This window comes from Erwinia magellanica (assembly GCF_039023495.1).
Lineage (GTDB): Bacteria > Pseudomonadota > Gammaproteobacteria > Enterobacterales > Enterobacteriaceae > Erwinia.
This window is the reverse complement of record NZ_JBCHVC010000004.1, coordinates 283,222-398,564: the sequence shown is the minus strand read 5'-3', so window position 1 is coordinate 398,564 and position 115,343 is coordinate 283,222. Positions and strand designations below refer to the sequence as shown.

Genomic DNA, 115,343 nt, shown 5'->3' with positions numbered 1-115,343 from the left:
AGCGGCTCTTATACTGCACAGTTAAACAAGCATTAACCCGCTCAATACTCAGCTGCATTCCCGCTTAACATCTCCTGCATATCAAGCACTGCCTTATTTTTCTCATTTTTTCGAATGGCGGCGTAGATATCGATATTTAACCGCTGCGAGGCATCATCAGTCAGCGCGCGGTAGCTTAATCCCTCCTGATTAAAGGTGCATTTTGACTGCGGCATCAGGGCAAAGCCCTTGCCCCTGGCTATATGAGTCAGCATAACGAGAGAATCATCAGGCTCTTTAACTTTTTTAAGCGTGACGGCAAGCCTGCTGAAATAGCCTTCGCACTTATCATAAAACGAAGGATTGGCGCTTCTGGCAAACCAGAAAAGCGGTAAATCACTCACCTCTTCCAGTGAGACCTTCTCTTTCAGGCTGGCAGGATGCATGGCGGGCAGAGCCATAAACAGGGGTTCGCGGCAGACCCAGCGGTACTGCACGGCATCTTCATGGCCTGCACCTTTTTCCCCCGTGAGCACGAGGTCAAGGGTGTTTTTAGCCAGGCACTGCAACAGTTGGGCAGAGGTGAGATTGGGTGTTTCAACATCATCTTCCGCATTGAGTCTGGCCAGCTGTTGGTTTAATGGCTCTACAAACTCAAAATTCAACGTCCGGGTAAGGCCGATGCGCAGACGCGCTACTGTTGCCAGCGAGTCCGATTTTAACCCATAAAGTTCCGCCAGAATGCTCTCTGCCCTGGCCACAAGGGCACGTCCTGCTTCCGTTAAACTCACCTCGTGCGTACTCCGGCTGAACAATTGTTCCCCCAGCACCCTTTCCAGGCATTTAATCTGTCGGGTTAACGGCGGCTGAGTCATACAGAGCCGTTCAGCCGCGCGGCGAAAGTTAAGTTCATGGGCCACCGCAAGAAAGCACTGGAGTTGCTTTACGCTGGGAAGATTGCTGCTGATAAGGTGCGCTGCTGTCGCCATAGAATCCATCCTGCCATTTAACGCCATCAGTAAAGCAGTTGCCGTGCTGATAATGAAGAGAATATACCGGGATCACCCGGTATATTTATGATGAACGCTGTTATCAGGCGTTAACGCCTTTCATCCCCTCTTCAGAGTACCGTCCGCCTTTAATCTCAACACGCTGATGAATGCCATTAAGTAATGCAACATCCTTTTTATCCAACACAATATCAGCGGCACCGGCATTTTCAGCCAGATAATGGCTCTGCTTAGTGCCGGGAATGGGAACCAGTTTGTCATACTGAGCCAGAAGCCAGGCCAGTGCGATCTGTCCGGCTGTAGCGCTGTATTTCTCTGCCAGAGGCCGGATAACCTCAAGCAGTTGAGCGTTATGATCGAGGCTGGACTGCGCAAAGCGCTCATTGTTTTTGCGGAAATCACCCTCTGCAAAATCGCTGTTCTTAAGGTATTTACCGGTCAGGAAGCCTCTGCCGAGCGGCGAGTAAGGAACCAGTCCGATATCCAGCTCTTTCACTGCTGGCAGGATTTCATCTTCAATATCGCGGGTCCATAACGAATATTCCGTTTGCAGCGCACTCAGCGGGTGTACGGCATGCGCCCGATGTAGAGTGGATGCGGAGACCTCGCAAAGACCGATATGATTTATTTTGCCCTCTTTCACGAGCTGGCTCAGGCAGGCCATGCTTTCTTCGATGGGAATCGCCTGGTTCACCCGGTGAAGGTAAAACAGGTCGATTCGCTCCACGCCAAGCCGTTTAAGAGAGGCGTTACAGCAGCGGGTAATGTAGTCGGGTTGATTATTGATGGTGCGGGCATAGGCTTCGTCAGGCGAGCGGTCGATGCCGCACTTGGTGGCAATGTTGAACCTTTCCCGTGTCGCCTTATCCAGACCGGCAAGAAAGTGGCCAATCAGCCGCTCGTTATGACCCCGGCCATAGAGGTCCGCCGTATCGATAAAGGTAATATCCAGGTCGATAAGTTTGTGCAGGAGTTGCAGGGAGTTGTGGTCATCTGTTTCGCCATAAAATTCGCTTAACCCCATGGCGCCATAGCCAACAGAACTCACGGTCAGATCCTGAGAGAGATTGCGGGTTTTCATCGTGTCTCCTTTTGTTGAGTTTCCCGATTGTTTCACCCCGCTGACCCTGACTGAATTCCCATTTTCGTGATGCCAAAAAGGTATCACCTTGCTGAAGGTTACGGCTGCCAGCGCTGCAAGGCGCGGCGAAGCTGGCGTGAAGAGGAGAAGCCGGCAGATAAAGCAGCTTTTTCTGCCCCTTCACCCTGCTGTAAGCGCTGTTGTGCAATCGCTATCCGCAGCTGCTCGTGATAATCCCGCACGCTGATCCCCAGATGCTGCCTGAACAGACGCGTCAGATGGCGCGGGCTGACATGGACCCGCCCGGCAATCTCCTCCAGCTGCCACTCCTGCTCCGGATGCACCACCAGTAAATCCTGCGTGCGATGGATAGCGGGATGCATATGGTTGCGGTAGCGCAGCCACGGCGAAAGCTGCGGATCGTCGCCCGAACGCCGGAAATAGATCACCATTTCCCGCGCCACGTTCAGCGCCGTCTGCGAGCCGCAGAGCTGATGAATAAGGTGTAAGGAGAGGTCGATGCCTGCGGTGATCCCTGCGCTGGTCCAGATGCCACGATCTTCCACAAAGATGCGGTTTTCCTTAACGATAGCCGCAGGATCGCACTTTTTCAGCCGATCTATCACTTCATGGTGGCTGGTACAGTGCACGCCGCTCAGCAGGCCCGCTTTAGCCGCAAGAATGGCCCCCGAACAGATGCAGATCAGCGTGATGCGCTGCGCATGGATATCCGGCTGCTGCCGCATCAGCCAGTGACGCGCCGCGATGCCTTGCGGCGTATCAAAGCAGGTGGCAGAGTCATGCACGCCAGGCACCACCAGCAGGCTGCCAGCGGGAAGCCTGTCGGGCAGCGGCTCGATGCGGCTGATGCTCATATCGGTAGAGGTCATCACGCTCTCCTCCGGGCCGAAATAACGCAGCGCAAAGGCACCGCCTGCCAGCTTCAGCGTCTCTGCCGGGCCGGTCACATCCAGCGAGACGACGCCGGGCACCATTAAAAACCACACCGGGACAGTCATGTTATGGCAGCTCCTGTAGGCACTCCTCCACGCTCTGGACGGAGGCGAAACGGTTGATCAGCACGGCTTCAGTACGGTGACGGAGGTCAGCGATACTCAGCGTGATGCGGTTATGGCAAACAGGGAAGGTCAGCGTTGCTTCGGTCACAAACGTCACCTTATAGCCGAGATCTGACGCGACGCGGGCGGTGGTTTCACAGCACTGTTCGGTGCGCAGACCGCTGATAATCAGATGATCCACCTTCTGCTCCTGTAACCACTCCTGCAACCCCGATTTGGTCAGGGCATTGTGGACGCGCTTGTACACCGTTTTCACCGCTTTGTGGTTCAGAAAGGGCAGGCGTACCAGCAGACCCGAGTCCCGCGAGAACGCGCCATCTTCTTCCTCATGGAACACATCCACAATCGGGATACCACGAACGTGGCAGCCGCCGATCAGCGCGGAGAGGCTGCGTTCAAAGGCGGGCATCTCGACAGTATCCTGATAGCCACGATGATAGAAGGACTGCTGCGCGTCAATCACTAAAAGCACGGTATTGGACATTTCTGGACTCCTGACTGAATGGGTGTGACCCAATGATGGCGGGAAACCATAGCAGACAGAAGGCCAAAAACGGACATGATGCTGTCGGGGCGAGACGAGTCAATTTGATGAGGTGAAAAAGGAAGGACATAAAGGGTAACAGGGATGAAAATCAGCGGCGATGCACGCCGGTTAAAGCCGGGGGCTGATGCACCAGGCTTGCCGCCTTGCCTGCGCTGCGCTCTTTGAGGCTAAAGCCTGCGCAAATGCCAGCGTGGTGCCTGTAATTCGTTTATGTGCGTAAGCCCCACCGTTGAAAGCAGGCCTCAACGTCGCGAGGAGATTTCAGCAGCAGCTTTGGAAGTCTGACATGTTCGTACACTCTCTTATGATGCAGGCGGTTTTTAGGGGCAATTAAGGTGATGTATTTTATCATCTCCCAGCTGACATTTTCTCTGCCTGTTCTGAGACCACCGATCCTCGGAGTGGAGGAGTAACATCTGCGAATGTATCGCAGCAGACCTACTGTTACCGGTACATCAAGGAGAATCAAACCTGTGGCGCGGGCAAGCCGCTCTGCTGCGCATTTCGTATAGTTACCCTCTATGACCCATCTTTCCTGACTAACTGCATCTGCATGTAAGCGAAGAAACTCTGCATGATCACGGGGAACCCAGTTTGTGTCCGGAAGATGATGAAGTTGATCAAGATGAACGACAGGAAGGGCCGTCTTGCGGGAAATAGCGTCAGCGAGCGTTGATTTTCCACTGTTTGAAGGACCCATAATGCATATGCGCGGGCCAAGCTCTTCTAATGAATCGGGTGTGTTCACAAAATTTCCTCGGGCGAATCCCTGTTAAGTCTTTAACCACCACGGCGTACTCCCCTGATATTCTCTGCGGCTCCCGACAAAGAGCGATCGCCAACCTGCTGCGCTAACCAGCAAGCCGCCGAACTTCTGCGGTTGGCTCTGTTTCTGCACGGCAAGCGCCCTCTCTGGAGAAGGGTGTAGTCTATTCTTTTCACTGGAAAAAAATCCACCGAAGCCAAATTGCATGACTTCAGTGAGCACCCGGTTCGCCGCCTCCCGGAAGAAGTTGATTTCTTTACGGCGCTGTAATGTACAGGTATTCCGCCAGCAGCTTACTGTTAATGGTTTGCCTGATGAGGCTGATATGGACAATGTCATCCAGGGCACTGTAAAAATCAATACAGAAAGAGGCCCCTTATGGCAGGGATTTTCTGTTTTTTTCCGCTATCCCAACTTTCTGACTGAGTCTGCACTCATTTACCTTCAAAAAAGTTTTCCGGTAGCTGCCCCGGAGCCATGTTTATCACCTCATTATTATCCGGGCCTTCATTTTTCATATAAGTTACTTCGGCAAACTCCGGGATGATCACATAGGGATAGGCAGGGCCTTCATCGCGGAAGCGATGCATATCATCAATAAACTCATTCTGGTAACAGATAGTTTTTTCAGGATGCTGACCTTCTCCGGCAATCCACTGAGGAAAAAATATCGTGCCATGCACCAGCTTACGGTTGATATCAAATAACAGACTTACACAAGTGCCAGTGGGTTCATGCCAGTCAACTTTATAAATACCTGGTGCGAACTGAATGGCATGCATTTTCTGATCAGTAACCCAGCGTCCCCCTACCAGCCCCTGATGAATACGGTAATCGCACGTCTGATCGTTGCGGGCATACCATTCATATTTCCATCCATTATCGTAGGTATAAACAAAATGCGTACCAGTGAATAGTGAGAGATCATTTGAAAAATTTTTCAGCGAGTCGGCAGACATAATTATCCTCACTCATAGTGTGGGTAACGGGGGTTTTACATAATCATTGTGTTAACACCGTTTTTATCAATTGCACCCTCAGTGCAATATCCAGTATGGCCTCAATTTCTGCGGGAGCCATTTTTAGCAACAGTAAAAATAAAAAATCACATTCGCCAATAATGATAAAAATATCCGCCAGTAAATCAGGAGGTTAATGAGCTTCCGACAGGATTCATTTACAGGGAATAGCGTGTTTAGAGAAGCAGAGATACCTCCAGATCGGGATCTTAATCCAACTTTATTGCTATTGGCAGCATTAAGTTTCTGTAAATTGCCTTTAATAGGGTTTAATGTTTTTTGAAGAGACAGTGATGTTTTTTATGGTCACTAAAAAAATTTATAGCTACCTTTTATCAGGTACGAATAAATAGAGGTGTTCACTATAATTTTATTCCGCGACCATAAACGGTGCGGCTCGATCCTTTTAAACCGAATAGCAGGATACTCTTCTATGAACTTGCTTCATGAAGTTTTTCGTCTGTCTCCGGAACTTGCCTTATTTCTGTCACTTGCCATTGGTACATGGATTGGAAAGCTGAAACTGGGTGCATTTCAGCTGGGCGGTGTTGCAGGTGCTTTGCTGATTGCCGTATTAATTAGCCAGGTTGGGATCACTATTGACAGCGGAATAAAGAACGTTTTGTTTGCCGTCTTTATTTATGCTGTGGGCTTTGAAAGCGGCCCTAAATTTTTCTCATCACTGGGGCGACGAACGCTCCGTGAAATCGCGCTGGCATTAATTCTGGTGATAACCTCGCTGGGTACTGTGGTCGCTATGGCTAAATTTTTTGCGCTTGATAAAGGCATTGCGGCTGGCATTGCGGCCGGAGCGCTTACCCAGTCAGCAATTATTGGCACCGCCAGTGCAGCGATAGCCAAACTCGGCCTGGATCCCGCTCAGCTGCAACAAATGCAGGGAAACGTGGCGGTAGGTTATGCCGTAACCTATATCTTTGGCTCTCTTGGCGCCATTATCATTTGCGTTAATATTCTGCCCAAAATAATGGGGCGATCTATTCGTGAAGATGCCATAAAAGCTGAACGGGAGATGATGCAGGGCGCTCCTTTGCTGGCTCCAGGCCAGCAGCCTGCGCTGCCGGAGCTGGTGGGACGAGTCTTTCTTGCCGGGCCAGCCGGCGGAAAAACGGTGGCACAAATTGAAGCCACAGCGGCCCCGCTTTTTCCTGTCACGCTGGAGCGCCTCAAACGCAAAGATAAAGTCATTTCAGTCGTACCGGATATGCAGCTTAACGAGAGTGATGTGTTGCTGTTAGTCGGACGCCGGAAAGGCATTATTTCACTGGTGCCTTTTCTCGGCAGAGAGCTGGATGCCGACGAAGGACCAGAGATGATCATGCAATCTGCTGAGGTCCTTCTGACCAATACGGCTCTGACTGGAAAATCGATTGGCCAGTTGCGCACTCAAATTTCAGGAGATGTGCGACACGGTATCTTTGTCACCGCGCTTCGACGTGGTGACACTCTGCTCCCGTTTAAAGACGATACGGTCATTCAGCATAACGATGTGGTCACCCTGTATGGCAGTGAACAGGATATCCAACGGGCTGTAGCATTAGCCGGGCCTTCCCTGATCAAAAGCGCCAAAACAGATCTGATGTTTCATGGCTTCGGCCTTTCTGTAGGGCTGCTGCTGGGTCTGTTGGTGCTGCGTATCGGCTCTGTCCCGCTTACGCTTGGTAGCGGCGGTGGTGCGCTTTTATCCGGACTCCTGTTTGGGTGGTACCAGGCGCGAAAGCCTTTGACCGGCAATATGCCCATTCCTGCTTCAGGATTGCTGCGTGATTTAGGCCTTGCCGGTTTCGTGGCGGTGGTGGGTTTGCAGTCTGGTTTACAGGCCGTACACACCGTCCGCGATAACGGCCTTTCAATATTTCTGATAGGCATCGTCGTGACGGTGGTGCCGCTGATGATCACCCTGTTTATTGGCCGCTATCTCCTGCGCTACGACAACACCGCGGTTTTTGCCGGGGCGCTGGCCGGAACACGCAGCGCGAACCCCGCCTTTGGTGAAATTCTTGATAAGGCAGGTAACGCCATTCCTACCGCACCCTTTGCCGTGACCTACGGATTGGCAAATGTCTTCCTGACCCTGTTGGGTCCACTCATTATTGCCCTGGTCTGAACCACTCGTTAAACAACCCCGTTGTTATCAGGAGAGTTTTACCATGTCTAATCCTTACGAGAAATATGCTGCGCTCAGCCCGTTTGAACTGAAAGATGCGCTGATTGATCTGGCTTCCAGTAAAACCGATCGAATAATGCTCAACGCAGGCCGGGGAAATCCAAACTTTCTCGCCACGCTTCCCCGCCGTGCTTTTTGGCGACTTGGCTTATTTGCCACTGAAGAAGCTGAGCTTTCCTACTCCTATTTGCCGCACGGAATTGGCGGATTGCCTCGACTGGATGGCATTGAAGCACGCTTTGATGCCTTTCTCTCACGAGAGCATCATCAGCCAGGGGTGGCTTTTCTTTCCAGGGCGGTGAGCTATGTACGTGATCAGCTGGGCCTTTCCGCCCCGGCATTTTTGCATGAAATGGTGGAGGGTATTTTAGGCGCAAATTATCCTGTCCCACCCCGCATGCTCAGAGTCAGCGAAAAGATTACCCGCGAATATATTGTCAAAGAGATGATAGGGGGTTTGATTTCAGCAGAGGATGTCAATTTGTTCGCGGTAGAGGGCGGAACCGCAGCAATGACTTATCTTTTCAATACTTTGCGCACCAACGGGCTGATAAAAGCTGGAGATAAGGTGGCGATGGGTGCTCCAATCTTTACCCCTTATATTGAAATTCCCCGGCTGGAAGATTATCGGCTTGAGAGCGTGATGATTAACGCTTCTCCTGAGCAAAACTGGCAATATCCAGATGAGGAACTCGACAAGCTACTTGATCCCGATATTAAAATATTCTTCTGCGTTAATCCGAGTAATCCGGCCTCGGTTAAGATGGATCAGCGCAGCCTGGAAAAAATGGTGAGGATAACAGAACAGCGACCGGACCTGATTATTCTTACCGACGATGTTTATGGCACCTTTGCCCAGGACTTTAAGTCACTTTTTGCAACGTGCCCGAAAAATACCATTCTGGTTTACTCTTTCTCGAAATATTTTGGTGCAACCGGATGGCGTCTTGGCGTTATTGCCACTCATCAGCAGAATATTATTGACGAAAAAATAGGTGAACTCGGCGCGGACGAAAAAAACCGCCTGGCAGAAAGATATGGCTCGCTTACGCCTGACGTAGCGTCAATGAGTTTTCTTGATCGCGTCGTCGCCGACAGCCGTAGCGTAGCGCTCAATCATACAGCCGGGTTATCCACGCCTCAGCAGGTACAAATGGTGTTGTTCAGTCTGTTTGCCCTGATGGATGGTGAGAACGGCTATAAAATGGCGGTATCAGAAATTATCCGTCGCCGTCAGGCCGTGCTGTACCGTGAGTTGGGCATTTCCCATACCGAGGATAGTGACGCAGTAGATTATTATACTCTGCTTGATCTTGAAGCTATCTCGCGCCAGGTATATGGCGACGATTTTGCCCTCTGGGTCCGGAAAACGCTTAATCCAACCGACTTACTGTTTCGAATCGCTGAAGAGACCGGCATTGTTATGTTGCCTGGTTCTGGCTTTGGCACCCAGCAACCCGCCGGTCGTATTTCTCTGGCTAATCTTAACGAATATGAATATGCCGCTATAGGTAAAGCGCTGCGAAATATGATGGAACATTACTACAGGGAATATAGCCTTGAAGCAGACAACCCCTCAGCTAACCCCTAAAGCGAGCCGTGCTTTAAAGCAGTACATAAGGTGAATTTACCTTCAGGCCAGGTATGGGTCTGAAGGTGGAATAATCACCTGCATCAGGGTTCACCTTTTGTACCTGAGTGAAAAAGGGAGCATTCACTTATTACCAGATACTTCCCTTGCAGAGCAGCCAGGAGCGAAAAGCGGGCGTTATGTACGAATTGGAAAGGGCAATAAAGCTTCTACTCATCTCTGCAATTCAGTTTGCGTATTGGCCAAAAAATAGCTCCAGAGCACGGGCAACGGCTTCGGGTTGTTCTTCTGGCTGGAAATGGCCGCAATCAGTAATTTGCTGACTGTAGATCTCATCGCCAAATGCTCTCAGGGTAGCGGCCATATCAGGAACAGACCCCTGGTCAGCGGAGAGACCCAGAACCGGCATAGTCAGGCGCCGCTGTCTGGCGAATTCAGCATTTTGCGCAGCTGAGCGTGACAGCGCCCGGTAAAACGCCAGCCCAGCCCGCAAGCCACCCGGTGCTTTAAGTAAACGCTCATATTCCGCAATTTCAGCCTCGCCATAACAACGGTAATTAACCGTTTTTTCGCGGAAAAACCATTCCAGATAAATGCGTTCACGTCCTGCCAGCAAAGCTTCTGGCAGGTCAGCTACGGCATGGAAGGAAAAATGCCAGGTTTTCCATGACTTGTCAGAATCCGACGGCAATTTATCCGGCAGCGATACGCCTGGAATGCCAGCGTCCATCAAAGTCATAGCCCGTATTTCATCGCCGTACATCATGGCATAGGGAAAGGCGACCCAGGCACCTACATCGTGGGCTGCAAGAAAGTAGGATCCTAATTCTAAAGAGGCGACAAAAGCATGGAGCCGCGTGGCAACGGTTTTTGTGTCGTAACCGGAAAGGGGCTTGTCTGTGTCACCTTGCCCTGGCAAATCGATAGCTATAATGTGGTATTTGTCTGCCAGATGGGACATCACATGACGCCAGGCAAACCAGCTTTCAGGGAAGCCAGCCAGGAGTACTAACGGAATTCCATCCTGGCGGCCGCCGGTCACATAGTGAAAGCGCAGGCCAGCTGCACGGGTAAAATGATGGCTGAACCCTTCGGGCGCATCAGGAAGCATGAAAGCAGACATAATGAATTCCTAAAGTAGGAGCACACTGCCAGCCAGCAGCAGAGCCGCAGCGATGGCGCGTTGCAATGTAATGGGATGAGGTGTAAGACCAAACAGGCCAAAACGGTCCAGCACCATAGAAAAGAGTACCTGTCCGGCGATCGCTAAAGCGACCATAGCCGCTGCGCCCAGACGCGGAGTACAAGCGGTTACGCCGGCCAGCGTCACCACGCCGCAAAGCCCGCCAATCCAGGCCCATAAGGGGAGCGCCTGCAAATTTGCACCGCGTGGTAAGGCCCCGGTTATCACCATACCGGCAATGAAAAGCACCACTGCTGAAATCAGCGCCGATGTAGTGGCTGCCCACACCGGTGAACCGAGAGCATGGCCCAGACGGGTATTGCAGACCGCCTGCAACGGCAACATAGCCCCGGCGAGAATGGCAACAATGACGAACGCAAACATGACTTACTCCAGTAGCTTCAGCGCCTGCATCACAAAGTCTTCGCCATCGCCGGTCAGGGTTGAAACCTTGCCAATTACACGCATCCCTTGCAGCAACGCCAGTATCACTGCGGCGGCGGCGGTTACGTTAGTTGTCATGGCAATGGACCCGTCTTGTTTCCCCAGTTTAATCAAGTCTTCAAGAGCAGCCCGACGCTTCGATAATTGCTTGCCTAAGTCCCCGGCAACAGCGCCAAGCTGGTCGATCTGGGTGAGACCGGTAACCACCATACAGCCGAGCTTGCCGTCTCTTCCCTGGCTGAGTTCAACATAATCCCGCAACAGTTCAGCGATTTTGTCTTTGCCGTTAGCCACCTGTTCCAGTCGTGTTTTCAGACGTTCTTCCCGAAGCGACACATAACGGTCCAGAGCCATGGCAAAGACCCCTTCTTTGTCTTTATAGGCTTTGTAAATGCTGCCAGTGGTGAGGCCAGTGGCTGCGGTGATGTCACTGATACTGACGCCGCTAAAACCCCGGCTGCGAAAAAGCGTAATAGCCCCGTCAAGGAAGGCCTCTTCGTCAAAAACCCGTGGGCGCCCCCTGGAGGGTTGCGCAGTAGCGCTGAGGGAAGGTGATTTCATAACTAACCTTTATTTAGGTAACGATCATTTCCTTTTTAAGCCAAAGGGGGCTTACTGTCAAGAAAAGGTGAATCAACAATGCCTTGAACTGCTCTTAACGAATTAACGCAGGGATTGGGATGACGGCTTCTGGTACAGAGCAGCCAGCATACAGAGAGGCGGCTATCAACAGGAGGCGGACGTTGAGAATATCGTTTTTTAGCAGGATAAACTGATCAGGCCTTGCGACACTTCGCGAGGCCTTTTGCGGTTTTAAAGCGATGGATGTAGCCCTTTTACCGGGCTGACAGCTTCAAGCAGTGAAGCGATATGCAGAATAGTTCTCTCTGCATGCCATTTGCCAACAATCTGAATGTTAACAGGCATGCCCTCATGACTTCTGCCAAACGGAAGCGCTATGCCGGGTAAGCCCGTCACGTTCAGAGGGACTGTCGCGCCCTGGAGATAAGTAGCATCAACTTCCTGTCCGTCAATGACAAACCGATCTACGCCGTGCTTGTGGGCAGGAATGGGCAGTACATGCGTGATAAGCGCATCATACTGTGAGAAGTATTCTGCAAAGCCATCCCGTAACCTTTCCGCCGCCTGTTCAGCATCAATAAAATCAGCCACAGAAGTATCCGGCAGAGACAGCATCGTCTTCGCCATTTTATAAAGTTCGTCCGGCCTGCGGCCTGCGGTAGCTGCCGCAAATGCGGGCTTCATCTCCATAACGTGGATTCGGTTAAAAACATCCAGCGCAAAATCCCGCTCCAGCGCCGGTATACCTACATGCTCCACCACTACGCCGGGTCCCTGTAGCGCTTCTGCCGCTGACTTCACTACCGCAGCGACCTGCGGATCAACCGGACCAAAGCCCGGTCCGGTCATCCAGCCAATGCGAAGCGGTCGCGATGAACTAAACGGCAGGCCGTCCTGATAAACCGGCGCGCTGCTGGAAAAGGCATCGTGCCCGTCCGGTCCCGCCAGCTGTGAGAAGGCCAGAGCGAGATCGCGTACAGAACGGGCCATAGGCCCCACATGCCAGAAGCGGCGAGGTGCGCGCGGCCAGATACCCGTCATAGGCACGCTGCCGTGCGTTGCTTTCATGGAGGTGATCCCCGTCTGCGCAGCGGGGCCACGCACTGAAATGGCCAGGTCGGTTCCCAGCCCCAGCGGAGACATTCCCGCAGCAATAGCTGCTGATTCGCCTCCGCTGGAGCCGCCAGGCGTGCGGGTCAGATCCCAGGGATTGTTGGAACGCCCGGAAAGCAGGTTATCGCTCTCAATCCAGTATGAAAATTCCGGCAGGTTAGTTTTTGCCAGCAGGATGCCGCCTGCATTTTTGAGACGCGCCACGCTGGTGGCGTCCTCAGCGGGAAGACGATTTTTAAAAATGGGTGAACCGCGCTGTGTCAGTACACCGGCGGTATCTATCGAATCTTTCGCCGTAAAGGGCACGCCATGCAGGGGAGGGAGATTGTCTCCTCTCATCACGGCGGCTTCCGCCGCAACGGCATGTTTCATGGCATCCTCTGCCAGCGTCACAATGGCATTAACATCCGGATTGGTTGCTTCAATCCGGTCAATATGCGCCTGCATAACTTCCACCGGTGAGATTTCGCGGCTGCGGATCAGGCTGGCTAATTGGGTTGCGTCTGAATAAAAGATCTCTTTGCTCATGATTGGCTCTCTTAATGAATTATCTAACTAACGTTTGGTAGGTAAACAGTAGGCGCCGGAAATCGCCTTGTCAATACCTACCTAACGTATGTTAGAATAAACCGCTATTCCTCAGGAGAAAGATGATGAGCAAGACATCCAGAGATGAAATCTTAAATGCGGCCCGCCTGACGGCGCAGGCTCATGGTTATACCGGTCTGAATATTCGCGGTCTGGCTGATGAAGTCGGGATAAAAGCAGCCAGCATTTATCACCACTTCGCCAGTAAAGCAGAGTTAGGTGCGGCGGTAGCGCAACGATACTGGGAAGATACAGCGCGTGACCTGGCAGTATTGCGGGAAACAGAGGGCGATGCGCTGAAAAGCCTGAGCCGTTACCCGCATATTTTTCGCCGTTCGCTGGAAAGTGATAACCGGCTCTGTATGGGCAGCTTTATGTCCGCCGAGTATGACGACCTGCCGGAACCGGTGAAAAAAGAGGTACAGAAATTCGCAGACGTAAACGTTGCCTGGCTGGAAACGCAGCTTCAGGAAGCAGGTTTCATCACTCCTGAAGAGAGTGAAAAACGGGCGCGTGCTATTTTTTCCGCCATTGCTGGCGCTCAACTGATGGCCAGAAGCCGGAACGATATCACTCTTTTTGACGAGCTTATTGAGGCCTATTCACAGGCAGGCTTGCTGCCTTCCGCGCGCAGGTAAATATGATGAAATCTGGAGCGGGCGTTTACAGCAGAAGCTATACGTAACGGTATAACCTGAACCAATATTTCCGTGGGATGATTGCCAAAAAAAACAGGACTCTAAAGAGTCCTGTTGTGCGTTTTTTATCGCGCAATTCGTGAGGCGCTGGCAGCGTTAGCAGCAGCCAACTTACAGTCGGTTACTGGCCTTAACCAGTTCGTTATATGATCTTAAGACTCGCATCGGCGAACCGCCCACCATCCAGCCAGTGTTGCCGGGACTCTCTATCAGTGACTGCTCGCCATGGCTGTAAGGCGTTTTGTCACGCAACCGGCGCATGAGATCTTTACTGTCTTTCAGAAAACTTTCGGCATTGTCCATAACGATCGACCAGCCGATCGGCTTACCAGGCTCGCTGGCCGTAGCCTTATCTGCCTCAGCCAGCAGCGCGCCATAGGCGTTGATCGCTTTGGTGACTTCGGCAATATCAGGCGCCTGAGCGTCAAGCTGCGTTGCCAGCAGTTTCCCCTGAGTGATTAACGCCAGACGGTAGTAGCTGATATGGCGTCCCTCAGATTTTTCAATCTCAACGAGTTGCGCGGCGGACAGGGCATTGGTCTCCTTCTCCACTTCAGCACCGTAGACGTCGCTGGAGTGGATAAAGTTTTTGAAAGCCATTATCAGCGGTTGGTGCATTTTCTTACCCTGCGCGAAACCATCATCCTTGTAATCTTCCTGGCTGTAATAGAGATGGGCTTGCGACACTAACGGAGCCAGCGTGGTCAAATCAGCCAGATACTGTGTGGCCGCCGCGTCCAGCGCTGGCATGGCGGGCTTTGCCTTTGATGCCTGCGGAATAGCCTGGGTACAGCTCTCCAACTCATAGGGGGCGAGACTACCCAACACGTTGACATTGCGCTCCCTGCCCGTTGGCCCCTTTTCCACATCAGCAATCCAGCTGACATAACGCTGCGCACTGCTGCGTGCCGCTCCATCGGCGGTGTTGTAGCATTTCACATAGAAATTCAATTTGGTGCCAGTCTGTGCGGTGACATCCTCTGCAACCGGGTTGGAAGCAGCCTGTGGTACTGGCTTTCCATCCGTTGTGTCATTGTTGTCGCATGCTGCCAGCGGCAAAAAAAGTGCGCTCGCCAATATTGCTGGTATGACAGTCCTGATCGCTTTATGAAACACAATAGTTCCTTTATGGGTAAGTTATAAAAACGGTTGCAGCCTTAAGTTATGGCCCCTGAATCAATCGCCCACGAATAATGGCGAGAGTAGGGGCATTGATTACGAATCTTGTGCTGTAACCGTCGCTTGTTGTGTCAGCAGCGCCCGTACCGTCTGATGTCGGTGCCAGTAATAGCCCAGCGTATTCTTGAAATTATCAATCTCCTTTTTCAGTCCCGGCAGGCGGATTTCACTGCGTTTTTTGCCGAGCGTATTCGTTTGCATATGTCGTACATACAAAGTATCTCTGCCGAAGCTGCGGATAACATTGAGGTCTTTAACATTATCCCATTCCAGTAGCTCAGTCGTTTGCGGCTTCACAATACCCTGCCAGGTAATTTCTATCTGCGAGCCATCTTTTAGCGTAAAGGGAACATTCGGGAAATGTTTAAGCACCAGCGCGGTCTCAGTTTCTCCCGTGGGCTGATAGCGCCAGGCCAGGCTCTCTTCATGCGCAGAAGAGAAATCGCGTTCATATTTCTGCCACAGTTGTTGTTCAATAAGATCGGCAACAGGCATTAAATCGACCCAACTCTCTGTGGGGAGTTCGGCTGCTACAGCGGCATACCCGATCTCTTCCACGGAATAGCCCACATTACGCATCCTTTCCGTCAGCGGCGGGTGTGAATCAAACGGATGCGGCACATTCTGTTCCCGCATCATGCTGATAAATTCTGAGGAGGTCACATGTTGCGACAGACCAACAGCGATCGCTTTACTGATCCCCAGTTCATTCTCATGCAGTAAGTTATTTTCAAAGAGGTTTCGTTCTACTTCGTTACGGTAACTCGCATATGCTGAGACTTTGATTAAGGATTCAATTATCGCGGCGGGTGAGGTAAGCGTGGAGGCATTGCGATCGGCCACGAATTCACGCTCACGGCTGTTACGCTGCCATGCCAGTTCAAAGAGTATGCGATACAGATAGAGCGGATAGAACACGATAAGCGTGGCCACATTCTGGCCCATCAGCTGCATATAGAGATCGAAATGGTGTAGCTTCGGCCCCAGTAACGCGCTCGAAGCGGTGTCCCCTTCATGCAGGTGAGTCAGCTCATGCACCATGACACCATCAGCCTGCACGGTGGTGAGCTGGCGCAAGAGAGGAATACTGACGTAGAGTTTACGGCCCGTTAACGGGTGCTGATTAATGCTCAGCGGCGCTTCTGTCACGTAAAAATTCGTGTCAATACCGGCAATAATATGGTCCGGCGGAGAGGTGCCCACCCTGGCGGCCAGCGCATCAATGCGTGACCAGAGAGCAGGAGCTGCTTCGCGGAGCACTACTTCGCCTTCGACACTCTCTTCAGGCGGAAGCTTTTTAAAGATGCCCTTGATCATGTAGTACATACCGGCCAGCACCAGCAGGCCCACTGCCATCACCAGCTTTGGATAGTAAGTTTGCGTGAAGAAGGCTGTCCCCCAGAAAGAGATCCATACCAGCATAGCTCCCTGCACTATTACCTCCAGTGAACACACCAGCATCAGGAACCGACGCGCCAGCGTCAGACTCAATAGCTGGCTCCGGCGGTTTCTGAAGGCCAGTGCGCTGAGCAACAGTACCATCAGCAGCACTATGCCGCTGGCGATCAGGGTCCAGAAGGCCACTTTATCCATCATAGAGAACTGCCACAGTTCCGATTTTGGCGCGCAGACTGCGTTTTTATAATCGAGCAGATCGTCAGTGACCGGCCCGCAGACGCTGGAAGGGGGATTCTGTTGCAGAAAATCTGTGAGTTTACCTACATCCTGATTTTGTCCCCGCGCATCCTCAATAAAAATCTGCGTATATTGCTGATTAAGCGAATTGTTACCGTATTCAGCAAAAACTAACGTGATGGCTGGGATAAGAAACAGCGTGAACAAAAGCCAGAAAAACACCTTTGCATAACCCTTTTTCAATTCCGTTATTTTTTTCAAAATAATAAACTCATTCAATGTTGGTGGAAGGGATAAGCTGCTTTTATCAGAATGTTCCGGAAAATACCCCTGGGCAAAGGAAATACTTGAAATCCGTCTCAGCATGCTTTGCATGTATTATGAATATGTTTTCTCAGAAAGGATCATATTAAGATATTAATGGCTGAGTTAAACGCTATGCAGGTAAGAAATTTCTATTATGGTGTTTTTCTCTCTCTAAAGACGGTTTTTTGAAACAATCGTATGGGGGGCGGGATCGGCAAAGCGAATGCGAAAAAGTAATAATAACAGTATTAAATCCGTGACCTGAATCCCCTCGCTATAATGAAAGGAATATGTTAATTTTTACGCGAAGCTTACCTCTCCCTACAAAAAACAAGGATAAATAAGATGATAGTCTGGAGCGGCGTTGGTTTTTTTATTGCCCTGCTTATTTCCGTTTCTTATGTATTATGCAAATGGCTGGTTGATATTTTTTATTATGATGGCTATTTTTTAACCCACCTGTGGGCAACAGGTGTTACCTTGATTCTTTCAGCCATACTTTGTGCGGCTTTGGTCTGGGTACTCCGGCAGGAGAAATGGCTGGATGCGCTGGCAAAAAAAACGCAAAGCCGGCCAATGATAGCGCCGGAAAAAACACATAATTTCTTTTTTATTCCTGTTCTGTACTGGCCAGTCATTCTTCTTTTATTGGGTTCAGGAATACTTATCTGGGACTTGATGAACTAGCCTTACTGTATTCCTTACACCAAACCTGCTCTCGCTGCATCAGCGAAAAGTAAAAGCAATAATATAAGGCGTTCACGATGAAATTAAGTAAGTTTTTAAATATAACCGGCGCAATGTGTCTGGCAGCTGCGGTTGGCTGCACGGTTAATGTGGCATCTGCGGCTGAAGTTAAAACGGCGGAAAAAACAGCCACCAATACTGATACACTCTCTTTACTGGATGGAGAGCAGGTTTTCACATTGCAGGGCTATGTAGCTCAGCCTGTTCCGGGCGGCGCACCGGGGAAAATGTATGTTAACAAACAGGCCAAACGTGTGTTGCTGATTGGCGAAGAAGAAATACCGCTGATTGCCCGCGCCGCCAGTGATAGTGATTTTCTTGATGGTATGAAATCTATCAAGGATCAGCAGAAAGCAAGCTCGCCAGCTTACACTGTCGTCAGTGAAAAAACTGAGAACGCGGAGGGGTTGGAGGTATATCACCTTGAAGCCACTAACAATATGGGCGGTAATGATGTGTTGCAGGCAACCTTACTTGCTGTAGCCCATAATAAATTTACCGTTATCCAGGTCATTTCCAATCACAAAGATAAGTCGGGGCACCTCGCCGCCGTAAACAACATTCTCGGAAAATAAAATTATAAACATTGCCTGTTGATCTGCTCTGGTTCGATCAATATGGCAATGTTAGCTATCTGCGCCTCTGGCACAGAGCATACGTCCAGCCTGGTTATCTGATTATAATGTGCTCAGCAAAATGGGCTGGTATGTGAGCTGATGGGCAACGGGCGTATTAGCAGGCGTACCTGCCTGCCGCGATAGTGAACATAGTTCTGGAACTGAAAACCAAAACGCTCCGCCAGATAATTCGAACGCTGATTTGCCTGGTCAATAATACAGCAAACCTGAGAAGCTAAGGTCTTATCGGCCCATTGCAAAATAGCGGCCAGCGCTTCAGAGGCATACCCTTTGCCACGCCCTTCAGCAATCAGCGTCCATCCAGCCTCAGGGCAGGTTAACGCCGGTGTAATATCGCGATGTGCATCCTGAAAACCAAACGAACCCACATACAGATTCGTTGCTTTTTCAAATACAGCCCAGTAACCATACCCCAAAGCCTGCCAGTGTCCGATATAAAGTAGTAAACGGGTCCAGACCATTTCTGCCGTCGGATTTTCCCCGCCATTAATCTTAGCCATTTCAGGCGTAGCCCAGCTTGCCTTAAGGGCGGAAAAATCATCAAGCGTGAACTGCTTTAAAACCAGGCGTTCTGTCTCTAACTGAGGTGCTTGCTGTATAACCATTTATTCTCCTGAAAAAATAAGCTCAGCCGTGCTGACTGATTTATCCTTATACCGTTGGCGTACAACTGAATGCGCTGAGGGCGGTTATATGGACATTATTTTACTTCCGAAAAAGCTTTGGATAACGTGCTTAATACTTCATTCATTCCCCTGCTGATGATCCGATCCTCCCGCATTACCGTCCCGAGAGTCCGGCAAAGAGAAGGCGTCATGGAACTGAGGCTCAGCCCCTCTCTTTCTTCCAGGTCTGCAACAGACATTCGGGGGACGATGCTGTAACCCAGCCCGGCACGAACCATCCTTTTAATAGCTTCAATACTGCCAAGCTCCATCACGGGGCTGGCAACGTGCCCGGCCTGCTGGAACCATTCGTCAATCAGGGCACGTGTCCCGCTTCCGGGTTCAAAGATAATCAGTGGCAGTGACAAGAGGGCGTCCGGAGAGAGCGGTTTCGCGCTCTGCTCTGAGACATCCTTTTCCATGATGATAATAAACTCATCTGTACCCAGTGGGCTGACGCTCAGGCATTTGCCTGCTGCTGGCAGTGTTACCAGGCCGATATCGATACGATTCTCCTCCACGGCCCGGACAATATCTGAAGTATTGCCAGTGCGTACGTCCACTTTTAACAGAGGATGCGCCTGTCGCAGCTGCTGCAATATCGGGGGCAGAAGATGAATACAGGCCGTTGCGCCTGTGCCTACAGTAACGGTGCCGGTTATCTCATCTGAATGCAGGGACACCGATTCAACTGCTGTACTTACCACCGCCGCAATTTTCATGCAGTGCTCTGAGAGCGTCAGCCCGGCAGGCGTTGGCCTTATCCCCCGGCTGGTTCGTTCAATAAGCCGGACCTGAAGCGTCTGCTCCAGTTGTCTTATCTGTAGGCTTACTGCTGGCTGCGACAGGCCGAGAGCTTCTGCCGCCCCTGAGAAACTGCCCCGGCTGATGACCAACCTGAAGGTTGTCAGGTGATCGAGGTTCAGGTTTGCCATGCCAAAGTTTTCCTTATACCGCTGATAAGTCCAGCTGCCTGACTGAAATTCTTCATCCGGGTTAGTCTCTGTTTATGAGAGAAAAAGGAGCCGTACCGATGGAAGTAACCGAAGCAGATGAACGACATATTCCCGCCCTGCAACAGATTTATGCTTATCACGTATTGCATGGCACCGCCACTTTTGAAACCGTGCCGCCGGATGAAACTGAAATGGCGATCCGCCTGAAAAAGGTGCTTGCAGCCGGGTTACCCTGGTTTGTGGCGATTGATAAAGGAAACGTGCTGGGATACTGCTACCTCTCTTATTACCGTGAACGATATGCCTACCGCTTTACCCTGGAAGACTCTGTATATATTGACCCCACTTATCAGGGGCGGGGTATCGGCAAACTGCTGTTGTCCCGTGCGGTAACGTGGGCAGAAGCCCAGGGTTTTCGTCAGCTTGTAGCGGTGGTGGGTAACAGCGAAAATAGCGCCTCTCTTGCTCTGCATCATGCTACGGGCTTCAGCATCACAGGCACGCTCAGGTCTGTAGGATTCAAGCACGGACGCTGGCTTGATACGGTCATCCTGCAACGCAGGCTGGGGACAGGGGATGCCACGTTTCCGGAGGGTGCAGATTGACCGACGGACATCTGACAGGCCGTACCATTTTTTGCATCGGCATGACGCAGCTTATCAACTGGGGGATTACGTTTTACATGCCGGGAGCATTCGGGGCTGCTGTCATGGCCGAAACAGGATGGTCTCAGGTTGCCACTTTCTCCGGCATGACTGTTGCCCTGCTTGTCATGGGAGTGGTTTCGCCGCTGACCGGGCGCGTTATGCTCTGTGCCGGTGGACGCACGATGATGATGGCAGGCACGCTGGCTGTTGCGGTTGGCTGTTTTCTGATGGCGTTTACCCATACTCTGCCCGGCTGGATTGCCGTATGGGCTTTGACCGGGGTCGGAATGCGGTTTGCTCTGTATGACGCCGCGTTTGCTCTGCTTGTCGACATTGCTGGCGCACAAGCCCGCAGGGCGATCTCTCTGGTCACCCTGCTGGGCGGCCTCGCTTCTGCCGCGTTCTGGCCGGCAGGCGCCGCATTGCTGCACATCACCGACTGGCGGCATGCCGTCATCGTTTACGGCTGTGCGGGACTGGTAAGCCTGTTTTTTTTGTCCGCCGTTCCCGCAGGCCGTCGGGTATCCCTCCCCGTTTCCAGCCAGGCCAGCCCGGCGATCGGGACCTCAGAAGAGCGCAGAGTATTAATCAGCGGTCTGTGGTATGCCACCCTGATTGCGCTGATGAGCTTTGTCTCAACCGGCGTCTCCACACATTTCCCCCAGATACTGGCCGCTTATGGCATGCCGGCCCTGACTGGCATGCTGTGGGGAGTGGGGCAGGTGGGCGCCCGTCTGCTGGACGTGGCTTCCGGCGCACGTATTTCTGCGCTACGCCTGAATCTTATTACCGGCATCCTGCTGCCTCTCTGCTTTCTGGTCGGCCTTGCGGGAAAGGTTTCTCCTGCGGCCACAGCCTTTTTCGTGCTGGGTTACGGGGCCGTGAACGGACTGAGCACGGTAGTGAAGGCCATACTTCCTTTGGTGTTGTTTGATCCGCTGCGCTATGCCCGCAAAACAGGCGTACTGCTGTCACCGGGATTTTTCTTTGCGGCGCTGGCCCCCTCTGCTTATGCCCTGTTGCTGGAGCATTACGGTATATCCGGCACGCTGCTTATTTCCCTCACCCTTACCCTGTTTATTACGGCGATATCCGTGGTGCTCTGGTATCGCCATTGCGGTTGCATGAAATAACGCCCTTTTTTACCGGAAAGAGGCAATATTTTCCTGAAGCCAGTCAGAAAGTTCACGCGGAGGTGAGCCGGTGAGTTCTTCCACCGTCAGGGTTCGCTCCGTCAGCACGGAATGGTTGAAAACCCGATCCAGTCCAGTCAACAGTTCAGCAACGAATGAAGAGAGGCCTTCAGCCAGTAACGCAGTGCGCTGTTCCTCTGGAGAGCGGTCAGAATAGCTGACCGTATAATCTAAAAGAGGGGATAACGCCTCTGCCACTTGATGCATTGTCCAGCTACGTGGACCGGTAAGGTGATAAGCACGTTGAGAGTTTTCAGCGACTTTTTCAAGCAGCGCGACCCGTGCCACATCGGCTACATCCCGAATATCAATCAGGTTCACACGCCCGTGACCTGCCGCACCTGCCCAGGTTCCGGCAGCAACCTGGCTTCCGGCACGCTTGAGTACATCCATGAAAGTCGTGGGTCTTAATACTGTGGAGGCCACAGGTTGTTGGGCCAGATGAGCTTCTATTACGGTATGCCATGCAAAAGGGTTGATGGGCGTTGCTGGCCCCATTACCGAAAGTTTAACAATATGGCGTACGCCTGTTTTTACCGCCGCGTCAATGAGGGCTATCTCATTAGCCACCTGTTGAGGAGATGTACCATGGGCAATAAAAAGCTTGTCGACACCTGCAAGCCCCATCTCTAATGTTGAGGGCTTAGCAAAATCCACAACAACAGATGATACCCCGGCGGAAATATTTTCCGGTGCCTTCTGACGCGTAAGTGAAATAACCTCCACCGGGTCTGATCCAAGCTTGTTGATTAAGTGTGAGCCGACCCGCCCTGTCGCACCCGCAACAGCGATGCGAAGTTCAGGTGTTGGAGTATTTGTTTGATTAAGCATGGTGAACCCTTATTATATGATGGAACGATCGGTCCAGACATCCTGGTACGATCATTCCAACTTGTCAACGGGGGATTTATGAGCGGTAAACCGCAATATGATGAAAGCGCCGTGCTGAATGCAGCGATAGGCGTTTTCTGGGGGCATGGTTATGCAAACGCCTCCATCAGCGACCTTACTGAAGCAACCGGTCTCTCCCGGTCGAGTCTTTATCAGCGTTTTCGGGATAAGGATGGACTATTCAATGAGTGCCTGAGGCTCTATACGGACCGTGTCCTGAAGCGTATGAATTCGATTCAGTCTGCGTCTTCCGGCGCAAGGATTGAAGCCCTGCTGCGTGAATTCCTTCCGGGCAGCGCCGGAACAGATCACCGCAAAGGTTGCCTGCTGTCTCGCAGCCTCACTGAGCAGGCAGATCTTACCGCCGCCGGAAAAATGACGATGAACGAGGGCATCCGCCAGCAGCGACAGGTAATATTAAATATTCTGGTACAGGGGCAACAGACGGGTGAAATCGCGCAGGATGTCGATTTGGAACTGCTGGCCTGGTATTACTTCGGCATTCTGCAATCGGTTGTAAATCTGCCTTCAGCCGGAGCAAGCCGACAGACGCTTTCACAGCTCATTGATATTGCGATGTCGGCCTGGCCAAAAAGCGGGCTTACCCAGCCAGATTCTGGTGAAATTAACTGAATCGGGTTCAGCAAAAATAGCAGGCCCCCTTACCGAAGTTTACTGCCAGGAATTACTGGCGTGTTTGCAGCAGAATTTTGCTTAAACAACAAATCTGATTGCCCACCTTGCTTTATTTCACCTCAGCAGCCTGATCAAACTGCCGCCTGGCAGCTTCGACTTCAGGCAATTTATTAAGTGTCCATTGATGTAGTTCACGAAAGGGCTGCTGTAAGGTCCGGCCCAGCGGCGTGATTTCATATTGTACTGCCACAGGTGAGAACGAAAGGATCTGTCGCGAGACCAGACCATTGCGTTCGAGCCTGCGCAGGCATTGTGTCAGCGCCTTCTGAGTCACTCCCTCCAGCCGCCGTTTAATGGCATTGAATCGTTGTGGTTCTTCATCCAGTACAGCCAGAACCATCATCGACCATTTATCTGCAATCTGATCGAACAGCGCCCGACTCGGGCAATCCGATGAGAAGCATTGCGGGTGTAAAGTCAGCATAAGAGGTTTCCTTCGGTATACCTGGGCTACTCAAGGTGCCTGATTGACATCAGGTCTATAAAGTATACCTAATAGCACTCTCAACACAATGGAGTCGACGAGTATGTCTCAAAACAGATCCCCTATTCTCTTTAGCCCTTTTTCCGTCCGTTCTCTTCAGCTTAAAAACCGGATCGTCATGGCCCCTATGACGCGGCTTTTTGCACCGGATGGTATACCGGGAGAAGCAAATGCGGCCTACTACCGGCGTCGTGCAGAGGGCGGCGTGGGCCTGATCCTTTCAGAAGGCACCGTTGTTGATCGCCCTGCGTCCCGCAACGATTCCGGTATCCCTTTTTTTCACGGGGAAGCGGCACTCGCTGGCTGGAAAAGCGTGATTGATTCTGTACACGATGCGGGCGGCCGCATGGCACCGCAGTTGTGGCATACAGGTGCAGCGCGTTACATCAATGGTTGGGAGCCGGATGCCCCGGTTGAAAGCCCGTCAGGTCTTGATGCGCCCGGAGATCCGCGCGGCGTTGCCATGAGTGAAGAAGATATTGCGGATACCGTTTCAGCGTTCGTAAAGGCAGCAGCAGATGCCAAACATCTGGGCTTCGACACCATCGAAATCCACGGCGCGCATGGATATCTGATCGACCAGTTCTTCTGGGCAGGGACAAATCTGCGTACCGATCGCTACGGTGGTCCCACAATCAAAGAGCGTGCGCGCTTTGCCAGTGAGATTGTCTCAGCTGTTCGTCATGAAGTCGGCCCTGATTTTCCGATTATCATGCGTGTCAGCCAGTGGAAGCAGCAGGACTACGGGGTACGCATTGCCGAAACCCCGACGGAGATGGAAGAATGGTTATTGCCGCTGGTTGAAGCTGGCGTCGATATCCTGCACTGTTCGCAGCGTCGGTTCTGGGAGGCGGAATTCCCTGAGATTGACGGTGAAAACGGCCTGAATTGTGCGGGTTGGGCGAAAAAAGTGACCGGAGCCGCGACGATTAGCGTGGGGTCGGTTGGTCTGGATAACGATGTTACTCATGCTTTCGCTGGCAAGGGATCGGCGCCTGCGAGCCTGGAGCGATTGATTGAACGCATGGAGCGTGAAGAGTTTGATCTCATCGCGGTGGGGCGTGCCCTGATCAGCGATCCGGATTGGGTAATGAAAGTGCAAGAGAACAATTACACCGCGTTGAACGGATTTGATCCGGCATCCCTTGCCGCGCTGGTTTAAGGCTGTGATTTGAGCAGTATTCACCCGCTCCCCTTTTTCTAACCAGCCCTGTTCGTAATGCCCCATCTGGCATAAAGCAGCCAGATGGGGCATACGGTTCGCTATAGCGAAAGTGGACGTTTAGCTGTGGGTGTTTGCAAGGGAATGTGCCGGAGTGATTGCGCTGCTGGCTTCCCCTAAAAAAGCTTCCAGAGGAGAAATCCCGGCCTGAGAATAACTTTTGGGCTGTAAACTGGGCCAATCTTATTTACGGCTCATAAAAACCACAGGATTTATTTAAATAATCAAATATGGCTTAAAAATAAGTTCGCTCATGCCATACGTTTTTGCGTAATTTCCGATTATAACCTGACTCCCTGCCCGAAACCGCGAAAATCCGCCCTGATAAGTTTTGCGCATCTGCATTGACCTCCTCCCCGTGCAATAGCTCATCATTTGCCTTCCTGCATTTGCTTTGTCCTGCATCGTGTTGTTATTGACCACTACATTAAGGTTACATTCCGCGTTGCTTATAGGATGGAACATCAGTTTCATATCCGTCATCTCCCTTATTTATGATGGAAATATTCAACCAGTCCCGATAGTCTGCTGACTCTTTATCAGCATTAATCAATATTTTTACAGGCATGCCTGTGGCTAAAGCAGCCGCAAGCCTGTGATGCCCCTCAACGACAACAAGTGGTCCCTGCTCTGTCGGTGCGGCAATAATGGGATCCTGCCTTTCACTGATACCTCGCCTGAACTCATCCTTGTAAAATTCTAAGTGCTCACCAACAAGATCAGATTGCCCAGGCAGAAAATCTGCATAACCTGAATTTTGAATGTTCATAGGTGAATGAGGTTTATAAGACGCTTTATACATTAAGTTTCCGTAACGCTGGTCAGTTTCGGTACCAAATAAGGACAATGTTCCGTATTGCATCAGACTTTGCGCGGCCTTGATCAGGCGAGAGCCTGCCGCGTTGGTGGCCTCTCGTGGATGATGCTGTTCTATCGACCCCTGCATCAGATCACTGCGTGAATATTGTGCCAGACAGGAGCTGGACACCGGGGGCGTCGGTGCAGGGGTATTGGCAGGTGGAAGTGGTGCAGACAGGAAGATGGACTCGGTTCTACCTGTTGAAGGCACGTGCAGGTCGATCCCGGCAATGTCGTATTGGGCACGCTCGTTTAATTGGGCGCGTACCGTCAGATGGGCAACGTCGTTTTCCGGCAGAATAGTGACCTGTTGCTCATAGTGAGCGTCTGCGCCCTGAGTCGGGCGCAACTGCAAGGCGCCGTCAGTGATGCCATTATGAGCCAGCAATGCCATGAGCTGATGATGACCATTGGGCTGCGCTTCGGTCTGATTTAGTGCGTGATATGCCTGGGTGCTCAGGCTAGCCAGTGAGAGCGTTTGGGGATGTTGTAGCTGGGTCTGCGCGACCGGCGCTTCCAATGATTGGGCGGAATTGACGGAACCGGTGTAGTGAGAAGGGATACCTGACTGGAGGGGATTCATCGTTGCCTGCCTGTTCTGAAAGATTAACCGACTTGAACATAGTAGATGGCCAGAACGACTTAGGGGTTCCGCAGGCTGGTGATGTATACGTGCAAGGCAACACTGATCTGAAGCGGTCACGGACCAATTTGCAGCCGTAGGCTGCCATGTTCCCTCCCCAGCCGTCTCGATCTACGTCATGATTCTTCGCAATCGCCGCTGAGCGGACGCCGCTCGCCACAGCATCTGGCACCGGGAACGAGTCGCCCGAGCATGCTGATATGCTTGTGGCCAAATGGTGACAGCCGTGCCTTGTCTTCGGGCTTCACCTGGTAACCCTTGCTACGCAACTGCGTTAGTACTGCGTCCAAATAGGGGGCAGTTTGGATATCGAAAATTATTGTACGTTAAGGTGATTTTTTGTACCCCCAGGGCTGTGGTAAGGGAGCCTGACCACGTTGACAGGCAGTTTTGAGCGAAAAGCGGTCGTAATGCCTCGTTGATAACAGGATAGAATTTAGCTATCCCCAAACAATTCAGACGGTACAATTTTCTCTCGAATGATAAGGTTAGATTCCGGCCCTTATAAGCAGGAATGAATGTGAGCATTTCAGAGAAACTTGAATGGCGCAGGCATAACTAACTGGTAAGTTCAGACAGAGTAAAACTGGATGTGCAGGCTATCCATCGGTATCTGACGAGGTCCACTTGGGCTAAAGGTATCCCTCTGGACATTGTCTCCGCATCAATAGAAAACAGCCTTAACTTTGGCGTTTATCATAATGAAATCCAGATAGGTTTCGCTCGTCTGATAACCGATTATGCTACATTCGCTTACCTTTGCGACGTTTATGTTCTTGAAGAATATCAGGGTGAGGGGCTTGGAAGATGGGTTATGGAATGCATACATAATCATCCTGTGTTCGAGCAGCTTCGCAGGATCATGTTGTTCACAACAACAGCTCCCTGGCTTTATGAAAAGTTTGGCTACGATCCCGTAAATCGGGAAAACTATGCATGGACCATTACCCGGCCTGATATTTATACCAATGGAAAAAAGCCTGGCTGACCAACACTCATATCCAGCTTCCCGTTGACTTATTTACTTCTGTGTTTGCAACGTCCGCTTCTGGCACGAAGCGGACTGTCGTGTAGGAATGAAGGTCTGCTTTGAGCGAGGAGCGGAGACTCAATTGGTTAACGATGCGTGCTTGCTAAATACCCTGCATTTCTTCGAAAATCATCAGTCATTCAGGAAAATAGCCATAATCATCAAGTACCTGCATCAAAAGAACCCGTGGTGTATCCTTTGTCGAAATTCTGAAGCTGGTGCTCAGCCGTGAAGCAATTAAAGCGGAAGTAAGTTTGTTACCGTTATAGGTGATGGACATTTGTTTGCCAATGTTTTGTCGGGTCATGGTCGACAATTTCTTTCCACATGCATCAGTGAGATTGATGCTTAAATTTTCCGCATCCACCTCATCTTTATCGACGTAGTGAATGGACTCTATACATTCAGAATTGAAAGAAAGCGTTTCCCCGCTGCTCATAAAATCAAAATCGCCTTTTGCTGCACTCGCTGAAAATGGCAAGAGTACTACGAGTAGCAACATCACAGATTTTATAAGCATATTATCTCCTTGTTTTAAAGGTAAATTATAAATTATTTTAACTTCATTTCAACTCAAGCCCTCAGTCGATTTCGCTAACTGGAGTAAAAGTTATGCAGGAAAGCTTTGCTGACTTTAGATTGTGATAAAGGAGTCAGTGACAACTGAAATGAATGAGATATCTGCCATATTGTGACTCAATGACAAACTCTTCGTGCAGGGAGCCATACCACACTGGTGGGCTGGTGATGAGGGTAAAGAAGATTGCATTGCCGATCATTTCATTTAGCTCATCTGTAAAATGGCCAAGGAGGTTCTGCTTGAGTGAGGAAGGTAGAAGCTGCATGTGCTCATGCTCAAAGAACCATGATGCCACTGTTTCCATAAATATTTTTTGAGAACATGCTCTAAGTTGTGGGTGCCAATATGCGGCCGGAAACTTATTTGTGATAGACGAATGATACATCGCCAAAGACGTCAGCATGCTGTCACTTTCCTCAAGTTTAACCACACAATAGTCAGACACGCGGTTTGCCGCATTATTCATGCAGCCTACAGCCCGCATGAATCCTGTAAGTCGTTCCGCATATTTATCCATTGTTCCTCTCTAAGTGGGTTGCCGTATCTGTATTCATGAATAGGGCTTCGTATAGGTAGTGCATTTCAGGACATTACAACATATCTGTAAGTACGCGTGTTTGCGGTGTTAGGGGACATTGAAGTCTTGAACAGCTCCCGACTTAATTAATACAAGCTGCTGACATGTCCGCTTCTGGCATAAAGCGGACATGTCAGCATAGTGAGGTCCGCTATGAGCAAGAAGCGGACATTAATATGAAAATTTATTAGGGGTTGGAGCAGTTTGTAAGTGTTTAGATTGACCATTACGATCTATCCGGATTCGCCAAAACTTCATTGTCCCTCTCGCTTCCACGACTTCAGAAAAATTGCATTTTTTCATAAGGATGCTTCATACAGGCTATGAGGCGGCTATCCAAATTACCATCATGGATTTCCAGCTTGTGTCCATCTGGATCTAAAAAGTAAATTGATTTCCCTTCGCTCTTGTTTATTTTCCACTCTGTAATGCCTGATAATTTCAGGTGATTAGCAAACACATCGAAGTCTTCGCTTCGGATGCTGAATGCGTAATGAGTATAATCCTCTTGAGTAGCAACGGAATCAGCAGAAAGACATAGCCACAGATCACCCAGACAAAGATAAGCCCCACAGGTCCATCTGGCCTTAGGTATAAAACCAAGTTTGTTGACGTAAAAATCAAAGCTTCTTGAAACATCACTTACGGCGATTGTTATATGATTCAGCCCGTTTAGCATTCAGAGTCTCTTCAGCAGGATGTATGAGATTGCAAGTTACCATAAGGTTACTTTAGCTCAGCGCCAGGGTGAGTTGAAAACCTAACTAAACCAGCCTTTCGCGGACGCACTGTCCGCTATGAGCGAATAGCGGGTTTAACTTGATTACCAGCCATGATAAGAAGAATCCGTAGTTAAGATTTATTTTTGCTATCAAACTTTTCAGCGATTTTACCAAAGAGTTCAATAAATCGTGAGTCAATTTTATCTACATCAAGATGCGATAAATCTGACGGCCCTGAAGTATTCCAATGTTGAAATACTTCTTTTAATTCACATTGAGATATTTGCGTAGAGAAAACGACATCTATATTAACTTTCCTATCTCAGAATTGTGGTGGAGATATGAAATAATGAACGCTAAAGAATACACATTACCAAATGTTAACAGGTTTTAAAATGATTATTCCTTAGAGGCCACGCTGATACATAGGTGGTTAAGTTGAACTTAGAAAAGCCAAAGTTGCCAAGCATACGAACGTCCGCTCCTGGCACAAAGCGGACTTCCGCAGTTCTGCCAGAATGTTTGAGGCGCAGCAAAACCTGAGACTGGCCCAGCGGCTGACATAGGGGCAGTAGTTTATTGTGAGTAAAGCGCCACAACGTGAATTCAATACCTGATACGTGCTATGAGATTCGGGGGAGGGTAAGGTAGCGTCGGTTTAAAGCGGACATCGTCCATCATGAGCGGAAAGCGTATTCAACCGCACGAAGCGAAGTCTGTCCTGGCGCGACTGTTTTAAGCACTTTATGTCCCACGTTGGGACTGCTATGCCAGTCCCAACGTGGGACATAAAGGCAAGCCAGTGCGAATTATATCGACCGCATCTCTCAAACGATTATGGGAAACACATAACCAGGCGGAGCAGCCCCTGAGAGCGTGGGTAGATGAAGCCAGTAAGGCAAAATGGAAAACGCCGCAGGACATTAAGGACAAGTACAGGACAGCAGATTTTCTAAGCAATAATCGGGTGATATTTGATATTAAGGGCAACCATTACCGCTGATTGTTGCAGTGGCTTACAGGTTTCAGGCGGTCTACATCAAGTTTGTTGGAACGCATGCTGAATACGACAAGATAGATGCAAACACGGTGGATATGTGATGACTTATAAAATCAAACCGATTCATAACGAAGCAGATTATGAGGCCGCTCTGGCAGCCGTATCCCCGCTGTTCGACAATGAGCCTGCGCCGGGGACTGAAGCCGGGGATTTTCTGGAAGTAATGATCCTGCTTATCGAAAAATACGAGCAGGAACACTACCCGATTGAAGCCCCCGATCCGGTTGAGGCGATTAAATTCCGTATGGAACAGATGGGGCTGACGGCGAAAGACCTGGTGCCAGCGATTGGACGCCCAAACCGCGTCTATGAAGTGCTGAACAATAAGCGGGCGCTGACGCTGCCAATGTCCGTAACCTGCACGCCATGTTCAACATCCCGTTGGCATCGCTGGTAGGCGCAACAGAACCCGAACGAGCGAGAATGCAGTAACCGAAGCCCGCTACGCGCGGGCTTTATTATTTCTGCGACGAGTGGTTGAACCCAAGACTGACCAGATCCGAGACGGCATAAGCCACAACGCCCCAGACCGACACTCACAGCGAAAAGCAGACGTATTGCTATCAGTTATGCACAGGCAGTCAGGCCACAATTAAAGCATGACTAAAATCAGAGTGTGTTGATAACGAGAAGCGCGTTACCTGGCGAAAAAGCGAATCCCGACAAGTGAATCAGTGCACTGCCTGTATAGTTCGCTACAACCAGGCAAACCAGTCTCAGAACCAGAACAGCATATAAAACTTCAGAGATCAGGTAAGATTCAAGCTGAACAGGCGACACATAGTTATTCTGCCGCTGTCGGTCACCTTCACTTCGCGATATCCCTGGGTACGGGTTATCCATTCTTTCTGCAAAAAAAGCGTCATCAGTGCCGAGCCAGCATCTCCCCCCAGATGGAAACGTCTTTCGCTCCAGTCAAGGCAGGGACAGCAAGACTTGCGGCGCGGGCGTGGATTAAGCACTGCCCCAAGGTTCTGAAAATGGGATTTTCCTGCTGGCGTAAGCGCAGTGCCATCAGCCTCAAGCCATTTTTCCTGCCGCATAAAATCGTAAATTTTTACAGCAAGCTCTCCTGCCAGATGATCATAACAGGTACGTGCATATCGCAGACAAGCCGGCGTTCGGGGTGAAGGGGATGTGTGGCTCTGCATGGATACCCCCATCAGGTTTTCCAGCAGTCCCGCGATGTGATGGCCAGCCAGGCTGTAATAGCGGTGACGCCCCTGGTTCAGGCAAATAATCAGCCCGTTGCCGAGAAGCCGGGTAAGATGCCCGCTGGTTGTGGAGGCGGCAATGCCAGCTACCGCGCTGAGTTCGGTCGCTGTCCACGCGCGCCCATCCATCAGGGCGCACAGCATACTGACCCTTGACGGGTCAGATATGGCAGAGGCAACCAGTGACATGGATTTTTCAAGAGAATCATCCGGCTGACTGTCGTATTCAGTTTTCACTAAGTTCATTCAGAGAGTATTGCCCATTTTTGGGTTGCTTCAGCTGCCCTGGTATTATCATCCGTAACAAGAATGAGGCGGTTATGGTGATCGCTGTACTGTAGCAGAATGTTAATACCCTTCCTGGCAATTGTGTCAGCTATTTCCCCAAGCTCCCCAGGACGTTCCTGAGGGAGTTTTCTGATCAAAGGGCGGCACACGTTGCTGACAGTAAACCCAGCCTCAGAGAGAACCTTGCGGGCTTTTTCACCGTCTTCCACAAGGAAATGCGCGTGTCCTGCTTCCGGCGTTGAAAATACTCCTCCGCCTTCAAGACCCACGCCGTTCGTACCCAGTACAGTGGCAAGTGAGGCTAGAGAACCTGAGGTGTTACTCAGGATTACATGAATATCATACATGCTGATGGGCTTCCTTATCCGAAGAGTATTCACGGGACAGAGTGGCCACGCGGATGCTGTAAAATGAAAAAATCGACTGCTTACCTTCTTTCTGAGCGGCCAGATGCATAACATTCTGCTTCCATCCAGCCACAGATTCCTCATCTTTCCACCAGGATAAAGAGAGGATTTTTCCGGGTGTCGTCAGACTCTGGAATCGCTCAATAGAAATAAATCCCGGTGTGTCTGCCAGTAGTGGCTTCAGCTCAGAAGCAAGCTGAAGATACCGTTCCTGTGCTTCCGGTAGGGCGTTTGCCTCAAAAAGTACTGCAATCATCCGTCTGCTCCGTTGTTAATTTTCAGTGAGCTTATTACCGATGAAAGTCTGATGCTTCGGTCAGCACCGAAGTATGGATGTGTAGTGAAAGCAAAAGAGGGTATCAGACGGATATGATCTTATTGAGAGATAGACAGTAAAAGCAGAGCAGGCAGGATTTTGTGACAGCTGTGTGCGAAAAGCGGACATAACATCGTTGTATGTAAATCAACGCGGAGCAGGGCGGTCGGGCTTAAAGAGTGGGGTGTACGCAAATGTTTGTAATTGTAGATTGTTCGATCTACAATTATTTTTCCTTACAGGAGAATCAAATGAAATCAACCGTTGGCAGACCCAGGGCGTTCGATCCAGAGGACTTTCTTAACACGGCACTGGAATGCTTCTGGCAGAAGGGATACAGGGCAACATCTATGGCCGACCTTATGAAAGCATCGGGTCTTGCCAGCGCCAGTATTTATAAGCTTTACCCCGATAAGCGGGCTATCTATCTTGCGGCGTTACAGCAATATATGGATGAAGGCGTTTCCAGAGGCGTAAAACGTGATGAAGAGTTATCACCAGAAGCCGCACTTCGTGAAACTCTCGAATTCGTGGCTTTATTATCATCTGCCCCTGATGGGGTGAGAGGGTGCTTTACCATTGCCGCCGCCTGTGAGCTTTTACCGGGTGATGAAGAGATCAAAGCCAAAGTTGATTACAAATTTAACAGCATCATAAAGCGACTGGAAAACATACTCAGAAAAGGCCAAATACATCAGGTCTTTCGTCAGGATGAAGAGGCGAAAGTCATGGCGCAATCTATTTTTATGATGCTGGAAGGGATGCGGGTATATGGAAAAATTCAGCCAGATATTGAAGATCTCAGAAAAAGTAACGACTTTATTGTCAGGGCAGTGCTTTCAAAAACCGATGCTCATGATGAGCATCATCTGATTAAGGCATCAGAATGACTGAAGCAGGCTCTATTGTCCGGCGGCGCAAAAGAAGAAAAACAATGATTGTGCTTGAATGCGAGGGAGGCATAGCCTTGTGCGGATGGGCCGACAAAGGGCGATATTTCAGAAGACGGTTTCCATTATCTCAGTTAAAGGTATGCGTACCTTATTCAAGTTTTTGGCCCCTTACTTAAAAACGTTAAAGTGCTTTTTTTGGGACCCTGAAGCCTCAATATCCGCCTCTGGCAGAAAGCAGCCTGACGAGATAGCCACTTCCGCTATGATGAAGGTGCAGACATAGCTGTCACCAGAATAAAGTCTGTCTTGCCCTCGCTATCACTCTACAAGCTGAATGGTGTCGATGATAATGGGGAGCGGCTCATCAAGATGACGGCGACTGACCGCACAGTAGGCAATTAATCCCAGCCTTTACCAGCCAGGATTTTTTGCGGGATTTATAAATTGCACAAGCCAGGCTCTACCTGCCGGTATCCCTGTTCTTCTCTTCACTTAATTACTGGTATAACGGATAAAGAGCAACAGGCGGCGGAAGAGCTTAAAAATCGTCGGCGGGAAGCTGGGGAAGCATCATCGTATCTGGCAGAGTATTCAGATTACAGAATGCGCAAAGCGCCATCTGTACGGTGCATTTTCTCGTTTCAGTCGCTATTTAACCCAGTCTTCCAGTGTCAGACCCGGCACCCGCTCAAACTCTCTCACATTATTCGTCACCAGAACGGCGCCAGTCGCAATGGCGTGCCCGGCAATGGCCGTGTCGTTCGGGCCAATCGGCGTCCCAGCCGCAGCTAACGCAGCCTTGATTTCCGTTGTGGCATCTACCGCCACCCGGTCCCAGGACAGAATGGCATCAAGGCGCGCGCAAAAGGCGTCAACCAACTGCACGTGGCGAGGCGAGGCCTTCTTCCCGATCGCTCCGAATCGCATCTCGGCATAGGTGATGACCGAGATCACAATGCGGTGGTTGCGCAGCACAGCCTGCTCCAGGCGCCTGATCACGGCTTCTGGCTGCTCGCGCATAATAAACGAGCAGATATTGGTGTCCAGCATATACATTTTGTTCACAGATCGAATCGCCCTTCGTCACTGACAATGTTCTCGCGCCCTGTCATAAAGTCCGCGTCGGCCTTTTCCAACTGCGCAAACGAACTCCACGTCGGCCGGACGGGGCGAAGAATGATGCTGTCCCCCTCCCGGACGATCTCCAGCTCGTTCACCCCCTCAAAATCCAGATCCCTGGGCAGACGGATGGCGCGGTTATTGCCGTTTTTGAAAATAGAAACTGTTCTCATATATTCCTCATTGCCCGGAAACGCCGGGGCGGATAAGAAGATGTCGATAACGGGTTAAATCTTACTCACCTGTCAAGTATATGCATATGCAGAGCCTATGTATAGGCTCTGCATATGCAAGTTGTCAAAGGCTTAAGGGCAACATTTCCTGCTGACTTTTTTAAGGAAGATCCGGAAAAGGGCAGAAGCGGATATCTCCTACCCAGCGAGATTCTGACGTCATGAATGTGGCTAGCGTTCACTTTTGTCAGGAGCCATAGCAGTAAGAGTATGAAACAGTTGTCGTGTTTGAGGATCTCTATGAAAACCGCTGGGATTTATATCAAAACAACTGATGCTTTAAAGCGCCTGCGGGCGCTTCTCTTAAATCCCCAGTAAATAGGGTGATTTGCCTCAACAGAGAAGCTTGAAAAACAGTCTTCTGGTGTTATCTTCAACACACCATTATTAAATCAGGAAGATAGCGTGATTACTCTCAGGGACATGAACGAAGAAGAATTTGTATGCTATCGATCTCTTTTCATCAATGAATATGCTCAGGACCTGCAAGCAAATCGAGGATACGTCCCTGAAAAAGCGCGAATTAAAGCCACAGAATCTATTGATAGCGTTTTAACTGAAGGAGTAGCAACTCCAGCTAATCAGCTATGGTGCATCCAACAGCTTGATGAAACAGAGGAGGTCATTGGATACTTGTGGTTGTCCATCACCGCTGCATCAGCATGGATAAGTGATTTTTATATTTATTCTGATTGGCGCAGCCGTGGACTTGGCAGCCTGGCCTTAAGTGAAATGAAAAGAGAGTTAACAGAAATGGGCATCCATGAAGTCGGACTCAGGGTGGCACCGGATAATGCCTCAGCCAGGGCACTATACGAAAAGAAAGGCTTTCATATTACCGGAATCAATATGACTCAAAATTTAAACCTGTAGCGGCCTGCTACAATGGTCGCCATATTTAAATTTTACCGGAGCTGTAAAACCACCGCTCCTGGCACAGAGCTGTCCACGCCCCAGGATAAAGACTGTCGTGGAGCAGTAATCACTCTATAAACTGCGTGTTTTCATTAACAATGGGAACAGGCCAATAACGTTATATATCACTGAGGGGAGCGCAGGTACTACGACCAATTTTGTATACCAGTTTTACCTGATCCCATCAGCAATTACCAGACGCGATTTCCTGAAAGGAACGGGTGATAAGTACCAGGCTTTTTTATCAACTTCTGATGCAAACACTAAGGTTGATATAATTGACGGGGCTATCTATCTAAACGTAAAAGGAGCTGTATTCTATTCACTAATGGAGCGAGCTACTCAACTACGATATATCTGCATGCATCACCATTTTAGCTAGCCGGGGTCACGATCCTGCACCAGATTTTGCTGGCGTAGGGGGAAATGGCTCCGGAAATCTATTTATGTCAGCGCGTGACCTTCCTGAACTCAGCATCAGCATGGTTCTCTTGCTGTGCAGGGTACTCAGCGTGCTTCGCTGCCGTGTGATACTCCACAAGCTCCCCATAATCGTCAAGATCTGCTTCATATCGCAATAACTGCCTTAATGTGAAAGGCTGATAAAGATTTGCGGTATCCAGTTCAGTCAGCTCATCACGCACCAACCAGAAAACTGTCGCAGCGAGACTGTTTTGGTAAAACTCCATAAGGGAAGATAAGTTTTCACTGATACGACTCGAGCTTAATGGAGATTTTGGCGGCTCCGACGTAAAACCCAATACATAATAAGAAAAAACAAAAAAGTAATTAAAGAAAATTTGTCATTAGCAATTAATGCGTTTTTCTTGCCTCAATGATAACTTCCGCATTTTTTAATAAAAATAAGACCTGAAACATTTTATTAACATTATGTTTTTTTTGATGATGAATTTCCGGTGACTTCATAAATTAAAATATTGCGTACTTTTAAAGAAACAAACAAAATGCAGCTCGGCTTTTGCGGAGTAAGTAAAAGCCAATTTTTAAAACGTTAACCTTATAAAGCACGGTAATATCCACAATTACAGCGTTAATTGGCGGAATATTACGCAGGAATTAAGAAAAACATTCAGGAATATTATCTATGAAAAAGACACTCATTGCTCTCTCTTTAGTTTTATCACCGGTTATGTTTGCTCAGGCTGCTGACGGCACCATCAATTTCAGCGGTAATATTACCGATGCCGCCTGTACCGTTGATGCGGATTCAGCCTCTCAGACTGTAAACCTGGGTACCGTAAGTGCTAAAGCCTTTTCGGCGGCAGGCTCAACTGCTGCTCCGACCAAATTCAATATTACATTAAGCAGCTGTCCGGCGACGGTGACCAGTGCTTCTGTAAAATTTGATGGACTGGTAAATACCACAAATACAGATTTGCTGGCGCTTAATACCGACAGTACAGCGGCCGGTGTGGGCATCGCTATTTATGAAGCAGACAGTTCAACGCCGGTTCCTTTGCTGACTGCCTCCTCATCACAGGTTATCGACAGCACCGATGGCGCAACGAATACGCTGAGCTTTGTGGCTAAGTATATGGCTACCGCAGCCACAGTAACTGCCGGTACAGCGAACGCCTCAACCGACTTCACCATTGTTTATAATTAATATTCATCCTTAAAACCAGATTACAGGCCTCATCTCTCTCCGGTGAGGCCTGCATCAGGAGTATTTGATGAAAATGCCACGATTAAATATTTTTTTTATTTCCTTTATTATTTTATTCTTTTTTTTCTCTCAGGTGAGTATGGCAGGCGTTATCGTGGGCGGCACGCGCGTTATTTATGATGGTAGCAAGCGGGAAGCCTCATTGTCAGTTAAAAACCCGGAGAAAAAAACGCCGTACCTTATTCAGTCATGGGTAGAAAAAGATAACCCTCAGAGTGGCGGCAAAACACCTTTTGTTATTACGCCGCCTTTGTTCAGGCTGGATGCCGGTCAGGAAAACCTGCTTCGAATTATTCACGCTGGCGGCAATCTGCCAGACGACCGTGAGTCTGTTTTCTGGCTGAATGTTAAGTCAATACCTGCTTCAGAAAAAACCGACGCCAACCAGTTGCAGATTTCCGTCAGAACCAGAATTAAACTTTTTTACAGACCAGCATCGCTTAAAAATAAAACAGCAGCAGAGGCGTACAAGGCGTTAATTTTTACAAAAACCGGAAGCAACCTTCAGGTTCATAATCCAACACCTTACTACATCTCTTTTTATTCGCTGAAAATAAATGGAAAAGAGATTAAAGATGCTCCGATGATTGCGCCAGGAGAAACGCAAAATTATCCGGTCAATGCTAACGGTAATGCTACCTGGCAGGCGATTAATGATTTTGGTGGCATCACCTCTCCGGCTTCAGCAGTTTTTTAAAAATTTTGTAGGGATTTTTTCCAGGGATGGTATATGCAAATGTCTCGCACAAAAGGCAGCCGCAATGTTTTACCGATAGTTCTACAAGTGCGCCCGATAGCCATAATTATCTCGATTATCTGCCTGGCGGGTTCGAAAGCAGCCTGTGCAGAGGAGTGGTTTAACCCTCACTCACTACAGCAAATAGATGGCGTATCCGCCAACATTAATTTGCAGGATTTTGCTCAGGCAGGTGGCCAGGCTCCCGGCGTCTGGCGCGTGGATATCTATTTAAATGATAATTTCGTCGATTCCCGTGATGTCAGTTTCGTTCTGGAAGAAGGCCGTCTCCGCCCTCAGCTTAAGGCGGCAGACTTAAAGGCTATGGGGGTCAAAACAGAGGCGTTTCCGTCGCTTGCGTCACTGCCATCGGATGAAATCATTACCGATCCGGGAGCGTATATTCCGGCTGCGGATGCGGTTTTGCACTTTAACACTCAGCGTCTCGACATCAGTATTCCTCAGGCAGCGCTGACCAGCGAGGCGAGGGGCTTTGTCGCGCCTGAAACGTGGGACCAGGGAATACCGGCCCTGTTTGCTAACTATGGCTTCAGCGGATCGCAGACCCATTATGATGGCAGACCCGGAACCTGGAGCAGCAACTTTCTCAGTCTGCGTAGTGGCGCTAATCTCGGCGCATGGAGACTGCGCAACTACTCAACGTGGAGCGACAGCGTGAGTGGCAAAAGCCGCTGGAACAGCATCAGTACCTATCTGCAACGCGACATTCAGTGGCTTAAGGGACAACTCACCGCCGGTGAAAGCTCCACACCTTCTGAAGTTTTTGACAGCGTTCAGTTTCGTGGTGTTCAGCTGGCTTCTGACGACAACATGTTTCCCGACAGCCAGAAAGGATTTGCTCCTGTTATCCGCGGTATTGCCCAGAGCAATGCTCAGGTCACGGTGCGTCAGAATGGCACGATTATCTACCAGACCTATGTGGCCCCAGGTGCGTTTGCCATCTCTGACCTCTATCCGACCTCTGCCAGTGGCAACCTTGAAGTCACGATCAGGGAAGCCGACGGGCGTGAAAGGCGTTTTACGCAGGCCTTTTCAGCCGCCCCGGTGATGTTGCGGGAAGGTCGCTTCAAATATGCCCTGACGGCGGGCAAATACCGTAGTCAGAACAGTAATGCGACCACCCCGGCTTTTGCCCAGGGAACAGTGATCTATGGCCTGCCGTATAACGCAACGATTTATGGCGGCGTACTCGGTGCAGAAAAGTATAAATCGGGCGTATTAGGGGCCGGTTACAGCTTCGGTCAGCTTGGCTCAGTTTCGGTTGACGTCACCCAGGCACAGACAAAATTTACCGATCGCACAACCCGGCAGGGGCAGTCATACCGCATTCAGTATGCAAAAAATATTAACTCAACAGGAACGTCCGTTACCCTTGCGGGCTACCGTTATTCCACAAACGGTTTCTATGATTTTCAGGAAGCCAACGAGTTATATACAACTTCTCACTCTCTCTGGCGAACCGGCCATAACAAACGCAGTAAAACGCAGCTGAATCTGACGCAGTCGTTGTCTGGCTGGGGCAGTACTTATATTTCCGGATATCAGCAAAATTACTGGGGAATGAGTGGTTACGAGCGCAACCTGAGTCTTGGTTATAACGTCAGCCTTGCAGGTATTACTTACGGGCTAAGTTATACCTACAGCCGCACGCCGGGCAATAATCCAACCGATCAGCAAGTTGCCTTCAGCATGCAGGTCCCGCTAAGCAAATGGCTACCTGACAGCTGGGCCAGCTATAACCTTAATACCAGTAAAAATGGCAACACCACTCACCAGGCTGGCCTCAGCGGCACCGCGCTGCCTGACAACAATCTCAGTTACAGTGTGCAGCAAAGCTGGGGCAATCATGATTCCGGTGGAAGCGGTTCTGCCACTGTGGATTATAAGGGCACCTATGGGGAAACCACCGCTGGCTATAACTACGGTAAAGATTCCAGCCAGTTTAACTACGGGCTACAGGGCGCGATCGTCATTCACCCTTACGGCGTAACGCTGGCGCAGCCGCTGGGTGATACGGTGGCGCTGGTCAGAGCGCCCGGTGCCAGCGGCGTCAAAGTACAGAACAACACAGGCGTCTATACCGACTGGCGCGGCTACGCCGTGGTGCCCTATCTCAGCACTTATCGCAAAAATCGCATCGCCCTGGAGAGCGATACGTTAGGGAATGATGTCGATATCGATACCAAAACGCAGACGGTAACGCCGACTCAGGGTGCGGTAGTACTTGCCAGCTTTAAAACCCGAATTGGTGGCCAGGCGTTAATTTCACTGATGCACCACGGAAAAATCGTGCCTTTCGGGGCTGGCGTCACGCTGGAAAGTCAGGGTGAAACAATCAGCGGCATTGTTGGCAGCGACGGACAAGTTTATATGAGTGGCCTGCCGATAAGCGGAAAACTGCGCGTGCAGTGGGGCAGCGGAAATAATGAAAAATGTATCGCGTCATTCAGGCTGCCTGAGCAAAATCCAGGTACGTTAAAAGAGGTTAATGCGCAATGTCTGTAAACGGAATGAATAAGGAAATGATTAAGAGCCTCAGCAGAATAAAGTGCGCTCTGCTGATCCTGTCGCTGGCTATACCGGGGCTTGCCCTGGCTGCCAGGGACACAAACCCCATCTGTAATGGCAGTAACATTGCGGTAAATATCAGCTTTGGTACTGTCGCCGTGCAGAGAGATGCCGCGGTCGGTGAAGTTCTGGCAACCGCTCAGACGGGCGTACTTAATGGCGGTAGCAGTCTGGGAGGCTGCCAGCGCTCTCCTTATTCAGCGAGTAGTCCACCAAGCTTCTTCAGTGAGGCGTTACTTTTTGCTTTCACCACGCCCAGTGCGCTTGGTGCAAATATCTACGACACCAATATTGCGGGTGTGGGAATAAGGATAACCTTTAACGGCGCAAACAATGAAAACACGCCACTTCCTTTTGATAAAACATACCCAATGTCTGGCAGCGTTCCTGGTAAAAATATTACTATTGAACTGATAAAAACGGCGTCAAATATTGCCACAGGAACATTGCAGACAGGGGAGCTGGCCCAGCAAAACTTTTATTACGACCCATTGAATAAGTTCACCGGCTGGGTATTAAGCCTGACCGGAACAAATAGGGTTCAGCAGGTCGCCTGTTCGGTCAGCAATAAGGTGATTAATGTCCCGATGGGGGATGTAAAAAATATCGATTTCAAAGGCAGTGGCACCACAGCAGGTGAGAAAAGCTTTGCGATCCCGCTGAGTTGCGATGCCGGCACGAAGGTTAATGTCACGCTGGAGGCCGGATCATCAGGCAGTTATGACGCCAGTCTCGGGATCATTAACCTGGACAGCTCTGGCCAGGCAACTGCAACCGGGATCGGCTTGCAGATCCTGAATAACAGTACCCCGGTTACGCTGGGCGAGCTTATAAGCATTGGCAGCACGGCTTCAGAAGGCGGTTTTAACGTGCCGTTGACGGCACGTTATATCCAGACAGGCTCATCGGTAACCCCCGGCACCGCCAATGCGACCGCCACCTTTACAATGACATATAAATAGCTATTTGCTGGACGTCAGTTTACTCAGAACTTACAGGGAGATTTCAGGTGAAAAAGTTAACGCGTGTTTTGCTGCTACTCACGGTCACAGCAGTTGGTACATCAGGGGTAAAAGCGGGGGATGGGACAATTCAATTTAACGGTAAAATTGCCGAGGAGACATGCTCCGTTGATATGAAAAGCGCAGCTCAGTCTGTTGTGATGGGAACAATCAGCACTGACGCCTTTATCAGTGCCGGGGAAGTGGCAGCACCAACCCGTTTTAGCATTCTTCTCAACAACTGCCCTGACTCTGTGAACAGGGTAAATGTTAATTTTACGGGAACAGCGGACACAGCCAATACCAGCCTTATCAGCCTGAGTAGCGACAGCAGTGCGGCAGGAGTGGGCATAGCACTGTATGAATCCGACAGCACAACCCTGATACCGTTGCGTTCTGATTCAGCGGCTGTGGAAATAAACCCCGAAGCTGGCGTGAATTCACTGAATTATGTTGCAAAATATATGGCAACTGCCAGCAGGGTCACCCCAGGCAGTGCCAATGCGGTAGTGGATTTCACACTTGGCTATAAATAAGCATTACACCTGAGAAGCCATCCTGGCGGACAGAGCCTCAATGTTTGCTGATTATGAAGAAGCCGGTGAAATGACTCAGGAAAAATTAACAGAAATGGCCAAAGTAACCATTACTGGGTTGGGGGGATTAATCATAAAAAATGATATCTCCTTGAATATTTCATGAAAAAACCGGAAATGGACGGTAAAACCGATCGGGTAAGCCTGAAATGATGGGTTGAACTGTCCGGCAGCGCTGCAAAAGTCCGCAGTCTCTCTCAGTGATTACGGATTTTTACAGGTTTTGCAGTCAGGCCCTGGGTGCCATTTTTAGTTTTCACTGAAAGTATTTTTCGCTCTTTCTTTTTTCCTTTTTCACTCAGGTTGCTAAAGAACGTGCCTGTTAAATTAATGCCTTCTCACGCAAAAAAGCCTTTAGTCGATGACCATATAAACCTACGCCCAGCCCGGAAATAATCAGCAGCAGGGCGAGGATCTTCACCGGCGAAATATCTTCACCAAATATCACCCAGGATCCCAGAATGCCGAATACAGGCACCAACAGTGACAGGGGCGCTACCGTAGAGAGAGGGTATTGCTTAAGCAGGGAATTCCACACCCAGTAGCCAAACAGCGTATTGGGATAGACCTGGAACAGGATGGACAGCAGAGCGCGAGCGTCAATGTGGTTGACCAGCGCAGTGTATCCGCTGGTACCGTTGACCAGCCAGTCCAGCAGGAAAAGGGGTAACGGAGAAAAGGCGCCCGACCAGACCAGAAAGGCAAATATCTGCTTCGTTCCCGCCTGTTTGTTAATAATATTGGCGATACTCCAGGCTGTTGCGCCTGCCAGTACCAGCAGCGTACCGAAAAGGGTAACAGAGCCATCAGTAATAAAAACAATACTCAGTAATCCCGTGCAAGCGATAATGAAGCCTGCAATTTGATAACGGTTAAGGGTTTCTTTAAATACCAAACTTCCCAGCAGAATGGTAAAGAAGGCGCTGAATTGCAGCAGGAGTGAGGCAATGCCGGCAGAAAGTCCGGTTTTAATTCCCAGGTTGACCAGCCCCCATAAGCCAATGCCAAAAACCAGGCCATAGCTGATGATATACCGCCACTGGACATCAGGTTTTTTTATAAAGAATAACGCGGGAAAGGCGCATAGCGTGAAACGTATGCCTGCCAGAATTAAGGGGTCTACGGAATTCAGCCCCAGTTTGATAACTGAAAAGTTAACGCCCCAGATGGCGGTTATCAGAATCGCGAGCAGCAGATGATGTAATTTCATGATTCAGGTAATCCCGCCCACAAGATAAAAGCACAGGCACTGACGAATGCACCCGCGAAGCAGACTGACTGCCATCCCCAGAGCGCATACAGCTGAGTGGCAACAAGGGCGCCAAGGGCGCTACCGACAGAATAAAAACACATATAAGCTCCGACGAGGCGGCTTGCCTCGAAGGGCCTGGCTGCAACGATCATGCTCTGATTGATCACATGGACCGTCTGCACCGCAAAATCCAGCGCGATAACGCCGACAATCAGCCACAGCAGGGATGTTTCGGCACAGGCGATAGGTAGCCACGAGAATGTCAGCAATGCCAGGGCTAAGCCGGTTGCGCGCTGCCCCTTGCCCCTGTCTGCCCATAATCCCGCTTTTGAGGCCGCCAGCGCACCCGCTATGCCGGCTAAACCAAACATGCCGATCTGAGTATGTGAAAGCGACATGGCACTGAGCGGCAGAACCATCGTGGTCCAGAGCATGCTGAAAGCCGCAAAGATCAGCAGAGCAAAAGCTCCGCGCTTCCTTAGTTGAGGTTCAGTAAGGTACAGGCGGAAAACAGACAGCAGCAGAGAGAGATAGGGTGGTTTTTTCACCTGCGGCGCAGAGGCAGGCATCACTTTCGCAAGTACTATTGCGATCAGCAATATCAGGCAGGCAGCAATCAGATAAACGGCCCGCCAACCGGCAAGATCGGCAATTACTCCTGAGATCAGGCGGGCCAGCAGGATCCCCAGAACAATGCCGCTGGTCACTTTGCCCACAACTTCTCCCCGTCGGTGGGGCGCTGCCAGTATCGCTGCCCATGCAACCATCAGCTGCACCACTACCGCCATCAAGCCGATCAACAGCATAGCGCAAAGCAGGATCGCCAGATTCTGTGATAACCCCGCCATTATCAAGGCCAGTACTGAAAGTAACAGTAGAGTGATAATAAGGGTTTTTCGGTTTACCCGATCGCCGAGTGGAACCAGAAAGAGCAAACCGGCTACATAGCCTGCCTGGGTCAGGGTGATGACGCTGCCAATGATACCGGGCTCTGCATTCAGGCTGGTTGCCATTGATTCAAGTAAAGGCTGAGCAGAATAGACATTTGCCACCGCCAGGGCGCAGGTAAGTGAGAACAAAAATGTTATCCAGGGGGAAAGTACCGGGTCATCTGCTACCGGTGCCTGTATCGCAACGTCAGAATGCTTGTCTGCCTTACAGTGCATATCACCCTCTCTGGTTTCTTTTTAAAACTACATTAGGTGTAGAATCTACCGTGGTGGTTTTTTTTTGCAACCTCTTTTCAGGGGCGTTATGCTGGATCACTAAAAGTAAACGGAGTGAGAAAACGGATGGCAAAACAGGAATCGCTCAGGGCCAGCGAATGTCCCGTTGCCAGGACAGTAGAGTCCATTGGCGAACGTTGGTGTCTGATGATTATCCGTGAGGCATTTGATGATGTCCGCAGATTCAGTGAGTTCCAGAAGAATCTGGGGCTGGCCAGAAATGTCCTCTCTTCCCGACTGAAACTACTGGTCGATATCGGTGTGTTTGAGATCTGTCCGGCTTCCGATGGCAGCGCGTACAGGGAATATGTCCTTACCGATAAAGGGCGCACCATTTTCCCGATCGTTGTGGCGATACGTCAGTGGGGAGAGCGCTATATGTTTGAGAAGGGCGAAACACACTCAGTGCTTGTGGATAATAAGCATGGAGAGCCTCTCCAGCCGCTGGAGGTTCGTTCATGTGACGGAGAAAAACTGGAGCCTGCCGACTGCCATCGTCGGCGTGTGATTGCAGGCGCAAAGGAGGGATAATCCTCTTTGGTTTCAGCCGCCGGTTTGTTAACAACAGTCCTGCTCCTGCCGGTAAGGCGGGCCTTACCGGGGATAACAGCACAGTGAGGTAAACCATGAACACCGATACAAACCCGCAGCCAACAAAAGCCACACTCCATTTATTATGTGGAAAAATCGCCTCAGGTAAATCCACGTTATCAGAAAGATTAAGTGCATCCGCCGGAACAATCATCGTCAGTGAGGATCGGTGGCTTGCTGCTCTCTATGCCAATCAAATGCAATCAGTGTCCGATTACGTGCAGTGCTCCGCAAAGCTCAGGGAGGCCATGAAACCACACCTGGTATCCTTACTTAAGGCAGGCGTGTCAGTAGTGCTGGATTTTCCGGCAAACACGCTGGCGAATCGTGAATGGATGATGGGTATTATTACGGCGTCAGGGGCTGATAACCGTCTGCACTATCTCCGGGTTTCTGATGAGGTATGCAAAGCTCGTTTACGTGCCCGTAACGCTGAAGGCTCACATGATTTTTCAGCTACAGATAAACAGTTCGAACTTATAACAAGTTATTTCCGTGAGCCAGGCGCAGAGGAAGGGTTTCACGTTATTGAATACAGCTAACGCCGGGAAGCCTGGGAATTACGCTGGCGCTGGGGCAGGGGCAGGGTAATGAGGTGGATCAGGGCGCGCGGGCAATGCTGGGACAACTGATGAAACAGGCACTGCTCAGCGTGAAGTAATTTTACCTTTTACCAGCAAGCCTCATTCCGCCTGATTTTTTACTTTTTAGCCATGTAACACAGACTTACAGACCGGCATGGCATAGCTTTACTGCATATTGGTTTCACCCGATGATGACCTGACGAAACAAGGAAGCCGGCACTATGACAGTAAAAAAAGTTCTGCTTACAGGGGCCAGCGGCCGTATCGGACGGACCTTTTTTAAATCGATGCGCGATGCCTATGATTTCATTCTTACTGATCTGAATGTGCCGGATTATGAGGTTGGTTCGCCTCACCAGTTTATTCCAGCCGACCTCTCAAAGCCGGGGGCGGCAGCAGAGTTGCTGGCCACAGAGCAGCCTGACGCGATAGTGCACCTGGCTGGCATTCCAGACGCCGATGCCAAATTCGAACAGCTGTTGCCAGCCAACATACTCTCCACCACCTGGCTGCTTGAAGCCGTTGCCAAAACGTCATGCCGCCGCTTTGTATTTGCCAGCAGTGCCCAGACCATTGAAGGTTATCCGGTGGATGTGCAAATACATCCGGGTATGGCCGTAGCGCCTGCCAATCTCTACGGCGTAACAAAGTGCTATGGCGAGGCGCTGTGTTCCTTTTATGCCACTCACCATGGCCTGTCATGTGTAGCGCTCAGAATCGGCGCCTTTGAAGCCAAAGAGGCAGATGCGCTTAAAAATGCCAGAGATTACAGCGCCTGGCTCAGTCCGGAGGACGCCGTGAGGCTGATAACCTGCGCTATAGAAGCTGAGAATATTACCTTCTTTATCGGTTATGGCATTTCAGATAACCGGTTTAAGCGATTTGATCTGTCTCATACCCGTGAGGTACTGGGTTACCAGCCAGCCGATGATGCCTTCCGGGAATTTGCGCCCGGACCGCTTCTTTTCCGCTGACGGTGGAGTGCTCTGCTGGGGGCAGTTTGCAAGCCGACTTATGAGAAAAACGAGGTTATCGCTACGGGATATTTCTGTCTGGTACAGCAAGGAAGAATATCCTGAATTAACGGATAAGGATGAGATCGATATTACCTGCATCAATGCTCTGAAACGTATTTTTCGGTCAGTTATGATCGAAAAATACGAGAGTTCTGTCTTGAATTTCTGTCATTCAGCGTCGAATTTGAACACCGGTTCGAGCCAGCATGGCGCCTGTATATGGGCTTAACCAGAGAAGGTTTGCAGTTACATTTATCTGAACATCGCAGTGATGCCAGTCCGGGCGCAAAAATATTTATTCCTGTGCAGAACATTGCGTTATGAAGAAATAAATTACACGAGAAACAATACGGGTAGGGTCGCCCGGAAATAGTTACGCAAGGTTGGGAAGATGTTATGGAAGTATATGACCCTTTCGGCAATCGGCTCGCTTCTGTCAATGTTAATCTGTTCCTGAAAACAAGGGGGAGCGCCAGCGGCGGTTTCCCCGTTACAGATATTAATGTGAATTTTGCTACGTTCGTTTCTGGCCCCAAAGGGCCTGACGTGATAGCACCTTGTGCTATGAGCGAGGGGTTGACATTAGACCTGAAAAAAAGATGTCTGGTAAAAGCGGTTAGCATTTGTCTGGATTAACCTCAGCGCTTGATTATTAATTCCTGCCGTTCCTGGTGGACAGGCGGGTTTGCTATGACATCTCAGCCGCGCACCCGACAAAATCGTGCTAAATTCATTCATTAAATTACTGCTATAAAAGGATTTTACGATGGATTTAATTAATAACCTGAAGACGAAATATCCGGGTTCCCTGGCATGGTCAATCGGAGACAGCCCAGAGATGGCGAATGAGCTTGCAGAATTAGTCATTAAAGGGATTAAAACCGCATCATGCGGTTCCCTTGCAGCCCTCCTGGCAGAAGAATCAGCACCCAGAATAGGCAGTCATAATATTATCCTCAATGGGCAAGGTGTTCCGGTATGCGTCATCAGAATGGTTTCGATGCGGCTGGTACGCTTCTGTGACGTGACTGAGGAGTTTGCAAGGAAAGAGGGTGAAGGGGATCTGAGCCTTGAATACTGGAGGAAAGAACATAAAGCCTTTTTCACCAGAGCGGGGTTTTACTCTGAAGAGATGGAGCTTGTTGCAGAAGAATTTGAAGTAGTTGAAGTTCTGTAACACAGGTCGCTATGCGCGGAGAGCAGACATTAGATCTGGAAATTCATTTAAGATTGAAGCAGTTTGTAAGTGTTTAGATTGATCATTGCGACCCATCCGGATTCGCCAAAACTTCATTGTTCATTTCGCTTCGACGACATCAGAAAAATTGCATTTTTTCATAAGGATGCTTCATACAGGCTCTGAGGCGGCTATCCAAATTGCCATCATGGATTTCCAGCTTGTGTCCATCTGGATCTAAAAAGTAAATTGATTTCCCCTCGCTCTTGTTTATTTTCCACTCTGTAATGCCTGATAATTTCAGGTGATTAGCAAACACATCGAAGTCTTCGCTTCGGATGCTGAATGCGTAATGAGTATAATCCTCTTGAGGAGCAACGGAATCAGCAGAAAGACATAGCCACAGATCACCCAGACAAAGATAAGCCCCACAGGTCCATCTGGCCTTAGGTATAAAACCAAGTTTGTTGACGTAAAAATCAAAGCTTCTTGAAACATCACTTACGGCGATTGTTATATGATTTAGCCCGTTTAGCATTCAGAGTCTCTTCAGCAGGATGTAGGAGATTGCAAGTTAACATAAGGTTACTTTAGCTCAGCGCCAGAGTGAGTTGAAAGCTTAACGAAACCAGCCTTTCGCGAACGCACAGTCCGCTATGATCAAAAAGCGGACATTAAAGCTATTGAGTAATGCCGGTCTTGTACTGTCTAATCCAGGTCACTTTCAACAATCATTTTTTTAGTCATCGCCAGCAGGAAAGCGGTAACGGAAGTCGCATCAGAAATTTCTCCATCATGTATCAACCGACAGAATTCACTGATTTTGATTTTTTCCACCGTCAGACCGTATTCTTCTTCGTCCAGTTCCTGTCCGATAAATTCCAGCTGCGTGGCAAGGTATATGTGGTAGCCCTGTGCTGAATAGCCCTGTGCAAGCTTCTGATATCCGACATATTCCATTTTTCCCGCTTTCAGACCCGTTTCTTCTTTCAGTTCACCGGTCGCAACCTCTTCAGGGGTGGCATCTGGGGAACATTCCCAGCTCCCCTGTGGAAGTTCCTTAGTTTTCCTGCCCAGCGGATAACGGTACTGCTCAACCAGATAGATCTCGTTATTTTCAACCGGAATGATCACAACGAAATCACTTTTTTCAATAACTGAATAGATCCCTTCGCTGCCGTCTGCCCTCTGGATCCGATCTTCCTTTAGCGACATCCAGCGGTTACGATAAATTTCTTTCGATGAGAGTGTTTTTATTTCCACGTCCACAAAAATCTCCTTATTTCGTTGTCAGGTGATCTGCCACAATAACGTTGACGCCTTCACCGTTGAATAGCGCAACATAGTCAGCGGGCGCATCGTTATCGGTAATAATGTCATTGATCTCGCCGGGTGCTGCAAAAGAGAAGGGAGAGTGTTTACCCAGCTTTTCTCCTGAAATGACGCAGATGCTGCGTTGTGCAGCCTTAGTCCAGGCCCGTTTAACCTGAATTTCGTCGTAGTTGATACTGCTAAAGCCTGTGGTGATATTTGCCGCTGCCGCACCGATAAAGCAGATATCAAAAGCCATGCTGCTTAGCTCTTCACACACTCTGTGGCCCGTCATATCCATTGCGGGCTTAAATAATTTTCCTCCCAGCACAATGACTTCCACATCCGGGTGATCGGCCAGCGCCATGGCGGCGGGTAGATTGTTTGTGACCACGGTACAACGTAATCCAGGCGGGATAGTCTGTGCAATGGCAAGTGTGGTGGTTCCTCCGTCCAGTCCGACGACGTCATCCTGGCGAATAAGAGAGACGGCGACCGAAGCGATGGCGCTTTTTGACGCGCCGGTTCTGCCCAGCCTTTCCTTGTGATTCAGCGGCACCTGTGAGCGGGGAATAGCGCCGCCATGGACGCGACGCAGCATGCCTGTTGACTCAAGGCGTATCAAATCGCGCCGAACAGTATCCTCTGAGATGCCCAGTTTTTCAGCCAGTGCAGAGGCCTGTAACTCGCCATGATGGTTCAGAAGATCGAGTATTTTCCGCCGTCTTGCATCAGGTAATTTCATTTCAATGCGCCAAATTGCAATATTTATTGCCTTAATATGCGGTTTTTTGCGGGATGATGCAACATTATGCCAGGCAACGAAGTGAGAAATCAGAAAAGCTGAGTTATTCAACCTGAAGAGGAGAGGTTATCCCGCTTTCCTGGCGAATCGGAGTATGGAGTAAACGTATCGCTGATAAAAATGCAGGTAATGTGTTCTCAACGGACAAAAGGCTGGAAGCAATGATTAAGGCATTCTGGCGACAGCCATGGTTTATCTCTTTGCCGTACTGTTTTGTGTATTACAAGTTTATTACTGGCCCGGTGGGGCGCTGTCAGAAAGCAGCAAGATACCAGGAAGTAACAAATTGGGCCGCCTGAGGTTATCGTATTCTGACAGAGTAATTTCCGCTTCTTTACTTCTTTGCTTCCGTCATTTCCTGCCGTCCTCCGTTGAGAACCATAACTCAAACTGATGTCTCAAATCGATGATCCACTATACTGACCATTGCAGTTGTAATTTATATACGAGGCTGCGTACGGTTGATTACCTGACAGCAGCTTTCCCCATGACCTTCGGGAGAACAAAATGCAAAAGAGTAACTCTTTGAAAAATCTGCTGGTTATATCGGCAGTAGCAGCCATGTTCAGCACTGTTAGTGTGCAGGCCCAGACGCCGACGAGCGCCGCGCAGACTGGTGCCGCAGGCCAGACCGATTCGGGCGGCAAGCTCAGCTCTGGCGACGTAAAAGCGTTGAAGGACATGGCGCAGGCCGATATCAATGAAGTCGCCGCTGGCAAACTCGCGCTGAGCAAGGCTAAAAGCAGTGAAGTCAAAGCATACGCTCAGAAGATGGTCGACGACCACGGCGCTGCCTTGACGAAAGTACAAGCAGTTGCCGGGCAAAAGGGCGTGACACTGCCGACGGAGCCGGATGCCACGCACAAGACCATGGCTGCCGGGCTGGAAAAGCAGAGCGGCGAGGCATTTGACAAGATGTATATGGAAAACGCTGGCACCAAAGACCACAAAATGGTGCTGTCGAAACTCCAGAGTGACGCCAAAAAGATCAAGGATCCGGATGTGAAGGCCGTGGCCGATGCGCATACGCCGGTCGTTGAGCAGCACCTGAAGTCTGCTCAGCAGATGTCGATGTAACCAGCATGCCAGCAGGGAAGAAACCAGGTCGTTGGGTGGACGCAGGGTCCAGCGACCTGGATTATTCTTTGTTCAACCGGATATATCAGTATAAATAAGACGGAGTGATAAGAACATGCCTTAAATTCCTTTCTGAAAAAAGCGCCTGATCTTTTCCATCTAAAGAATTTGGTCAGGGTAATATAAATTAAAGCATCAGAATTTTTTACTCAAAATTGGTTCGGATAACAACTTTTCCCGGATAATCTTTTTCGCCTGTTGCCATGGACATGACAAGGTTTGAAAAGTCTTCAAAGTCAATTTCTTCAGAAACAATTTTTTCTAGTGGAAACTGGTCAGGATGTTCAGCATGAAGCCGGAAGCTTTCCTCATAGTCCTGCTTATAACACCCATAAGCACCACAAATCCGTATTTTTTTCCCATCGTACTCCGTTAGCTGAATAAGTTCCTGTCGACGTACGACGTCAATATTCACTGATGTTGTCAGAAATTTATCGCCTTCACGTGTACCACCGTAGATGAGTATTGTTCCTCCATCTGAAACCAGAGTGGCTGCTTTTTTCAGGATTTCGGAACTCACCATTGTTGATACGACCATGACAATATCAAAAGCATTCTGATAAGCATTTGTATCAGCAAGGGAATGTATCTCCTCCGCACTAAAAAGGTGCCTGTCTGAGGCAAATTTACGCCGCATCTCGCCCCGGTTAAATATAGCCACTGCTGCTTCCAGATGCCTGGCATACATAGAAAACATAATGCCCGAACATCCCGCGCCGATAATGCCAACTTTCTTTCCCTTCAAATCCGTCAGATTGTTGAGTTCCAGCATTTTTTGGGTGGCATGGACAATACAGGCCATGGGTTCTGGCATCCAGATATGGTGAATAATGTCATATTCGGGCACGCGGATGACAGTTTGATCCAGCTGTTCTTCCGTACCATGTACGAAGACATACTCTGCAAAGCCGGTAGTACGATCGGGGGTAATATTAGGATTGAATGTCACCAGCTCACCTTCCTGGAAACCTGTTTTTGTACCGGAAAAAATCACTGAACCCACTAATTCGTGACCAAAGAGCGGGCCGCGATCTGTCGGAACATCTCTTGAACCCATAATCTCCTTAATATCAGCACGACAGATGCCCATATAATAGGGTCGAATCACGATTGTATTTTCACTAAGAATATGGCGTGGGAATTTTTTTGTAATGGCATGCACTTTGCCATTTGAAAGCTCAGCCGTTTTATAATTACATGGTAAGTAGGACATGCTCTTTCCTGAATTTATATTTATTGATTTCGTTGGTCTGTATGCCACTTTTGAGTGGCATACGCCTCATTCATTACCGGTGAAAAGATGGATGCGTTTATCTCTTTTATGACTCCAGTGCTTGAGTCATTTTCTGGCGGCTAAAATGCCATGCAAACAGGGTGATAACCAGACTGGTAGCGGCCAACGCGGCGGCGGCCAGCGGCACGGCACGAATGCCAAATCCTAAATCAAGTACAGTGCCTCCCATCCATGCGCCTAAACCGTTCCCCAGATTAAAGGCTGATACGTTTACTGAAAGCGCCAGCGTAGGAGCGGCGACAGCCAGCGACTGAATTCGAGCCTGAAGCGAGGGAATAATAGAGAAACCAATGGCACCAAATAAAAACAGCGTAATGGCAGAAAGGACCGGAACAATGCTGGTCATCCAGAACACCACGAGTACAATGACCAGACTGCCTAATACCGTTGTTACACCACGCATGACATGCTTATCTGCAAGGCGACCACCCGCGAAATTACCCATGATGGCACCGATGCCAAATACCACCAAAAGTGCAGAGACAGCTGAAGGGCCAAAATGGCTGACATCCATTAACAGAGGCACTATGTAGGTAGACGCGGTAAAGACTGCGCCCTGCGCCAGTACGGTAGTAATGATGGCAAATACCAGCGTTGGGTTAGTAAGAGCTTTCACCTCACGGCGCATAGCACCAGGTTTTGATTGTTCAGCCTCAGGTAATTTGGCAGGCATAAATAGGGCGATCAGGGCAACAGATATTACCGCAATAACAACGATTGCAATAAAGGTCGCGCGCCAGCCCAGGTTCTGCCCAATAAATGTTCCAAGCGGCCCGCCTAAGGCGTTTGCCAGGTTAAAACCTAAGGCGATTTTAGCCATTGCGGAGCCTTGCTTGTTGGGGGGAGATAGCGTCACTGCAAGGCTGAAAGCCACGGCAACGAATGTTCCATGACTGATCGACGTTAAAATACGTGCGGCCATAAGCATCTGATAATCTGATGCAAAGACCGCCCAGATATTACCTATAATGAACGGCACCATCAGGCCAAGCACAAGAGTTTTACGGGGCACGCGGGTGGTGAGCAGCGTAACAAACGGACCGATAATTGTTACACCCAGCGCATAGCCTGTGACCAGTAGCCCCGCATCAGGTAACGATACAGAAAGGTCAGAGGCCACGAACGGTAAAAGCCCGGAAATGATAATTTCGGCGGTGCCAAGACAAAAAACACCCAGCATCAGCGCGAACAGCGTGATAGGCATAACTATCTCCTTAATAGAGTAAACGCGCTGTATAACTAACGAAGCCAACGCTGTTTATTTAAAATATTTGTATGACAACAAAATTCATAATGGAATATAAACGCTCCATAGAATTTAAGTTGTCGCTGTCGGCTGAGAGCGACTTCAGCCCTGTGAAAAATACTTCAATCTTGTTTCTTTAATAGCATCATTTAAAATAATTTGACTGGGTTTATTTAAACCAGAAGAGAGATCAAGGTTATTGCTGAAGCGGGTAATATATTTCCTCAACCACAATATATCGGTTTTTAATCGGGCATGTACGCCATCGCGATAGTCATTCTCAAGCACAAACGCCTCAACAGGAATATGCCTGCTCTCCAGTTCCTCGAAAGTCTCCAGCACAGCGGCTTCATCATTACTTAGCTGTTTTTTATCATCAGCGCTTTTAATATGTACTTGCTGCGCTAATACCGGTGCGGCTACTCGTAATACTTCAACGGGTGAAAGTCCTGCGGCCAAAGGATTTCCTGTATCCAGTATTACTCGCAGGTTGGTTGCATCCACCGATGCGATCAGCTGTTGCAATTGTTTTGAATCCAAAACATTTTCTGTCGCCAGGAGCAGCCCTCTCTTACTCGCTTCGGAGCAAGCCCATTGCAGGACCTCGGCCGTTCTGGCTAATACTGATAAACTTTCGATAGCGCTGTTGCGGAAACTGGGTAAGAAGACCAGAGAAGCCCTGAGCGTCACGGCGACGTCTAATGCCCTTCGGATAACATTCCTGACATTTTTAGAGGCCAGCGTGCCTTTTTCTGCCGCCAGACCAATATCATTAAGCAGGTTGGCAGACACGGCTAATGGCTTTACCCCGGTTTCAGCTAATACAGTGGAAAGGGTTTGCAGCCTCCCTGTACTATCGAGCCATGGCGCTTTCCCCGGCCCCCCTAAATCCAGCTGAATACCCTCTGCGCCGGCGCGGGCCGCCAGTCGAACGGCATCCGGGCCGCTGACAGGCAGGCGCCAGTCTGCCAGGCCAATTAATACGGGCTTCACAGCCGGCTCCGATCGCTTTGTGACTCAGGCTGCTTATCCTGTATCGACTGCCAGCTGCCATCAGCGTGCACAATTAAACTCTCCCCGTTGCGTATCCTGTCTCTGCCCGATACCAATTCAACGGCGATGGAAGCAAAGCTTTCTGGCCGCATATAGCTGGAGTAGTCAAAATCAGCGGGGCGACGACGACGAATACCCGCTGAATCCACCATACCGGCAGGAAGAACCGAGACAAACTGCACTTCTTCAGGGTTCTCTTCCTGAGAGACAGAATGAATCAATGAGGCACAAGCCGCCTTGGTGGCAGCATAGCCAGAGCGGCCAGGCCCCCCGTTATAAACCACCTCCGAAGAGACATTGAGGAACATACCCGGTCGGGTTTGACGCAGCGCAGGTAACGTTGCGTTTAACGTCAGCCAAAGCCCATTCAGATTGACCTCAAGTTGTTGACGCCATTCAGAAACAGGCGTTTCGGAAAAAAATGAACGACGATCGCCATAGTGCACGGCCGCAAAACAGACTGCGTGCAAAGGTTCCCTGGAAGCCTCGACCAGTGCAGCATGCGCCAGGGTATCATCGGTCAGGTCCACAGCCATCCAGCGCAGATTACCTTGTTTAGCCGGTTGTGAACGACTCAGAACCGTAACCTCCATACCCGCCTGCGACCAGGCCTCCGCGATTGCCCGACCGATTCCGGTTGAGCCGCCCACCACAAGGGCTTTACGACCAATTAATGACATTCGTTCAACACTCCTTAAACAGGGACATTAGCGGTAATTTTTACGGCGAGTTTAATTAACCGGCGACCATCCACCAGGCGACTACGAGATCCCGCTAACTGCGTCATAACTGGCGCAGCTTCTTGCATGGACATAACGTGAGTAATAAGTTCGCAGTAACGTAGTGGGTGTTTAACCAGCTCAAAAGCAGCGCTTCTCAAATGCCTGTGCGCAACACCGCGGTGGCCAAGTAAACAGACCAATTTGCCGCTGCTGGTGTGCACAGGGAAATTCACGGCGTGCTCAGGAAAACCGCCGCAATTGGCTGCCCGGATAAGGGACAAATCCGTTCCGGGTAACAAGGGGCTTGATGCTTCTTGAGGGATGCCACCTAACAGATCGATAGCAAGTTCTCCGCGCAGGTAGCGAAGTGCTGTCTCCAGACAAAGCAATGTTGCGTCGCGTGGCGTAGCAAGCAATACCGCCACCCGTTCGTCCTCATTAATTGAAGACAGCAGCGCGGCACCTGCCGTGTTGTTCAGAACAGGGACTACTGAGGCTACTTTATGATTTTGGCTCCAGGCCAAACCCTGTGCTGTGTGATGAATATGTACAATATGAATATCTGGCCCCAGAAATTCTCTGGCCGCACGTACGGCTATATGTCCGGTTACGCCATCACCGAACACGACCAGCGTGCTGGGGTGATGCTTTGACAGTAAATCGAGCGCGTACTGAACGGCAGCTAAAGGCTCCAGAAGCGTTGAAAGAGCTGAGTTATGACATTCATCCAGCGGCATCACCAGGCCATCGCGTACGGCTGACTCGGGGATAAGCACCCTTTCCTGAAGTAAGCCCTCCACGTTATGGCCGAGTAAGAACAAAGGATCGTTACGGTGGGTCGGGTTAATGCATACCAGGGTCCCCGTAGCCAGGTTATCAGGTACACATTCTCCTGTAGCAACAACACGCGCGACACCTTCGTGGCCGATGACCGGGCTGGGATCGTCGCGAAGACCGCGCAGCATCTGAATATCGGTACCGCACAACCCTGCATAGATTGGCTCGACTAAAAGCTCATATCCGATCGGGACGGGGGTGGAACGAGTAAGGACAGAAATCGTACCATTCTGTCTTACCATTGCTCTGTGAGTTGCCGTCATGGCCGGATCTCCATCGTGGCCGCGATACCCGCCCCAATAAGACAATCAGCCTCAGATACCACAAGGCGGTCTTCAATCCAGCGGGGATAAAGTTTGCTGGTAAGGTAAATTCCCTCACGGTTAAGATGCGCCATAACAGAAGCTTTATAATGCTCGCCAAGTGAAACTGCGACTCCGCCGGTCAGGATAATTCTGTCCAGATCGGGATTCAGGCAGAGAGCGGTTCGCAAAACATCGGCTACGGGCGCTGTAGCTGCACTGAGTAACGTTATTGCTATGTTGTCATCAGCGCCCACCGTTGCTGTGAATGCCTCCTCAAAAGATTCACCGTCTGCCATTCTCCGACCAAGCTCCGATACGGCCCATTCATCTGGCTGCCGTTGCCGCAGAACCTGAGCCAGGTTTGCAATACCCCGGCCGGAAGCGTAGGCGGACAAATGTCCTGCTTTCCCACAGTCACAATCCAGGACTACTGGCTCTCCAGCTAATTTCGCGACTGCCGGAAGGTGGCCGATTTCTCCTTGCAGCCCACCCGCATCAAAGGGGATATACCGCGTAGTACGATCGATGATGCGTGCAGCGATGCCTGTACTGATCGTGACTAACATCACCTTTCGATCCTGCGCGCATAGCGGTGTAGAGATAATGTGCATCAGGGCGGCAGTCACATCATTCACGACACACCAGTCCACATCAGACCTTCTGCGAGATAACTCATCAAAGAGATTAAAAGGAACATCATGCGCACCCCATAATGGTGCGGAGGCGTAAACCGTGCCATTGCGGTGATCCATCGCGGCACCGAAAGATATTCCCACCAGGGAATGTTTATCCTGAGGTGGGATCTTGCAGATAGCGTTGACCAGCAGCTCCTGTAATTGCGGCACTGGAAGACCGGGATATTGACGAAAGCCGGGAGCAGGCAAGCGCTTTCTGTGACTCAGGCCACCTTCCGGGGACCAGTCTGCCCAGCGCATATGCGTCCCACCGATGTCGATAACAGTGGTCGCGCGTATCATGCAGCGACATCTCCGCCGAGCGCCTTCACACGATCTTCCAGGAAAATAAGGGCTTTTTCGAGTTCATTCAGCGTTAAGTCATTGATGAATATAACGTTCCCTATGCCATCGGAGAGGGGGATACGTTGTAAACCGTCGCGATGCCTGATGGTGTCGAGTAAGGCTTTTTCCAGCAAACTCAGCTTGAAAACGGGATGAGATATTGGCAGACCCGATATTTGAATCAGAGAAAGCGCACGTTCGGTTTCTTCGTTGGTCAGCAAGCCACGACCGCTCGCCAGGGCAATACTCAAAGCCATATCTACCGCTACCGCCTCACCATGGAGTAAAGCAGGATTCGCCAGCAGCTCTAATGATGGACTGAAGGTGTGACCATAATCTACGCAGCGAGAGAGTTCAGCTTCCCAGAGATTGGGTTCCAGTTCAGCCAACATGCTGGCAATTGAACGGGTGACGATCTCTTTCATCACACCATCGTCCGAGGAGAAGGCTTCAGGAGTCAGATGTGATGACATTGCCTCAAGAAGTCCAAACAGGGTCTTATCCTTGATCAGAGCCATTTTAATGATCTCTGCAACACCGTTTGAGATGTGACGCTGGCTGAGGCTTTTTAAAAACAGGGGATCAATAAGGGCTGATGACGGCGCAAAATAGGTTCCAAGGCGGTTTTTATGGGCGCCGTGATTGATGCCGGTCTTTACGCCTATCCCCGCATCAATCTGACCCATCAACGTTGTGGGAATTCTGACATAAGGAATACCACGCCGATACAGGCTGGCGGCAAATCCAACCACATCCAGCAACACCCCACCGCCAATACCAATGACAACTTCCCCACGACGTAATAATCCCGCTTCATCCATGGCTTCAGCAACCTGAATTGTGGACTCAACATTTTTATTAATTTCATCACTGGAAATGACCTTCCAGTGAATATCGAAGTTCCAACTGGAAAAATAGGATCTGAACATCTCGCCGTAAATTTCATCGACTTTACTGTCAATAACGACGAGCCTTTTGACTCTGACTTTGGCATTGCGATCCGCATGCTTTGCACAGGTACGTGCTAAGGTTGGATTGTCAGGATTGAGTATATTCCTGACAACGGATACCTGATAATTAATTTCCTGAGTGGCATGCATATTCCAGATGAGATCCGTATGTTTAGCAAGCGGAGAGCGGTAATAAGGTAAATATGATGATGGATGATCGTTATTCATGATATTCCTTTTGGTTTTTAGAAATTCATTAATTTCATAAGCAGTGAAATTATCACTTCAGATTATTACCTTGCTATTTTTTCTGGCCCGTCAGTTGTGGATATCTAAAATCGAACATTTGTTATCTCATGCCTAAACAGCACAGTTACTTTACATTAACTTACGTTATAGAATAACCTACTCAGAGTTCCGGACTATGCTGCCGGATTTGGCAGTAATCCTTTATTGAGGTGCCAGGAAATGATCGATTCGCTCTCTGCGATTTCTGTGTTTGTTAAGGTGGCGCAGGTAGGAAGTTTTGTCTCTGCGGGACGCGCTTTGGGCTTAAGCGCCTCAGCGGTGGGTAAACGCGTTACCAGCCTGGAGAGCAACGTGGGGGCACAACTCTTACAAAGAAATACACGCAGAATTTCACTGACCTACGAGGGAGAACGCTTCCTTACTCATGCCATGCGTATCCTGGAAGAGGTTGATAACATTCAGAATGCTATGCTGGCGGCTACTGAAAGTGCCATCGGCAGATTAAAAATCAGCATTGCCCCCATTCCCAATCTTTTTAGTGAAAGATTTAATGATTTTTTGCAGCAGCACAGGGAGATTGAAGTTGAATTTGACTTCTCAGACAGGTTTGTCGATTTGGTCGGGGAAAATTATGATGCAGCGTTGAGAGTAGGAAGTGACCCGGATGGCAACTTGCGATCCTATTACATAGGAGACATCCATAGCGTTATTGTAGCCAGCCCAGACTATTTAAAACGCTATGGTCGTCCTGATAAACCAGAAGACCTTCTTACGCATTCACTGATTCATTATCGCTCAAAAAATTCAGGAATAGTTCAGGTCTGGCCTTTATCCAGTGCGAAGTTACTGCATCTTCCGCAAACAATTGTATGTAATGATATTGAGACCCGCATTAAGTTAGCGCTTAATGGCAATGGCATCGCTTATTTGCCCCATGTCTCCATTAGTGAGCATCTTCGCTCAGGGGATTTTTGCACGATCCTCGACGAGCATACCAGTGATACCAGTACGCCAATTTATGTCGTATGGCCTTACGCTCACCGCTACTCTTTACGCCAGCGACTGTTAATCGATTATCTGAAAAATTTAAAAATATGAAATAAGTAAAAAGCATAAGCTTTTACGAATTATTTAAATAACAGTGCGATTTATCTTAAGGTGGGCCAGGCTGGCTTATTTTAAATTTTATTTATTCAGGCGATTTTTTGCACCGTCATCGATGATAAATTTGGCTTCCCGATGCCATCGCTAAAGTTGTAAACCACCCGGAAGTAATAATATTTATTGGGACTAATTATCAGGAAGCGATGACGGGCACTGTTTCTACTATGATGACGGGCAAGCCTTCTCCCCGGTGATACAGCCTTACATTTCACATATCCTGTTCACCAGGCGCATCCCGCCCAATAGATGACCAAAATAAAAAGATTTTGCCTGCCCTGTGCGCAGGCACAGCATCAGCAGCCGCCAGAACAGCAAGAGCAGATCACCGGTTTGCTGTATGAATTGGCCGGTGTGCTGAATGAGGATCTGAAAGCACCGCGATTTGTCCGCACCGCAGACGGAATCACCATGATTAGCAGCGGTATAAAAGCTGAGGTTCATTAACAGAGAGCAGGGCGGGTGAGTTGACTTCATTCGCCTCAGGCAAAGCCATTTTTTACTGATTTTATCCATGCGGCCCTGAGTTTGAGCTTCTGCCAGCGCCTGGCGGCACTCCCCGACCTTTAGTCCTTGTTTACGTATGTCGGATTCGCGTTCAGCATGCAACTCTTCTTCAGTGCAATGAGTATTGCGTTCAGAAAGCGCTTTTGCCAGACCGGCTACACAATGGTTATTGCCGTGTGTGCGAGCGTAATCAATTTGCTGCCCGATCTCCTGACGCCTGGCTTCGCAGCTGGTGCAGAGAAAAATGGAGTATTGCCAACAGACCAGCCAATAGAGTTTTAACCTGGTTGATAATTTTAACGGTGTAAAAGTAATATCTGTTATTTCAGTAAGCTTCTTTCCTGCGAAAAACCCATAACCTTTCGGTTATGGGTATGTTATTATTTTTTATTATGGCGTGCTTTCCCTGATATCGGCGATACAGGAATTTTTTATAGTATTATTGTTCTGATTAACAGGTACATATAAGGTACGGCACATTTTATGTAGGGTAATTTAAATGTAGGGATACGATGATGAAACAAATTACATTACCTTCAAGGTTAATCGCGATGTTTGAAAGCGATCCTGTTGTAGGCTGGGCAGTAAAAGACAATAACTCCCGTTTTATCTACGTCAATAACACGTTTAAAGCCTGGCAAACCCTGTCAACGAGTTATGATTACGAAGGCCGGAACATCAGGGAGATCCCTGTTCCTGTGTCTGAGTTTGCCGATATCTTTAACCAGCAGGAACGGGAGATAGAGCGCACAGGTAAGCCGGTGAAAGCCATCACTACGCACATTCAGGGCACAGAGAAGATAATGCAGCCGGCCTACAATATTCAGGAGCCGCTCTATGATGAACATCACAACTGTGTAGGCACGGTTATCAGCGTCAGACACGTCAGGATCATCACACCAACCTCGTTACTGAATGGCAACATAATACAGCACGCGACATTCCAGTCCCCTTCGGAAGTCTTTACCGAAAAAGAATGGGAGGTTGTTTATCTGCTGGACTGCGGAATGAGGCTCAAAGAGATAAGCAGTATTCTCTCGATTACCGTTGATGCTGTTAACGGCAGACTTCGAAGTTGTTACAGAAAAACAGGTTTAAATTCACAGTCAGATTTAAAGCAATATTGCAGGGATAACAAATTTGATAACTACATCCCGCAGTTCTTTCTCAAAAAAGGACATATCATAATCAGAGGCTAACCTGATGAATACAGACCTGACTCCTGTTAAATATTACTTTAATAACTCTCTCTTTGGATGGGCCATAAAGGACAGCGACTCCCGCTATGTTTATGGCAATAAGATCTTCTGTCACTATTTTGGTGTAACCGAAAAGCAACTTCCGGGCCTTCGCGACACTGAACTTACGCCCGATATCAGCGAGTACTATGACCGTATACTCTCTGACGACCAAAAAATCCTGACCACAAATGAAATGAGCATAGTGCTCAAAACGTTTGATTACGGAAGACGAAACAGGCTCAGATCCTTTCTGGTTGAGAAGCGTCCCTGGCAGCTCGATAATGGCAGCAACGGCATTGTCTGTACTTACACAGAGATCACCAATGTTTACTTTTCCACCTTTCTTATGCCCCGAGAAAGAAAGCCTTTTGTCTTCACCCGACCGGCGAATAGTTTTACGGACAAAGAGTGGGAAGTGATCCTGTTGATGCAGTGCGGGGTAAAGCAGAACTGTATGTCGGGCTTACTCGGTATCAGCTCTTCAGCGCTTCGCAACAGAATAATACGTTGCTGTGATAAAACAGGCGTGACCAGCACCAGCGCCCTGCTCCATCACTGCAATCAGAAAGGATGGGATAACTACATTCCTCCTTTTTTTCTGACAAAAGGCCATGTGGCGATTTCCTGAGGGCTGCGATTCTGATCTCTGAGCAGGGGCCGAAAGAGAGATAAAGTGAGCCGCCTGCGAGGGAAGGACTCTGCGGTTATTACAGCATCGGCCGCCGCCAGAACAGCAAGAGCAGATCACCGGTTCGCTGTATGAGTTGATCGGCGTGCTGAAGAGGATCAGCACCGCGATTTGTCCGCGCCACAAAGGGCATAACCATGATTAACAGCGGCATAAAAGCTGAGGTTTATAAACAAGAGCAGGGCGGATAACTCTGCTTTATCCGCCCAGCCCTCAGCTCAAATCCACATTCTTATAGCCAAAGAACCAGGTGACCACGAAACCGGCGATATAAGAGATCACCACGCCCGCAGCATAGACCGCCATTCCGGCGTAGATCCCCAGTCCCGAGGTCATCAGCGGCAGCGCCACCAGGCCGGAAGGGCCAAACACGGTGTTCAGCCCCACAGGCAATCCCAGCCAGGCAACCAGACCAATAAAGAAGCCGCCGCACGCCCCGCCGATACAGGCCGTAACGAAGGGTTTAACGCGCGGCAACGTCACGGCATAGATCAGCGGTTCACCCACGCCAAGCAGGCCGGGGATAATCGCCCCTTTCACCTGATTACGGATCATGGAATGTCTGGCCGAGCGGTAGTAAAGCGCCAGCGCGGCACCGACCTGGCCGCCGCCAGCCATCGCCAGGATCGGAAAGAGCGAATTAAAGCCCTGCACATCCATCAGCGCAAAATAGACCGGAATAAAGCCCTGATGCACGCCAAAGACCACCGCAATCAGGAATAACCCAGCCAGGATCGCCGTGCCAAATGGGTTGCCGTTCAGGTGCAGGAACAGCCAGGACATCCCCTTAAACAGCTCGCCGCCAAGGGGCATAATCACCGTAAAGGTCAGCGCGCCGGTAATCAGCAGCGTCAGCAGCGAAGTGAGGATCATATCCAGGTTATCGGGGACGATCCTGCGGATCTGCCGCTCAATCCAGGCACCCAGGATCGAAGCCAGCAGCACACCAATGATATTGCCGCGCGGATCGATGCCCATACCAAAGAAGGTTTCAATGCCGGAGAAGTAGCCCGTGGTGGCTGCCGGGTTATAGCCCAGCAAAAACAGCGAGGCGATGATGGCACCGTTGACGCCGGAGCCGCCAAACGCTTTTTGCGCGTTATAGCCAATCAGGATCGGCAGGAAGGTGAAGAGGCCTTTGCCAAAGAGTTTCATATAGCCGACGATATACACCAGCGTGGCGTTCTTCTCCGCCGCGTTAGCAATCAGCGTCTGCTCTGTTAATGTGGCAAAGCCCAGCAGCATCCCGGCGGCGATAAAGCCGGGGATCAGCGGGGTGAAAATGGTGGCAAATCGGGCGAGGAACTGATGAACCGCGCTGGTTTGCCTGGCCTTCATCTTCTGTTTATTGTCGCTTGTCGTTGCCGCCAGCGCGGGTGCGTCAGAAGCCTCCTGTGCCAGCAGCCGGTTCATTATCTCCGCGCCACTCTGCGCTTTGCCGGGGCCGAGGATAATCTGCAACTGATCCTCGCTGTTCACCACGCCCAGCACGCCCGGCAGCGCTTTCAGGCTGGCGCTGTCCGTAAGACTTTCATCCCTCAGCGTCAGACGCAGTCGGGTCATACAGTGCCCGCAGATTGCAATATTGCTGTGACCACCGACCTTTTGCAGAATCGAGGCGATCAGCTGTTCCGTGATTTTCGCCATCGCTAGCTCCCGGCGTTATGTAGCGCCTGACGGATAAATCCGCCGTTAGCCTTTAAAAGCTGCCGCGCCTGCTCAGCTTCAAGGTTTCCCAGCACCATGACGATGGCGGTTTTACAGTGGTTGCCGCAGGCGTTCAGCGCCCGGCTGGCAGTCTGTGCATCGCAATCGGTGGCTTCCTGCACAATATTTATCTGTCGCTGCACCAGCTTCTTGTTCGTCGCTTCCACATCCACCATCAGGTTGCCATAAACCTTGCCGCTGCGGATCATCGCGCCGGTGGTGAGCATATTCAGCACCAGTTTTTGCGCGGTGCCCGCCTTCATGCGTGAAGAGCCAGTCACCACTTCCGGGCCGACAACCGGCACGATAGCGATATCGGCAATCAGCGTCATTTCGCTGCCCGCGTTACAGGTCAGGGCGGCCGTGGTCGCGCCCAGGCTTTTGGCATAGTTCAGCGCCGCAATGACGTAAGGTGTGCGTCCGCTGGCGGCAATACCCACCAGCACATCCTTGTCGTTAAAGCCGAGATTTTTCAGGTCTTCCACGCCCAGTGTCAGGCTGTCTTCCGCATTCTCCACGGCCTGCAAAATGGCCTGGTGCCCACCGGCAATCAGCCCCACAACCTGCCCGCGCGGGGTGCCAAAAGTTGGTGGGCACTCACTTGCGTCAAGGATGCCCAGTCTGCCGGAGGTTCCTGCTCCGCAGTAGATCAGGCGGCCGCCTTTATTGAAGGCTGCCACAATGGCGTCTACGGTTTGCGCAATCGCCGGAATAACCTTCTCTACCGCCAGCGCAACTTTCTGGTCTTCACCGTTGATAACCTGCAACATCTCTTCGGTTGAGAGCATATCGATGTTTTCGCTTACGGCGTTGCGGCCTTCGGTGGTCAGGACGGAGAGATCGATGTTCATAACTTACTCGCTGGTTGGTTTGCTCCGGAAGCGGCGCAAACGCTGAATGGAATATTTAATTGTTCAAAGTTAATTATAAAGGAATAAATTATTCTTTTAGCGCTAACTGTGAGCAGGTTCATAAAGTTTGCCGGAATGCGCCACGTCAGCGGCCCGGTGCAGCAGGATAATTTAGCAGTGCCGCCAGTGAGGTAACAGCAGGGAAGCGGCAATAATAAGGTGGCTTACTGCCCGTTTATCGGGGCGAATAAGCGTAAAGGCGTGTAAACCGGCCCGTTGCGCGTAAAAAAGTCAAAACTGTAGCGATTTATTTTGTAGAATTCGCTCAGTACGCCTCAGGGCTGACGGTGTTCAATCTGGAGAAATTATGAGTAAGTCGAAGATCGTGTTGTTATCAGCAGTATTGTTGAGTGCCCTGCCAGCGATGTCCACCGCTTACGCAGAAGGCGAGCAGGCTCCGCAAGTTCAGACTACCGAAGGGCAGGACCCGGCAGCACAACCGCAGGCCGCGCCAGCACCGGATGCGGATCCAACCGGTGAAGCACCGGACGCCACCACGCAGGGCGTAACCACACCAGGCCAGACGCCGGACGTGCAGTCGCCAGCGGAAAAGAGACTGGATGTGCCTGAGAAGCCCGATCCTGCTCACCCCTACGCGATCAAAACTTTCTTCGCGGATTTCCAGCGCTTCAATATTGGCAGCGTGGTTCCCGACCGCTACCGCACCAAAAAATATGAAATCGTTGACTGGAAAACCCGTAACCTGCCAAAACCAGCTGAAGGCACCAACTGGACCTATATGGGCGGCAACTATGTGCTGATCTCTAAAGCAGACGGCAAAATTTTGCAGGCGGAATCTGGCGACATTTTCTACCACCAGTAAAAAAAAACGGAAACCGCGCTCGCTGGTTTCCGTTTTTTACTTCCCCATCACTCTCCTGTCATACCCGCCTTAAGCGGCCGGAGTCAGTTTACCCGCCCCAAAAAGATAGCGACAGGTGGAGAACAGGCAGAGGCTGTAACCCAGCAGTTCGCAGCCCTCTTCCGCCATGTTTTTTACCGTACGGTTATAGCCATCCAGCATCAGATGCTGCCAAAGCTCGTGCTGCCCAAACAGGCGCGAGAAGATCAGGGTGGTGAGCATACCCGCGCACATCATTCCCCAGCCGGGGTGACGGAGATAAGCTGCAAGGCCAGAAAGTATCCGGCGTGGTTGACGCAAAGCTGTTCCCACGCAGAGCAGCGTTATCGCTAACGCAAACCAGACCCAGCTTCCGTGGACAATCTCATCAAACAGAAAATCCAGCTCACGGATCAGCATGCAGCTGAAGAACCCGCCGACCAGCACATAGAGTGGCCGCAGAGGGGCCTGACGCCAGGCTCTGGCAAAATAGAGCAGGGCGATAAGCAGCAGCATGCCTTCCTGCGCGACTTCTGTGAAAGAGGTTTCATGTACAGCATCGTTCATCCAACGCACATCAATAAATACCAGCCCCATCATGGCGCAGAGATAAGCACCACAGCCCAGAAAAGCTAACGCCCTGTTTCGGATAAAAAGTAAATCAGAATGCACAACAGCCCCCTTATTATGATTAGGGGGGCGATTATAGGAATGAGGGGTGTCAGGTCTTGCCAATTCATGCCAGTAACATGCTGACAGCACAGAGAGATCATTTTGCTGATTTGCGGGCGGACCGGCAGCGGCCCGCCCATTTACTCACAGTGCGACGGGGTATTTTTGCTGTTGCTTTGTGAACCAGACCGCAGGAACCCGATGGGGCGCTTGCGTTAACTGGTCGATGCCGTTTTCAATAATCACCGATGCCTGCTGCCACAGTTCACGGTTGCCTTCGGTGAGCAACGCAATCTGGATGCGCTTCTCTACCAGATAGACGCGGGCAAAATGCGGGTCGAAAGGGATGATAGAGCGCGTGTTATCGATGATATCCGCCAGCTTGATGGTCTGGGCATCCGGCGAGGCCAGCGCAGAGTGCCGGAAATGGGCAACTTTGCGCGCGGCGCGGTTTCTGGCTTCCGCAGGATGGCTGTCGGTCAGCATCTCTACCAGCGCTGCCACCTCCGCGCCAAAATGGCTGGTGATATCATTCAGCGTGCTGGCGGTATCTTCTACCGTGTCGTGCAGCCAGGCGGCGGCTAGCATCACCTCGTTGTCGGTAACGCTGCGGACCAGCTCCACCACCGCCGCCGGATGCACAATATAAGGCTCATCGGTATATTTCCGACGCTGCCCCGCTTCGGCGTGGACTTTAGTGGCATAATGTCGTGCCTGTTCTTCCAGTGTAAGCATTCGCCTTCTCCCGCAGATAAAATTTCGCTTGCAATTGTATCGTGTGCTATTTATATTTTTAGTCATGACTACCGTTAAAGATGACAAAAAAGCCCAGGACGCGCCACTGTTGCTTGATCAACAGCTCTGTTTTGCGCTCTATTCAGCGAACCTGGCACTGCACAAGCTCTATCGCCAGCTGTTAACGCAGCTTGAGATAACCTACCCACAATATCTGGTGATGCTGGTGCTGTGGGAGCGGGATGACGTTACCGTTTCTGATATTGGCGAACGTCTTTTTCTGGACTCCGCCACGCTGACACCGCTGTTAAAAAGGCTGGAATCGGCAGGGCTGCTTCATCGCCAGCGCTCACGCAAAGATGAGCGGCAGGTGATGGTCACCCTGACAGAACAGGGCCGTGAATTACGCAGTAAAGCCGTGAATATCCCCGATACGGTGTTCTGTGCCACAGCCTGCGACAGCGAGACGTTAAGCTCGCTGAAAACGAATCTGGAAAGCCTGCGCGATAACCTGAACGGTTAATCGCAGGCTGCGAAAATGAAAGAGTTCAGTTGATCCGATAAGTAGTGCGCGATTAAATCGCACAATAACCCAATCAGGAGAGTCATTATGTCTTTAGAAAAAGTTGTTTATACCGCAAAAGCCAAAGCCACCGGCGGCCGTGATGGTCGTGCAACCTCTTCCGACAGCGTGCTGGACGTCAAGCTGGGCGTGCCAAAAGAGATGGGCGGCGCCGGCGGCGAAGCCACTAACCCGGAACAGCTGTTTGCCGCTGGTTACTCTGCCTGCTTCCTGGGCGCGATGAAATTTGTGGCGGGCCGCGACAAAATCTCCCTGCCAAAAGAGGCGTTTATTGAAGGCGAAGTGGGTATTGGCCCAATCCCTACCGGTTTTGGTATCGAAGCGAAGCTCAACATCCATCTGGAAGGCATGGATCCGGCAGAAGCGAAAAAACTGGTGGATGCGGCACATATTGTCTGCCCCTATTCCAACGCGACCCGCGGCAACATCGACGTTACGCTGAATATCATCAACTAAGCCCCTCTTTCTCTTCCATAAGAGAAAGGCGCACAAGCACCTTCAGCCACCGTTCAGACTGGCGGCTGGAGGTGGCTGCGCTCACCCACCTGCACAACCTCAGAGCCTGATCCCAACGCCCGCAGATAACCGTTCTGCCATCAAAATGCAGCATCTGCCCGCCGCGCAGCACTTCGTTTCGTCACGGTATGGTTACGTTTGCGAACATAATAAATCCGTGTTTCACCTCGTATATTCACCGCAGACGGTTACGCTTACTTAGCAAACTAACTACCGACTCAGCCCGGAAAACTTTCTCAGGAGAGAAACATGCTCAAATCCCGCATTGCAGCCCTGCTGCTCGGCACGCTGCTGGTCAGTGGCAGCACCTTTGCTACAGATACCACCATCAAACCTACCCGTGGCACCATCGACTCAGTTAGCGACTCTGCCATGCAGATCACCACCCGACAGGGCGACAAGCTGAATGTGAAAATCACCGATCAGACCAAAGTGAACAGCGTCAGTAAAGCCAAAATGAGCGATATCAAGCCAGACAGCTATATCGGTACGGCGGCGGTGCCAATGGCAAACGGCGAGCTGAAAGCGCTGGAAGTGCATGTCTTTGCGCCAGGCCTGCGTGGGAGCGGTGAAGGTTTCAACCCGTTTGAATCCGCCGACGGTAAAGTCAATACCATGACCAACGGCACCGTGGGTAAACTGGTTCACTCCAATGGCCGTACCCTGACCGTGAAAGTGAAGGATATGGAAAAAACCGTGATCGTGCCTGATGATGTTCCGGTGGTGTTGCTGGAGCCGGGCGATCGCAGCCTGCTGAAAGCTGGCACTAAAGTGGTGCTGTTTGGGGAAAAAGATGAGCAGGGTAATCTGACCGCGCGCGGCGTGGCGGTAGGTAAAGATGGCCTGACCCCACCAATGTAAACCGGAGCGCAACCATGTCGGCTTCTGCAAAAAAACGGGTTCATCCCTGGCCCGTCCGGCTCTGTCACTGGCTGAACGTGCTGGTGATGGCCGGCATGGTGATGAGCGGGTGGGGCATCTACAACGCCTCGCCGCTCTTTTCCTTTACCTTTCCCCAATCCGTGACGCTGGGCGGCTGGCTTGGCGGTAATCTCGCCTGGCATCTGGCGGTGATGTGGCTGCTGTTCGTCAACGCGCTGATCTATATCGTGTGGGGCGTGCTCAGCGGCCATTTCCGTCGCCGTTTCTTCCCCTTCAGCGCGGGCACGGTTATCAGAGACACGGCTCTTGCGCTTCGCTTCCGGTTGCCTCATCAGCATAGAGACTATAACGCGGTGCAAAAGCTGCTTTATATAGTGGTGCTGCTGCTGGGGGCGCTGCTGGTTCTCTCCGGGCTGGCCATCTGGAAACCGGTACAGCTGGATGCGCTGGTTGCGCTGTTGGGTGGTTTTGACATCGCCCGCTACGTCCATTTTTTTGCCATGAGCGGCCTGATGCTGTTTGTGGTGCTGCATGTGGCGATGGTGCTGCTGGTGCCGAAAACGCTGCCTGCGATGGTGACGGGTGGAAGGATCAGGGAGTCTGCCGATGAGTAAAAAACCGAAAATCATCCTGGAGCCGGCCCAGCGTAAAAAGCTGGTGAACCTGGAGCGCCGTTTACTGTTGCGCTCCGGACTGACGCTGGGCGCAGTCTCGATGCTGACGGGCTGCAATCTACAGGATGGCGATGAGGTGGATAAAGTGCTGTGGGCAATGTCCCGCTGGAACGATCGGGTACAGGCATGGCTGTTCAGCGGCAGCAAGCTGGCGCAGACCTATAACGAGTCACAAATCACCCGGCCCTTCCGTTTTAACGCCTTTTATCCTGAATATAACGTGCCGGAGATCGACCTGGCTGATTACCGTCTGGAGGTCTCCGGCAGCGTTGAGAAGAAAACGCCGTGGACGCTGGAGCAGCTGCAACGCCTGCCGCAGAGTGAGCAGATCACCCGGCTGATCTGCATTGAGGGCTGGAGCGCCATTGGGCAGTGGAGCGGCGTGCCGTTGAAAACGTTTTTACAACATGTGGGGGCCGATCTCACCGCTAAATATGTCGGCTTTAAGTGTGATGACCGTTATTACAGCAGCCTGGATATGCCTTCTGCGCTGCATCCACAAACTATCCTGGCGCTGGATTTCGACAAAAAACCGCTGCCGCCCGATTTTGGTTATCCGCTGCGCCTGCGCATTCCCACCAAACTGGGCTTCAAGAACGCCAAGCACATCCGTGAAATCTTTGTCACTAATCAGAACCCCGGCGGTTACTGGGAAGATCAAGGCTATAACGGATTCAGCGGCGTCTGATAAAGCTCATTTTTTAACCTTTTTTGCGCTTATTCCGTCGATTGATCTGAAAAATTGCGCGTAATGTGGTTAACTACGCCGCTTGTGTGAGGGCACCCCCTTCGCTCACGCCTTCTTTCACAGCCTTGCTGCTGGAGGATAATCGACCTGCTTTCCGAACTCTGGCGCAACGGTACGGTCTGATTAGCGTTTAAGATCCGTTTAAGTTACGCCGGGAATAAGGTTGCATGAACTACATAAAATCACTGACTCAGCAAAAGCTGTCGCTTATGCTGGCATTTTACATCGGTATCTTCCTGAATATACCGGTTTTTTACCGCCGATTTGACCCCTTTATTAGCCATTTCAAAGCGTTACAGTGGGTTTCCGCTGTGGCTGAAGTGGTGGCCATTGTCCTGCTGACCTTCTTCCTGATGCGTCTGTTGTCGCTGGGTGGCAAAGTGTTCTGGCGTGTCAGCGCCACGGCGCTGGTGCTGATTTCCGTTGCGGCAAGCTACTATATGAGCTTCTTCAACGTGGTGATTGGCTACGGCATCGTCGCGTCGGTGATGACCACCGATACTGACCTGTCGAAAGAGGTCATCGGTTATCACTTCGTTTTATGGATGGTGCTGGTCAGCGCTATCCCGTTACTGCTGATCTGGCGCAACTCGCTGCGCCTGACGCTGATTGAACAGCTGAAAACGCCGGGCCAGCGCATCAAACCTCTGTTGGTGCTGCTGCTGGCGGTAGCGCTGGTCTGGCTGCCGATCCGTTTCTTTGACAAGCAGCAGAATATTAACGAGAAAATCACCAACGTCGATCTGCCAAGCTACGGCGGAGTAGTCGCTCACTCCTATCTGCCGTCAAACTGGCTCTCTGCGCTCGGCCTGTTTGCTTATACCAGCTACGACGAGAAGATGGACAGCAAAGACCTGCTGGATCCGGCAAAGCAGTTCACCTACACGGCGCCTGCTGCCGGGCTGGATGATACCTATGTGGTGTTTGTGATTGGCGAAACCACGCGCTGGGATCATATGGGAATGCTGGGCTATGAACGGGATACCACGCCGAAACTGTCGAAAGAGAAGAACCTGGTCGCCTTCCGCGGGGAATCCTGTGATACCGCCACCAAGCTCTCTTTACGCTGCATGTTTGTGCGTGAAGGAGGAACGGATGAAGGGCCGGGCCGTACGCTGAAAGAGCAGAATATCTTTTCGGTACTGAAAGAGCTGGGCTTCAGTTCTGAACTGTTCGCCATGCAGAGCGAAGTCTGGTTCTACAACAACAGCAACGCTGATAACTTCGCCTTCCGCGAGCAGATCGGCTCTGAAAAAGAGAATCAGGGCAAATCTGTTGACGATATGTTGTTGATTCCGGAACTGAAAAAGTCACTGGATCGTCATCCTCAGGGTAAACACCTGGTGGTGCTGCATACCAAAGGCTCTCATTACCTTTATTCTCAGCGCTATCCACGTGATTTTGCCCGCTATCAGCCAGAGTGCATGGGTGTGGATGACAAGTGCAGCAAAGAGATGTTAATCAACGCGTTTGATAACTCGGTGCTCTATACGGATACGGTGCTGGAGAGCGTGTTTGACCAGCTGCGGGATAAAAAAGCCATTGTGTTCTATGCGGCTGACCACGGCGAATCGATCAGTGACAATATGCATCTCCACGGCACGCCGCGCCATATGGCACCGCCGGAGCAGTTCCGCGTACCGATGATTGTCTGGGCTTCGGATAAGTACCTGGCAGACCCGACGCATCTGGACGCCTTTGACCGGCTGAAGGCCCAGCAGCGCGTGGGCGCAACCCATCGTCATGTTGAGCTGTTCGACACCATTCTGGGCTGCCTGGGGTATACCTCACCCGATGGCGGGATCAAAGAGAGCAACAACTGGTGTGCCGACCCTAAAAAGGGCACAGCGCCTGCGGATAACAAAGCGTGACCGGCTGGTAAAACCGCTTTCGAAGCCCGGATCTTTCCGGGCTTTTTTATGCCTGCTGCTCGCCGGCGATCAGGGGTAGCATAATATTCTGTCGCCTGAAGATGACTCTTCCGCAAAAAAGTCCATTTTCCGGCAGCGATTTTCGCTGCAAACCCTTCTGCTGCCTGGCTTCAGCCGCTTAATTCGCGTCGCGTTACGCTTATGACCGTTATCGGGCTGTTGATGATTTCTTATGCCAGTGTTGCAGCATATTTAGCTGGATAAGCTGACATAAGCAAAGCGTATCGTTCATAAAAAAGGCACCTGGCGGACTAATTTAATCGTTTTTTTTCAGAGCAAATTGCCATGATCGAAGGTAAGGGCATTATGTTTGTCTGGCATTCTGCGCATGAAATAAACGTTTCCTCTGGAATTGTTATGGATTGGTTTTTTTTATGTTTGCTTGCTGTTTCTCACACTCTGTGTAAATACCTCACAGTTGTATTGACGTTGCTTGCAACTGTTGACAAATTGATGCCTCGACGAGAAGTGAAGCGGATTAGTCTGATGGTAACTTTTCAGGCTCGCTCTCTCCTCGACTGCCGAAAGGCAACGCGCAAAGACCGCACTTAAAAAAATACAGGGTCTTGCGGAAGTGCACACAACACCACATCACAATTGGAGCAGAAGCATGCGTATTTCTAAAACAGGGATGCTGAAGGTAGGTCTGAGCCTGATCGCTCTGACCGTTGCCGCTGGCGTCCAGGCTAAGACCCTTGTTTATTGTTCAGAAGGGTCGCCTGAAGGCTTTAACCCACAGCTCTTCACTTCCGGCACCACTTACGATGCCAGCTCTGTACCGATCTATAACCGTCTGGTTGAATTCAAAATCGGCACCACCGAACTGCAACCAGGTCTGGCGGAAAAATGGGACGTGAGCGAAGATGGCAAGACCTACACCTTCCATCTGCGCAAGGGCGTGAAGTGGCAGACCACCAAAGATTTTAAGCCGACGCGTGACTTCAACGCGGATGACGTGGTGTTCTCTTTCGAGCGTCAGCTGGATACCAAAAACAAATATCACGGCGTCTCTGGCGGCAGCTATGAGTACTTCGAAGGCATGGATATGCCGAAGCTTATCAGCAAAATTGAGAAAGTGGACGAGAACACCGTGCGCTTTGTGCTGACGCGTCCGGAGGCTCCTTTCCTGGCTGACCTGGGCATGGACTTCGCTTCAATCCTCTCTGCGGAATATGCGGATAACATGCTGAAAGCGGGTACCCCGGAAAAAATCGACCTGAACCCGGTCGGTACCGGCCCGTTCCAGCTGCTGCAATACCAGAAAGACTCGCGCATTCTCTACAAAGCGTTTGACCAGTTCTGGGGCACCAAGCCAAAAATCGATCGTCTGGTCTTCTCCATCACCCCGGACGCCTCCGTGCGTTACGCCAAGCTGCAAAAAGGCGAATGTCAGGTGATGCCGTACCCGAACCCGGCTGATATCGCCCGCATGAAGGAAGATAAAAATATCAACCTGATGCAGATGCCAGGCCTGAACGTCGGCTATCTCTCCTTCAACACCGAGAAAAAACCGCTGGATAACCTGAAAGTGCGTCAGGCGCTGACCATGGCGGTCAACAAGAAGGCGATTATCGAGGCAGTTTATCAGGGTGCTGGCCAGGCGGCTAAAAACCTGATCCCACCAACCATGTGGGGCTACAACGACTCGGTGCAGGATTACCCTTACGACACGGCGAAAGCGAAAGAGCTGCTGAAAGAAGCGGGCATGCCAGACGGTTTCTCTATCGACCTCTGGGCGATGCCGGTACAGCGTCCTTACAACCCTAACGCGCGTCGTATGGCTGAAATGATCCAGAACGACTGGGCGAAAATTGGCGTGAAGGCCAAAATCGTCACCTACGAGTGGGGCGAATACCTGAAGCGTGCTAAAGCGGGTGAGCACCAGACCGTTATGATGGGCTGGACGGGTGATAATGGGGATCCGGATAACTTCTTCGCCACCCTGTTCAGCTGTGTCGCCGCTAAAGATGGTTCCAACTACTCTCGCTGGTGCTACAAGCCGTTTGAAGATCAGATTCAGCCAGCCCGTGCTGAAGCCGATCACAACAAACGAATTGAATACTACAAACAGGCTCAGGTTGTGATGCATGACCAGGCGCCTGCGCTGATTATCGCGCACTCTACGGTGTACGAGCCAGTCAGCAAAAAAGTGTCCGGCTATGTGGTTGATCCATTAGGTAAACATCACTTCGAGAATGTTGATATTCAGGAATAACAGTCGGGGCCGGTCGGCCCCCTCTCGCCCCCTGTCGGGCCGGTCTTTTCCGGCCCCTCTCTAAGTCGTACCGCTCGGAAGCAAAAGAATTGTCTGTGCGCCCTACGGGGCGTCGCGGGGGAGAATATCCGCCGCAAGATGTGAGCAAATATAATCCTTCAGGCCATGAGTCTGCGGGAACTAAAAGAGAATCCGGAATATGTTGCAGTTCATACTCCGACGTCTGGGACTTGTTATCCCGACGTTTATTGGCATCACCCTGTTAACCTTCGCGTTTGTGCATATGATCCCGGGCGACCCGGTGCTGATTATGGCTGGCGAACGCGGTATCTCTCCAGAACGTCACGCGCAGTTGCTGGCCCAGATGGGTCTGGACAAGCCGCTGTGGCAACAATATGTCTCCTACGTCTATGGCGTGCTCCATGGCGATTTGGGCATCTCACTGAAAAGCCGCATCCCGGTCTGGCAGGAATTCGTTCCCCGCTTTAAAGCGACGCTGGAACTCGGTTTCTGCGCCATGATTTTCGCCGTTGCGGTGGGCATCCCGGTTGGGGTTCTGGCTGCGGTGAAGCGCGGTTCCATTTTTGATCACACCGCCGTTGGCATCTCGCTGACTGGCTATTCCATGCCGATTTTCTGGTGGGGAATGATGCTGATCATGCTGGTTTCCGTGCAGCTGAACCTGACGCCGGTTTCGGGGCGAATAGGCGATACGGTCTTCCTTGATGACACCCAGCCGCTGACCGGCTTTATGCTGATCGATACCCTGTTCTGGGGCGAGCCGGGCGACTTCAAAGATGCGGTGATGCATATGATCCTGCCTGCCATCGTGCTGGGCACGATCCCGCTGGCCGTTATCGTGCGTATGACCCGTTCCGCGATGCTGGAAGTGCTGGGCGAAGACTACATTCGTACCGCGCGTGCCAAGGGGCTGACGAGAATGCGCGTTATTGTGGTTCATGCGCTGCGCAACGCCATGCTGCCTGTGGTGACCGTGATCGGTTTGCAGGTCGGAACGCTGCTGGCCGGAGCCATTCTGACCGAAACCATCTTCTCCTGGCCGGGTCTGGGCCGCTGGCTGATCGATGCGCTTCAGCGTCGTGACTATCCGGTGGTGCAGGGCGGCGTGCTGATGGTGGCCATTCTGATTATCGCCGTCAACCTGCTGGTTGATGTGCTCTACGGCGTGGTTAACCCGCGCATTCGCCACAAGAAATAAGGGGGCCAGGATGTCTTTAGTTGATCCAGGCAGCGTGAGCGCTGCACCCAAGCCCATGACCCCTCTACAGGAGTTCTGGCACTATTTTAAACGTAATAAAGGCGCGGTTATCGGGCTGGTTTACGTGGTTTTAATGTTCCTTATCGCGATTTTCGCTAACTTCGTCGCGCCACATGCCCCTTCCGAGCAGTTCCGTGATGCGCTGCTGCACCCGCCGGTCTGGCAGGATGGCGGTAGCTGGAAGTTTATCTTCGGTACGGATGACGTGGGCCGTGATGTGCTTTCCCGCCTGATGTATGGCGCGCGGCTGTCGCTGCTGGTTGGCTGTCTGGTGGTGGTGCTGTCGCTGATCCTGGGCGTGATCTTTGGCCTGATCGCCGGTTACGTGGGCGGCGTAACGGATGCCGTTATTATGCGTCTGGTGGATATCATGCTGGCGCTGCCAAGCCTGCTGCTGGCGTTGGTGCTGGTGGCTATCTTCGGGCCTTCTATCGTCAACGCCTCCATAGCGCTGACCTTTGTCGCCCTGCCGCACTATATCCGCCTGACGCGTGCAGCGGTGCTGGTCGAGGTGAACCGCGATTACGTCACCGCCTCCAATGTGGCCGGTGCGGGCGCGCTGCGTCAGATGTTCATCAATATTTTACCAAACTGCCTGGCACCGCTGATCGTGCAGGCTTCTCTGGGCTTCTCCAACGCAATCCTCGATATGGCTGCGCTGGGCTTCCTGGGTATGGGTGCGCAGCCGCCAACGCCGGAGTGGGGCACGATGCTCTCCGACGTGTTGCAGTATGCGCAAAGTGCCTGGTGGGTAGTTACCTTCCCTGGGGTGGCGATCCTGCTGACCGTACTGGCATTTAACCTGATGGGCGACGGCTTACGCGACGCGCTCGACCCGAAACTCAAGCAGTAAAGAGGCACCAGATGGCACTATTAAATGTAGACAAACTGTCGGTGCATTTCGGCGACGAGAAGGCACCGTTTCGCGCGGTAGACCGCATCAGCTACCAGGTTGAACAGGGCCAGGTAGTGGGCATTGTGGGGGAGTCTGGCTCCGGTAAATCGGTCAGCTCGCTGGCGATTATGGGGCTGATTGATTTCCCCGGCAAAGTGATGGCGGAAAAGCTGGAGTTCAACCAGCGGGACCTGAAACGCATCTCTGAAAAAGAGCGCCGCCAGCTGGTAGGCTCGGAAGTGGCGATGATTTTCCAGGACCCGATGACCAGCCTTAACCCCTGCTATACCGTGGGTTTCCAGATTATGGAAGCGATCAAGGTTCATCAGGGCGGCAACAAGAAAACACGCTACCAGCGTGCAATCGATCTGCTGAACCAGGTGGGTATTCCTGACCCCGCTTCCCGTCTTGATGTTTATCCGCATCAGCTCTCTGGCGGCATGAGCCAGCGCGTGATGATCGCCATGGCGATTGCCTGTCGGCCAAAGCTGCTGATTGCTGATGAACCCACCACCGCGCTGGATGTGACCATTCAGGCGCAGATCATTGAGCTGCTGCTCGATCTGCAACGCCAGGAGAACATGGCGCTGATCCTGATCACTCACGATCTGGCGCTGGTGGCCGAAGCTGCCCAACATATCATCGTGATGTACGCCGGACAGGTAGTGGAAACCGGTAAAGCGGTTGATATCTTTAAGGCGCCGCGTCATCCCTATACGCAGGCTCTGCTGCGTGCGCTGCCTGAGTTTGCCGCTGACAAAGCGCGGCTCGCGTCGCTGCCGGGCGTTGTGCCGGGTAAATATGACCGTCCGACCGGCTGCCTGCTGAACCCACGCTGCCCCTATGCGACTGACCGTTGTCGTGTTGAAGAGCCTGAACTCCGTGATATTCCGGGGCGTCAGTCCAAATGCCATTACCCTCTGGATGATGCCGGGAGACCAACTTATGAATCCTGAACAAAACTCTGCGCTGCTGATGCAGGCGATCGATCTGAAAAAGCATTACCCGGTGAAGAAAGGGATGTTTGGCCAGGAGCGGTTGGTGAAGGCGCTGGATGGCGTCTCCTTTAACCTGGAGCGGGGTAAAACGCTGGCAGTAGTTGGCGAGTCTGGCTGTGGTAAATCCACGCTGGGTCGCCTGCTGACCATGATTGAAACCCCAACCGAAGGCCAGCTTTTCTATCAGGGGCAGGATCTGCTTAAACACGATCCGGCGGCGCAAAAGCTGCGTCGTCAGAAAATCCAGATTGTGTTTCAGAACCCGTATGGCTCGCTGAACCCGCGTAAGAAGGTCAGCCAGATCCTGGAAGAGCCGCTGCTGATTAATACCTCTCTGAGCAAAGCAGAGCGCCGCGAAAAAACGCTGGCGATGATGGCGAAGGTGGGCCTGAAGACCGAGCATTACGATCGCTATCCGCATATGTTTTCTGGCGGCCAGCGCCAGCGTATTGCGATTGCACGCGGCCTGATGCTGGATCCGGACGTGCTGATTGCCGATGAACCCGTGTCGGCGCTGGACGTCTCGGTGCGTGCTCAGGTGCTTAACCTGATGATGGATTTACAGCAGGAGCTGGGACTCTCATACGTCTTTATCTCGCACGATCTGTCAGTGGTAGAGCACATTGCGGACGAAGTGATGGTGATGTATCTGGGGCGCTGCGTGGAGAGGGGCACCAAAGAGGCGATCTTTGCGAACCCGCGTCATCCCTACACGCAGGCGCTGCTCTCTGCCACGCCACGTCTGAATCCGGATGAGCGCCGTGAACGCATTAAGCTGACCGGGGAGCTGCCAAGTCCGTTAAGCCCGCCGCCAGGCTGTGCGTTCAACGCCCGCTGTCGCCGTCGTTTCGGACCCTGTACTCAGCTTCAGCCGCAGCTTAAGCAGTATGGTGAGCAGCAGATTGCCTGCTTCGCCGTTGACCAGGATGAAGGTCAGCCGGTCGGCAACTAAAGCGGCCGGCAGGGCAGAAGGGCGAACCCAGGGTTCGCCCTTTTTTATTGATTGAAATTATAAGAAAAAGAGGCGGTTATCCGCAGACTCCACCCGTTGCACTCAGGCCATTGCTTTCTGCTGACTTCACTTTGTTTCAGGGCCACCGGATAAAGTAGGGGGGCAGGGCCAGTGAAAAGTGACTTATGTCAAATATTTACCTCTGCCAGCACAATCTTTGATAACTTCTTCTAAAGTATTGCTAAACTTAAAAAAGAAGGGTATTTCCTCTCTCTGGTCGCACTCATCACATCGCAAAATTATTTAATTAACCCGACGAAATTATTTAATTAAGAAAAATAATAACAAAGTTGATTGATAGTCTGCGTATTCATTTATTTTATCTGTGTTGAAGAGTTAATTATTCACTCCACTGACGCTTAACGGGCGATAAGAATAATCTGATGCAAATAATGTTTATATGCTATATTGCCGCAAAATCCCCCCACTCCTCGCGATCGCTCCCATGAAAAGTTATGATGATCTGCAGCGTTTTAAAGAAAAAACGCAAACAAACCATATCGAATTCAAGGACATGTCTGAACAGACAAAGAATTCAGACGGTGCCAACTGGGCGATCATCAAACAGCTGATGAACGAGGGGGCGGAAGCGGCATTGGGTAACGGTCAGCTGACTGATATCGCTGCGCCACAGCCCATTACCAATGACACTTTTACGGCGGAACATGCCTCTTTACAGTCGCTGCCGACGCAGCCTCACTCGCTGAGGCCACAGCCTGTGGCGCAGGCTTCTGCACAGCCGCACCGCGTTGCGGCCTTTGTGGCAAAACCGGCTGCCGCGCAGGTTGGGGCTTCGCTGCTGGAAAGCATCTCTGCTTCGCTGAAGCCTGTTCCCGCACAGGAACCCGCGCCAGCAGAGCCTGCAACTGCCGCCGCAGAGTTCCTGTCGACGACAAACCCTTTAGCCGCAGCGCAGGCATTTAATCCGCTGGCAGCACGGCTGGCTCAGACGGTAAATGCATCAGCCACAGCGCAGGCAGCCAGTCCGCTGGCGCAACCGTCTCAGGCGGTAAATCCGTTAGCCACAGCCCAGGCCACCGTGCCAGCGTCGGCTTCGTCTCTGCTGGCTTCGCTGGCAGCGGCGCCTTCTGCCGCCACAACCCCTTTTGCAGCGGCCACTCCGCAGCCGGTCGCGACTGCGCAACCCACAGCGGATCAGCTGCCACGCTTCAGGCAGCTGTTCAGTGCAGAGCCAGCGTCAGTGGCGATTTCTAAAGATACTTTGCTGCAACCTCTGCTGGAGAGAATTGCCTCATGCCGTTAGTTTGCGTTTGTTCTCCCAAAGGTGGCGTGGGTAAAACCACTATGGCTGCCAACCTGGCTTACACCCTTGCCCGTGGCGGCAGTAAAGTGCTGGCTATCGACTTTGATGTGCAAAACGCTCTGCGTCTGCACTTTGGTGTGCCGCTCTCTGATGGCCGCGGCTATGTGGCTAAATCGGCAGAATCGCCGGACTGGAGCCAGTCAATTTTAACCACCGGCGGCAACATTTTTGTGCTGCCTTATGGTGACGTCACGGAAGAACAGCGGGTTGAGTTTGAAAATAATTTATCCCGCGATCCCAACTTCCTTACCCGCGGCCTGCATACCGTTCTCAACTATCCTGGCCTGGTGATTGTGGCTGATTTTCCGCCAGGGCCGGGTCCCGCCCTCAAGGCCATGACCGATCTTGCCGATTTACACCTTGTAGTGATGCTGGCGGATACCGCTTCGCTGTCACTGTTGCCGCAGATCGAAAACGACAAGATGATTGGCGGCGCGCTTAATCACCGCTCAGGTCACTACTTTGTGCTGAACCAGAGTGACAGCCGCCGCAATATCAGTCGTGACGTGACCGCCTTTATGCAACAGCGGCTGGGCGACCGGTTGCTCGGCGTGGTAAATCGCGATGAGAGCGTGGCGGAAGCCAATGCCTCGCAGCAGTCTGTCTTTGATTTCAGCCCGGTTTCCGCTGCCGCTTTTGATATTGAGATTGTCGGCAAGCGTATTGCCGCCCTGCTCAATATCACCGTAGGCGATGGTGAAATGCAGGCTCCGCTGAGATCGCGTTAATCGACGGCGGTGCCGTCGGGTAAGGATGCCTGAAACACCGTGGTGCGTTCGCTGCGGTAAAATACTAGTTCCGTTTTTTCAGGATGACTCATGAAAAAAGTCCTGTACTACCTGCTGCTGTTGGTATTATTCCCGCTCGCCGCAGTGATTGTTATCACGCCTATGGACAGCCAGAAGCAGTATATTTTTGGCCTGATCTCCATTGCCATTCTTATTCTTCTCGGCTTCGGTAAGAGCCGTAAAATCTCTATGGTAATGGTGTTCCTCTCGGCATTAATGTCGACGCGCTATATTTACTGGCGCGCTACCGAAACGCTCTCGTTTAATTCGGAAGTTGAAGCCATTCTCGGCATCGGATTATTTCTTGCCGAGGTCTATGTCTGGCTGATCCTGATCCTGGGCTACCTGCAAACATCATGGCCGCTTAAGAGAGCTATCGAGCCGATGCCAGAGGACATTAACTTATGGCCGACCGTGGATATCTACGTGCCGAGCTATAACGAAAGCCTTGATGTGGTGCGGGACACCGTACTTGCCGCGCAGTGTATTGACTATCCGCGCGACAAAATCAAAATCTATCTGCTGGATGACGGCAAGCGTAGCGAGTTTGCGGTGTTCGCTGCCGACGCGGGCGTGGGCTACATCACGCGTGATGATAACCGCCATGCAAAAGCGGGTAACCTTAACCACGCCATGCGCATCACCAAAGGTGAGCTGATTACCGTTTTTGACTGTGACCATGTTGCCACCCGTGCCTTTTTGCAGGCGACGGTTGCGCCGTTCCTGCGCGACCCCAAACTGGCCCTGTTACAGACGCCACACTACTTCTATTCCCCGGACCCATTTGAACGCAACCTGAAGGCCGCGCGTGAAATCCCGAATGAAGGTGCGCTGTTCTACGGCCCGGTACAGCAGGGTAATGATAACTGGAACGCGACCTTCTTCTGTGGCTCCTGTGCGGTTATCCGCCGTTCAGCGCTGGAAGAGATTGGCGGCTTCGCCACGGAAACCGTGACCGAAGATGCCCACACGGCGCTGAAAATGCAGCGTCGCGGCTGGAAATCAGCCTTCCTGGCGCTGCCGCTGGCCGCTGGTCTGGCAACAGAGCGTCTGGGTCTGCATATCATTCAGCGTACCCGCTGGGCGCGTGGCATGACGCAGATTTTCCGCGTGGATAACCCCCTGTTTGGCCGTGGCCTGAAATGGCAGCAGCGTCTCTGCTACCTGAACGCCATGCTGCACTTCCAGTTTGGCCTGCCGCGGGTGATCTTCCTGACCGCACCGCTGGCCTACCTGCTGTTTAACCTGAACATTATTCACTCTTCGGCCAGCCTGATTTTTGCCTACGTGCTGCCGCACCTGGTGATGTCGCTCTACGTCAACTCCCGTATGAATGGCCGCTTTCGCGCCACCTTCTGGGGCGAGATTTACGAAACGGTGATGGCCTTCCATCTGGTTATTCCGACGATCCTGACCATGATTTCGCCAAGGCACGGCAAATTCAACGTAACGGATAAGGGCGGTCTGCTGGATGTGGGCTTCTTTGACTTCAACATTGTGCGTCCTCACGTTATCTGCGCCGCACTGCTGCTGATTGGTGTGGTGAGCGGCATTGTTCGCGCCGTGGCGCATGACTACTTCGGCGTGGATCCTTACGTGATTGCGCTGAACGTCGGCTGGGCGATATTCAGCCTGATTATTCTGATGGCGGCGATTGCCGTAGCGCGTGAGACCAGGCAGACGCGTAAAACTATCCGCGTTGAAGTCAGCCTTCCCGTGGTGCTGCATTACGCCAGCGGGATCTCCTCACGCACCACCACCGTGAATCTGTCGATGGGTGGCGCGCAGGTTGTGGCACCGGATAACCGTCATGAGACAGATGCCATTGAAGCCATTGATGTGATGCTGCAATCCGGCACGATCTCTATTCCGGTGGGCATTATCGGCGCTGAAGATGGCGTGATCCGGCTTAAGTTTGACGATATGCCGCTCTCGCGCCGTCGTGAACTGGTGCGCGTGGTGCTTTCCCGCGCCGACGCCTGGATTAAACCGGAAGGGCCGAAAGACAAACCTTTCCGTTCCCTGATAACCATTATTCGTACCGTATTTGAACTGTTCTGGCTGACCTGGAAAGACCGCCGCGCTAAGCGTCAGCGTCAGGCCGTGAAGGCTGAAGAGGATGGCGTGGCATGAAGCGACTGATATTACCTGCGCTCTGTTTTACCGGCGTACTGACGCTGGGCAGCGTCTGGGCCGCGTCTGAAGGGGTAACTCAGGACAGCAGTGCGCTGTCACAGATCCCGCCGCCGGCGGGCGTCGGCGAACCTTCTGCGGCGCAAACCACCACGCCTGGTGATTATTCTGCTCAGATGAATCAGGCAAATAGCAACGCCGCGGCCATGCCGTGGCGTCAGCCAGCCGATCCGGCGGCAGGTACGCCTGCGTCGTCGGCCGGGCAAAGTTCGCCAGTGATGGGACAAGGCTCGCCTTCAGCAGAGCAAGGTTCACCCGCGACAGGACAGGGTTCGTTCTCAGCAGAGCAAAGTTCGCCAGTGATGGGACAAGACTCGCCTTCAGCAGAGCAAGGTTCGCCAGCGACAGGACAGGGTTCGTTCTCAGCAGAGCAAAGTCCGCCAGTGATGGGACAAGGCTCGCCTTCAGCAGAGCAAGGTTCGCCCGCGACAGGACAGGGTTCGTTCTCAGCAGAGCAAGGTTCGCCCGCGACAGGACAGGGTTTGTTCTCAGCAGAGCAAAGTTCGCCAGCAACAGGACAAGACTCGCCTTCAGCAGAGCAAGGTTCGCCAGCGACAGGGCAGGATTTCTCCTCAGCAGAGCAAAATTCCCCAGCGATGCAACAGGGTTCGCCAGCAGTTGAACAGTACGCCCCGGCCGGAGCACCCTCGCAATCAGATCCAGCGACCGGCCTGCCTGCGGGCCTGCCGCCGCTGCCTGCGCCCGTAGTCAGCGCACCGGCTGCCAGCACCACTATGCTGAATCAGCCGCTTTCCAGCACCGTTTCGGTCGGCCAGATGGGGCAGACTAACGGTATCTTACTCACCGGCGGTCAGTTGCAGTCCGGGATTGTCTTCACGCTGCCAACGGATGAAGTGATCACCAACGCGCGGCTCAACCTGTCGCTTAAAGTGTCGCCAGCCCTCGCCGCCCGTAATACCTCACTGCAATTAATGCTGAATGGCCAGCCGCTGGGCACCCTGCCGCTGAGTGCCTCAGACAATGCCAGCGAAGATTATCAGCTCGATATTCCCGCCGCGATGGTGGTCTCCAGCAACAACCTGAGCTTTAAAATTAACGATGCCGACCAGCTGCTGTGTGAGCGCGACAGTGCCAGCCAGTATCAGGTCACTATCCTGCCGAAAACCACGCTGTCGCTGGAAGGGCAGCAGCTCAATATTGGCAACGTGCTGCGTAATTTCCCGCGTCCGTTTATCGATCCGCTGCGCATGACGCCATCAGTGGTGACGATGGTCTTTGGTCAGGCCGTTTCGCCGGGCGAAGTCAGCGCGGCGGCCATCGTCTCCTCCTGGATGGGCATTCAGACCGACTACCGTGGCATCAGCTTCCCGGTACTGCGTAACGAGCTGCCGGAGAAAAACGGTATTGTGTTTGCGCGCCCCGGACAAATGGTCGCAGGCATCGCCATACCAAACGTGACCGGCCCGGTTCTGCAAATTATGGATAACCCGGTAAACCCGGTTTATAAGCTGATGCTGGTGATCGGCAAAACGGACGATCAGCTCCGGCAGGCCGCCTGGCGTCTGACGCAGCCGCTGAGCGTGGATGTTCCCTCTCTGGCCGTGGCCACGCAAAACATCCCGGTCAGCAAGCCCTATGACGCCCCTCGCTGGATCAACACCGATCGTCCGGTTCGCCTCAGCGATCTGCTGCGTAAAGATCAAAGCATGACCACCACCGGGATCTGGCACGATGCGCTGCGGGTGAATTTCCGCGCCGCGCCGGATCTCTTCCTGTGGGATGGCGACACCATACCGGTGGAGCTGAACTACCGTTTTCCCTCTGAAACCTGGATTGATGAAGATAAATCCTTCCTCAACGTCACTCTGAACGGCACTTTCCTGCGCAATTTGTCGGTGAACAAAGAGGGGCTGCTGGAGAATATCTGGCACCGTCTGGGCGGCGATGCACGTCAGGAAAATTACACCCTGAAGCTCGATCCCTACCTGATTTATGGCGATAACCAGTTGCAGCTCTACTTCAACATCAAACCCAAAGAGGATGCGCCCTGTAGCGTGCTGACCAACAACAACATCAAGAGCCGCATCGAAGACAACGCCTATATTGACCTGAGCAATACGCGTCACTTTACGCTGTTGCCAAACCTCTCTTACTTTGTTGGCGCCTCTTTTCCGTTCACCCGGCTGGCGGACTACTCGCAGACCGTGCTGCTGCTGCCCTCCATGCCAGGCAATACTGAAATCAGTACGCTGCTGGAGATGGCTGGTCGTTCAGGTAATGCCACTGGCGTCGCGCTGAGCCATAACAGCGTGATGTTTGGCATCCCGGCGGGCGGTACCGCGCTGGAGCGTTTGCGGCACAGCGACGTGCTGGCTGTTTCCACGCTTTCTCAGACCGCCTTTAACCAGGCTATGTTGCAGGGCACCGCTTACGAGTTAAACGGCCATACGCTGGGTGTTAAGGAGCCAACGCTGCTGGATAACCTGCGCGGCTGGCTGACCGGCGACTGGTATCGTCAGGCCGTTGATGCCGACCGCTACTTCTCTTCCAACGAAGACTGGCGTGGCTTCATCAGCTACGGCTCGCCGTGGAACAATGAACGGCTGGTGGTGATGACAGTGGCAACCGATGATGCACAGCTTTCCCGTCTGCATCGCGATCTGACCTCACCGCGTATTAACGCCGGTATTCGTGGCGACACCGCGATTATTACCGATGAAAACGGCATCCGCAGTTTCCGGGTTGGGGCACAGTTCCCGAGCGGGCAGATGCCGTGGTACATGATGGTTATCTGGTATGCCAGCCAGCATGCCGTTGTGCTGGCATTGCTGGCGCTGCTGTTCTCTGTACTGGTGGGGCTGAGCACCGCCGTGCTGCTGAAGCGTCACGCCTGGAAGCGCCTGAACCCGCAGAATGATCCCTCCCCTGGCGAGAAGAAGTCATGACCATGATGAAAATAAAAACGCTTACCGCCAGAGTTCGTCAGCATTGGGTGCCGGGCATCACCTTAGTCACTTCTGCGCTGGTTTTCCCGGTGCTGGCAGCAGAGAGTAATCCGGCCATTCAGGCGCTGTTCGACCAGGCCAACTACTGGCACCAGAAGGCGCATGACGAGCTGGCTCGCGATGCGCTGAACAAAGTGCTGATGGTGGATCGCGGCAACACCCAGGCGCTCTATCTGATGGCGCTTTGGGCGCAGCAGAGCGGCGACTCGGCCACGGCCGCTACATGGCGCACCCGCCTGAGCGAAGCCTCACCCAACGATCCGCGGCTGGCGGAGCTGGACCAGGCCCGCCAGTTGCAGTCTGTGCCGACAGCGCAGCTTGCGCTGGCCCGCCAGCAGGCGCGCAGCGGTAACATTTCCGCTTCTCTGCAAACCTGGCGCAACACCTTCAGCGGCAATGAGCCGCCTGCCAGCGTTGCGGCGGAATATTACCTGACGATGGCGGGCGACCGTACGCTGCTGCCGCAGGCCGTCGATAATCTCCGTCAGTTCGCCGCGCAGAATCCTCAGGATACCGGTGCGAAACTGGCGCTGGGCAAAGCGCTGACCTACCAGGAATCGACCCGCCGTGAAGGGTTGCAGATACTGGAAAGCATGGCTGACGGCAATCCGGATGCAGACCGTTCACTGCGTCAGGCGCTGATGTGGTTAGGCCCACAGCCGGGCGATGCGCCGCTCTACCAGCACTACCAGCAGCGCCATCCGCAGGATCGTACGGTGATGGAATATTTCCGTAAGAATGCGGGCGGTGCCGAGAAAGGCCAGGGTTTTACCGCGCTGAACAGCGGCGACGTGAGCGGTGCGCAGTCGGCCTTTAACCAGGTGCTTCAGGCTAATCCGCAGGATGCGGATGCGTTAGCGGGTCTGGGCTACGTTGCCCAGCGCAACGGTAACTATGCGGCCGCAGCCGACTATCTGGAGCGTGCGGCGAAGGAGGGTGGGGAAAACGGCCAGCAGCGTCAGCAACAGGCAACAGATGCCCGCTTCTACGCGCAGCTGGCTGCCGCGCAGCAGGCGATGAAAGCGGGCAATACCGCTCAGGCGCTGAGCTTAAGCGAACCCTTAACCCAGGCTGAGGGCGAAAAAGGGATCTCCGCGAAGCTGTTCCGCGCGGACGTTCAGCGGCGCAGCAACCAGCTGGAAGCGGCAGAACAGACTTACCGTTCCATCCTGCAAAGCGACGCCGATAACCGTGCGGCGAAAGAGGGGCTGTTTTACGTACTGCGCCAGCAAAACCGTGGCGCTGAAGCCAGCACCCTGTTGTCTTCCCTGCCGGACAGCGTGCGCGAAAGCGTGACGCCACGTCCCGCCGTCACCAGCGATCCGGTACGCCGTCAGGCCAAACAGGCGCTGGCAGCAGGCAATACGCAGCAGGCCATCGCCCTTCTCCAGCAGGGTATTCAGCGTTTCCCTTCCGATCCGTGGGTGCGTCTGGATCTGGCCCGCCTTTATCAACAGCAGGGGAAGAGTTCCCTGGCTGCCGGTATCATGCAGCCCGCTTTCCGTAGCGGCGCCAGCAACAATGAGATTTACGCCGCAGCGCTGTTCGCCAGCGAAAGCGGTGCCTGGCAGCAGGCACAGTCACTGATTGCCCGTATTCCTGCCCGCAGTCAGAGCAGCCAGATGCGTGAGCTGTCGCGCCGTGCCAACTTCAACCTACAGATGGCTGTGGCGCAGCAATATCTGGCGCAGGGCGCAAACGCCGCTGCGGCAAACACCCTGAAAGCGCTGGCGGTGAACCCACCGGAGAACCCGGCAGATGCGGGTAATCTGGCGAAAGGCCTGGCCGATGCGGGCGATTTGTCCACGGCAGTCTCCGTGGTGCGCACCAATATGCAGCGCGGCGTGCAGGGTAACGCTGGCGACTATGCAACCCAGGTCGCGGTGCTGAATCAGGCCGGTCTTAGTGGAGAGGCGCAGAGCTTCCTCAGCAACCCGGAACTGCAATCCCGCAGCACGCCAACCCAGCTGGCAGGCATTCAGAATGGCTACCTGATTCAGGAAGCCGACCGTCTGCGCGAGCAGAAGCAGTATGCCGCCGCCTACGACAAGCTGATTGGCGCGTTGCAGCACGACCCGCAAAATACCGACTTAATGTTCGCCATGGCGCGCCTCTATCAGTCCGGCAAAATGAATAAAGATGCTGGCGTAGTTTATGACTACCTGATGACCCGCGACACGCCAACTCAGGATGCTCGTGTGGGCGCCATCGACGTGGCGCTGGCTAACAACGATCTGCCGAAAGCGAAAGGGCTGGTAGCCGGACTGCGCGGTGAGCAAACGCCGGAGCGCCTGCTGTTAATGGCGCGTGTGGCGGAAGCGGATGGCGATCACCAGCAGGCGCTGGCTTATCTGCGCACCGCGCGCGGTAAAATGATTGGCCTGGAAGGCGCGACCAGCGGCACTACGCCGGCCATTGGCGGGCTGTCGCTGGCAGACAATCCGTTTATTAACCGCACCACCCCTTCCCAGCGCCGCTCACCTTCTGCCTACGGTGCCGTGATGCCGTGGCAGCAGGCTCCCGCCGGCAGCGATGCGGCGTTACAAACCACCAGCGCGGAGGTGCCTTCCCGGCAGAGCCGCACGCTGCATCAGATCGATACCATGATGGACGATTTGCAGGAGCGGACCGGAACCTGGGCACAGGGTGGCGTACAGGTCAGAGGGCGCGATGGCGAGTCGGGCCTCAGCAAGCTGACGGAAGCGAAAGCGCCACTCACCTGGTCTACCGTGCCGTATGGCGACACGCGTTTCGACTTCACCCTGACCCCGGTAACCCTGAGCGCAGGCAGTGCTTCCAGTTCGGCGGCGCCGCGTTTTGGTACGCAGGCGCTGGAACAGGGCCGCAGCGCCCAGGCTAATAATATTCTGCCGTCAGAAGTGAAGCTCAATTCACCCGGCTCGCAAAACGCTTCTGGCGTGGAAGTGAATCTGGGCCTGACAAACGATAAATTCAAAATTGATCTGGGTTCGACGCCGCTGGGGCAGGATCTCAGCACGCTGGTGGGCGGCATCCAGTGGTCGCCTAAGCTGACGGATTACCTGACGCTGATCCTGACGGGTGAACGCCGCGCCGTCACCGACAGCCTGCTCTCCTATGTGGGTATGGAAGATAAGCTGAGTGGTAAACGCTGGGGCCGCGTGACCAAAAACGGCGGTAACGCGCTGTTAAGTTACGATAACGGCGATGCTGGCTTCTACTTTGGCGCGGGCGGCTACAGCTACCTGGGCGAGAATGTAGAGAGCAACCAGAGCGTTATGGGTTCAGCAGGGGCGTATGTCCGTCCGTTCCATGATGACAGCAGCGAGCTGAAAACAGGGATCAGCATGAGCTGGATGGATTTCTCGAAAAACCTCAGCTACTACACTTACGGCCAGGGCGGTTACTTCAGCCCGCAGAACTTTGTTGCCGTCTCGTTCCCGGTGGACTGGAGCAAGAATTACGACGATCTGAACGTGAAAGTGGGCGGCTCGGTGGGTTATCAGTCCTATTCACAGGATCGCAGCGCTTACTTCCCAACAGATCCGGACAAACAGGCGCAGCTGGAAAGCTATTACAATGGCGGTTACGCCACCGAGGCTTACTATGCTGGCGGCAGTAAAAACGGCATTGGTTATAATCTGCACGCAGGCGCGGACTACAAGGTGAACAGAGACGTGACCATCGGCGGCCAGTTGGGCTATGACACCTTTGGTGATTACAACGAAAGCACCGCGAAACTCTATTTCCGCTATATGCTCGGGGACAAATAAGCATGAGTGAACTTACACAGCGTACGCTGAATTACTATCGTCAGCAGCAGTATCAGCCAGGCTGGTTCGATTTACTGAGCGTGATGATTAACGGCATGCTGCGCAACGCGGGCGAGCGGGAGAGCCACGCTTTTCTGCAACAGATGGGCGAGACGTTAGCGACCCGCTACCCGCTGGGCGCCTTGCAAACCGTGGCGGATCTGGAGACGCAGATCAACGCGGTGCTGGCGCAGTTCAACTGGGGGTTTGTCGATCTGCAACCGCGTGAGAGCGCAATTGTGATCTCCCATATGGCGCTACCGCCGGGAGACGGCCTGATGGATGCCCGTCAGTGGCGTCAGGCATTAGGGGCGGTGCTGCTGGGCCTCTATGCGCGCTGGCTGCGCGATCAGGGCGGCAATCCCGCCGTGTCGTTGGTATGTGAAGAGACGGAGAGTGAAGCCACGCTGAACTTCCGTTATCAGCTATGAGGAAGTTAAAAATGTCTCTGCTCAGGGTGAGCGTTATCGTTATTGCGATGCTGTTGGGCTGCGCGCAGGCGACAGCGGCAGAGGGCTGGAACAGCTTTAAAAGCCGCTTTATGACCAGCGACGGGCGCATTCAGGATACGGGCAACAACAACGTCAGCCATACCGAAGGGCAGGGCTATGGGATGCTGATGGCCGTCTGGTACAACGACCGCAGCAGCTTTGACAGCCTGTGGCGCTGGACCCAGCAGCACCTGAAGAACCCGCAAACCGGCCTGTTCTACTGGAAGTATAACCCCGCGGCGGCGGACCCGGTTGCTGACAAAAATAATGCCTCTGACGGGGATGTGCTGATTGCCTGGGCGCTGCTGAAGGCGGGACAGAAGTGGCAGAACCCCGCTTATCTACAGGCTTCCGATCGTATTCAGAAAGCGATTGTTGACCGTGAGGTGATAGCTTTCGGCGGCCAGACCGTGATGCTGCCGGGCAATCAGGGCTTCAACAAAACCAGCTACGTCGTTCTGAATCCTTCCTATTTCCTGTTTCCTGCCTGGCGCGACTTTGCCGCCCGCAGTCATCTGAAGGTCTGGAATAACCTGATCGACAGCGGCATGGATTTGCTGTCGAAGATGCGCTTTGGCGATGCCGGTTTGCCGGTTGACTGGGTAGCGCTGAATGCCGATGGCAGCGTAGCGCCCGCGACAGCCTGGCCGCCGCGTTTCAGCTATGATGCTATCCGCGTGCCGCTCTATCTCTACTGGTATGATCCACAAAGCCTGCAACTGGTGCCGTTTCAGCGCTACTGGATGGGCTTCTCACGGCTGCAAACGCCCGCCTGGATTGATGTGATGAGCAACGATAAAGCCCCTTACAACATGGCGGGCGGCCTGCTGGCGGTGCGTGATTTAACGCTGAATCAGACCGGCTATCTCAGCGATCGGCTGGATAACAATGAAGATTACTTCTCCTCCAGCCTGCACCTGCTGGCCTGGCTGGCGCTGAAAGATCGCTGAGTCAGTGGGCGGACGATTTTAATCAGAGCATCATTTCTGCCGGACTGTCTGGCAGAAATCTAAAAGATTGATTGGCGCAACCTATGGCATCAATAGTTAGCAAACTAACAGTAACCTGGGTTATAATCTTTTCATCGGAGGCACACAGCCTCCACACCATACAAATGAAGGATTATGACCATGAAAACCATGAAAACACTGTCACTTGCCGCTGTAGCCGCTCTTTCCCTGATCTCATTCGGTAGCTTCGCCCAGAGCGTATCCGCCACCGCATCAACACTGGACGGTGCCGAAGCAAAAATCGCCGCACAGGCACAGCAGCACGGTGACCAGTACAAAATCACCAGCGCCTATACCAATAACGGCGTGTACATGACTGCCGAACTGTACAAATAACGGATGGTTGCAAAAGGAAGTGCCGGAAGAGGTCGCCCAACGGGCGGCCTTTTTTGCATCTGAACCCGCCACGCGGGCGGATTGAATATAACATCTGGCCGACGAACCGCCGTTAGTTAGGCTCCCTCTGGCTCCACAGAACCGCCAAACATGCGCATATTGTTCAGATGTTCAATACTGTAGGGCTTTGAAATCCAGTTTTTACCAAACTCTTCAACGCCAAACACCTCATGATTGATCCCATTAATTGCTATCACGAGGCCATTAGGGAGCTCAACTTGATAGTTAGGCCTAACGCCAGTGCCCGACATCCCAATGCGGATGAAAATATTTTTATCTTTCACTTTTTCATCCGAAGGTTTTCTTTTCATCTCAGCCAGTTGACGTGCCTTTGACTTCATTTTTTCAAAGTGATCTAAAGGAATATCGCGAAAATTACCATCCCATGTTTTGTTCATAAATTCTCCAGGCAGTATTTATAATTTTGATGAATCAAATGAAAATCAGTGATCAAGCACGGATAACGATTTCTATACTTTCCTCAGAAACCTCATACTTTTTAGATAAAAGTATCTTTGCTTGTTGGATAGAGATCCCATTCGGATAGGGTTCTTCTTCCTGCGCGGGCTCTGGTGAATTAATCTCAACATCAGGCATCCTTATGAAAGATAATTCATTTTCATCAATACCCAGGCCACTTAAAGAAGAATACGCAACTGGATTCCTTGCCCCATCCCACATATCCGGGTATGCAACTTTTGCATACTCACTCACTCTAATTAGCCATCTTGTTGGACGTGATCCATCCCACTCCGGGGAGACCACCACATCAGAAATTTTACCGATAAAAAAGGCGTTTTTATGAGGATCTGAAACGGCACCCCAGTCATTATTATGGTTATCAGCGGGATCTCTGTTCTGCACGCAAACCACATAGTTACAGCGCGAGGCGCGTTTTTCACTCAGTACCCATGCCCCTGAACCGCCATCACTTAACAGACGATCAAAACCACGTGCGGTAAACACAACTACAGCTGAATCACTCATGCGTATCTCCTTTTGAAAGTATAATTCAACTATATACAATTAAAATACAAAGTAAACAAAAGTATAAAATGTATTTTAGAGGCGGGATCGTGAGTCATCCTTCCTGGAGTCAGCACGTGACTCCGGCTTACCATAAAGGCCGGGGGTTAACCTGTTGATTCAGCGGTTTGTCGGGGTAGGATGGGAGTGGAATGAAAAAAGGCATCCCATCATGGGATGCCTGGTAGGGCTTTATGTTGTTAATTGCTGTGGAGTCCCTGGTGTTGTTATTTTTGTTATCGACCGGAAATCGAAAAGTAACAGTGCGTTCCCGGATTTTTTTGCATAGAACGGTTTCTGCGCGTGATTCTGTCCATATGCCGTATTTACCATAACATCAGTTGCGCGCCCCGCTGAAACGACCTCGGCGCGTTTCTGCCGCCTTCGGGTCAAAAGCTGCATCTTTACCTTGTCAAAATCCCTGAAAAACGCCCTGATAAGTTTTACCCCGGTGCATGGCTATGCACAGAAGTGCCTGGCCGGGATTTTATCCGCTAAAATCCCGGCCAGGCCCTGAAAGACGTTGTAAGGCTCCGTTTTCCAAACGGATCCCTCTCAGTTCGGATAAGCAACCCACTCCCCGCCGTTGAGCCGTATCCAGGGTTTCCCCTGATAGATCATCACTACCGCGTTATCGTTTTCGGAAATCACCGGCGTCTGCGGCAGGTTTTCCGTAAGCTGGGTCATATTCACACTGGCGGCATTGAAGAGCTGACCATCCACCACGCGGGAAACCAATTCTGACAAGGCCTGCAAACTCACAGGCGTTGCAACGTTCAGCTGCTCCTGGTGTGGTGCCTTCATGCCGACAAACTTAATGCCCACCGGCACGTGCGTAATGCCCGGACTGGGAATATCGCGCAGGCCGGACATCTGCATTTTGTCGCCTTCCAGCGCGGCCCCATGCTCCGGCACGACTATCACCATCACCCGACGGCCCGATTTATCAAGGCTGGTCAGGAACGCATCCAGCTGATCGAAAAGCAGCTTCGCCCGTGACGGCCAGGCGGCGGTTTTGCTGCTGCCCAGCTCCCGCGTGCCGTCATGCAGCGGGATCAGGTTGTAGAAGGTAGCGCTGCGGGCGTCGGCGCTTTTTTGCCGCTCATCCAGCCAGCGTTGCATTACCTCGCCATCGTTCAGCACCGGCGAGCTGTCAAAAGAGGTAAGTTCCGGCCTGATCCCCGCCTGCGACATCAGCGGAGCGTTCAGATTTCCCTCTTCACGTAGCTCCTGCAAATAATTACCAAACAGACCGGTGTGGTCCATCATCAGCTGCTGCTTAAAGCCAAGCTTTGCAAGATTATCAAAAAGATAGCAGCGCTGATCGGCGGGTTTATAGAGATCGCTGTGCGAGCTTTGTCCGCAGCTCGCCCTCAGCAGACGGATACCGGCCGGACCGCTGTAGGCTGTGGCCGAATTGTAATTGGTCAGCATGATGTCGAAATGCTTCCACAGCGGATGATCGCGCAGCTGGGCAGCCTCCAGATCGGACCAGGCCAGCGAACAGATATTGATAACCAGAATGTCGAACGGCGCTGAATCTGCCGGTAACGCGTCAGGGAAATGGGTGATCTGCTGCTTCTGGTTGGCGTAAAACGTATTCAGATACGCTGTCAGATTGGCGCTGGTGGGCGGTGCAGACTGATCTGGCCCGTTGGCAACTTTGGGTTGCGCTGCGCTGGTTAACGCCGGTGGCGGTGTGCTCTCTTTGCCGGGCAACAGGGCAAACGAAGGACCGGCAATATTCACTACATTAATCCACAGCAGCAGCAGTGACACCAGCACCGTCACCCTGATCCACTGGGCGATAAAGAGGTAGAGCACCAGCATCACAAAAGCGGTGCCCACCATATGCCAGTTGATAAAGCGGTTGATGAGATCCAGCAGATAAGCCGTGGAAAAGCCGGTGAGCTGGCTCCCCTGGCTCAGAATGCTTTCCAGTCCCGGTAGCCAGGTGTCATGCCAGAACAGCCCGATGCCGATCGGCAGGGAGATCCAGTTGCGCAGGCGGTGCAGGCGGTCAGAGGGCACCGGCAAAATCAGCCAGGCGAGAAACACCAGGTTGGCCAGCGCATGAAAGTTGAGATAACCAAACCACAGCAGGGCAAATTTAAGCAGAAAATAGAAGTTCCAGCCGCCCAGTCCGCGCCAGCGCGCGGGGAACGTAGCTGCATTACGAAGGCTCATTGCTTGTCCGATGTTGAAGATTTACGTCGCCAGGTCCCTTCATACTTTAGTGAGCGGGGCGGCGTTAAACGCAGGAGCAGCCCGTGCCACTTTTTCGGCAGCCAGCGGGCATAAAAAGGTTTGAGTAAGAGCAGTAACAGAACCAGCAGGATCAGGATCTGTACCCCATCCATCAGCGTCATACATCCACTTCCGGGGGCTGACCGAGAGTAATATCCTGTGGCTCACGGCGAGGTTTCGCCTCCGTGGGTGCCGGAGCGGCCTGCTCTGGCGCGGAAGCCACCGGGGCCGCGTGCCTGGCCGTTTTCACCTTCCCCGCCATCTGGCGAACCTCCGACAGGATCTGCAAATCTTCATACCAGACCAGCCGGTTAGTGAAAATTTCATCATGCGGCAGGCGGAAGATAAATTTCAGCGCCGTATCCAGGTCGTTAAAGCGACAGGAAGAGAGAAACAGGTAGAGCCGATTGCCCGCCAGCGTAATCAGATCGCCATATCGCCGTGGCTTGCAGAGCGTCAGCGCCTGTTCTGGTTTCAGTTCAGGCACCGTCCGCAGCGCCACCAGCAGCCCTTTACCGTTTTCCGGCAGCAGCGTGTTATTCACCAGCAGCGTTACTGAATCAGAGAAGGCTTCTGGCGACAGATAGCCCCGCTCCTGTAACGGCTGCATTGATTTCAGCAGGGCGGAAAGGTCGGCTGGCACATGGCGATTAAACAGCTGGCCCTGAATGCCTTCAAGGGTGGTCAGGAGCCTTGAGAGTGGCGCGCTGAACGGCACGATAGCGTTAACACCGCAGGCCAGCAGCAGGCGCTCATCGCTGTAACGCAGCGCCGTTTGCATCTCGCGCACCACAATTTTCAGCCCGCTCCCTCGTGAACGACGCAGGCTGTGGATTTGACTCGCCATATCGGGAATGGCGTCGCTGTGTTGCAGGGCAAAGAGTACGGTGGCGGCATTGGCCTGCATGGCACGGTCGTAAACCGCGTGGTTATCGTCGAACAGATGCCACAAACTGGAGAGCGGCGGAGCGCCTTCAAGCACCGATTTTTCTGCAATACAGAGTTGCTCATCATTCAGGGTCAGCGGCGTACTCTGCTCCTCCTGAGTAATCAGCGTGAAACAGTGCTCACCGGCGGAGAGGCGCATTGCCCGGTCAGCCAGCATCCCGTCACCGTTTGCCCACCAGTTAATGCGGTAATGCCAGCTGTCCTGCTGCCAGTCAAGCTGGGAGAGGCCTTCAAGATGACGATAGAAAACCTGGAGGTGATGACGAACGTTATTGATGCCCGACCCCGAGGTGAGGATCAGCAGCGAAATTTGTTTTCCACTTAACCAGCTTTGCAGGGACTTCAGCCAGTTTTTTATCTCCTCTGCTGCTATTTTTTCCCACAGCAGTGAGGAGGTGAAAAAAATCACCAGCCGGGGCTTTTCCGGTAAGACTCGCGCCAGGTCATCGGTCAGGTTCAGCAGAGCCTGGCGGGTTTCCGGCAGGGAAAACAGGGGAATGGCATCGGGGCCGCCCTGGGGCGCGGGCGTAAGCAGATCCTGCGGCTGGCTGCCGGAAGCGATTAAGGCAACCGAACGCTGCACGCTGATGCACTGGCGAGCCAGCAAGCGCGCATCTTCTTCCCGGTCAGCGGTCACCCAGTAACAACCGGGCTGCATCAGCATTAATTCATCCCGAACCTGATCGAAACCCAATGTGAATGAAGAAGCCATATTTTTTCCGCAACACGTCCTGTTACATGGGTTAAAAGTAGACCAGATAAAAGTAATTCTGAAGGTGTCTTATACTAAATATACATTACAACTCACATGAATCCGATTTAAACTAAAGATAAGAAAAATCTTAAGCCAGTCACGGTTTTTTAGCTCTCTTTTCTGCTGCAAAAGGGTTTTTATGACGAGTGAAAAGCACCTGCCGGTGACAGCCGCGATGGGTGAGGCACAGGATGATATTCGGGCATTAGCCGACGCTTTTTCGTTACAGGGCTGGCGCTACGTGGATATTGCCCGGCAGGAGCGGCTGGAGGGCATTGTGGCCCGCTGGCCGCTGCTTGCCGAACTGGCTACTGCCCACTTTGATGAGGATCGGTAGTGCCAGTTATTGCTCTTCAGGGCGTGCGGGGCGGGGCAGGAACAACATCGTTGACCGCCGCTTTTGCCTGGGCGCTGCATGCGCTGGAAGAACCGGTGGCTGTCGTGGATCTGTCGCCGGATAACCAGCTGCGCCTCCATTTTAATACCCCGTCCACTCATCCCCGTGGCTGGCTGCGTGCTGCGCTCGACGATCAGCCCTGGCAACAAAGCGCCCTGCGCTATGCGCCAGGCCTGGATTTTGTCCCGTTCGGTGAGATAGACGATCGGGAACTGATGACCTTTGTCAGCCAGCCGCTGGCGCATGGCGGTCTCTGGGCGGCTCAACTGGCAGAGCTTCGCCAGACTTACCGCTGGATTTTACTGGACGTTCCTGCGGGTGCCACGCCCTGGACGCGTTCCCTGCTGCCGCTGGCCGATCGGGTTATCAGCGTGCTGGTGCCGGATGCCAATTGCCATATCCGGCTGCATCAGCAGCGCTTCGCCGCCGGTAACCTCTTTCTGCTGAATCAGTTTTTCCCCCTCAGCAAGTCTCAGCAGGATCTGCATCAGCTCTGGCTGACCACGCTGGACAACCTGATCCCGCTCTCTGTTCACCGTGACGAAGCGGTAGCCGAAGCGCTGCTGAACAAACAGCCGTTTACGGAATATCGCCCGCAGAGTCTGGCGGCGGAAGAGATGATGACTTTTGCCAGCTGGGCGCTGATCAATCTGCATGGGAGCGCGGCATGATGCTGCTGCGCTGGCTTCTGATGCCGTCGGTCTTCCTCGGCCTGCAACAGCGTTACAGCGGGTTTCGCCAGCAGGGTACCCCGGCGCTGACTGCCGGGCTGCACTGTTTCTGGCTGATACTCGCCTGGGCGGTGCTGAGGTTTGAACAGCCCGGCTGGCAACAGATTCACGCCAGCCGCCACCGATTCTATCCGCATATCTCCCCGCAAAGACCGCGTCCTGCGGACTGTTTACGCTATGTCCTGCAAAGCCTCTGGCTGCTGCTGGTGCTGCCGCTGGATGCCGTCAGCCGCAGCGGGCGCTCGCCTTTTATCCCGCTGCAAAGCTGGCGACAACGCGCCCGCCTCTGGCTGGCTAAATTACCCCGGTGGGCGACAGAGCGGGAGATAGCCGGTAAAGCGGATCGCCATCTTAAACGCCTGCCCCCTCTGCTGCGTCGCGCGCTGTTTGGTATCGCAATCCTGACTGCCTCCGCGCTGGCTCTGCTCTGTATCTCCCAGCCGTTCGACTTCTTTACCCAACTGGTGTTTGTGCTGCTGCTGTGGAGCGTGGCGATGGTGGTGCGCCGCATCCCCGGAAGGCTGCCGACCATGATGCTGATCGTACTCTCGCTGACCATCTCCTGCCGCTATCTCTGGTGGCGCTACACCTCCACGCTGAACTGGGATGATCCGGTCAGCCTGACCTTTGGGCTGCTGCTGATTGCGGCAGAAACCTACTCCTGGGTGGTGCTGGTACTGGGCTATTTCCAGACGCTGTGGCCGTTGCAGCGTCAACCGGTGCCGATGCCGCAAGAGACGGCAAGCTGGCCTACCGTGGATTTGTTAGTGCCCACTTACAACGAAGCGCTAAGCGTGGTGAAGCCGACGCTCTACGCCGCGCTGGGCATCGACTGGCCAAAAGAGAAGCTGACAATTTATCTGCTGGATGACGGTGACCGGCCTGAGTTTCGCAAATTCGCGCAGGAAATTGGCGTGCAGTATGTTGCGCGCCCCAGCCGGGAATATGCCAAAGCGGGTAACATCAACCATGCGCTGAAAACCGTCTGCCGCAGCGAGTATGTGGCGATTTTTGACTGTGACCATGTGCCTACCCGTTCTTTCCTGCAAGTCTCGCTTGGCTGGTTCCTGAAGGATCCGAAGCTGGCGATGCTTCAGACGCCGCACCACTTCTTCTCGCCCGACCCGTTCGAACGCAATCTTGGCCGGTTCCGTCGCACGCCAAACGAAGGCACGCTGTTCTACGGTCTGGTGCAGGATGGCAACGATGTCTGGGATGCGGCGTTCTTCTGCGGTTCATGCGCCGTGATCCGCCGTTCCGCGCTGGATGAGATTGGCGGTATCGCGGTGGAAACGGTGACGGAAGATGCGCATACCTCGCTGCGCCTGCACCGTAAGGGCTACACCTCTGCCTATATCCGTATCCCGCAGGCTGCCGGACTGGCAACAGAAAGCCTCTCCGCCCATATCGGGCAGCGTATTCGCTGGGCAAGAGGGATGGTACAGATTTTCCGGCTGGATAATCCGCTCACGGGCAGGGGGCTGAAGCTGGTGCAGCGGCTCTGCTATGCCAACGCCATGCTGCACTTCCTGGCCGGTATACCCCGGCTGATATTTCTGCTGGCGCCGCTCGCTTTTCTGCTTCTCCACGCCTTTATTATTTTTGCCCCGGCGCTGGTTATCGCCATTTTCGTGCTGCCGCATATGATCCACACCAGCCTTACTAACTCACGCATTCAGGGGCGCTGGCGACATTCGTTCTGGAGTGAAGTCTACGAGACGGTGCTGGCCTGGTATATCGCCAGACCCACCACTGCGGCGTTGTTTAATCCCCATAAAGGCAAATTCAACGTCACCGCCAAAGGTGGTCTGGTGGAAGAGCAGCATCTGGACTGGGTGATCACCAGACCTTATATGTGCCTGGTGCTGTTTAATCTGGCGGGCGTCGGTGCGGCCCTCTGGCGGCTGCAATATGGGCCGCCGCACGAGGTGCTGACGGTTATCGTCAGCCTGGTGTGGGTGCTCTATAACCTGATTATCCTGGGCGGCGCGGTTGCCGTATCGGTAGAGGCGAGGCAGATCCGGGAAGCCCATCGCGTTGAAATTGCGATGCCCGCTGCGCTGGCCAGGGCTGACGGCCATATGCTCCCCTGCACGCTACGTGACTACTCAGACGGCGGCGTGGGCGTGGAAATGAAAGAAGAAAACCAGCTCAATGAGCACGATACCGTTTACCTGCTGCTGCGCCGCGGCCAGCAGGAGTTCAGTTTTCCCTGTGTGGTGCAGCGAACCTTTGGTCGTCGTGCCGGTATCCGCCTGCATGAGCTGACGACGGAACAGCAGGTGGAATTTATTCAGTGTACCTTTGCCCGCGCCGATACCTGGGCACTGTGGCAGGACAGTTTCCCCGAAGATAAACCTGTTCAGAGTCTGGCCGATATTGTGGTGCTGGGCTTCCGGGGTTATTTACGGCTTGCCGAACATGGCCCCGCTCCGTTGCGCGGGCTGTTTGCGCTGCTGACGCGGCTGGCAGGCTGGATAGCCTCGTTTTCCCCGCGGATGGTGAGCAGCGTGGGTTCCCCCTTACAGATGAAGACAAGATGACGATAAAACCAGGTTGGTTCATGGCGTTATTGCTGAGTATGACGCCGGTGGTGCAGGCCGCGCCGGAAACCTTTTCTCAGCCGATAACGACCCCCTCATCGCTGCGCGCGGAGCCGGACATTGACCCGGCAGCCCCGGTACGCAACGCGCTGTCGACTTTTTCTGAGATAGCGCCCCCGCCGGGCAACTTTACTCTGCTGGGAACCCGCACCCAGGGGCAGATTGAGTTTGGCGTGCGCAGTGATGAGGTGGTTACTAAAGCGGTGCTGAATCTCACTTTCCGCCCTTCACCCTCGTTGATCCCTTCACTTTCGCATCTTAAAGTTTATCTGAATGATGAGCTGGCAGGCCTGGTTCCGATAACCGCCGAAGAGTTGGGAAAAACCAGTCAGGTTCAGGTGCCTATCGATCCGCGTTTGATAGGCGACTTTAACCGCATCCGCCTGGAGCTGGTAGGACATTACGCTAACATCTGCGAAAATCCGGCAAACAGCGCCATCTGGCTGGAGATCGGCAAGGCAAGCACGCTGGAGATGGCGCTACAGAAGCTGCCGGTCAAAAACGATCTCTCCCACTTCCCGGAACCGTTCTTTGATGCGCGGGAGAGCCGTCCCCTGTCGCTGCCGATGATTTTCGCCGCTGCGCCTGATGTAGGTGAACAGCGTGCGGCGGCGGTGCTCGCCTCCTGGTTCGGTACCAAAGCTGACTGGCGTGGGCAGACTTTCCCGGTGCTCTATAACGCCTTGCCGGAAAAACAGCATGCTGTGGTTTTCGCCACAAACGACAAACGGCCAGATTTCCTGAAAACGCTGCCGCCGGTAGATAAACCAACGGTAGAGATGATCGACAGGCCGGGTAATCCGTACCAGAAATTACTGCTGATTCTGGGCCGTGACGACAACGATTTGCTGACAGCGGTGCAGGGAATTGCGCAGGGGGAAATATTGCTGCGCGGAGAAACCTCCACCATCGACAGCGTAAAATCGCTGGCAGCCCGGCAGCCTTACGATGCGCCAAACTGGGTGCGTACCGATCGCGCCACCACCTTTGGCGAGCTGCAACAGTTCCGGGGCCAGCTCCAGGCCGATGGTATGCAGCCCGGCCCCATAGCCCTGACCCTGAAGCTGCCGCCGGATCTGTTCCTGGTGCGCGCGCGCGGTATCGATATGGATATCAAATACCGCTATACCTCACCGGTGCAGGATGATGGCTCGCGGCTGGCGGTGAACCTGAACGATCAGTTTGTGCAGGATTATGCGCTAACCACCAAACGGGAAGAGGGCAAACAGCTGCTGCGCATTCCGCTGGTACAGGGCTTGCTGGACAACGGTACGCGGCTCACCATTCCGGCGCTACAGCTGGGCGTGGTTAATCAGCTGCGGTTTGACTTCGATTACGCCAGTACCTTTATCGGCGGAACCTATAACAACACCACCAGTGAAGGCCGCTGCGAGACCATCACCCCTGTTACCAATCATGTGGTGATTGACCCCAACTCTACGGTGGACTTCTCCGGCTACCGCCATTACATGGAGATGCCTTCGCTGGGTGCCTTTGCCAGTGCGGGCTTTCCCTTCAGCCGTAACGCTGACCTGGCGCAAACGCTGGTGCTGGTCAGTGACCGGCCAGAGCCGGGCAAGGTCAGCGCGTTGCTGAATGCATTAGGTAACATTTCTGCCCAGACCGGTTATCCGGCGCTGAAAGTGCAGATGACCGATGACTGGAGCAAGGCGAAAGAGTATGACGCCGACCTGCTGATGATCGGCACTCTACCTGCTGCCATGAGAGGCGACGATAAGGTGAATCTGCTGGTGGAGGCGGCGAAAAGCTGGGTGAACAAACCGAACCGGCAGGCCGCGTTCTCAGGCGGTTCCTCTTCACCTGACGATCGCCGGGCCGAAAGCCAGACCACTATCAGCTCAGCCGCGCCGGTGGCGGCGCTGGTCGGTTTCCAGTCGCCGTTTGCTGCCCAGCGCAGCGTCGTTGCCCTGCTGGCAGACAGCCCGCAGGCCTGGACGCTGCTGAACGGTGCGCTGACCGACAGCGGCAAGCGGGCCGCCATCTTTGGTTCCGCCTCGGTTATACGTGACTCCGGCGTCAGCAGCCTGCGGGTGGGCGAGACATATTGGGTAGGCCATCTCCCCTGGTATGAACGGCTGTGGAATGCGCTGGCCTCGCATCCGGTGCTGCTGGCGCTCTTTGCCGCCGTGGTGGTGGTGGTGTTTGCGCTGCTGGTCTGGCGTCTGATGCAGCGCGTAAGCCGCCATCGTCTGGGTGACGAGGATGACCGGGAGTGAAACGCTCACGGCTGAGCCTGCTTCTGCCGCTGCTGCTGCTGCCGTTAAGCGGCGCCGTAGCGGCAGCGGAGCAGGTGGAACCGATCGCCTGGCTGTTGCAGCAGGTCAGGATCGGTGAAGCCACCAATAAATATGAGCTGGTCAGCGAGTCGCTCTACCGGCTGGAGAAGATTGCGCCGGACGATCCGCAGGTGCTGGCGGCGCAAATCCGCCTTGCGCTGCGTCAGGGGCAGCAGGATAAAGCCCGCCAGCTGATGGTAACGCTGAAGGGTATTTCCCCCGATTCGCTGACTACCCGCCAGGCTGAAGCCAGCTTGCGTTTGCTGTCGGAAGCGGGACGGCAGCAGCTGCAACAGGCCAGGCTGCTCGCTACCGCCGGACGCTTTGCAGAAGCCCGTACAGCCTACGATCGGCAGTTCAACGGCATATTTCCTTCCAGTGATATTGCGCTGGAGTACTGGCGATTAGTGGCGCAGCTGCCGGGAGAGGAGACACACGCGCTGGAGGAACTCTCCGCGCTGGAGCGTGAGGCGCCAGGCAGCATCAATGTCCGCATGGCGATAGCGCGGATGGAGCTGAGCCGCAATAACATGGCGGCAGCGGTGAAGCAGCTTCAGGCGGTGGCGGCCGATCCCGCCGGCCAGGTACAGGCCGCCGAGCTGTGGCTCAGCAGCATCAAATCCCAGCCGGTTACGCCGCAAAGCGTGGCGCAGCTGAGAGCCTACCTCGCCACCTTTACCCGCGACAAACCGCAGTCAGACGGGCTGGCAGAGCTGTCCCGTCAGCAAAAAATGCTGGCCGATCCCGCTTATCAGCAGCGCCTGCGCGGGCTGGCGATGATCGACCGGGGCCAGAGCAGCGCCGCACTGCCGGCATTACGCGCGGCGTTAAAAGCGACGCCAGACGATCCTGAACTGCTGGGCGCAATGGGCCAGGCGCTGGCACGGGCAAATAACCGTGAAGCGGCCAACGGCTATTTCCAGCGGGCGATAGCCGCAGATGCCAGAGGCACCGATATCGGCAAATGGCAGAGCCTGCTGCACTCAAACCAGTACTGGCTGGCGATTGCTAAGGGAGACAAAGCGCTGGCGGGGGGCGATCTGACTCAGGCAAGCCGTTATTACCAGCTGGCCCGCAGTCTGGATAACCGCGATGGCTATGCGCTGATTGGGCAGGGTGATGTGGCGCAGGCGCGCAAAAATTCGTCTGCGGCAGAAGCACTCTACAGGCAGGCCCTGCGTAGCGATCCTGATAACGCCACTGCCGTCCGGCGGCTTGCCGCACTTTATCAGCAGCAGTCACCGCAGCAGGCGCTGGCGTTTATTAACAGGCTTTCGGCGGCACAGAAACGCGCGGTAAGTGATACCCTCGCCAGCCTGCGCAGCAACGCGCTTAGCGCAGAAGGGGAGCGGCTGGCAGAGGCTGGCAACTGGCAGCAGGCGGCAGAGAAATATCGGCTGGCGCAGCAGGCTACTCCAGACGATATCTGGCTGAACTACCGGCTGGCAGGCGCGCTGCGCCACGCCGGTCAGCCTCAGGCTGCCGATGGGCTGATGCAGGCTATGGCCCGACAGCAGCCAGAGTCACCCGTGCAGGTCTATGCCTATGCGCTCTATCTTTCCGGCAGCGATCGTGCCGACGCAGCGCTGGCCCAGCTCCATCTCCTGCCGAAGGCGAAATGGGATCGGAGCTTGCAGGATCTCGCGGATCGTCTGGAAAGAGATCGCCAGCTGGCAGAAGCGGAAGCCCGTCTGGATAGGATCGAAGCGCTGGTGGCGCTGAAGCAACTGAAGGAGGCCCGCACACAGCTCAGCGCCTTGCCAGCGGATTTCCCTCTTCAGAGCCTGAACAGTGGACGAAGAGCGGCAAACGCCTGGCTGGATGCAGGAGAACCGCAGCGGGCCGCTGCACTCTATCAGCACCTGAAGCCCCTGGCCGCCAGAGAAGGCCCCTCGCAAAGCAGCGCGCTGCTTTACCGCGATGCGGCCAGGGTTGAAGCCCTTCAGCAACAGCCCGAGGCCGCCAGGGCTGATTACGCCAGGGCAATGGTTGCCAGCGGCATCAGTCCCGCTCAGCCGGATAATAATGATGATTACACCCGGCTGACCCGCAACAACCAGCGCGACGACTGGCTTAAACGCGGCATTCGTCGTGACGCTGCCGATCTCTATCGTCAGCAGGAGGTCACGCTGACGCTGGAGGAAGACTATTCGCGTAACAAGGGTACGGGCGGAGTCTCGGACTTCACTGCCCATACCACCATGATTGAAGCCGAAGCGCCGTTTTCTGTGGGGAAAGGTTTCCTGCGGATTGATAACGTCGATCTCTCTGCGGGATCGTTCTCGCGCAGCAGCACGGGCACTATTGATGAAAACTTTGGCACCTGCGCCAGTGACACCGCCGTTTGTAACCGCAACTTCCGGCAGCATCAGAACGGCACCAGCGTCGGCTTGGGCTACAGGAGCGAGCAATGGTCGGCAGACCTGGGCAGCACACCGCTGGGGTTTGCCATCACTAACTGGGTCGGCGGGCTGACATGGCATACCGATGTGCAGGATCTGGGGGTGTCGCTGACTGCATCCAGGCGGCCGATTTCCAGCTCCTTACTCTCTTACGCTGGCGCGCAGGATCCGAATCTGGCCAGCGGCAAGACCTGGGGCGGGGTGGTCGCAACCGGCGGAGCGATTGGTCTGAGCTACGACCAGGGCAACGCCAACGGCGTCTGGGCCTCTCTCAGCGCGCATCAACTCACCGGCAAAAACGTAGCGGATAACTCTCGTGAGCGGGTTATGGCGGGGTACTACTACAAGCTGATCAATGAAGATAACCGGCGGGCGACGATAGGCCTGAACGGCATGGTGTGGCATTACGCCCGCGATCTGAGTGATTACTCACTGGGGCAGGGAGGCTACTACAGCCCGCAGCGCTATAACTCGCTCTCCGTGCCGGTCACCTGGCGGCAGCGCACAGAAAACTGGTCTTATGATCTGGCAGGCTCCGTCTCCTGGTCTTACTCAGAAACCCATGCAGAGTCGCGCTATCCGCTCGATTTTGGAGCACTGACCCGCGATAACCCTACAGGCAGCGACAGCAGCAGCAGCGGCTTTGGCTACACGCTACGGGCGCTGATAGAGCGCAGGCTGACCTCGCACTGGACGCTGGGGGTGGGTATTGATATTCAGCAGGCTAAAGATTATACGCCCAGTCATGCACTTATCTATGCCCGCTACTCCCTGGCGGGTTGGGAAGGCGATCTGAATATGCCGCCCGAACCGCTTACCCCCTATGCCGACTTTGATTAACCACCATCCGGTAACTGCCACGGTTATAGGGCTGTGGCGTTTTTTTATCACTTTCCGCCTGTGATACCATGCGCGTGTGATTGTCAGAGTCAGATCCGATGAAAAAAAAGAACAGCACACCCACACCCCACGATGCGACATTCAGGCAGTTTCTCACACAGCCTGATATTGCCCGCGACTTCATGGAACTGCACCTCCCTGAAGAGCTGCGTTCTGTCTGCGACCTCAGCACCCTGAAACTGGAATCCGGCTCGTTTGTTGAAGATGACCTGCGCCAGTATTTCAGCGACGTCCTCTACAGCCTGAAGACCACTGCCGGTGACGGGTATATACATGTACTGATCGAGCATCAGTCCACTCCGGACAAACATATGGCGTTCAGGCTTATGCGGTACGCTGTGGCCGCCATGCAGCGGCACCTTGAGGCTGGGCATAAAACGCTGCCGCTGGTGATACCGATCCTCTTCTATACCGGCAAACGCAGCCCCTATCCTTACCCAACGCGATGGCTCGACGAGTTCGATGACCCGGCGCTGGCGGGAAAACTCTACGGGAGTGCCTTTCCCCTGGTTGATGTTACGGTCATTCCGGACGAGGAGATAATGGAGCATCGCAGCATGGCCGCGCTGACGCTGTTACAGAAGCATATTCACCAGCGCGATATCGCTACGCTTACCGATCGTCTGGCCACGTTACTGATGGCGGATTATCTTTCTTCACCCCAGGTAACAGCGCTGATACACTATTTATTGCAGGCGGGCGAGTCAGCTGACTCTGAAGCCTTCGTTCGCGAACTGGCACAGCGTGTGCCGCAACACGGAGACGCACTTATGACCATCGCACAGCAGCTGGAGCAGAAGGGCATCGAGAAGGGTATTCAGCTTGGTGAACAGCGTGGCATTGAAAAAGGCCGCACTGAAGGGGAGCGCGAAGCAACGCTGAAAATTGCCCGTACCATGCTGCGGAACGGCATTGACCGTAATACCGTTATGCAAATGACCGGCCTGTCAGAAGACGAGCTGGCACTGATCCGCCACTAATCCTCTTGTGATTCAGAATTTTATGGTAAGGCTTATAAAGATGAGCCTTACCATTATGTAGACGATATTATTTCACTTTGTCAGCCTCTTCCTGTGCCTTTTTCAGATCCGTTTTGGCTGACTTAAGCTTTCTCTTTTCAGCTTTGATATTTTTTGGGCGACCTTATCCACGCGTCCGCCTGCTTTAACTTCGCCAGATTCCTGTCGGGCTTTGTGCAGTTCAGCCCGGCTTTGTTAACTTTCAGTTTACGCTTTCTGGCATCACGGCTTGCGCGTTGTGGCTGGCACTTCTTCAGCTCAGTAGCTTTTCACTTTGTCGGTAGCGATAATTAAGCGGAAGCTTCAGCACTGTTACCATGAAGTGTTGCCATTTCATTTTTGGCCGCAAGTTCCGAAAGCCGATCGGCACACTGCCGTTTTAACCGGCTGAATGCAGCTAATCATGCTAAGAAAACGCCTAATCAGCAGCTTGCCTGACAGCAGGGCTTAACATGCGGCTCCCTTACGATATACTCGGGACAGTTTTTGCTGCCCCAGGTGGCAGCATTCAGCAATTCGGAGATCAGGCTTGCGAGTCAGTCGTTCATTAACAATAAAACAGATGGCGACGGTATCCGGCGTGGCTGCCGTGACCATCTCTGTATTTATTGTCATTCAGCTTTTCCATTTTGTGCAGCAGCGCAGGATTGACTACGCCCAGCAGATGGAAAACGTTGCCCATACCGTACGTGAACCGCTTTCTCAGGCCGTGCTAAAGGCGGATATTCCGCAGGCTGAACAGATCCTCAATTCGTTAAAACCGGCCGGGATCCTGGCGCGCGCCGAGGTGGTGTTGCCGAACGGCTTGCAGGCGCTGCACAGTGATTTCCAGCCTGAAAAACCGGTGCCTGAATTTATCGCCACGCTCTTTGAACTGCCGGTGAAGATCACTGTGCCGCTCTATTCTCTGGAGCCAGCCAATCCCAAACCGCTGGCGCTGCTGGTTCTACAGGCTGACTCCTGGCGAGTCTATCAGTTTATCCTCAGCGCCTTATCGACCATGGTTACCACCTACCTGTTGCTGGCGCTGATCCTCTCTGTCGCCATCAGCTGGTGCATCAACAAACTGATCGTTCGCCCGCTGCGCAGAATTGCCAACGAACTACAGGATCTGCCGCCGCAGGAGGCCATTTCCCATCAGCTCGCGCTGCCCGACCGCCATCGGGATGACGAACTGGGAATGCTGATCCGCAGCTACAACCGCAACCAGCAGGTGGCGGAAGCGGTGCACGATGAGATGAGCCGCCTTACCACGCGGTTTGCGCTGACCAATCTGCCCAACAAAACGCTCTTCCTGGCACTGCTGGAACAGCATCTTGCTTCCGTCTCCAGCGACGAGTCGTTCACCGTTATGGTGCTGCGTATTGAAACGCTGCTGGAGGCGAATGGCGTAGTGCTGGATGAGCAGCGTGATACGCTGCTGCTGACCCTGCTGGAAAAAATTCGCCACTGCATTGATGACCAGACCGTACTGGGCCAGCTCTCCAGCAGCGATTTTGTGCTGTTGGTTAAGCGGGCCAATAAACCGTTCCGGGCGATGCGGCTCGCCAGGCTGCTGTTGATGCGGCTGAATCAGCCCGTATCGTTACAGGCGATGCATCTGCGCCCCAACGTCAGTATCGGGCTGGCGCAGCGCGAGGCAAGCACCCTTACCGCGTCCGATTTCCTCAGCCGGGCCGCTTCCGCCATGATGTCTGCCCGCCATCAGGGCAAAAATCAGATCCTGTTCTTTGACCCGCTTATGATGGAGCGCGCTCACAAGCGCATGACGCAGGAGCATGACATTTTGCAGGGGCTGGAAGAGGGGCAGTTTGCGCTGTTCCTGCAACCGCAGATTGATATGCGCAACGGCAAACTGGTGGGCGCGGAAGCCCTGCTGCGCATGCGCCAGCCGGACGGTAGCTGGACCTTGCCGGAAGATCTGATTGTCACTGCGGAAGAGATTGGCGTGATCGGCGCGCTGGGTCGCTGGGTCTTTGAAGAGTCCTGTCGGGTACTTGCTGCCTGGCAAAAGCACAACATTACCCTGCCGCTCAGCGTCAATCTTTCCGCGGCGCAGCTGCGTGAACCCGATATGGTGACGCATCTTCAGGAGTTGATTCGCCGGCATCGAATCACTCCCGGCAGCCTGATACTGGAGATTACCGAGACGGCACAGGTGGGCGAACCGGAGCAGGCGTTGCGGCTGTTAAGCGAACTACAGAAGGTGGGGATTTCCGTGGCGCTGGATGATTTCGGCATGGGCTATGCCAATCTTAACTGGCTGAGCCAGTTTAAAGCCTTACCGATCAGCAAGCTGAAGATGGATCGCAGCTTTGTCTGCATTCTTCCGGATGATGACACCATGGTGCGCATCGTGGCGGCCATCGCTGACATCATCAGGCTGGATGTCATTGCCGAAGGGGTGGAAACCAGCCAGCAGCGCGACTGGCTGCTGGCCCGTGGCATTAATATTGCCCAGGGCTACCTCTATTCCGGGGCGCTGCCGCTGGCCGTTTTCAATAAGAAATACCTTGGGTTTCAGGCTGATTGATTCCTTTCCGGATGCAATAATCCCCTGTGGTATCAATCCTTAAGACAAACCTGCTTTTGCTGACGTGATTCAGCTCATAAAACGGCGCGCTGCTGCGGCGCAAAGCAGGCCAACTTATATCAATCCCGTTAACAGAGTGTTATTTTCGCGCAGAAGGTTACGTATAACTACAGCGAATTTACCTGCCATCCAGCCGTTAACGGACATTTTATGAAAACTTCCCTTTTTAAAAGCCTCTATTTTCAGGTGATAACAGCCATCGTCATCGGCGTGCTGTTAGGGCACTTCTACCCCGAATTAGGTGCTCAGATGAAACCCCTGGGCGATGCGTTTGTGAAACTTATCAAGATGATCATCGCGCCCGTGATTTTCTGTACCGTGGTCACAGGGATTGCCGGTATGGAGAGCATGAAAGCCGTAGGCCGCACTGGTGCCGTGGCGCTGCTCTATTTTGAAATTGTCAGTACTATCGCGCTGATTATCGGGCTGGTGGTGGTCAACGTGTTGCAGCCTGGCGTTGGCATGAATATCGACCCGGCTACGCTGGATGCTAAAGCGGTGGCAGTTTATGCTCAGCAGGCAGAGCAGCAGGGCGTGGTCGCCTTCCTGTTGGACGTTATCCCCAACAGCGTGATTGGCGCGTTCGCCAGCGGGAATATCCTGCAAGTGCTGCTGTTTGCCATTATGTTCGGTTTTGCCCTGCATCATCTGGGCGATAAAGGCACGCTGGTCTTTAACTTTATCGAAGGTTTTTCAAAAGTTATTTTCGGCATCATCAACATGATTATGCGCCTGGCGCCGATTGGGGCCTTCGGGGCGATGGCCTTCACCATCGGTAAATATGGTGTGGGATCGCTGGTTCAGCTCGGTCAGCTGATTATCTGCTTCTACATTACCTGCCTGCTGTTTGTGATTGTGGTGCTGGGGCTGATTGCCCGCTTTACCGGCTTTAATATCTTCAGATTCATCGCCTACATCAAAGAAGAGCTGCTGATTGTGCTGGGAACCTCCTCTTCCGAATCTGCGTTGCCACGCATGCTGGATAAGATGGAAAAGCTGGGTTGTAAGAAGTCGGTGGTGGGGCTGGTTATCCCGACGGGCTATTCGTTTAACCTCGATGGGACTTCAATTTACCTGACCATGGCGGCGGTATTTATCGCCCAGGCGACCAATGCGCATATGGATATCTGGCATCAGATTACCCTGCTGGTGGTGCTGCTGCTCTCTTCCAAAGGGGCGGCAGGGGTCACCGGAAGCGGCTTTATCGTGCTGGCAGCAACGCTCTCTGCCGTCGGCCATCTGCCGGTAGCCGGTCTGGCACTGATCCTTGGTATAGACCGTTTTATGTCAGAAGCGCGTGCGCTGACCAATCTGGTAGGGAACGGTGTTGCAACGGTGTTCGTGGCGAAATGGGTTGGTCAGTTGGATGAGAAGCAGCTGACAGAAACGCTCACAAAGGGAAATAAGGCTAAAAAGCTGCCTGATGCGCCGATGTAAACGCTTAATTCACTAAATATCCCCTCAAATGACCACCGCGACTTGCCCTCGCGGCGGGCATTTGCATAATAACCCCCCAGAGATTTTTATCATTTTTCACTCCGGGGTGGGACATCCTCTCCAATACGTGGTCTAAGAAGCTGTTCCGTTAAAAAACAGCGGCTTCCCTGAGTTATCCTTCCCGTAGATAGCCCCAGGCCGTAGATCGCCAGTGATTTTTTTTTGGTTTGTGATTGAGTAGGGGTTCACATGCAGGGCACCAGAATTCGTCTTTTGGTTGGTGGAATATTGCTGGCTGCTGCCAGCAGCACTGTGCAGGCTGAAACACTCCAACCCGATCCCGCCTGGCAGCAGGGAAAACTGGATAACGGTTTTAGCTGGCAGGTTTTAACAACGCCACAGCGTCCCAGTGACCGCGTTGAAGTTCGCTTACTGATTAATACGGGTTCATTACTCGAAAATACCCAGCAGGCAGGGTACAGCCATCTATTACCGCGTATGGCCCTGGTGCATAACGCGAAGCTCGATCCTGCCCAGCAGCGCTCACTGTGGCAGCAAAGTATCGATCCCGATCGCCCTCAGCCGCCTGCTATCACCTCTTATGATTTCACGCTTTATTCCCTCAGCCTGCCCAATAACCGGCCTGAGATGGTGAAAGAGGCGATGAACTGGCTGGCTGCCACCGCAGGCGACATGACCATCAATGAGCAGACGGTGAATGCCGCTCTCGGGGCGGATGACCCCATTGCCACCTGGCCTGCCAATCCGCAGGATGTCTGGTGGCGCTACCGGCTGAAAGGCTCAACGCTGCTGGGGCACGACCCGGCAACGCCAACCGCCGCGCCGGTTGATATCAAAAAGCTCAGCGACTTTTATAAACAGTGGTACACGCCAGATGCGATGACGCTGATGGTAGTGGGCAATGTTGAAAGCCGTGGCCTGGTAGAGCAGATCAACAAAACGTTCTCTTCGCTGCAAGGCAAGCGGGATGTTCCTTCACCGGTACCGACCCTTTCGCCGCTGCCCCCGCAGCCGATAAGCCTGGTGAATAATAATCTGCATCAGGATCGTCTCTCTCTGGTGTGGGATACGCCGTGGCAGCCAATTCGGGATTCGCAAAATTTGCAGCGCTACTGGCAGAGCGATCTGGCCCGTGAAGCGCTGTTCTGGCATGTTCAGCGCGTACTCAGCGCCAGCAAAGCGCAGAAGGTTCAGGTCGGATTCGACTGCCGGGTGCTCTATCAGCGCGCCCAATGTGCTATTAACCTGGATGCGGATAACAGCACGCTGCAAAGTAACCTGAATCTGGTGGCGCGTGAGATGGCGAATATTCGCGACAACGGCCTGCCGCAGGAGGAGTTTGACGCGCTGATGGCGCAGAAGACCGCCGAGCTGAATAAGCTGTTTGCCACCTATGCCCGTACCGATACCGATGTACTGATGAGCCAGCGCTTACGTTCCCAGCAGAATGCCGTGGTGGATATCGCGCCTGAGCAGTATCAGAAGTTGCGGCAGAGCTTCCTCTCTGGCCTGACGCTGCAAATGATGAATCAGGAGCTGCGTCAGCAGCTGTCGCAGGATCTGACGATGATGCTGATGCAGCCGCAGGGCGAACCGGAAACTAACGTGCAGTCGCTGGAAGAGAGCTGGAAGAAGATCATGGCCCCGGCTCCGGATGCCGCGGCAGTGGCGGTTGACGACACCAAGCCAGAAGTGAGTGATATCCCCGCTTCGCAAAACTGACGGTCAATAGCTGGAAACCCCGTTCACCAGTGGAACGGGGTTTTCTTTATGCCGGGTTTAAGCAGCCTCTTCAGCCTCTCCTTAGCCATTGAGAGCTTCACTGGCACGCCATTTATCCCCAGGTTCGCGCGCGCAGCCACTCGTTTACCAGCATCGGCCAGCTGGCCAGCGGCAGATCGGCTACGTTGCGAATGCCGAAGCCGTGACCGCCTTTTTCATAAAAATGCAGCTCGCTGGAGACCTTGTGTTCCCGAAGCGCGCTGAACATCACCATGCTGTTGTTGATTGGCACCGACTCATCATTCACGGCGTGGATCAGCAGAGTTTGCGGAGTCTGCTCCGTTACGCGGGTTTCCAGCGAATAGGCGTCAATTTCACTCTGGGTAGGATGTTCCCCCAGCAGGCGCAGGCGCGAACCCTGATGCGCCAGTCCTTCACGCATGCTGATAACCGGGTAGATTAATACCATGGCATCCGGACGGGCAGCGAGCGAGTCGGCGATATCCTGCACCGGATAGAGCTTCTCACTGAAACGCGTTCCGACGCTGGCGGCGACGTAGCCCCCGGCGGAGAAGCCCATCATAACGATACGTTTGCCGTTCAGACCACGTGCTGCGCGATGGCGCAAAACGCGTATGGCCCGCTGTGCATCTGCCAGCGGCGCATCGGCAGCTTCATGGTGTCCATCCTGCGGAAAACGGTAGGTCATTACCGCCAGCGTATAGCCCATCGCCGTAAAGAACATCGCCAGCGCGCTGCCCTCTTTATCAATCATGATTTTTTCAAAGCCGCCGCCTGGCGCCACCAGCAGCGTGACACCGTTGGACTTGTTCTCTTCCGGATACCAGAAGGCAAGTTCAGGACAGCGCACGCCGCTGGCAGCCCGATCGTAAGGTTCATATTCTTTGGCTAAGTCGATAATTTGTGGGCTGACCCTGGAATCGCTGGCGCCGGGGGCGTCACCATGAGGCCAGATATTTATTATTTCGGTTTTCATAGGCGCTCCTGTCTTGCATTAATTAAGTATAGGCGAGCCTTGCCGAAAATAGTTTTTATCAGTTCGTCTGGCTGCATTAAAACAAACATTGCCAATTTATTATTAAGTCGTCCAGTATTCCTGATGCAGAACTACCAGTTTCAGACTATGCCCAGGAAAGATTTATTTTCGTTTTTAGTCTGGCTACTTCTCTGTTTTAAAAGAGATTGCTAAAACCTGCTTCAGATAAACTAAAGCGGTTAAATCGATTTCGTCACTTTTTCAATCTATTCAGCTTATTATGATTTTATTCGCACAGTGGTGGTACTGAATTAAGATTTAACTCATTCAGTTGATTAACTGTTTAAGGAGGTGTGTTGCTTATTTTATTGCTAATAGCCGCAGGCATGACTTTCAGCGGGATGAGTTATTCGCTTAATTTTATTTTCAGTCTGATAATAAAAGGCATAAAGTCAAATAAGGGTCAGCTTATGCTGGTTATTTGACTTTATGCCAGAGTGTTAATGCCAGGCAGGAAGCTGCAAGATTGATCCCTGCCTGTGTATACATGGTGAAGCAGTCAGTCGGGCATTGCCGCCAGCGGAATAATCGCCCCACGATGCTGAATAACCGTACTGGCTGTGAGATGACCGCGACGCGCCGCATCGCTCGCGCTGCCGCCACTCAGACGGACCGCCAGATAGCCTGCACTGAAGGAATCACCTGCGGCCGTGGTATCCACTACGCTGCTGG

Annotated in this window: 105 protein-coding genes and 3 pseudogenes (1 of these 108 running past the window's edge); 58 read left to right on the top strand and 50 right to left on the bottom strand. The window is 52.6% G+C overall.

What is annotated here, in order from left to right; translation table 11 throughout:
- Positions 1-41 precede the first annotated feature (41 nt).
- The 6 genes from AAH450_RS16315 to AAH450_RS16290 form a co-directional block, all read right to left on the bottom strand.
- Positions 42-968: a LysR family transcriptional regulator gene (locus tag AAH450_RS16315; RefSeq protein WP_342911146.1), complete on the bottom strand. Its 927-nt coding sequence runs from the start codon at positions 966-968 to the stop codon at positions 42-44.
- A gap of 103 nt (positions 969-1,071) precedes the next feature.
- A complete protein-coding gene (locus tag AAH450_RS16310) occupies positions 1,072-2,070 on the bottom strand; it encodes an aldo/keto reductase (RefSeq protein ID WP_342911145.1) in 999 nt (332 codons plus the stop codon).
- A 98-nt stretch (positions 2,071-2,168) separates the two neighbouring features.
- Entirely contained in the window at positions 2,169-3,089 is a 921-nt protein-coding gene (locus AAH450_RS16305) for a GlxA family transcriptional regulator (protein WP_342911144.1), read from the bottom strand.
- Position 3,090: 1 nt separating this feature from the next.
- Positions 3,091-3,633 carry an isochorismatase family protein gene (locus AAH450_RS16300; protein WP_342911143.1) on the bottom strand — a complete coding sequence of 181 codons (543 nt, stop codon included), beginning with the start codon at positions 3,631-3,633 and terminating at the stop codon, positions 3,091-3,093.
- Positions 3,634-3,904: 271 nt separating this feature from the next.
- Positions 3,905-4,444 carry a P-loop NTPase family protein gene (locus AAH450_RS16295; RefSeq protein ID WP_342911142.1) on the bottom strand — a complete coding sequence of 180 codons (540 nt, stop codon included), beginning with the start codon at positions 4,442-4,444 and terminating at the stop codon, positions 3,905-3,907.
- A 452-nt stretch (positions 4,445-4,896) separates the two neighbouring features.
- Positions 4,897-5,421 carry a phenolic acid decarboxylase gene (locus AAH450_RS16290; RefSeq protein WP_342911141.1) on the bottom strand — a complete coding sequence of 175 codons (525 nt, stop codon included), beginning with the start codon at positions 5,419-5,421 and terminating at the stop codon, positions 4,897-4,899.
- Positions 5,422-5,914: 493 nt separating this feature from the next.
- On the opposite strand from AAH450_RS16290, the gene aspT reads away from it, so the two are divergent.
- Together aspT and AAH450_RS16280 are read left to right on the top strand one after the other, a co-directional pair.
- Positions 5,915-7,606 (top strand): aspartate-alanine antiporter, encoded by a 1,692-nt coding sequence (gene aspT / locus AAH450_RS16285; protein WP_342911140.1) that lies wholly within the window; start codon positions 5,915-5,917, stop codon positions 7,604-7,606.
- 43 nt (positions 7,607-7,649) lie between these two features.
- On the top strand, positions 7,650-9,257 hold the full coding sequence (locus AAH450_RS16280) for a bifunctional aspartate transaminase/aspartate 4-decarboxylase (RefSeq protein WP_342911139.1): 1,608 nt from the start codon (positions 7,650-7,652) through the stop codon (positions 9,255-9,257).
- 226 nt (positions 9,258-9,483) lie between these two features.
- Here the strand turns inward: AAH450_RS16280 and AAH450_RS16275 are convergent, their stop codons facing one another.
- The 4 genes from AAH450_RS16275 to AAH450_RS16260 all read right to left on the bottom strand — a co-directional run bounded on the left by AAH450_RS16275 (position 9,484) and on the right by AAH450_RS16260 (position 13,107).
- Positions 9,484-10,380, bottom strand: coding sequence for an alpha/beta fold hydrolase (locus AAH450_RS16275; protein WP_342911138.1), 897 nt, complete (start codon positions 10,378-10,380; stop codon positions 9,484-9,486).
- Positions 10,381-10,389: 9 nt separating this feature from the next.
- Complete coding sequence (locus AAH450_RS16270) at positions 10,390-10,824, bottom strand: DMT family transporter (RefSeq protein ID WP_342911137.1); 435 nt, start codon at positions 10,822-10,824, stop codon at positions 10,390-10,392.
- A 3-nt stretch (positions 10,825-10,827) separates the two neighbouring features.
- Complete coding sequence (locus AAH450_RS16265) at positions 10,828-11,445, bottom strand: TetR/AcrR family transcriptional regulator (RefSeq protein WP_342911136.1); 618 nt, start codon at positions 11,443-11,445, stop codon at positions 10,828-10,830.
- 252 nt (positions 11,446-11,697) lie between these two features.
- Positions 11,698-13,107: an amidase gene (locus AAH450_RS16260; protein ID WP_342911135.1), complete on the bottom strand. Its 1,410-nt coding sequence runs from the start codon at positions 13,105-13,107 to the stop codon at positions 11,698-11,700.
- Positions 13,108-13,232: 125 nt separating this feature from the next.
- On the opposite strand from AAH450_RS16260, the gene AAH450_RS16255 reads away from it, so the two are divergent.
- A complete protein-coding gene (locus AAH450_RS16255) occupies positions 13,233-13,805 on the top strand; it encodes a TetR/AcrR family transcriptional regulator (protein WP_342911261.1) in 573 nt (190 codons plus the stop codon).
- A gap of 171 nt (positions 13,806-13,976) precedes the next feature.
- Here AAH450_RS16255 and AAH450_RS16250 read toward each other — a convergent pair whose 3' ends face one another.
- On the bottom strand, positions 13,977-14,942 hold the full coding sequence (locus AAH450_RS16250; protein WP_342911134.1) for a YiiG family protein: 966 nt from the start codon (positions 14,940-14,942) through the stop codon (positions 13,977-13,979).
- Positions 14,943-15,080: 138 nt separating this feature from the next.
- Positions 15,081-16,958 carry a M48 family metallopeptidase gene (locus tag AAH450_RS16245; protein WP_342911133.1) on the bottom strand — a complete coding sequence of 626 codons (1,878 nt, stop codon included), beginning with the start codon at positions 16,956-16,958 and terminating at the stop codon, positions 15,081-15,083.
- Between the two features lie 372 nt (positions 16,959-17,330).
- Between AAH450_RS16245 and AAH450_RS16240 the strand changes: the two genes are divergently transcribed.
- Positions 17,331-17,672 carry a hypothetical protein gene (locus tag AAH450_RS16240; RefSeq protein ID WP_342911132.1) on the top strand — a complete coding sequence of 114 codons (342 nt, stop codon included), beginning with the start codon at positions 17,331-17,333 and terminating at the stop codon, positions 17,670-17,672.
- A 77-nt stretch (positions 17,673-17,749) separates the two neighbouring features.
- A complete protein-coding gene (locus AAH450_RS16235; RefSeq protein WP_342911131.1) occupies positions 17,750-18,307 on the top strand; it encodes a hypothetical protein in 558 nt (185 codons plus the stop codon).
- 113 nt (positions 18,308-18,420) lie between these two features.
- On the opposite strand, the gene AAH450_RS16230 is transcribed toward AAH450_RS16235, so the two are convergent.
- Both AAH450_RS16230 and AAH450_RS16225 read right to left on the bottom strand, forming a co-directional pair.
- Positions 18,421-18,975 (bottom strand): GNAT family N-acetyltransferase, encoded by a 555-nt coding sequence (locus AAH450_RS16230; protein ID WP_342911130.1) that lies wholly within the window; start codon positions 18,973-18,975, stop codon positions 18,421-18,423.
- Positions 18,976-19,070: 95 nt separating this feature from the next.
- Positions 19,071-19,970: a LysR family transcriptional regulator gene (locus AAH450_RS16225; protein WP_342911129.1), complete on the bottom strand. Its 900-nt coding sequence runs from the start codon at positions 19,968-19,970 to the stop codon at positions 19,071-19,073.
- A 98-nt stretch (positions 19,971-20,068) separates the two neighbouring features.
- Here AAH450_RS16225 and AAH450_RS16220 point away from each other — a divergent pair, with 98 nt between their 5' ends.
- Both AAH450_RS16220 and AAH450_RS16215 read left to right on the top strand, forming a co-directional pair.
- Entirely contained in the window at positions 20,069-20,596 is a 528-nt protein-coding gene (locus tag AAH450_RS16220) for a GNAT family N-acetyltransferase (protein WP_342911128.1), read from the top strand.
- A complete protein-coding gene (locus tag AAH450_RS16215) occupies positions 20,593-21,771 on the top strand; it encodes an MFS transporter (RefSeq protein WP_342911127.1) in 1,179 nt (392 codons plus the stop codon). Before AAH450_RS16220 ends, AAH450_RS16215 begins: the two co-directional genes overlap by 4 nt.
- Positions 21,772-21,780: 9 nt before the next feature.
- Here AAH450_RS16215 and AAH450_RS16210 read toward each other — a convergent pair whose 3' ends face one another.
- Positions 21,781-22,662 carry an NAD(P)H-binding protein gene (locus AAH450_RS16210; RefSeq protein WP_342911126.1) on the bottom strand — a complete coding sequence of 294 codons (882 nt, stop codon included), beginning with the start codon at positions 22,660-22,662 and terminating at the stop codon, positions 21,781-21,783.
- A 78-nt stretch (positions 22,663-22,740) separates the two neighbouring features.
- Here AAH450_RS16210 and AAH450_RS16205 point away from each other — a divergent pair, with 78 nt between their 5' ends.
- Complete coding sequence (locus AAH450_RS16205) at positions 22,741-23,355, top strand: TetR/AcrR family transcriptional regulator (RefSeq protein ID WP_342911125.1); 615 nt, start codon at positions 22,741-22,743, stop codon at positions 23,353-23,355.
- Between the two features lie 112 nt (positions 23,356-23,467).
- Here the strand turns inward: AAH450_RS16205 and AAH450_RS16200 are convergent, their stop codons facing one another.
- Positions 23,468-23,842 (bottom strand): winged helix-turn-helix transcriptional regulator, encoded by a 375-nt coding sequence (locus AAH450_RS16200; protein WP_342911124.1) that lies wholly within the window; start codon positions 23,840-23,842, stop codon positions 23,468-23,470.
- A 103-nt stretch (positions 23,843-23,945) separates the two neighbouring features.
- On the opposite strand from AAH450_RS16200, the gene AAH450_RS16195 reads away from it, so the two are divergent.
- Positions 23,946-25,064 carry an NADH:flavin oxidoreductase gene (locus AAH450_RS16195; protein WP_342911123.1) on the top strand — a complete coding sequence of 373 codons (1,119 nt, stop codon included), beginning with the start codon at positions 23,946-23,948 and terminating at the stop codon, positions 25,062-25,064.
- 493 nt (positions 25,065-25,557) lie between these two features.
- On the opposite strand, the gene AAH450_RS16190 is transcribed toward AAH450_RS16195, so the two are convergent.
- Together AAH450_RS16190 and AAH450_RS16185 are read right to left on the bottom strand one after the other, a co-directional pair.
- Positions 25,558-26,565 carry a ParB N-terminal domain-containing protein gene (locus tag AAH450_RS16190; protein WP_342911122.1) on the bottom strand — a complete coding sequence of 336 codons (1,008 nt, stop codon included), beginning with the start codon at positions 26,563-26,565 and terminating at the stop codon, positions 25,558-25,560.
- A gap of 176 nt (positions 26,566-26,741) precedes the next feature.
- Positions 26,742-26,918: pseudogene (locus AAH450_RS16185) on the bottom strand (Tn3 family transposase); the annotation flags it as partial.
- A gap of 269 nt (positions 26,919-27,187) precedes the next feature.
- On the opposite strand from AAH450_RS16185, the gene AAH450_RS16180 reads away from it, so the two are divergent.
- The gene (locus AAH450_RS16180) at positions 27,188-27,613 is read left to right on the top strand and encodes a GNAT family N-acetyltransferase (RefSeq protein WP_342911260.1); all 426 of its coding nucleotides are present in this window, start codon (positions 27,188-27,190) and stop codon (positions 27,611-27,613) included.
- Between the two features lie 178 nt (positions 27,614-27,791).
- Here the strand turns inward: AAH450_RS16180 and AAH450_RS16175 are convergent, their stop codons facing one another.
- The 3 genes from AAH450_RS16175 to AAH450_RS16165 all read right to left on the bottom strand — a co-directional run bounded on the left by AAH450_RS16175 (position 27,792) and on the right by AAH450_RS16165 (position 29,491).
- Entirely contained in the window at positions 27,792-28,175 is a 384-nt protein-coding gene (locus AAH450_RS16175) for a SecDF P1 head subdomain-containing protein (RefSeq protein WP_342911121.1), read from the bottom strand.
- Positions 28,176-28,308: 133 nt separating this feature from the next.
- The gene (locus AAH450_RS16170) at positions 28,309-28,752 is read right to left on the bottom strand and encodes a hypothetical protein (RefSeq protein WP_342911120.1); all 444 of its coding nucleotides are present in this window, start codon (positions 28,750-28,752) and stop codon (positions 28,309-28,311) included.
- A gap of 340 nt (positions 28,753-29,092) precedes the next feature.
- Positions 29,093-29,491 (bottom strand): VOC family protein, encoded by a 399-nt coding sequence (locus AAH450_RS16165; protein ID WP_342911119.1) that lies wholly within the window; start codon positions 29,489-29,491, stop codon positions 29,093-29,095.
- An 845-nt stretch (positions 29,492-30,336) separates the two neighbouring features.
- Here AAH450_RS16165 and AAH450_RS16160 point away from each other — a divergent pair.
- Together AAH450_RS16160 and AAH450_RS16155 are read left to right on the top strand one after the other, a co-directional pair.
- A pseudogene (locus tag AAH450_RS16160) lies at positions 30,337-30,635 on the top strand (type II toxin-antitoxin system HigB family toxin).
- Positions 30,635-31,026 (top strand): annotated as a pseudogene (locus tag AAH450_RS16155) (helix-turn-helix domain-containing protein). Before AAH450_RS16160 ends, AAH450_RS16155 begins: the two co-directional pseudogenes overlap by 1 nt.
- A gap of 317 nt (positions 31,027-31,343) precedes the next feature.
- Here the strand turns inward: AAH450_RS16155 and AAH450_RS16150 are convergent.
- The 3 genes from AAH450_RS16150 to AAH450_RS16140 are packed head-to-tail and all read right to left on the bottom strand — an operon-like array spanning position 31,344 to position 32,759.
- Positions 31,344-32,054: an ArsR/SmtB family transcription factor gene (locus AAH450_RS16150; protein ID WP_342911118.1), complete on the bottom strand. Its 711-nt coding sequence runs from the start codon at positions 32,052-32,054 to the stop codon at positions 31,344-31,346.
- Positions 32,051-32,443, bottom strand: coding sequence for an amino acid-binding protein (locus tag AAH450_RS16145; RefSeq protein WP_342911117.1), 393 nt, complete (start codon positions 32,441-32,443; stop codon positions 32,051-32,053). Before AAH450_RS16145 ends, AAH450_RS16150 begins: the two co-directional genes overlap by 4 nt.
- Positions 32,436-32,759 carry an antibiotic biosynthesis monooxygenase family protein gene (locus tag AAH450_RS16140; protein ID WP_342911116.1) on the bottom strand — a complete coding sequence of 108 codons (324 nt, stop codon included), beginning with the start codon at positions 32,757-32,759 and terminating at the stop codon, positions 32,436-32,438. Before AAH450_RS16140 ends, AAH450_RS16145 begins: the two co-directional genes overlap by 8 nt.
- Before the next feature lie 311 nt (positions 32,760-33,070).
- Here AAH450_RS16140 and AAH450_RS16135 point away from each other — a divergent pair, with 311 nt between their 5' ends.
- Positions 33,071-33,709, top strand: coding sequence for a TetR/AcrR family transcriptional regulator (locus tag AAH450_RS16135; protein ID WP_342911115.1), 639 nt, complete (start codon positions 33,071-33,073; stop codon positions 33,707-33,709).
- Positions 33,710-34,360: 651 nt separating this feature from the next.
- Here the strand turns inward: AAH450_RS16135 and AAH450_RS16130 are convergent.
- Positions 34,361-34,777 carry a type II toxin-antitoxin system VapC family toxin gene (locus AAH450_RS16130; RefSeq protein ID WP_342911114.1) on the bottom strand — a complete coding sequence of 139 codons (417 nt, stop codon included), beginning with the start codon at positions 34,775-34,777 and terminating at the stop codon, positions 34,361-34,363.
- Positions 34,774-35,004, bottom strand: coding sequence for a type II toxin-antitoxin system VapB family antitoxin (gene vapB, locus AAH450_RS16125; RefSeq protein ID WP_342911113.1), 231 nt, complete (start codon positions 35,002-35,004; stop codon positions 34,774-34,776). Before vapB ends, AAH450_RS16130 begins: the two co-directional genes overlap by 4 nt.
- A gap of 465 nt (positions 35,005-35,469) precedes the next feature.
- On the opposite strand from vapB, the gene AAH450_RS16120 reads away from it, so the two are divergent.
- The 7 genes from AAH450_RS16120 (at position 35,470) to AAH450_RS16090 (ending at position 42,694) form a co-directional block, all read left to right on the top strand.
- A complete protein-coding gene (locus AAH450_RS16120) occupies positions 35,470-35,937 on the top strand; it encodes a GNAT family N-acetyltransferase (RefSeq protein ID WP_342911112.1) in 468 nt (155 codons plus the stop codon).
- A 1,147-nt stretch (positions 35,938-37,084) separates the two neighbouring features.
- Complete coding sequence (locus tag AAH450_RS16115; protein ID WP_342911111.1) at positions 37,085-37,606, top strand: fimbrial protein; 522 nt, start codon at positions 37,085-37,087, stop codon at positions 37,604-37,606.
- 73 nt (positions 37,607-37,679) lie between these two features.
- A complete protein-coding gene (locus AAH450_RS16110) occupies positions 37,680-38,363 on the top strand; it encodes a fimbrial biogenesis chaperone (protein ID WP_342911259.1) in 684 nt (227 codons plus the stop codon).
- 33 nt (positions 38,364-38,396) lie between these two features.
- On the top strand, positions 38,397-40,928 hold the full coding sequence (locus AAH450_RS16105) for a fimbria/pilus outer membrane usher protein (RefSeq protein ID WP_342911110.1): 2,532 nt from the start codon (positions 38,397-38,399) through the stop codon (positions 40,926-40,928).
- Positions 40,929-40,945: 17 nt separating this feature from the next.
- Positions 40,946-41,953 carry a fimbrial protein gene (locus tag AAH450_RS16100; RefSeq protein WP_342911109.1) on the top strand — a complete coding sequence of 336 codons (1,008 nt, stop codon included), beginning with the start codon at positions 40,946-40,948 and terminating at the stop codon, positions 41,951-41,953.
- 47 nt (positions 41,954-42,000) lie between these two features.
- The gene (locus AAH450_RS16095) at positions 42,001-42,528 is read left to right on the top strand and encodes a fimbrial protein (protein WP_342911108.1); all 528 of its coding nucleotides are present in this window, start codon (positions 42,001-42,003) and stop codon (positions 42,526-42,528) included.
- Between the two features lie 40 nt (positions 42,529-42,568).
- Positions 42,569-42,694: a hypothetical protein gene (locus AAH450_RS16090; protein WP_342911107.1), complete on the top strand. Its 126-nt coding sequence runs from the start codon at positions 42,569-42,571 to the stop codon at positions 42,692-42,694.
- A gap of 216 nt (positions 42,695-42,910) precedes the next feature.
- Here AAH450_RS16090 and AAH450_RS16085 read toward each other — a convergent pair whose 3' ends face one another.
- Positions 42,911-43,798, bottom strand: coding sequence for an EamA family transporter (locus AAH450_RS16085; RefSeq protein WP_342911106.1), 888 nt, complete (start codon positions 43,796-43,798; stop codon positions 42,911-42,913).
- Positions 43,795-45,006 (bottom strand): MFS transporter, encoded by a 1,212-nt coding sequence (locus tag AAH450_RS16080; protein WP_342911105.1) that lies wholly within the window; start codon positions 45,004-45,006, stop codon positions 43,795-43,797. The genes AAH450_RS16085 and AAH450_RS16080 overlap by 4 nt, the downstream gene beginning before the upstream one ends.
- A 126-nt stretch (positions 45,007-45,132) precedes the next feature.
- Here AAH450_RS16080 and AAH450_RS16075 point away from each other — a divergent pair, with 126 nt between their 5' ends.
- The 5 genes from AAH450_RS16075 to AAH450_RS16055 all read left to right on the top strand — a co-directional run bounded on the left by AAH450_RS16075 (position 45,133) and on the right by AAH450_RS16055 (position 48,434).
- Positions 45,133-45,597 (top strand): winged helix-turn-helix transcriptional regulator, encoded by a 465-nt coding sequence (locus AAH450_RS16075; RefSeq protein ID WP_342911104.1) that lies wholly within the window; start codon positions 45,133-45,135, stop codon positions 45,595-45,597.
- A gap of 95 nt (positions 45,598-45,692) precedes the next feature.
- Entirely contained in the window at positions 45,693-46,199 is a 507-nt protein-coding gene (locus tag AAH450_RS16070) for a P-loop nucleotide/nucleoside kinase family protein (RefSeq protein WP_342911103.1), read from the top strand.
- A gap of 263 nt (positions 46,200-46,462) precedes the next feature.
- On the top strand, positions 46,463-47,215 hold the full coding sequence (locus AAH450_RS16065) for an NAD-dependent epimerase/dehydratase family protein (RefSeq protein WP_342911102.1): 753 nt from the start codon (positions 46,463-46,465) through the stop codon (positions 47,213-47,215).
- A 135-nt stretch (positions 47,216-47,350) separates the two neighbouring features.
- Positions 47,351-47,581: a glyoxalase superfamily protein gene (locus AAH450_RS16060; RefSeq protein ID WP_342911258.1), complete on the top strand. Its 231-nt coding sequence runs from the start codon at positions 47,351-47,353 to the stop codon at positions 47,579-47,581.
- A 442-nt stretch (positions 47,582-48,023) separates the two neighbouring features.
- The gene (locus AAH450_RS16055) at positions 48,024-48,434 is read left to right on the top strand and encodes an ASCH domain-containing protein (protein WP_342911101.1); all 411 of its coding nucleotides are present in this window, start codon (positions 48,024-48,026) and stop codon (positions 48,432-48,434) included.
- Between the two features lie 139 nt (positions 48,435-48,573).
- On the opposite strand, the gene AAH450_RS16050 is transcribed toward AAH450_RS16055, so the two are convergent.
- From AAH450_RS16050 to AAH450_RS16040, 3 genes are all read right to left on the bottom strand, one after another.
- A complete protein-coding gene (locus AAH450_RS16050) occupies positions 48,574-48,972 on the bottom strand; it encodes a VOC family protein (RefSeq protein ID WP_342911100.1) in 399 nt (132 codons plus the stop codon).
- A 170-nt stretch (positions 48,973-49,142) separates the two neighbouring features.
- The gene (locus AAH450_RS16045; RefSeq protein ID WP_342911099.1) at positions 49,143-49,697 is read right to left on the bottom strand and encodes an NUDIX hydrolase; all 555 of its coding nucleotides are present in this window, start codon (positions 49,695-49,697) and stop codon (positions 49,143-49,145) included.
- Between the two features lie 16 nt (positions 49,698-49,713).
- A complete protein-coding gene (locus tag AAH450_RS16040) occupies positions 49,714-50,490 on the bottom strand; it encodes a DeoR/GlpR family DNA-binding transcription regulator (RefSeq protein WP_342911098.1) in 777 nt (258 codons plus the stop codon).
- Positions 50,491-51,057: 567 nt separating this feature from the next.
- Between AAH450_RS16040 and AAH450_RS16035 the strand changes: the two genes are divergently transcribed.
- Positions 51,058-51,627, top strand: a complete 570-nt coding sequence (locus tag AAH450_RS16035) for a DUF4142 domain-containing protein (RefSeq protein ID WP_342911097.1) — start codon at positions 51,058-51,060, stop codon at positions 51,625-51,627.
- Between the two features lie 205 nt (positions 51,628-51,832).
- On the opposite strand, the gene AAH450_RS16030 is transcribed toward AAH450_RS16035, so the two are convergent.
- The 7 genes from AAH450_RS16030 to AAH450_RS16000 form a co-directional block, all read right to left on the bottom strand.
- Positions 51,833-52,900 (bottom strand): medium chain dehydrogenase/reductase family protein, encoded by a 1,068-nt coding sequence (locus tag AAH450_RS16030; RefSeq protein ID WP_342911096.1) that lies wholly within the window; start codon positions 52,898-52,900, stop codon positions 51,833-51,835.
- 106 nt (positions 52,901-53,006) lie between these two features.
- Positions 53,007-54,185 carry an MFS transporter gene (locus tag AAH450_RS16025; RefSeq protein WP_342911095.1) on the bottom strand — a complete coding sequence of 393 codons (1,179 nt, stop codon included), beginning with the start codon at positions 54,183-54,185 and terminating at the stop codon, positions 53,007-53,009.
- 144 nt (positions 54,186-54,329) lie between these two features.
- The gene (locus AAH450_RS16020; protein ID WP_342911094.1) at positions 54,330-55,220 is read right to left on the bottom strand and encodes a sugar phosphate isomerase/epimerase family protein; all 891 of its coding nucleotides are present in this window, start codon (positions 55,218-55,220) and stop codon (positions 54,330-54,332) included.
- Positions 55,217-55,960 carry an SDR family NAD(P)-dependent oxidoreductase gene (locus AAH450_RS16015; protein ID WP_342911093.1) on the bottom strand — a complete coding sequence of 248 codons (744 nt, stop codon included), beginning with the start codon at positions 55,958-55,960 and terminating at the stop codon, positions 55,217-55,219. The genes AAH450_RS16020 and AAH450_RS16015 overlap by 4 nt, the downstream gene beginning before the upstream one ends.
- A gap of 14 nt (positions 55,961-55,974) precedes the next feature.
- Positions 55,975-57,102: an alcohol dehydrogenase catalytic domain-containing protein gene (locus tag AAH450_RS16010; protein ID WP_342911092.1), complete on the bottom strand. Its 1,128-nt coding sequence runs from the start codon at positions 57,100-57,102 to the stop codon at positions 55,975-55,977.
- Positions 57,099-58,121 (bottom strand): ROK family protein, encoded by a 1,023-nt coding sequence (locus AAH450_RS16005; protein WP_342911091.1) that lies wholly within the window; start codon positions 58,119-58,121, stop codon positions 57,099-57,101. Before AAH450_RS16005 ends, AAH450_RS16010 begins: the two co-directional genes overlap by 4 nt.
- Positions 58,118-59,341, bottom strand: coding sequence for a sedoheptulose 7-phosphate cyclase (locus AAH450_RS16000; protein WP_342911090.1), 1,224 nt, complete (start codon positions 59,339-59,341; stop codon positions 58,118-58,120). The genes AAH450_RS16005 and AAH450_RS16000 overlap by 4 nt, the downstream gene beginning before the upstream one ends.
- A gap of 240 nt (positions 59,342-59,581) precedes the next feature.
- Between AAH450_RS16000 and AAH450_RS15995 the strand changes: the two genes are divergently transcribed.
- Complete coding sequence (locus AAH450_RS15995; RefSeq protein ID WP_342911089.1) at positions 59,582-60,460, top strand: LysR family transcriptional regulator; 879 nt, start codon at positions 59,582-59,584, stop codon at positions 60,458-60,460.
- A 267-nt stretch (positions 60,461-60,727) separates the two neighbouring features.
- On the opposite strand, the gene AAH450_RS15990 is transcribed toward AAH450_RS15995, so the two are convergent.
- Positions 60,728-61,276: a DUF1090 domain-containing protein gene (locus AAH450_RS15990; RefSeq protein WP_342911257.1), complete on the bottom strand. Its 549-nt coding sequence runs from the start codon at positions 61,274-61,276 to the stop codon at positions 60,728-60,730.
- A gap of 266 nt (positions 61,277-61,542) precedes the next feature.
- Between AAH450_RS15990 and AAH450_RS15985 the strand changes: the two genes are divergently transcribed.
- Both AAH450_RS15985 and AAH450_RS15980 read left to right on the top strand, forming a co-directional pair.
- Positions 61,543-62,229: a helix-turn-helix transcriptional regulator gene (locus AAH450_RS15985; protein ID WP_342911088.1), complete on the top strand. Its 687-nt coding sequence runs from the start codon at positions 61,543-61,545 to the stop codon at positions 62,227-62,229.
- A 4-nt stretch (positions 62,230-62,233) separates the two neighbouring features.
- Positions 62,234-62,899: a helix-turn-helix transcriptional regulator gene (locus AAH450_RS15980; RefSeq protein ID WP_342911087.1), complete on the top strand. Its 666-nt coding sequence runs from the start codon at positions 62,234-62,236 to the stop codon at positions 62,897-62,899.
- Between the two features lie 273 nt (positions 62,900-63,172).
- Here the strand turns inward: AAH450_RS15980 and murP are convergent, their stop codons facing one another.
- Both murP and murQ read right to left on the bottom strand, forming a co-directional pair.
- Positions 63,173-64,606 (bottom strand): PTS N-acetylmuramic acid transporter subunit IIBC, encoded by a 1,434-nt coding sequence (murP, locus tag AAH450_RS15975; protein WP_342911086.1) that lies wholly within the window; start codon positions 64,604-64,606, stop codon positions 63,173-63,175.
- Between the two features lie 2 nt (positions 64,607-64,608).
- Positions 64,609-65,517, bottom strand: a complete 909-nt coding sequence (gene murQ, locus AAH450_RS15970; protein ID WP_342911085.1) for an N-acetylmuramic acid 6-phosphate etherase — start codon at positions 65,515-65,517, stop codon at positions 64,609-64,611.
- A gap of 367 nt (positions 65,518-65,884) precedes the next feature.
- On the opposite strand from murQ, the gene AAH450_RS15965 reads away from it, so the two are divergent.
- A complete protein-coding gene (locus AAH450_RS15965; protein WP_342911084.1) occupies positions 65,885-66,400 on the top strand; it encodes an RcnB family protein in 516 nt (171 codons plus the stop codon).
- 69 nt (positions 66,401-66,469) lie between these two features.
- On the opposite strand, the gene AAH450_RS15960 is transcribed toward AAH450_RS15965, so the two are convergent.
- Together AAH450_RS15960 and AAH450_RS15955 are read right to left on the bottom strand one after the other, a co-directional pair.
- Positions 66,470-67,090: a hypothetical protein gene (locus AAH450_RS15960; protein ID WP_342911083.1), complete on the bottom strand. Its 621-nt coding sequence runs from the start codon at positions 67,088-67,090 to the stop codon at positions 66,470-66,472.
- A gap of 144 nt (positions 67,091-67,234) precedes the next feature.
- The gene (locus AAH450_RS15955; protein ID WP_342911082.1) at positions 67,235-67,825 is read right to left on the bottom strand and encodes an HD domain-containing protein; all 591 of its coding nucleotides are present in this window, start codon (positions 67,823-67,825) and stop codon (positions 67,235-67,237) included.
- Positions 67,826-67,889: 64 nt separating this feature from the next.
- On the opposite strand from AAH450_RS15955, the gene AAH450_RS15950 reads away from it, so the two are divergent.
- From AAH450_RS15950 to AAH450_RS15860, 19 genes are all read left to right on the top strand, one after another.
- The gene (locus tag AAH450_RS15950; protein WP_342911081.1) at positions 67,890-68,348 is read left to right on the top strand and encodes a MarR family winged helix-turn-helix transcriptional regulator; all 459 of its coding nucleotides are present in this window, start codon (positions 67,890-67,892) and stop codon (positions 68,346-68,348) included.
- Positions 68,349-68,435: 87 nt separating this feature from the next.
- Positions 68,436-68,864 carry an organic hydroperoxide resistance protein gene (locus tag AAH450_RS15945; protein WP_318789137.1) on the top strand — a complete coding sequence of 143 codons (429 nt, stop codon included), beginning with the start codon at positions 68,436-68,438 and terminating at the stop codon, positions 68,862-68,864.
- 309 nt (positions 68,865-69,173) lie between these two features.
- Positions 69,174-69,785, top strand: a complete 612-nt coding sequence (locus AAH450_RS15940; RefSeq protein ID WP_342911080.1) for a hypothetical protein — start codon at positions 69,174-69,176, stop codon at positions 69,783-69,785.
- 14 nt (positions 69,786-69,799) lie between these two features.
- Entirely contained in the window at positions 69,800-70,420 is a 621-nt protein-coding gene (locus tag AAH450_RS15935) for a cytochrome b/b6 domain-containing protein (RefSeq protein WP_342911079.1), read from the top strand.
- Complete coding sequence (locus tag AAH450_RS15930) at positions 70,413-71,168, top strand: molybdopterin-dependent oxidoreductase (protein WP_342911078.1); 756 nt, start codon at positions 70,413-70,415, stop codon at positions 71,166-71,168. The genes AAH450_RS15935 and AAH450_RS15930 overlap by 8 nt, the downstream gene beginning before the upstream one ends.
- 227 nt (positions 71,169-71,395) lie before the next feature.
- Positions 71,396-73,099, top strand: a complete 1,704-nt coding sequence (gene eptB, locus AAH450_RS15925) for a kdo(2)-lipid A phosphoethanolamine 7''-transferase (RefSeq protein WP_342911077.1) — start codon at positions 71,396-71,398, stop codon at positions 73,097-73,099.
- 670 nt (positions 73,100-73,769) lie between these two features.
- Positions 73,770-75,374 (top strand): dipeptide ABC transporter periplasmic-binding protein DppA, encoded by a 1,605-nt coding sequence (dppA, locus tag AAH450_RS15920; RefSeq protein ID WP_342911076.1) that lies wholly within the window; start codon positions 73,770-73,772, stop codon positions 75,372-75,374.
- A 199-nt stretch (positions 75,375-75,573) separates the two neighbouring features.
- Positions 75,574-76,593, top strand: a complete 1,020-nt coding sequence (gene dppB / locus AAH450_RS15915; protein WP_342911075.1) for a dipeptide ABC transporter permease DppB — start codon at positions 75,574-75,576, stop codon at positions 76,591-76,593.
- 10 nt (positions 76,594-76,603) lie between these two features.
- Positions 76,604-77,506 (top strand): dipeptide ABC transporter permease DppC, encoded by a 903-nt coding sequence (gene dppC / locus AAH450_RS15910; protein ID WP_342911074.1) that lies wholly within the window; start codon positions 76,604-76,606, stop codon positions 77,504-77,506.
- A gap of 11 nt (positions 77,507-77,517) precedes the next feature.
- Positions 77,518-78,504, top strand: coding sequence for a dipeptide ABC transporter ATP-binding protein (gene dppD / locus AAH450_RS15905; protein WP_342911073.1), 987 nt, complete (start codon positions 77,518-77,520; stop codon positions 78,502-78,504).
- Positions 78,494-79,498 (top strand): dipeptide ABC transporter ATP-binding subunit DppF, encoded by a 1,005-nt coding sequence (gene dppF / locus AAH450_RS15900; RefSeq protein ID WP_342911072.1) that lies wholly within the window; start codon positions 78,494-78,496, stop codon positions 79,496-79,498. The genes dppD and dppF overlap by 11 nt, the downstream gene beginning before the upstream one ends.
- A gap of 460 nt (positions 79,499-79,958) precedes the next feature.
- Positions 79,959-80,822: a cellulose biosynthesis protein BcsO gene (gene bcsO, locus AAH450_RS15895; RefSeq protein WP_342911071.1), complete on the top strand. Its 864-nt coding sequence runs from the start codon at positions 79,959-79,961 to the stop codon at positions 80,820-80,822.
- Complete coding sequence (bcsQ, locus tag AAH450_RS15890) at positions 80,813-81,610, top strand: cellulose biosynthesis protein BcsQ (RefSeq protein WP_342911070.1); 798 nt, start codon at positions 80,813-80,815, stop codon at positions 81,608-81,610. The genes bcsO and bcsQ (AAH450_RS15890) overlap by 10 nt, the downstream gene beginning before the upstream one ends.
- A 90-nt stretch (positions 81,611-81,700) precedes the next feature.
- Entirely contained in the window at positions 81,701-83,803 is a 2,103-nt protein-coding gene (gene bcsA / locus AAH450_RS15885; RefSeq protein WP_342911069.1) for a UDP-forming cellulose synthase catalytic subunit, read from the top strand.
- A gap of 362 nt (positions 83,804-84,165) precedes the next feature.
- Entirely contained in the window at positions 84,166-86,769 is a 2,604-nt protein-coding gene (gene bcsB, locus AAH450_RS15880) for a cellulose biosynthesis cyclic di-GMP-binding regulatory protein BcsB (RefSeq protein ID WP_463322741.1), read from the top strand.
- Positions 86,770-86,774: 5 nt separating this feature from the next.
- Entirely contained in the window at positions 86,775-90,581 is a 3,807-nt protein-coding gene (locus AAH450_RS15875; RefSeq protein ID WP_342911256.1) for a cellulose biosynthesis protein BcsC, read from the top strand.
- A gap of 2 nt (positions 90,582-90,583) precedes the next feature.
- Positions 90,584-91,051, top strand: coding sequence for a cellulose biosynthesis protein BcsD (bcsD, locus tag AAH450_RS15870; protein WP_342911067.1), 468 nt, complete (start codon positions 90,584-90,586; stop codon positions 91,049-91,051).
- A gap of 11 nt (positions 91,052-91,062) precedes the next feature.
- Positions 91,063-92,061 (top strand): glycosyl hydrolase family 8, encoded by a 999-nt coding sequence (locus AAH450_RS15865; protein WP_342911066.1) that lies wholly within the window; start codon positions 91,063-91,065, stop codon positions 92,059-92,061.
- Positions 92,062-92,241: 180 nt separating this feature from the next.
- Positions 92,242-92,457 (top strand): YdgH/BhsA/McbA-like domain containing protein, encoded by a 216-nt coding sequence (locus AAH450_RS15860; protein WP_306212780.1) that lies wholly within the window; start codon positions 92,242-92,244, stop codon positions 92,455-92,457.
- Positions 92,458-92,573: 116 nt separating this feature from the next.
- Here the strand turns inward: AAH450_RS15860 and AAH450_RS15855 are convergent, their stop codons facing one another.
- The 5 genes from AAH450_RS15855 to bcsE form a co-directional block, all read right to left on the bottom strand.
- Positions 92,574-92,915 (bottom strand): hypothetical protein, encoded by a 342-nt coding sequence (locus AAH450_RS15855; RefSeq protein ID WP_342911065.1) that lies wholly within the window; start codon positions 92,913-92,915, stop codon positions 92,574-92,576.
- 52 nt (positions 92,916-92,967) lie between these two features.
- A complete protein-coding gene (locus AAH450_RS15850) occupies positions 92,968-93,504 on the bottom strand; it encodes a hypothetical protein (RefSeq protein WP_342911064.1) in 537 nt (178 codons plus the stop codon).
- Positions 93,505-94,098: 594 nt separating this feature from the next.
- Positions 94,099-95,730: a cellulose biosynthesis protein BcsG gene (gene bcsG, locus AAH450_RS15845; protein ID WP_342911063.1), complete on the bottom strand. Its 1,632-nt coding sequence runs from the start codon at positions 95,728-95,730 to the stop codon at positions 94,099-94,101.
- Entirely contained in the window at positions 95,727-95,912 is a 186-nt protein-coding gene (bcsF, locus tag AAH450_RS15840; protein ID WP_342911062.1) for a cellulose biosynthesis protein BcsF, read from the bottom strand. Before bcsF ends, bcsG begins: the two co-directional genes overlap by 4 nt.
- Positions 95,909-97,450: a cellulose biosynthesis protein BcsE gene (bcsE, locus tag AAH450_RS15835; RefSeq protein WP_342911061.1), complete on the bottom strand. Its 1,542-nt coding sequence runs from the start codon at positions 97,448-97,450 to the stop codon at positions 95,909-95,911. The genes bcsF and bcsE overlap by 4 nt, the downstream gene beginning before the upstream one ends.
- 181 nt (positions 97,451-97,631) lie before the next feature.
- On the opposite strand from bcsE, the gene bcsR reads away from it, so the two are divergent.
- From bcsR to AAH450_RS15790, 9 genes are all read left to right on the top strand, one after another.
- On the top strand, positions 97,632-97,829 hold the full coding sequence (bcsR, locus tag AAH450_RS15830; protein ID WP_342911060.1) for a cellulose biosynthesis protein BcsR: 198 nt from the start codon (positions 97,632-97,634) through the stop codon (positions 97,827-97,829).
- The gene (gene bcsQ, locus AAH450_RS15825) at positions 97,829-98,560 is read left to right on the top strand and encodes a cellulose biosynthesis protein BcsQ (protein WP_342911059.1); all 732 of its coding nucleotides are present in this window, start codon (positions 97,829-97,831) and stop codon (positions 98,558-98,560) included. Before bcsR ends, bcsQ (AAH450_RS15825) begins: the two co-directional genes overlap by 1 nt.
- On the top strand, positions 98,557-101,163 hold the full coding sequence (gene bcsA / locus AAH450_RS15820) for a UDP-forming cellulose synthase catalytic subunit (RefSeq protein WP_342911058.1): 2,607 nt from the start codon (positions 98,557-98,559) through the stop codon (positions 101,161-101,163). Before bcsQ (AAH450_RS15825) ends, bcsA (AAH450_RS15820) begins: the two co-directional genes overlap by 4 nt.
- A complete protein-coding gene (bcsB, locus tag AAH450_RS15815) occupies positions 101,160-103,460 on the top strand; it encodes a cellulose biosynthesis cyclic di-GMP-binding regulatory protein BcsB (protein ID WP_342911057.1) in 2,301 nt (766 codons plus the stop codon). Before bcsA (AAH450_RS15820) ends, bcsB (AAH450_RS15815) begins: the two co-directional genes overlap by 4 nt.
- Positions 103,457-106,762, top strand: coding sequence for a cellulose synthase subunit BcsC-related outer membrane protein (locus AAH450_RS15810; protein WP_342911056.1), 3,306 nt, complete (start codon positions 103,457-103,459; stop codon positions 106,760-106,762). Before bcsB (AAH450_RS15815) ends, AAH450_RS15810 begins: the two co-directional genes overlap by 4 nt.
- A 98-nt stretch (positions 106,763-106,860) precedes the next feature.
- The gene (locus AAH450_RS15805; RefSeq protein ID WP_342911055.1) at positions 106,861-107,802 is read left to right on the top strand and encodes an Rpn family recombination-promoting nuclease/putative transposase; all 942 of its coding nucleotides are present in this window, start codon (positions 106,861-106,863) and stop codon (positions 107,800-107,802) included.
- A 568-nt stretch (positions 107,803-108,370) separates the two neighbouring features.
- Entirely contained in the window at positions 108,371-110,374 is a 2,004-nt protein-coding gene (hmsP, locus tag AAH450_RS15800; RefSeq protein WP_342911054.1) for a biofilm formation regulator HmsP, read from the top strand.
- A 210-nt stretch (positions 110,375-110,584) separates the two neighbouring features.
- Positions 110,585-111,871, top strand: coding sequence for a dicarboxylate/amino acid:cation symporter (locus AAH450_RS15795; protein WP_342911053.1), 1,287 nt, complete (start codon positions 110,585-110,587; stop codon positions 111,869-111,871).
- Between the two features lie 249 nt (positions 111,872-112,120).
- Positions 112,121-113,614, top strand: coding sequence for a M16 family metallopeptidase (locus tag AAH450_RS15790; protein WP_342911052.1), 1,494 nt, complete (start codon positions 112,121-112,123; stop codon positions 113,612-113,614).
- Between the two features lie 112 nt (positions 113,615-113,726).
- Here AAH450_RS15790 and AAH450_RS15785 read toward each other — a convergent pair whose 3' ends face one another.
- On the bottom strand, positions 113,727-114,611 hold the full coding sequence (locus tag AAH450_RS15785) for an alpha/beta hydrolase (protein WP_342911051.1): 885 nt from the start codon (positions 114,609-114,611) through the stop codon (positions 113,727-113,729).
- A gap of 559 nt (positions 114,612-115,170) precedes the next feature.
- A protein-coding gene (kdgK, locus tag AAH450_RS15780; protein ID WP_342911050.1) for a 2-dehydro-3-deoxygluconokinase crosses the window boundary here: on the bottom strand, positions 115,171-115,343 show its 3' end. It continues 760 nt past the right edge of the window; the window shows 173 of its 933 coding nt (coding positions 761-933); its start codon lies off the right edge, out of view; the stop codon is at positions 115,171-115,173.

What these genes read in the sequence shown, in the direction of transcription:
- AAH450_RS16315 (WP_342911146.1), bottom strand. Translation starts at nt 968, where the DNA reads ATGGCGACAGCAGCGCACCTTATCAGCAGCAATCTTCCCAGCGTAAAG.
- AAH450_RS16310 (WP_342911145.1), bottom strand. Translation starts at nt 2,070, where the DNA reads ATGAAAACCCGCAATCTCTCTCAGGATCTGACCGTGAGTTCTGTTGGC.
- AAH450_RS16305 (WP_342911144.1), bottom strand. Translation starts at nt 3,089, where the DNA reads ATGACTGTCCCGGTGTGGTTTTTAATGGTGCCCGGCGTCGTCTCGCTG.
- AAH450_RS16300 (WP_342911143.1), bottom strand. Translation starts at nt 3,633, where the DNA reads ATGTCCAATACCGTGCTTTTAGTGATTGACGCGCAGCAGTCCTTCTAT.
- AAH450_RS16290 (WP_342911141.1), bottom strand. Translation starts at nt 5,421, where the DNA reads ATGTCTGCCGACTCGCTGAAAAATTTTTCAAATGATCTCTCACTATTC.
- aspT (WP_342911140.1), top strand. Translation starts at nt 5,915, where the DNA reads ATGAACTTGCTTCATGAAGTTTTTCGTCTGTCTCCGGAACTTGCCTTA.
- AAH450_RS16280 (WP_342911139.1), top strand. Translation starts at nt 7,650, where the DNA reads ATGTCTAATCCTTACGAGAAATATGCTGCGCTCAGCCCGTTTGAACTG.
- AAH450_RS16275 (WP_342911138.1), bottom strand. Translation starts at nt 10,380, where the DNA reads ATGTCTGCTTTCATGCTTCCTGATGCGCCCGAAGGGTTCAGCCATCAT.
- AAH450_RS16270 (WP_342911137.1), bottom strand. Translation starts at nt 10,824, where the DNA reads ATGTTTGCGTTCGTCATTGTTGCCATTCTCGCCGGGGCTATGTTGCCG.
- AAH450_RS16265 (WP_342911136.1), bottom strand. Translation starts at nt 11,445, where the DNA reads ATGAAATCACCTTCCCTCAGCGCTACTGCGCAACCCTCCAGGGGGCGC.
- AAH450_RS16260 (WP_342911135.1), bottom strand. Translation starts at nt 13,107, where the DNA reads ATGAGCAAAGAGATCTTTTATTCAGACGCAACCCAATTAGCCAGCCTG.
- AAH450_RS16255 (WP_342911261.1), top strand. Translation starts at nt 13,233, where the DNA reads ATGAGCAAGACATCCAGAGATGAAATCTTAAATGCGGCCCGCCTGACG.
- AAH450_RS16240 (WP_342911132.1), top strand. Translation starts at nt 17,331, where the DNA reads ATGATAGTCTGGAGCGGCGTTGGTTTTTTTATTGCCCTGCTTATTTCC.
- AAH450_RS16235 (WP_342911131.1), top strand. Translation starts at nt 17,750, where the DNA reads ATGAAATTAAGTAAGTTTTTAAATATAACCGGCGCAATGTGTCTGGCA.
- AAH450_RS16230 (WP_342911130.1), bottom strand. Translation starts at nt 18,975, where the DNA reads ATGGTTATACAGCAAGCACCTCAGTTAGAGACAGAACGCCTGGTTTTA.
- AAH450_RS16225 (WP_342911129.1), bottom strand. Translation starts at nt 19,970, where the DNA reads ATGGCAAACCTGAACCTCGATCACCTGACAACCTTCAGGTTGGTCATC.
- AAH450_RS16220 (WP_342911128.1), top strand. Translation starts at nt 20,069, where the DNA reads ATGGAAGTAACCGAAGCAGATGAACGACATATTCCCGCCCTGCAACAG.
- AAH450_RS16210 (WP_342911126.1), bottom strand. Translation starts at nt 22,662, where the DNA reads ATGCTTAATCAAACAAATACTCCAACACCTGAACTTCGCATCGCTGTT.
- AAH450_RS16205 (WP_342911125.1), top strand. Translation starts at nt 22,741, where the DNA reads ATGAGCGGTAAACCGCAATATGATGAAAGCGCCGTGCTGAATGCAGCG.
- AAH450_RS16200 (WP_342911124.1), bottom strand. Translation starts at nt 23,842, where the DNA reads ATGCTGACTTTACACCCGCAATGCTTCTCATCGGATTGCCCGAGTCGG.
- AAH450_RS16195 (WP_342911123.1), top strand. Translation starts at nt 23,946, where the DNA reads ATGTCTCAAAACAGATCCCCTATTCTCTTTAGCCCTTTTTCCGTCCGT.
- AAH450_RS16190 (WP_342911122.1), bottom strand. Translation starts at nt 26,565, where the DNA reads ATGAATCCCCTCCAGTCAGGTATCCCTTCTCACTACACCGGTTCCGTC.
- AAH450_RS16175 (WP_342911121.1), bottom strand. Translation starts at nt 28,175, where the DNA reads ATGCTTATAAAATCTGTGATGTTGCTACTCGTAGTACTCTTGCCATTT.
- AAH450_RS16170 (WP_342911120.1), bottom strand. Translation starts at nt 28,752, where the DNA reads ATGGATAAATATGCGGAACGACTTACAGGATTCATGCGGGCTGTAGGC.
- AAH450_RS16165 (WP_342911119.1), bottom strand. Translation starts at nt 29,491, where the DNA reads ATGCTAAACGGGCTGAATCATATAACAATCGCCGTAAGTGATGTTTCA.
- AAH450_RS16150 (WP_342911118.1), bottom strand. Translation starts at nt 32,054, where the DNA reads ATGAACTTAGTGAAAACTGAATACGACAGTCAGCCGGATGATTCTCTT.
- AAH450_RS16145 (WP_342911117.1), bottom strand. Translation starts at nt 32,443, where the DNA reads ATGTATGATATTCATGTAATCCTGAGTAACACCTCAGGTTCTCTAGCC.
- AAH450_RS16140 (WP_342911116.1), bottom strand. Translation starts at nt 32,759, where the DNA reads ATGATTGCAGTACTTTTTGAGGCAAACGCCCTACCGGAAGCACAGGAA.
- AAH450_RS16135 (WP_342911115.1), top strand. Translation starts at nt 33,071, where the DNA reads ATGAAATCAACCGTTGGCAGACCCAGGGCGTTCGATCCAGAGGACTTT.
- vapB (WP_342911113.1), bottom strand. Translation starts at nt 35,004, where the DNA reads ATGAGAACAGTTTCTATTTTCAAAAACGGCAATAACCGCGCCATCCGT.
- AAH450_RS16115 (WP_342911111.1), top strand. Translation starts at nt 37,085, where the DNA reads ATGAAAAAGACACTCATTGCTCTCTCTTTAGTTTTATCACCGGTTATG.
- AAH450_RS16110 (WP_342911259.1), top strand. Translation starts at nt 37,680, where the DNA reads ATGCCACGATTAAATATTTTTTTTATTTCCTTTATTATTTTATTCTTT.
- AAH450_RS16105 (WP_342911110.1), top strand. Translation starts at nt 38,397, where the DNA reads ATGCAAATGTCTCGCACAAAAGGCAGCCGCAATGTTTTACCGATAGTT.
- AAH450_RS16100 (WP_342911109.1), top strand. Translation starts at nt 40,946, where the DNA reads ATGATTAAGAGCCTCAGCAGAATAAAGTGCGCTCTGCTGATCCTGTCG.
- AAH450_RS16090 (WP_342911107.1), top strand. Translation starts at nt 42,569, where the DNA reads ATGTTTGCTGATTATGAAGAAGCCGGTGAAATGACTCAGGAAAAATTA.
- AAH450_RS16085 (WP_342911106.1), bottom strand. Translation starts at nt 43,798, where the DNA reads ATGAAATTACATCATCTGCTGCTCGCGATTCTGATAACCGCCATCTGG.
- AAH450_RS16080 (WP_342911105.1), bottom strand. Translation starts at nt 45,006, where the DNA reads ATGCACTGTAAGGCAGACAAGCATTCTGACGTTGCGATACAGGCACCG.
- AAH450_RS16075 (WP_342911104.1), top strand. Translation starts at nt 45,133, where the DNA reads ATGGCAAAACAGGAATCGCTCAGGGCCAGCGAATGTCCCGTTGCCAGG.
- AAH450_RS16070 (WP_342911103.1), top strand. Translation starts at nt 45,693, where the DNA reads ATGAACACCGATACAAACCCGCAGCCAACAAAAGCCACACTCCATTTA.
- AAH450_RS16065 (WP_342911102.1), top strand. Translation starts at nt 46,463, where the DNA reads ATGACAGTAAAAAAAGTTCTGCTTACAGGGGCCAGCGGCCGTATCGGA.
- AAH450_RS16055 (WP_342911101.1), top strand. Translation starts at nt 48,024, where the DNA reads ATGGATTTAATTAATAACCTGAAGACGAAATATCCGGGTTCCCTGGCA.
- AAH450_RS16050 (WP_342911100.1), bottom strand. Translation starts at nt 48,972, where the DNA reads ATGCTAAACGGGCTAAATCATATAACAATCGCCGTAAGTGATGTTTCA.
- AAH450_RS16040 (WP_342911098.1), bottom strand. Translation starts at nt 50,490, where the DNA reads ATGAAATTACCTGATGCAAGACGGCGGAAAATACTCGATCTTCTGAAC.
- AAH450_RS16035 (WP_342911097.1), top strand. Translation starts at nt 51,058, where the DNA reads ATGCAAAAGAGTAACTCTTTGAAAAATCTGCTGGTTATATCGGCAGTA.
- AAH450_RS16030 (WP_342911096.1), bottom strand. Translation starts at nt 52,900, where the DNA reads ATGTCCTACTTACCATGTAATTATAAAACGGCTGAGCTTTCAAATGGC.
- AAH450_RS16025 (WP_342911095.1), bottom strand. Translation starts at nt 54,185, where the DNA reads ATGCCTATCACGCTGTTCGCGCTGATGCTGGGTGTTTTTTGTCTTGGC.
- AAH450_RS16015 (WP_342911093.1), bottom strand. Translation starts at nt 55,960, where the DNA reads ATGTCATTAATTGGTCGTAAAGCCCTTGTGGTGGGCGGCTCAACCGGA.
- AAH450_RS16010 (WP_342911092.1), bottom strand. Translation starts at nt 57,102, where the DNA reads ATGACGGCAACTCACAGAGCAATGGTAAGACAGAATGGTACGATTTCT.
- AAH450_RS16005 (WP_342911091.1), bottom strand. Translation starts at nt 58,121, where the DNA reads ATGATACGCGCGACCACTGTTATCGACATCGGTGGGACGCATATGCGC.
- AAH450_RS16000 (WP_342911090.1), bottom strand. Translation starts at nt 59,341, where the DNA reads ATGAATAACGATCATCCATCATCATATTTACCTTATTACCGCTCTCCG.
- AAH450_RS15995 (WP_342911089.1), top strand. Translation starts at nt 59,582, where the DNA reads ATGATCGATTCGCTCTCTGCGATTTCTGTGTTTGTTAAGGTGGCGCAG.
- AAH450_RS15985 (WP_342911088.1), top strand. Translation starts at nt 61,543, where the DNA reads ATGATGAAACAAATTACATTACCTTCAAGGTTAATCGCGATGTTTGAA.
- AAH450_RS15980 (WP_342911087.1), top strand. Translation starts at nt 62,234, where the DNA reads ATGAATACAGACCTGACTCCTGTTAAATATTACTTTAATAACTCTCTC.
- murP (WP_342911086.1), bottom strand. Translation starts at nt 64,606, where the DNA reads ATGGCGAAAATCACGGAACAGCTGATCGCCTCGATTCTGCAAAAGGTC.
- murQ (WP_342911085.1), bottom strand. Translation starts at nt 65,517, where the DNA reads ATGAACATCGATCTCTCCGTCCTGACCACCGAAGGCCGCAACGCCGTA.
- AAH450_RS15965 (WP_342911084.1), top strand. Translation starts at nt 65,885, where the DNA reads ATGAGTAAGTCGAAGATCGTGTTGTTATCAGCAGTATTGTTGAGTGCC.
- AAH450_RS15955 (WP_342911082.1), bottom strand. Translation starts at nt 67,825, where the DNA reads ATGCTTACACTGGAAGAACAGGCACGACATTATGCCACTAAAGTCCAC.
- AAH450_RS15950 (WP_342911081.1), top strand. Translation starts at nt 67,890, where the DNA reads ATGACTACCGTTAAAGATGACAAAAAAGCCCAGGACGCGCCACTGTTG.
- AAH450_RS15945 (WP_318789137.1), top strand. Translation starts at nt 68,436, where the DNA reads ATGTCTTTAGAAAAAGTTGTTTATACCGCAAAAGCCAAAGCCACCGGC.
- AAH450_RS15940 (WP_342911080.1), top strand. Translation starts at nt 69,174, where the DNA reads ATGCTCAAATCCCGCATTGCAGCCCTGCTGCTCGGCACGCTGCTGGTC.
- AAH450_RS15935 (WP_342911079.1), top strand. Translation starts at nt 69,800, where the DNA reads ATGTCGGCTTCTGCAAAAAAACGGGTTCATCCCTGGCCCGTCCGGCTC.
- AAH450_RS15930 (WP_342911078.1), top strand. Translation starts at nt 70,413, where the DNA reads ATGAGTAAAAAACCGAAAATCATCCTGGAGCCGGCCCAGCGTAAAAAG.
- eptB (WP_342911077.1), top strand. Translation starts at nt 71,396, where the DNA reads ATGAACTACATAAAATCACTGACTCAGCAAAAGCTGTCGCTTATGCTG.
- dppA (WP_342911076.1), top strand. Translation starts at nt 73,770, where the DNA reads ATGCGTATTTCTAAAACAGGGATGCTGAAGGTAGGTCTGAGCCTGATC.
- dppB (WP_342911075.1), top strand. Translation starts at nt 75,574, where the DNA reads ATGTTGCAGTTCATACTCCGACGTCTGGGACTTGTTATCCCGACGTTT.
- dppC (WP_342911074.1), top strand. Translation starts at nt 76,604, where the DNA reads ATGTCTTTAGTTGATCCAGGCAGCGTGAGCGCTGCACCCAAGCCCATG.
- dppD (WP_342911073.1), top strand. Translation starts at nt 77,518, where the DNA reads ATGGCACTATTAAATGTAGACAAACTGTCGGTGCATTTCGGCGACGAG.
- dppF (WP_342911072.1), top strand. Translation starts at nt 78,494, where the DNA reads ATGAATCCTGAACAAAACTCTGCGCTGCTGATGCAGGCGATCGATCTG.
- bcsO (WP_342911071.1), top strand. Translation starts at nt 79,959, where the DNA reads ATGCTATATTGCCGCAAAATCCCCCCACTCCTCGCGATCGCTCCCATG.
- bcsQ (WP_342911070.1), top strand. Translation starts at nt 80,813, where the DNA reads ATGCCGTTAGTTTGCGTTTGTTCTCCCAAAGGTGGCGTGGGTAAAACC.
- bcsA (WP_342911069.1), top strand. Translation starts at nt 81,701, where the DNA reads ATGAAAAAAGTCCTGTACTACCTGCTGCTGTTGGTATTATTCCCGCTC.
- bcsB (WP_463322741.1), top strand. Translation starts at nt 84,166, where the DNA reads ATGGGACAAGACTCGCCTTCAGCAGAGCAAGGTTCGCCAGCGACAGGA.
- AAH450_RS15875 (WP_342911256.1), top strand. Translation starts at nt 86,775, where the DNA reads ATGAAAATAAAAACGCTTACCGCCAGAGTTCGTCAGCATTGGGTGCCG.
- bcsD (WP_342911067.1), top strand. Translation starts at nt 90,584, where the DNA reads ATGAGTGAACTTACACAGCGTACGCTGAATTACTATCGTCAGCAGCAG.
- AAH450_RS15865 (WP_342911066.1), top strand. Translation starts at nt 91,063, where the DNA reads ATGTCTCTGCTCAGGGTGAGCGTTATCGTTATTGCGATGCTGTTGGGC.
- AAH450_RS15860 (WP_306212780.1), top strand. Translation starts at nt 92,242, where the DNA reads ATGAAAACCATGAAAACACTGTCACTTGCCGCTGTAGCCGCTCTTTCC.
- AAH450_RS15855 (WP_342911065.1), bottom strand. Translation starts at nt 92,915, where the DNA reads ATGAACAAAACATGGGATGGTAATTTTCGCGATATTCCTTTAGATCAC.
- AAH450_RS15850 (WP_342911064.1), bottom strand. Translation starts at nt 93,504, where the DNA reads ATGAGTGATTCAGCTGTAGTTGTGTTTACCGCACGTGGTTTTGATCGT.
- bcsG (WP_342911063.1), bottom strand. Translation starts at nt 95,730, where the DNA reads ATGAGCCTTCGTAATGCAGCTACGTTCCCCGCGCGCTGGCGCGGACTG.
- bcsF (WP_342911062.1), bottom strand. Translation starts at nt 95,912, where the DNA reads ATGACGCTGATGGATGGGGTACAGATCCTGATCCTGCTGGTTCTGTTA.
- bcsE (WP_342911061.1), bottom strand. Translation starts at nt 97,450, where the DNA reads ATGGCTTCTTCATTCACATTGGGTTTCGATCAGGTTCGGGATGAATTA.
- bcsR (WP_342911060.1), top strand. Translation starts at nt 97,632, where the DNA reads ATGACGAGTGAAAAGCACCTGCCGGTGACAGCCGCGATGGGTGAGGCA.
- bcsA (WP_342911058.1), top strand. Translation starts at nt 98,557, where the DNA reads ATGATGCTGCTGCGCTGGCTTCTGATGCCGTCGGTCTTCCTCGGCCTG.
- bcsB (WP_342911057.1), top strand. Translation starts at nt 101,160, where the DNA reads ATGACGATAAAACCAGGTTGGTTCATGGCGTTATTGCTGAGTATGACG.
- AAH450_RS15805 (WP_342911055.1), top strand. Translation starts at nt 106,861, where the DNA reads ATGAAAAAAAAGAACAGCACACCCACACCCCACGATGCGACATTCAGG.
- AAH450_RS15795 (WP_342911053.1), top strand. Translation starts at nt 110,585, where the DNA reads ATGAAAACTTCCCTTTTTAAAAGCCTCTATTTTCAGGTGATAACAGCC.
- AAH450_RS15790 (WP_342911052.1), top strand. Translation starts at nt 112,121, where the DNA reads ATGCAGGGCACCAGAATTCGTCTTTTGGTTGGTGGAATATTGCTGGCT.
- AAH450_RS15785 (WP_342911051.1), bottom strand. Translation starts at nt 114,611, where the DNA reads ATGAAAACCGAAATAATAAATATCTGGCCTCATGGTGACGCCCCCGGC.